The 112,990-nt window shown below is 42.1% G+C and carries 102 protein-coding genes; 39 read left to right on the top strand and 63 right to left on the bottom strand.

Annotation, left to right across the window (positions count from 1 at the left end):
- Positions 1-167 precede the first annotated feature (167 nt).
- The 4 genes from VL121_RS20325 (at position 168) to VL121_RS20310 (ending at position 3,167) form a co-directional block, all read left to right on the top strand.
- A complete protein-coding gene (locus VL121_RS20325; RefSeq protein ID WP_325408451.1) occupies positions 168-1,091 on the top strand; it encodes a ClpXP adapter SpxH family protein in 924 nt (307 codons plus the stop codon).
- 143 nt (positions 1,092-1,234) lie between these two features.
- Positions 1,235-2,026, top strand: coding sequence for a glucose 1-dehydrogenase (locus VL121_RS20320; RefSeq protein ID WP_325408450.1), 792 nt, complete (start codon positions 1,235-1,237; stop codon positions 2,024-2,026).
- Positions 2,027-2,232: 206 nt separating this feature from the next.
- Positions 2,233-2,541: a VOC family protein gene (locus VL121_RS20315; RefSeq protein ID WP_325408449.1), complete on the top strand. Its 309-nt coding sequence runs from the start codon at positions 2,233-2,235 to the stop codon at positions 2,539-2,541.
- Positions 2,463-3,167, top strand: coding sequence for a ring-cleaving dioxygenase (locus VL121_RS20310; RefSeq protein ID WP_325408448.1), 705 nt, complete (start codon positions 2,463-2,465; stop codon positions 3,165-3,167). Before VL121_RS20315 ends, VL121_RS20310 begins: the two co-directional genes overlap by 79 nt.
- Positions 3,168-3,503: 336 nt before the next feature.
- Here the strand turns inward: VL121_RS20310 and VL121_RS20305 are convergent, their stop codons facing one another.
- From VL121_RS20305 to VL121_RS20295, 3 genes are all read right to left on the bottom strand, one after another.
- Positions 3,504-4,505, bottom strand: a complete 1,002-nt coding sequence (locus VL121_RS20305; RefSeq protein ID WP_325408447.1) for an LLM class flavin-dependent oxidoreductase — start codon at positions 4,503-4,505, stop codon at positions 3,504-3,506.
- Between the two features lie 118 nt (positions 4,506-4,623).
- Complete coding sequence (locus VL121_RS20300; protein ID WP_325408446.1) at positions 4,624-5,178, bottom strand: YceI family protein; 555 nt, start codon at positions 5,176-5,178, stop codon at positions 4,624-4,626.
- Between the two features lie 77 nt (positions 5,179-5,255).
- On the bottom strand, positions 5,256-6,116 hold the full coding sequence (locus VL121_RS20295) for a pirin family protein (protein WP_325408445.1): 861 nt from the start codon (positions 6,114-6,116) through the stop codon (positions 5,256-5,258).
- Between the two features lie 170 nt (positions 6,117-6,286).
- On the opposite strand from VL121_RS20295, the gene VL121_RS20290 reads away from it, so the two are divergent.
- Positions 6,287-6,610: a winged helix-turn-helix transcriptional regulator gene (locus VL121_RS20290; RefSeq protein ID WP_325408444.1), complete on the top strand. Its 324-nt coding sequence runs from the start codon at positions 6,287-6,289 to the stop codon at positions 6,608-6,610.
- Between the two features lie 94 nt (positions 6,611-6,704).
- On the opposite strand, the gene VL121_RS20285 is transcribed toward VL121_RS20290, so the two are convergent.
- Positions 6,705-6,959 carry a hypothetical protein gene (locus VL121_RS20285; RefSeq protein WP_325408443.1) on the bottom strand — a complete coding sequence of 85 codons (255 nt, stop codon included), beginning with the start codon at positions 6,957-6,959 and terminating at the stop codon, positions 6,705-6,707.
- A gap of 196 nt (positions 6,960-7,155) precedes the next feature.
- On the opposite strand from VL121_RS20285, the gene VL121_RS20280 reads away from it, so the two are divergent.
- From VL121_RS20280 to cls, 13 genes are all read left to right on the top strand, one after another.
- Positions 7,156-8,193 carry a TQO small subunit DoxD gene (locus tag VL121_RS20280; RefSeq protein WP_325408442.1) on the top strand — a complete coding sequence of 346 codons (1,038 nt, stop codon included), beginning with the start codon at positions 7,156-7,158 and terminating at the stop codon, positions 8,191-8,193.
- Between the two features lie 97 nt (positions 8,194-8,290).
- Positions 8,291-9,037 carry an HIRAN domain-containing protein gene (locus VL121_RS20275; RefSeq protein ID WP_325408441.1) on the top strand — a complete coding sequence of 249 codons (747 nt, stop codon included), beginning with the start codon at positions 8,291-8,293 and terminating at the stop codon, positions 9,035-9,037.
- A gap of 122 nt (positions 9,038-9,159) precedes the next feature.
- Positions 9,160-9,747 carry a TMEM175 family protein gene (locus VL121_RS20270; protein WP_325408440.1) on the top strand — a complete coding sequence of 196 codons (588 nt, stop codon included), beginning with the start codon at positions 9,160-9,162 and terminating at the stop codon, positions 9,745-9,747.
- A 49-nt stretch (positions 9,748-9,796) separates the two neighbouring features.
- Positions 9,797-10,096, top strand: coding sequence for a GNAT family N-acetyltransferase (locus tag VL121_RS20265; protein ID WP_325408439.1), 300 nt, complete (start codon positions 9,797-9,799; stop codon positions 10,094-10,096).
- An 11-nt stretch (positions 10,097-10,107) separates the two neighbouring features.
- Positions 10,108-10,524 (top strand): OsmC family protein, encoded by a 417-nt coding sequence (locus VL121_RS20260; RefSeq protein ID WP_325408438.1) that lies wholly within the window; start codon positions 10,108-10,110, stop codon positions 10,522-10,524.
- 231 nt (positions 10,525-10,755) lie between these two features.
- On the top strand, positions 10,756-11,322 hold the full coding sequence (locus tag VL121_RS20255; protein ID WP_325408437.1) for a helix-turn-helix transcriptional regulator: 567 nt from the start codon (positions 10,756-10,758) through the stop codon (positions 11,320-11,322).
- A 93-nt stretch (positions 11,323-11,415) separates the two neighbouring features.
- Positions 11,416-13,833, top strand: a complete 2,418-nt coding sequence (locus VL121_RS20250; protein WP_325408436.1) for a heavy metal translocating P-type ATPase — start codon at positions 11,416-11,418, stop codon at positions 13,831-13,833.
- Positions 13,834-13,936: 103 nt separating this feature from the next.
- Positions 13,937-14,149 (top strand): heavy-metal-associated domain-containing protein, encoded by a 213-nt coding sequence (locus VL121_RS20245; RefSeq protein ID WP_325408435.1) that lies wholly within the window; start codon positions 13,937-13,939, stop codon positions 14,147-14,149.
- A gap of 23 nt (positions 14,150-14,172) precedes the next feature.
- Positions 14,173-15,312, top strand: a complete 1,140-nt coding sequence (nirK, locus tag VL121_RS20240; protein WP_325408434.1) for a copper-containing nitrite reductase — start codon at positions 14,173-14,175, stop codon at positions 15,310-15,312.
- A gap of 116 nt (positions 15,313-15,428) precedes the next feature.
- A complete protein-coding gene (locus VL121_RS20235; RefSeq protein ID WP_325408433.1) occupies positions 15,429-16,487 on the top strand; it encodes a class I fructose-bisphosphate aldolase in 1,059 nt (352 codons plus the stop codon).
- A 25-nt stretch (positions 16,488-16,512) separates the two neighbouring features.
- On the top strand, positions 16,513-16,644 hold the full coding sequence (locus tag VL121_RS20230; RefSeq protein ID WP_325408432.1) for a hypothetical protein: 132 nt from the start codon (positions 16,513-16,515) through the stop codon (positions 16,642-16,644).
- Between the two features lie 273 nt (positions 16,645-16,917).
- Complete coding sequence (locus tag VL121_RS20225) at positions 16,918-18,426, top strand: trypsin-like peptidase domain-containing protein (protein WP_325408431.1); 1,509 nt, start codon at positions 16,918-16,920, stop codon at positions 18,424-18,426.
- A gap of 235 nt (positions 18,427-18,661) precedes the next feature.
- Complete coding sequence (gene cls / locus VL121_RS20220; RefSeq protein WP_325408430.1) at positions 18,662-20,119, top strand: cardiolipin synthase; 1,458 nt, start codon at positions 18,662-18,664, stop codon at positions 20,117-20,119.
- A gap of 2 nt (positions 20,120-20,121) precedes the next feature.
- On the opposite strand, the gene VL121_RS20215 is transcribed toward cls, so the two are convergent.
- The 4 genes from VL121_RS20215 to VL121_RS20200 all read right to left on the bottom strand — a co-directional run bounded on the left by VL121_RS20215 (position 20,122) and on the right by VL121_RS20200 (position 25,031).
- Complete coding sequence (locus VL121_RS20215) at positions 20,122-20,589, bottom strand: DoxX family protein (protein ID WP_325408429.1); 468 nt, start codon at positions 20,587-20,589, stop codon at positions 20,122-20,124.
- A 149-nt stretch (positions 20,590-20,738) separates the two neighbouring features.
- A complete protein-coding gene (locus VL121_RS20210; RefSeq protein ID WP_325408428.1) occupies positions 20,739-23,303 on the bottom strand; it encodes a cation-translocating P-type ATPase in 2,565 nt (854 codons plus the stop codon).
- 181 nt (positions 23,304-23,484) lie between these two features.
- Positions 23,485-24,120: a trimeric intracellular cation channel family protein gene (locus VL121_RS20205; RefSeq protein WP_325408427.1), complete on the bottom strand. Its 636-nt coding sequence runs from the start codon at positions 24,118-24,120 to the stop codon at positions 23,485-23,487.
- Between the two features lie 260 nt (positions 24,121-24,380).
- Complete coding sequence (locus tag VL121_RS20200; protein WP_325408426.1) at positions 24,381-25,031, bottom strand: metal-dependent transcriptional regulator; 651 nt, start codon at positions 25,029-25,031, stop codon at positions 24,381-24,383.
- A gap of 189 nt (positions 25,032-25,220) precedes the next feature.
- Between VL121_RS20200 and VL121_RS20195 the strand changes: the two genes are divergently transcribed.
- The gene (locus VL121_RS20195; protein ID WP_325408425.1) at positions 25,221-27,476 is read left to right on the top strand and encodes a TonB-dependent receptor; all 2,256 of its coding nucleotides are present in this window, start codon (positions 25,221-25,223) and stop codon (positions 27,474-27,476) included.
- A 99-nt stretch (positions 27,477-27,575) separates the two neighbouring features.
- Here VL121_RS20195 and VL121_RS20190 read toward each other — a convergent pair whose 3' ends face one another.
- From VL121_RS20190 to VL121_RS20150, 9 genes are all read right to left on the bottom strand, one after another.
- Positions 27,576-28,388 carry an SDR family NAD(P)-dependent oxidoreductase gene (locus VL121_RS20190; protein ID WP_325408424.1) on the bottom strand — a complete coding sequence of 271 codons (813 nt, stop codon included), beginning with the start codon at positions 28,386-28,388 and terminating at the stop codon, positions 27,576-27,578.
- A 40-nt stretch (positions 28,389-28,428) separates the two neighbouring features.
- Complete coding sequence (locus VL121_RS20185) at positions 28,429-29,454, bottom strand: zinc-binding dehydrogenase (protein WP_325408423.1); 1,026 nt, start codon at positions 29,452-29,454, stop codon at positions 28,429-28,431.
- A 159-nt stretch (positions 29,455-29,613) separates the two neighbouring features.
- The gene (locus VL121_RS20180; RefSeq protein WP_325408422.1) at positions 29,614-30,318 is read right to left on the bottom strand and encodes an orotidine 5'-phosphate decarboxylase / HUMPS family protein; all 705 of its coding nucleotides are present in this window, start codon (positions 30,316-30,318) and stop codon (positions 29,614-29,616) included.
- A gap of 157 nt (positions 30,319-30,475) precedes the next feature.
- Positions 30,476-31,696, bottom strand: a complete 1,221-nt coding sequence (locus VL121_RS20175) for a TCR/Tet family MFS transporter (protein WP_325408421.1) — start codon at positions 31,694-31,696, stop codon at positions 30,476-30,478.
- A 122-nt stretch (positions 31,697-31,818) separates the two neighbouring features.
- The gene (locus tag VL121_RS20170; RefSeq protein WP_325408420.1) at positions 31,819-32,343 is read right to left on the bottom strand and encodes a methylated-DNA--[protein]-cysteine S-methyltransferase; all 525 of its coding nucleotides are present in this window, start codon (positions 32,341-32,343) and stop codon (positions 31,819-31,821) included.
- Positions 32,344-32,387: 44 nt separating this feature from the next.
- The gene (locus VL121_RS20165; protein WP_325408419.1) at positions 32,388-32,720 is read right to left on the bottom strand and encodes a tRNA-binding protein; all 333 of its coding nucleotides are present in this window, start codon (positions 32,718-32,720) and stop codon (positions 32,388-32,390) included.
- 51 nt (positions 32,721-32,771) lie between these two features.
- Entirely contained in the window at positions 32,772-33,467 is a 696-nt protein-coding gene (locus tag VL121_RS20160; RefSeq protein WP_325408418.1) for a type 1 glutamine amidotransferase, read from the bottom strand.
- Positions 33,464-34,198, bottom strand: a complete 735-nt coding sequence (locus tag VL121_RS20155; RefSeq protein ID WP_325408417.1) for a YggS family pyridoxal phosphate-dependent enzyme — start codon at positions 34,196-34,198, stop codon at positions 33,464-33,466. The genes VL121_RS20160 and VL121_RS20155 overlap by 4 nt, the downstream gene beginning before the upstream one ends.
- Before the next feature lie 42 nt (positions 34,199-34,240).
- Complete coding sequence (locus tag VL121_RS20150) at positions 34,241-34,798, bottom strand: hypothetical protein (protein ID WP_325408416.1); 558 nt, start codon at positions 34,796-34,798, stop codon at positions 34,241-34,243.
- A 415-nt stretch (positions 34,799-35,213) separates the two neighbouring features.
- Between VL121_RS20150 and VL121_RS20145 the strand changes: the two genes are divergently transcribed.
- Together VL121_RS20145 and VL121_RS20140 are read left to right on the top strand one after the other, a co-directional pair.
- A complete protein-coding gene (locus tag VL121_RS20145) occupies positions 35,214-36,656 on the top strand; it encodes a Gfo/Idh/MocA family protein (protein WP_325408415.1) in 1,443 nt (480 codons plus the stop codon).
- Between the two features lie 210 nt (positions 36,657-36,866).
- On the top strand, positions 36,867-38,012 hold the full coding sequence (locus tag VL121_RS20140) for an IscS subfamily cysteine desulfurase (RefSeq protein WP_325408414.1): 1,146 nt from the start codon (positions 36,867-36,869) through the stop codon (positions 38,010-38,012).
- A gap of 33 nt (positions 38,013-38,045) precedes the next feature.
- On the opposite strand, the gene VL121_RS20135 is transcribed toward VL121_RS20140, so the two are convergent.
- Positions 38,046-39,539 carry a gluconokinase gene (locus VL121_RS20135; protein WP_325408413.1) on the bottom strand — a complete coding sequence of 498 codons (1,494 nt, stop codon included), beginning with the start codon at positions 39,537-39,539 and terminating at the stop codon, positions 38,046-38,048.
- A 159-nt stretch (positions 39,540-39,698) separates the two neighbouring features.
- On the opposite strand from VL121_RS20135, the gene VL121_RS20130 reads away from it, so the two are divergent.
- The 5 genes from VL121_RS20130 to VL121_RS20110 all read left to right on the top strand — a co-directional run bounded on the left by VL121_RS20130 (position 39,699) and on the right by VL121_RS20110 (position 44,766).
- Positions 39,699-41,438 carry a GMC family oxidoreductase gene (locus VL121_RS20130; RefSeq protein ID WP_325408412.1) on the top strand — a complete coding sequence of 580 codons (1,740 nt, stop codon included), beginning with the start codon at positions 39,699-39,701 and terminating at the stop codon, positions 41,436-41,438.
- 44 nt (positions 41,439-41,482) lie between these two features.
- Positions 41,483-42,160 (top strand): gluconate 2-dehydrogenase subunit 3 family protein, encoded by a 678-nt coding sequence (locus VL121_RS20125; protein WP_325408411.1) that lies wholly within the window; start codon positions 41,483-41,485, stop codon positions 42,158-42,160.
- A 44-nt stretch (positions 42,161-42,204) separates the two neighbouring features.
- A complete protein-coding gene (locus VL121_RS20120; RefSeq protein WP_325408410.1) occupies positions 42,205-42,738 on the top strand; it encodes a hypothetical protein in 534 nt (177 codons plus the stop codon).
- Between the two features lie 45 nt (positions 42,739-42,783).
- The gene (locus tag VL121_RS20115; RefSeq protein WP_325408409.1) at positions 42,784-43,665 is read left to right on the top strand and encodes an alpha/beta hydrolase; all 882 of its coding nucleotides are present in this window, start codon (positions 42,784-42,786) and stop codon (positions 43,663-43,665) included.
- Between the two features lie 81 nt (positions 43,666-43,746).
- Positions 43,747-44,766: an FAD:protein FMN transferase gene (locus tag VL121_RS20110; protein WP_325408408.1), complete on the top strand. Its 1,020-nt coding sequence runs from the start codon at positions 43,747-43,749 to the stop codon at positions 44,764-44,766.
- A 129-nt stretch (positions 44,767-44,895) separates the two neighbouring features.
- Here VL121_RS20110 and VL121_RS20105 read toward each other — a convergent pair whose 3' ends face one another.
- Positions 44,896-45,795, bottom strand: a complete 900-nt coding sequence (locus VL121_RS20105; protein WP_325408407.1) for a sugar phosphate isomerase/epimerase family protein — start codon at positions 45,793-45,795, stop codon at positions 44,896-44,898.
- Positions 45,796-46,159: 364 nt separating this feature from the next.
- Between VL121_RS20105 and VL121_RS20100 the strand changes: the two genes are divergently transcribed.
- Positions 46,160-48,511, top strand: coding sequence for a TonB-dependent receptor (locus VL121_RS20100; RefSeq protein WP_325408406.1), 2,352 nt, complete (start codon positions 46,160-46,162; stop codon positions 48,509-48,511).
- A gap of 153 nt (positions 48,512-48,664) precedes the next feature.
- Here VL121_RS20100 and VL121_RS20095 read toward each other — a convergent pair whose 3' ends face one another.
- Both VL121_RS20095 and VL121_RS20090 read right to left on the bottom strand, forming a co-directional pair.
- Entirely contained in the window at positions 48,665-49,048 is a 384-nt protein-coding gene (locus VL121_RS20095; protein ID WP_325408405.1) for a DUF3037 domain-containing protein, read from the bottom strand.
- Positions 49,026-49,907: a HipA family kinase gene (locus VL121_RS20090; protein ID WP_325408404.1), complete on the bottom strand. Its 882-nt coding sequence runs from the start codon at positions 49,905-49,907 to the stop codon at positions 49,026-49,028. The genes VL121_RS20095 and VL121_RS20090 overlap by 23 nt, the downstream gene beginning before the upstream one ends.
- Before the next feature lie 126 nt (positions 49,908-50,033).
- On the opposite strand from VL121_RS20090, the gene VL121_RS20085 reads away from it, so the two are divergent.
- Together VL121_RS20085 and VL121_RS20080 are read left to right on the top strand one after the other, a co-directional pair.
- A complete protein-coding gene (locus tag VL121_RS20085) occupies positions 50,034-50,768 on the top strand; it encodes a class I SAM-dependent methyltransferase (protein ID WP_325408403.1) in 735 nt (244 codons plus the stop codon).
- Positions 50,769-51,008: 240 nt separating this feature from the next.
- Complete coding sequence (locus tag VL121_RS20080; protein ID WP_325408402.1) at positions 51,009-51,647, top strand: hypothetical protein; 639 nt, start codon at positions 51,009-51,011, stop codon at positions 51,645-51,647.
- Positions 51,648-51,747: 100 nt separating this feature from the next.
- Here the strand turns inward: VL121_RS20080 and VL121_RS20075 are convergent, their stop codons facing one another.
- The 12 genes from VL121_RS20075 to iolB all read right to left on the bottom strand — a co-directional run bounded on the left by VL121_RS20075 (position 51,748) and on the right by iolB (position 66,739).
- A complete protein-coding gene (locus tag VL121_RS20075) occupies positions 51,748-53,112 on the bottom strand; it encodes a Gfo/Idh/MocA family protein (RefSeq protein WP_325408401.1) in 1,365 nt (454 codons plus the stop codon).
- A gap of 341 nt (positions 53,113-53,453) precedes the next feature.
- Complete coding sequence (locus VL121_RS20070; protein WP_325408400.1) at positions 53,454-54,902, bottom strand: DUF2971 domain-containing protein; 1,449 nt, start codon at positions 54,900-54,902, stop codon at positions 53,454-53,456.
- A gap of 471 nt (positions 54,903-55,373) precedes the next feature.
- On the bottom strand, positions 55,374-55,643 hold the full coding sequence (locus VL121_RS20065) for a hypothetical protein (protein WP_325408399.1): 270 nt from the start codon (positions 55,641-55,643) through the stop codon (positions 55,374-55,376).
- 125 nt (positions 55,644-55,768) lie between these two features.
- Positions 55,769-56,353: a hypothetical protein gene (locus VL121_RS20060; RefSeq protein WP_325408398.1), complete on the bottom strand. Its 585-nt coding sequence runs from the start codon at positions 56,351-56,353 to the stop codon at positions 55,769-55,771.
- A 226-nt stretch (positions 56,354-56,579) separates the two neighbouring features.
- Positions 56,580-57,482 carry a myo-inosose-2 dehydratase gene (gene iolE / locus VL121_RS20055; RefSeq protein ID WP_325408397.1) on the bottom strand — a complete coding sequence of 301 codons (903 nt, stop codon included), beginning with the start codon at positions 57,480-57,482 and terminating at the stop codon, positions 56,580-56,582.
- A 4-nt stretch (positions 57,483-57,486) separates the two neighbouring features.
- On the bottom strand, positions 57,487-59,349 hold the full coding sequence (gene iolD / locus VL121_RS20050; RefSeq protein ID WP_325408396.1) for a 3D-(3,5/4)-trihydroxycyclohexane-1,2-dione acylhydrolase (decyclizing): 1,863 nt from the start codon (positions 59,347-59,349) through the stop codon (positions 57,487-57,489).
- A gap of 30 nt (positions 59,350-59,379) precedes the next feature.
- Positions 59,380-60,321 carry a class II fructose-bisphosphate aldolase gene (locus VL121_RS20045; protein WP_325408395.1) on the bottom strand — a complete coding sequence of 314 codons (942 nt, stop codon included), beginning with the start codon at positions 60,319-60,321 and terminating at the stop codon, positions 59,380-59,382.
- A gap of 53 nt (positions 60,322-60,374) precedes the next feature.
- Entirely contained in the window at positions 60,375-61,985 is a 1,611-nt protein-coding gene (locus VL121_RS20040; protein WP_325408394.1) for a sodium/sugar symporter, read from the bottom strand.
- 129 nt (positions 61,986-62,114) lie between these two features.
- Positions 62,115-63,134, bottom strand: a complete 1,020-nt coding sequence (gene iolG / locus VL121_RS20035; protein ID WP_325408393.1) for an inositol 2-dehydrogenase — start codon at positions 63,132-63,134, stop codon at positions 62,115-62,117.
- 44 nt (positions 63,135-63,178) lie between these two features.
- The gene (locus tag VL121_RS20030) at positions 63,179-64,645 is read right to left on the bottom strand and encodes a CoA-acylating methylmalonate-semialdehyde dehydrogenase (RefSeq protein WP_325408392.1); all 1,467 of its coding nucleotides are present in this window, start codon (positions 64,643-64,645) and stop codon (positions 63,179-63,181) included.
- 176 nt (positions 64,646-64,821) lie between these two features.
- A complete protein-coding gene (gene iolC, locus VL121_RS20025; protein ID WP_325408391.1) occupies positions 64,822-65,838 on the bottom strand; it encodes a 5-dehydro-2-deoxygluconokinase in 1,017 nt (338 codons plus the stop codon).
- A 25-nt stretch (positions 65,839-65,863) separates the two neighbouring features.
- On the bottom strand, positions 65,864-66,739 hold the full coding sequence (gene iolB, locus VL121_RS20020; protein WP_325408390.1) for a 5-deoxy-glucuronate isomerase: 876 nt from the start codon (positions 66,737-66,739) through the stop codon (positions 65,864-65,866).
- A gap of 131 nt (positions 66,740-66,870) precedes the next feature.
- Here iolB and VL121_RS20015 point away from each other — a divergent pair, with 131 nt between their 5' ends.
- Complete coding sequence (locus VL121_RS20015; protein ID WP_325408389.1) at positions 66,871-67,902, top strand: LacI family DNA-binding transcriptional regulator; 1,032 nt, start codon at positions 66,871-66,873, stop codon at positions 67,900-67,902.
- Positions 67,903-68,030: 128 nt separating this feature from the next.
- Positions 68,031-69,218, top strand: coding sequence for an SGNH/GDSL hydrolase family protein (locus tag VL121_RS20010; RefSeq protein ID WP_325408388.1), 1,188 nt, complete (start codon positions 68,031-68,033; stop codon positions 69,216-69,218).
- 67 nt (positions 69,219-69,285) lie between these two features.
- On the opposite strand, the gene VL121_RS20005 is transcribed toward VL121_RS20010, so the two are convergent.
- Entirely contained in the window at positions 69,286-69,777 is a 492-nt protein-coding gene (locus tag VL121_RS20005; protein WP_325408387.1) for a lipocalin-like domain-containing protein, read from the bottom strand.
- A gap of 156 nt (positions 69,778-69,933) precedes the next feature.
- Here VL121_RS20005 and VL121_RS20000 point away from each other — a divergent pair, with 156 nt between their 5' ends.
- Complete coding sequence (locus VL121_RS20000; protein WP_325408386.1) at positions 69,934-70,350, top strand: CBS domain-containing protein; 417 nt, start codon at positions 69,934-69,936, stop codon at positions 70,348-70,350.
- A 206-nt stretch (positions 70,351-70,556) separates the two neighbouring features.
- Here the strand turns inward: VL121_RS20000 and VL121_RS19995 are convergent, their stop codons facing one another.
- Together VL121_RS19995 and VL121_RS19990 are read right to left on the bottom strand one after the other, a co-directional pair.
- A complete protein-coding gene (locus VL121_RS19995; RefSeq protein ID WP_325408385.1) occupies positions 70,557-71,930 on the bottom strand; it encodes a 3-keto-disaccharide hydrolase in 1,374 nt (457 codons plus the stop codon).
- Between the two features lie 329 nt (positions 71,931-72,259).
- Positions 72,260-72,649 carry a hypothetical protein gene (locus VL121_RS19990; RefSeq protein WP_325408384.1) on the bottom strand — a complete coding sequence of 130 codons (390 nt, stop codon included), beginning with the start codon at positions 72,647-72,649 and terminating at the stop codon, positions 72,260-72,262.
- A 147-nt stretch (positions 72,650-72,796) separates the two neighbouring features.
- On the opposite strand from VL121_RS19990, the gene VL121_RS19985 reads away from it, so the two are divergent.
- From VL121_RS19985 to VL121_RS19975, 3 genes are all read left to right on the top strand, one after another.
- The gene (locus VL121_RS19985) at positions 72,797-74,221 is read left to right on the top strand and encodes a tetratricopeptide repeat protein (protein WP_325408383.1); all 1,425 of its coding nucleotides are present in this window, start codon (positions 72,797-72,799) and stop codon (positions 74,219-74,221) included.
- 71 nt (positions 74,222-74,292) lie between these two features.
- On the top strand, positions 74,293-75,066 hold the full coding sequence (locus VL121_RS19980; RefSeq protein ID WP_325408382.1) for a phosphosulfolactate synthase: 774 nt from the start codon (positions 74,293-74,295) through the stop codon (positions 75,064-75,066).
- A complete protein-coding gene (locus VL121_RS19975) occupies positions 75,063-75,791 on the top strand; it encodes a shikimate dehydrogenase family protein (RefSeq protein ID WP_325408381.1) in 729 nt (242 codons plus the stop codon). Before VL121_RS19980 ends, VL121_RS19975 begins: the two co-directional genes overlap by 4 nt.
- A gap of 80 nt (positions 75,792-75,871) precedes the next feature.
- On the opposite strand, the gene VL121_RS19970 is transcribed toward VL121_RS19975, so the two are convergent.
- The gene (locus VL121_RS19970) at positions 75,872-78,019 is read right to left on the bottom strand and encodes a polysaccharide lyase 8 family protein (RefSeq protein WP_325408380.1); all 2,148 of its coding nucleotides are present in this window, start codon (positions 78,017-78,019) and stop codon (positions 75,872-75,874) included.
- A 58-nt stretch (positions 78,020-78,077) separates the two neighbouring features.
- Positions 78,078-78,530: an SRPBCC domain-containing protein gene (locus VL121_RS19965; RefSeq protein ID WP_325408379.1), complete on the bottom strand. Its 453-nt coding sequence runs from the start codon at positions 78,528-78,530 to the stop codon at positions 78,078-78,080.
- A gap of 342 nt (positions 78,531-78,872) precedes the next feature.
- Here VL121_RS19965 and VL121_RS19960 point away from each other — a divergent pair, with 342 nt between their 5' ends.
- Entirely contained in the window at positions 78,873-82,190 is a 3,318-nt protein-coding gene (locus VL121_RS19960; RefSeq protein WP_325408378.1) for a ThuA domain-containing protein, read from the top strand.
- Between the two features lie 41 nt (positions 82,191-82,231).
- On the opposite strand, the gene VL121_RS19955 is transcribed toward VL121_RS19960, so the two are convergent.
- Positions 82,232-82,648 (bottom strand): transmembrane 220 family protein, encoded by a 417-nt coding sequence (locus VL121_RS19955; RefSeq protein WP_325408377.1) that lies wholly within the window; start codon positions 82,646-82,648, stop codon positions 82,232-82,234.
- Between the two features lie 94 nt (positions 82,649-82,742).
- On the opposite strand from VL121_RS19955, the gene VL121_RS19950 reads away from it, so the two are divergent.
- Positions 82,743-83,309, top strand: coding sequence for a DUF417 family protein (locus VL121_RS19950; protein WP_325408376.1), 567 nt, complete (start codon positions 82,743-82,745; stop codon positions 83,307-83,309).
- A gap of 130 nt (positions 83,310-83,439) precedes the next feature.
- Here the strand turns inward: VL121_RS19950 and VL121_RS19945 are convergent, their stop codons facing one another.
- The 8 genes from VL121_RS19945 to VL121_RS19910 all read right to left on the bottom strand — a co-directional run bounded on the left by VL121_RS19945 (position 83,440) and on the right by VL121_RS19910 (position 92,351).
- On the bottom strand, positions 83,440-84,015 hold the full coding sequence (locus VL121_RS19945) for a hypothetical protein (protein ID WP_325408375.1): 576 nt from the start codon (positions 84,013-84,015) through the stop codon (positions 83,440-83,442).
- Positions 84,015-85,430 carry an FAD-binding oxidoreductase gene (locus VL121_RS19940; RefSeq protein WP_325408374.1) on the bottom strand — a complete coding sequence of 472 codons (1,416 nt, stop codon included), beginning with the start codon at positions 85,428-85,430 and terminating at the stop codon, positions 84,015-84,017. The genes VL121_RS19945 and VL121_RS19940 overlap by 1 nt, the downstream gene beginning before the upstream one ends.
- Positions 85,431-85,502: 72 nt before the next feature.
- On the bottom strand, positions 85,503-86,738 hold the full coding sequence (rocD, locus tag VL121_RS19935; protein WP_325408373.1) for an ornithine--oxo-acid transaminase: 1,236 nt from the start codon (positions 86,736-86,738) through the stop codon (positions 85,503-85,505).
- A gap of 305 nt (positions 86,739-87,043) precedes the next feature.
- The gene (ispE, locus tag VL121_RS19930; RefSeq protein ID WP_325408372.1) at positions 87,044-87,883 is read right to left on the bottom strand and encodes a 4-(cytidine 5'-diphospho)-2-C-methyl-D-erythritol kinase; all 840 of its coding nucleotides are present in this window, start codon (positions 87,881-87,883) and stop codon (positions 87,044-87,046) included.
- Positions 87,884-87,918: 35 nt separating this feature from the next.
- The gene (locus VL121_RS19925; RefSeq protein WP_325408371.1) at positions 87,919-88,509 is read right to left on the bottom strand and encodes a bifunctional nuclease family protein; all 591 of its coding nucleotides are present in this window, start codon (positions 88,507-88,509) and stop codon (positions 87,919-87,921) included.
- 106 nt (positions 88,510-88,615) lie between these two features.
- On the bottom strand, positions 88,616-89,584 hold the full coding sequence (locus VL121_RS19920; protein ID WP_325408370.1) for an electron transfer flavoprotein subunit alpha/FixB family protein: 969 nt from the start codon (positions 89,582-89,584) through the stop codon (positions 88,616-88,618).
- 49 nt (positions 89,585-89,633) lie between these two features.
- A complete protein-coding gene (locus VL121_RS19915) occupies positions 89,634-90,377 on the bottom strand; it encodes an electron transfer flavoprotein subunit beta/FixA family protein (RefSeq protein ID WP_325408369.1) in 744 nt (247 codons plus the stop codon).
- Positions 90,378-90,512: 135 nt separating this feature from the next.
- Positions 90,513-92,351 (bottom strand): T9SS type A sorting domain-containing protein, encoded by a 1,839-nt coding sequence (locus VL121_RS19910; RefSeq protein WP_325408368.1) that lies wholly within the window; start codon positions 92,349-92,351, stop codon positions 90,513-90,515.
- Positions 92,352-92,702: 351 nt separating this feature from the next.
- Here VL121_RS19910 and VL121_RS19905 point away from each other — a divergent pair, with 351 nt between their 5' ends.
- Together VL121_RS19905 and tilS are read left to right on the top strand one after the other, a co-directional pair.
- Positions 92,703-93,017 carry a tetratricopeptide repeat protein gene (locus tag VL121_RS19905; RefSeq protein WP_325408367.1) on the top strand — a complete coding sequence of 105 codons (315 nt, stop codon included), beginning with the start codon at positions 92,703-92,705 and terminating at the stop codon, positions 93,015-93,017.
- 39 nt (positions 93,018-93,056) lie between these two features.
- The gene (gene tilS / locus VL121_RS19900) at positions 93,057-94,418 is read left to right on the top strand and encodes a tRNA lysidine(34) synthetase TilS (RefSeq protein ID WP_325408366.1); all 1,362 of its coding nucleotides are present in this window, start codon (positions 93,057-93,059) and stop codon (positions 94,416-94,418) included.
- Here tilS and VL121_RS19895 read toward each other — a convergent pair.
- The 16 genes from VL121_RS19895 to VL121_RS19820 all read right to left on the bottom strand — a co-directional run bounded on the left by VL121_RS19895 (position 94,398) and on the right by VL121_RS19820 (position 112,679).
- Entirely contained in the window at positions 94,398-95,045 is a 648-nt protein-coding gene (locus VL121_RS19895) for a rhomboid family intramembrane serine protease (RefSeq protein WP_325408365.1), read from the bottom strand. The two genes, tilS and VL121_RS19895, sit on opposite strands and share 21 nt — an antisense overlap.
- Before the next feature lie 60 nt (positions 95,046-95,105).
- Positions 95,106-95,579, bottom strand: coding sequence for a 23S rRNA (pseudouridine(1915)-N(3))-methyltransferase RlmH (locus tag VL121_RS19890; protein ID WP_325408364.1), 474 nt, complete (start codon positions 95,577-95,579; stop codon positions 95,106-95,108).
- Between the two features lie 50 nt (positions 95,580-95,629).
- Positions 95,630-96,892 (bottom strand): glycosyltransferase family 4 protein, encoded by a 1,263-nt coding sequence (locus tag VL121_RS19885; protein ID WP_325408363.1) that lies wholly within the window; start codon positions 96,890-96,892, stop codon positions 95,630-95,632.
- Between the two features lie 84 nt (positions 96,893-96,976).
- Positions 96,977-98,140 carry a hypothetical protein gene (locus tag VL121_RS19880; RefSeq protein WP_325408362.1) on the bottom strand — a complete coding sequence of 388 codons (1,164 nt, stop codon included), beginning with the start codon at positions 98,138-98,140 and terminating at the stop codon, positions 96,977-96,979.
- Positions 98,141-98,340: 200 nt separating this feature from the next.
- The gene (locus tag VL121_RS19875) at positions 98,341-98,931 is read right to left on the bottom strand and encodes a sugar transferase (protein WP_325408361.1); all 591 of its coding nucleotides are present in this window, start codon (positions 98,929-98,931) and stop codon (positions 98,341-98,343) included.
- Entirely contained in the window at positions 98,931-100,151 is a 1,221-nt protein-coding gene (locus tag VL121_RS19870) for a DegT/DnrJ/EryC1/StrS family aminotransferase (RefSeq protein WP_325408360.1), read from the bottom strand. The genes VL121_RS19875 and VL121_RS19870 overlap by 1 nt, the downstream gene beginning before the upstream one ends.
- 5 nt (positions 100,152-100,156) lie before the next feature.
- Positions 100,157-101,167 carry a glycosyltransferase family 2 protein gene (locus VL121_RS19865; protein ID WP_325408359.1) on the bottom strand — a complete coding sequence of 337 codons (1,011 nt, stop codon included), beginning with the start codon at positions 101,165-101,167 and terminating at the stop codon, positions 100,157-100,159.
- A 66-nt stretch (positions 101,168-101,233) separates the two neighbouring features.
- Entirely contained in the window at positions 101,234-102,379 is a 1,146-nt protein-coding gene (locus VL121_RS19860; RefSeq protein WP_325408358.1) for a glycosyltransferase family 4 protein, read from the bottom strand.
- Positions 102,372-103,442, bottom strand: a complete 1,071-nt coding sequence (locus tag VL121_RS19855) for a hypothetical protein (protein WP_325408357.1) — start codon at positions 103,440-103,442, stop codon at positions 102,372-102,374. The genes VL121_RS19860 and VL121_RS19855 overlap by 8 nt, the downstream gene beginning before the upstream one ends.
- A gap of 173 nt (positions 103,443-103,615) precedes the next feature.
- Positions 103,616-104,758, bottom strand: a complete 1,143-nt coding sequence (locus VL121_RS19850; protein WP_325408356.1) for a glycosyltransferase — start codon at positions 104,756-104,758, stop codon at positions 103,616-103,618.
- Between the two features lie 68 nt (positions 104,759-104,826).
- Positions 104,827-105,966: an O-antigen ligase family protein gene (locus VL121_RS19845; RefSeq protein WP_325408355.1), complete on the bottom strand. Its 1,140-nt coding sequence runs from the start codon at positions 105,964-105,966 to the stop codon at positions 104,827-104,829.
- 92 nt (positions 105,967-106,058) lie between these two features.
- The gene (locus VL121_RS19840) at positions 106,059-106,751 is read right to left on the bottom strand and encodes a hypothetical protein (RefSeq protein WP_325408354.1); all 693 of its coding nucleotides are present in this window, start codon (positions 106,749-106,751) and stop codon (positions 106,059-106,061) included.
- 140 nt (positions 106,752-106,891) lie between these two features.
- The gene (locus tag VL121_RS19835) at positions 106,892-108,613 is read right to left on the bottom strand and encodes an asparagine synthase-related protein (RefSeq protein ID WP_325408353.1); all 1,722 of its coding nucleotides are present in this window, start codon (positions 108,611-108,613) and stop codon (positions 106,892-106,894) included.
- Between the two features lie 4 nt (positions 108,614-108,617).
- The gene (locus VL121_RS19830; RefSeq protein WP_325408352.1) at positions 108,618-110,132 is read right to left on the bottom strand and encodes a hypothetical protein; all 1,515 of its coding nucleotides are present in this window, start codon (positions 110,130-110,132) and stop codon (positions 108,618-108,620) included.
- Entirely contained in the window at positions 110,133-111,605 is a 1,473-nt protein-coding gene (locus tag VL121_RS19825; protein WP_325408351.1) for a lipopolysaccharide biosynthesis protein, read from the bottom strand.
- A gap of 42 nt (positions 111,606-111,647) precedes the next feature.
- Positions 111,648-112,679 carry an NAD-dependent epimerase gene (locus VL121_RS19820; RefSeq protein ID WP_325408350.1) on the bottom strand — a complete coding sequence of 344 codons (1,032 nt, stop codon included), beginning with the start codon at positions 112,677-112,679 and terminating at the stop codon, positions 111,648-111,650.
- Positions 112,680-112,990 lie beyond the last annotated feature (311 nt).

The following is a 112,990-nucleotide window of genomic DNA, read 5'->3' as shown; positions in this document are numbered from 1 at the left end:
ATCCTGCAACAGATCATTAACCCACTGATATTAAGGTATTGATATTTATCAGGCGTTTTCATTGACGTTTGTCTATGCCATTTATTGTCCGTACGCAATGGCGCGGCTTTTTGGTGGCTGTACCTTTGCTATATCAACTTTTATTATTATTGAAAAAAACGAATGAGATGAATAACATAGAACAAATCAATCCGATGATGTGCGATTCCGAAACGGGTATTTGTGAAATACCTGGGGCGCTTACATCCCGTAATGATATCAATGCTGCCGCCAAACAACATAAAGTTCGTATCCATTATTTTACCGATCCGATCTGTTCATCCTGCTGGGGTATTGAACCGCAACTGCGAAAGCTGAAATTGGAATACGGCGAATATTTTGATATAGAATACAGAATGGGTGGCCTGCTGAAAGGATGGGATGTGTATAGCGGAAAAGATGTGAGCGGACCAACAAGCGTTGCACAACATTGGGACGAAGCAAGTGCTTATTACGATATGCCCATTGATGGCGATCTGTGGATAGAAGATCCTTTGACATCCTCCTATCCGCCTTCCATTGCCTTTAAAGCCGCGCAATTGCAGGGAGCGGAAAAAGGAATGAAATTTTTAAGAAGGATAAAGGAAATGGTGTTTCTGGAGAAGAAGAATATTACCAAATGGGAACACCTGCTGCAGGCTGCTATAGAAACAGGATTGGATACTGCAAAATTTAAAAATGATTTTGAAAACAGCGCGAAAGCATTATTTGAAGAAGACCTCGCGCTGGCAAGGCAATTGGGCGTGAGAGGTTTTCCAGGTATATTTTTTACCGATGAAGACAATAACCGGTTTTTGGTGTATGGTTCCAAATCTTACGAACACTACGAACAGGCTTTACTGAAACTATATCCTGGCGCCGTAAAAAAGAGCATTGACTCATCCTGGGAAAACCTTTTCGGCCATTATCCTACACTTACTACCAAGGAATTTGCTGTACTGGCTAATAAGCCCAAAGAAGATGCAGCAGTTTTTTTAAATGATTTGTACCTGCAGCAAAAGATAGGAAAGCATGATTCGAAGAACGGTGTTTTATGGAAAGTAAGAAACTAAGCATAGTTGTTGCTATAAAACATTTAAAAAGTTAATCATGAAAAAAGAAATGGTAGTTATGGACGGAGGTTTTGCAGGGATCAACCTGGCGAAGAAACAATAGCTTGGGGCATAATTTTAAATCACAAATTAAAAATAAAATCATGAAAAGATTAGAAAGTAAAGTAGTCATCATCACAGGTGCTGCAATGGGACTCGGTCTTGCAACCGCAAAAGAACTTGCTTCACGGGGAGTCAATCTCACTCTTGTAGATTATAATGCAAAAAGTTTGGATGATGCCAGGGCAGAACTCAATAAAGAATTCCCTGATGTAAAAGTCATTACCGTTGTGGCCGATGTTTCCCAGGAAGATGCCGTAAAAAATTATGTAGATGAAACCGTAAAAGCCTTTGGCCGCATTGATGGTTTATACAACAATGCAGGTATTGAAGGTAAGCAGGCTAGCATTACTGAGTATGATGTGAACGTTTTTAAAAAAGTTATTGATATCAACCTGATGGGCGTGTATTACGCCATGCGTTATGTTATTCCTGTTATGCAGAAACAAAAATATGGACGTATTGTAAACGTTGCATCTGTTGGTGGCATCCGTGGTGTGCTAAATCAAATGCCGTACGTTGCCAGTAAACATGCGGTTTCGGGCATGACAAAAAATGCCGCTCTTGAATACGGCCGGGACGGGATCAATACAAATGCTATTGCACCTGGTGCAATACTTACACCAATGGTTGCTGAAGCCTTCAGACAAGTTAATCCAACTGACCCAAAAGCGGCAGAAACAGAATATGCTCAGCGTAACCCTGTCAAGCGATTGGGCTTACCGCACGAGGTAGCCAAAGTAGTTGCATTTCTGTTAAGTGAGGATGCGTCTTATTTGAATGGACAAACCATTGCAATTGATGGCGGAGAATCGAATGTTTATGGAAATGTTTAAGCCGTGAAATAACCAGGAGGAGCATCATAAAAAAACAACCTTCCGGGAAGAATACACAACGCTCCTTAAAAAATTTGATATATCTTTTGAAGATAAATACCTGTTTGATTTTTTTGATTAGCTTATTTGCAGGAGGCTCCTATGGAGCTGAAATACCATCTGCAATAAAATACCGACACCTTTATAAACAATTTCAAAACCTGATCATGGAAAATAAAATATTGGGTCTTCATCACATCACGGCCATTGCAGGTAATGCAAAGCGCAATTATGAATTTTATACAAAGGTGCTTGGTTTAAGAATGGTTAAAAAAACCGTGAACTTTGATGATCCCGGCACCTATCATTTTTATTTTGGCGATGAAAAAGGAATACCCGGAAGCATACTCACTTTTTTCCCTGGGAGGGAATCGGGCAGGGGAGAGCAGGTACAGGGATGGCAACGGATATCGGTTATTCCGTTCCAAAAAACAGTCTTGCATTTTGGACAGACCGCTTTAAAAAATTTAATATAAAACATAGTGAAGCGGCGGAAAGGTTTGGTGAGCAATATCTTGCTTTCCGGGATCCCGATGGTTTGAATATTGATCTTATTGTTTCCAATAATGACGACATAAGAAAGCCATGGGAAATGGAAGAAGTAAAAGCGGATGTGGCCACAAAAGGTTTTCACAATATTACGCTGACCCTGAAAAATATAAAAGCCACTGCTGAAATACTGACGGATATATTGAGTTACAAACTGCTGAAACAGGATGGCAACCGTTATCGTTTTATTACAGATGCTATTGAGAATGCAGCTATCGTAGACATATTGGAATTGCCCGGTACGGCCGGCGGTTATAATGCTGCAGGAACCAATCATCATATTGCTTTTAGGGTAAAGGATGATACTATTTTAATGGCGTATCGTGAAAAAATTGCCGGAAGGGGTTTAAGCATTACGCCAAAAATTGACCGTGATTATTTCTTCTCTTTATATTTCCGTGAGCCCGGCGGCGTGTTGTTTGAACTGGCTACAGATAATCCCGGGTTTACGAGGGATGAACAGTTGAATGAGCTGGGCACTCACCTCAAACTACCAAAGCAGTACGAATCGTCAAGAGCAGAGATTGAGAAGGCTTTGCCTTCACTCAGCTAGTGTCATGTTTATCATAAAATGACGTATTTCTTGCCACGAATGCAAGAATGTTTATTTGTGCCTGCCCGTCCGTTCAGGCGGGCATTCTGTACAACAAATTATTCCTGTTGCAAAAATTATCCTGAATAATTCCTGATATTCTTAGAAAGGGAAAGCCACAGATACACGAATGAACGATGAACCGAAAAAAGGTTTATTCGTGTGTTCGTGGTAAAGCAAACTGTTGTATACAAAAAACATCCTGCCCGCAGGACGCTGAAATTCGTAGCTATATCTTTAATAATTTATGCTTACCCTAACCCTATTTATACGCCTCTGATATTCCCGTCTCTTCACTTATATTTCCTTCATTATTTCAGCAAATATCCTGTAAGACTTCACCCTGTCTTCATGATCGTATATATTGGAAACAACCATGATTTCATTCACTCCCGTTTGCGCTAAAAAGGTTTCGGTTTTTTTCTTTACTGTTTCCCTGTTGCCCACAAAACTGTACTTCAACATTTGCTGTAAAGCAGGGTTTTCCAATAGCCCTCGCAGTTCGGGCGTCATTTCGGTGGGTTCCTGGAGGTATGCGGAAACTCCTGTAAAAACAGCAAGAAACATCCGGATCAAAGAAGTTGAAATTCTTTCCGCTTCTTCGTTTGTATCTGCTGCCATAACATTGATACAGGCAATGGTGTAAGGCTCCTGCAAAAATTCCGATGGTTGAAAATTATTGTAATAAATATTGAGCGCTTCAAACATATGGGTAGTTGCAAAATGACTGGCAAAAGCATAAGGCAACCCCTTTGCTGCCGCCAAATGTGCACTGTCGGTGCTGGACCCCAAAATGTACAGGGGAACATCCACCCCTTCAGCAACCGTAGCCCGTACTTTGGCAGCACTGTTTGCCGGTGAAAAATATTGTTGAATCTGGCTTATTTCTTCCGGAAATTTATACACCGACTGCATCCTGTCGGCGCGGATGGCCTGAGCTGTAACCTGGTCTGTGCCGGGAGCCCTTCCCAGTCCCAGATCAATACGGTTGGGATAAAGTGACCCTAAAGTGCCGAATTGCTCGGCCACGATAAGTGGTGAGTGATTGGGCAGCATGATCCCGCCGGAACCTACTCTTATCTTTTTTGTTCCACCTGCTATGTAGCCAATCAGTACCGCTGTAGCCGAACTGGCAATGCCAATAGCATTGTGATGCTCTGCCAGCCAAAAACGATGGTAACCAAAAGCTTCTGCCTGTTGCGCCAGGTGGAGGCTCCTTTCAAAGGTTTCTGTCGCGGTGCTTCCGTTGGAAACAGCCGCCAATTCTAATATGGAATACGGTATATGCTTTCGCTTCATTGTCATTTTAGTTCGCCGGGTTTTTTGCAGTGATGATATGCCGCCATATCAACATACGACCCTTTGATATTTTAATTGCTTTTTTCTAAAAAGAAGGACACTATAAATCTAACGCCTTTTATACTGTGGCGGGTTCTGCTATTGCTTGTTTTACAAACTGCGCATTGGCCAGTAGTTTTACCTCTTCACCCAATGCAATGCCTCCTGTTTCCGTAAACATGCCAAAACTTACGCCAAAATCTTTACGGTTTATTTTCCCGCTCAGCGAAAAGCCAATGCGGGTATTGCCCCAGGGATCTTTTGTAATTCCGCCAAATTCAGCATCCAGCACAATGTTTTTTCTTATGCCCCTCATGGTCAGCACGCCATGAACCTTATACGCTTCCTCATCTGTATTTTCTACTTTTTCCGTTTCGAAAATCAACTGAGGATGATTTTCAACATCAAAAAAATCACTGTTCTTTAAATGCGTATCCCGTTGTTCATTATTGGTACTGATAGAATTTACGTCTGCGGTAAAAAGCCCTTTGGCCGTAGCAAAATCTTCAGCTTCCATTTCTATATTCCCTTCAAACTGGTTAAACTGCCCTGTTACGGTTGAGATCATTAAATGTTTTACTTTAAACTGAATTTCAGAATGTGTGGGGTCTATTGCCCATTTGGTTGTTGTCATTTTTTTTGTTTTTAAATTGTATGTGGTTAACGGCTGCCGTACTGTTCATTGCTAACAGTGAGGTTTTATTTCAGGTATTAGTTAGCCTTTGTAAAAAATGAAATGTCATTCATTTTGCCTTGACGGTATTCGCTGTATAGTCGTGAAATATCTTCCTGACTGTCTCCAATAAAGGGTCCGTGAGAAACGATAGGATTGCCCTGTGGTTGTGCTGAATATAAAAGAAAACGAACTCCGGTATCACCGGCAGTCAATCTTAATTCACTTGAAGTGTTGTCAGTATATCTATCCAGCCAACCAACCTGGTTTTGACTAATAATTTTATCATCGTCACCTGCTTTTAAACTTCCTTCCAATACATATAAAAAAGTAGTGAAGGATGATGGAATATTTTGCAGCGTTGATATGCCTGCCTGCATTTGAATGTCTGCAAGTATCAGGGGAACGTAATTGGATACAGGTGATGTAACGCCTGCAAATGAACCGCTGTAAATCTTTATGTTCAATCCATTTTCAGATACTATTGGAACATCCTTCAATGATAAATCCTGCAGCTTTGGCATAGTCCATCTTTTATCTTTTGGGAGATTTAGCCACAACTGCATAAGACGCATTTTGACTTTCTTATCAATTGTTTCCGTGTGAACAACTCCGCTACCTGCTGTCATTATCTGCAAACCGCCAGCTTTCATTTTATGAGCGCCATCACCCATTTCGCCTTCAATCAACAAACTAACAGTTTCAAAACCGGCATGTGGATGTGGTCCACCCACTGGCACTTCATCTTTCTTATCAAGCATATCATCCATTAATACAATGAAAGGGTCACTTTGTTTGTAGTCGGTTTGAATAACAGCGCGGGCTGTATGTCCTGCCCCCAAAAATCCCGGACGAGGCTGGGGAGTTTGAACGTTAATTAGTTTTCTTTTGGTGGTCATAGTATTTTCTTTTAATGTTATATATTCAACTTTAATTCATTACTGCAAATTTACCATTATTTACTATACCTTTGTAAGTACTATACCAATGTATAGCACTATACTATATGATAGCCAGACAAAAAACAATGAAGAAACCGGTGGAACCCGTGCACTCAGAATGTATGGGGATGTTACGCCCGATAAGGGATGCATTAGATGTTTTAAATGGTAAATGGAAGCTTCCCATCATTGTAGCGTTAACCTTCGGCGAAAAGCGTTTCGGAGAAATATCGAAAGAGGTGCATGGCATTACCGACAGAATGCTATCCAAGGAACTGCGCGACCTGGAGATAAACGGGCTTGTAAAACGCACGGTGGAAGACGCTTACCCTGTTAAAGTTACGTATGCCTTAACACAGCATAGTAAATCGCTTAATGAGGTAATTGAATCGTTAAAGAAGTGGGGAATATTGCATAGAAAAAACATTTTGCAGCGTTCGTTAAAGAAATAGATCAACCTGCATGTTTTTATATTTAACAAACCTTCGGATTCAAAAAAATAAATAAGTTGTACCCTTGCAAAAAACATAAAATAATTACTAAATCTCACTTACATAACACACTCAGAATTGCTTTTACATGCGTAGCGTTCATGCTTGCTTTTTTGCTGCCATGCCAGTTAAAACGGGCGGTTAAGATTTCGTTGAACCTGCCTGTTCCGTCAGAAAGTTCTTCTACAATCAGTATGGTAAATAACTGTACTTCTTTGAGCGGACTAAGAGACGCTACAGTACCGGCAGACATTAAAAAGGCGTTTCCTTTTTTAAGTATTTTGTTTGCCGCAACCGCTTTCTTGCTCATTCATTTATTTCAAAAGAGTGCTGGTAACTGCTTTCTTAGCGACCCGTTCAGGTGTAACACTCCTTTATTTCTTTATCACAGGAAGATACGGGTTTGATCGTTCTCCTTAGTCCATTTTTTTATTATAATAAGCACGGGCTTCACCTATTTTTATACCGGGTTGTAATCCGGAAGGAGAATCATTAAACAATAGCACATGAACAATAACAACTACAATAATAGCAATCAACATGCATTTATGATGGCAGGCTTGTTTACGCTGGCGCTGCGTCTGGTTACGGGCTGGACCTATTTTTCCGCTTTTTGGCGGAGATTAATTCTGGAAAACAAATTAGATCCCGATGCAGCGGGTTATATCGGTGAAAAATTCAATCATTTTTTGCCTAACGCATTAGGTATAAAACCCGTAATAGAGTACCTGGTAACTCACCCCGATAGTTTGTGGTGGGCAATGGCCGCTTTCACCCTCATTGAAGGAATTGTGGGCTTACTTTTTATGCTTGGATCGTTTACCAGGCTTATGAGCATTGGCGTATTCAGTCTTGCCATGGGTATTTTGTTGGGTTCGGGATGGCTGGGCACCACCTGTTTGGATGAATGGCAGATCGGAATATTGGGGCTAGCCTCAGGGTTCACGATATTCTTTTCCGGCGGTGGAAAGCATTCTCTGGACTACTGGCTTAGTTCAAAGTCATTTAAACTAACGCATCAAAAATGGTTTGCGTGGCTGGGTTCCGGCGTATTACCCACTAAACCGAACCGCCTGCATAAAATAGTATTTTCAGGAGCCATAATTATTTTGATGATTAGCCTTTTTACCAACCAATATTTTCATGGTGGTGTTTGGGGAACGTTGCACAATAAATCCGTAAAGCCCAAAATTGAAATAATGGAAGCGGATATTGATCAGGATATACTTTCCTTTAGTGTATTTAGAGTAGAAGGAGCAGATGTGTACGGTTCCTTTTTGATTGGCATAACTTTAACCAGCAGCAACGGGAATATTATTCTGGAAAAGAATAATAGAGATTTAGCCGCATTTCCGGAAAATAACATCACCAATACATATGTTGCCAAAGTAAAGCCGGGCAAGCATAGTCTGGTGATACCCCTTGGGGCAAAGGCCAAATTAACGATCCGGGATAACGCCCTTGGCAATTTACCGGGAGGGAACTACCAGTTAACGTTAACCGATATTAGCGGTTTAACCTGGACGGAAAATATAATACTTTGATTAAGTGTGCCTTATGCGAATATCCAGGAACCAGGTAATAGGTACGCGGATAACCCAATAATTTCCTTAATTTACAGCTATACCCAACCCTTTACTGATGGATCGTTCCGATTTTTTAAAGCGCCTGATCGCTTCCGTTACTATTGGAAAGCTTCCTGTTTCTCTTACTAAGGGATTTAGGAAGATTTATCTGCTGCAAAATTTTATTGCCGGTTTCAGGCATTATGAAGGTATGCAGTTGCTGGATAGTATGAAAGCTGGCGACTTGCTGGAGCTGGCAAGGGAGCCGGGCAATATACACGATGATTGCGCTATAGCCCTTCATTGGCAGGGTAAGAAAATAGGGTATATACCTGCGGCCATTAATGAAATGCTGAGTTATTTACTGGATGCGGAAGCGTTGAGCCTGTTTGCAGTAATTACACATCTTGAAAAAAATGCGAAGCCCTGGGAGAATGTGGCCGTGGCTGTTTATTTTGTTCAGGAGGTCAATGAGGATCTGCCTGCTCATGCCACCTATCTTACACGTATAGAAGCGCCGCATTACCGTACCTTGCATAAAAAGAAAGAAGAGAAGCAACGGCGATCCGTTATTACCGCCGGGGAATTGTTTGATAATACAGACAGGGTGATTAATCTTGATGCCATTCGCCCCGAACAGCAGGAAATTAGAACATACTTTGAAAAGTACTATGGGAAGTATCCGGTAAGCATGAATAAACCGGGTACATACGTGCATGTAAAGGATGATGGCATATATACCTACATGTATGAAATTGATGATGATATTAATGAACAGACAGATGAAAAAGGGAAAAAATGGCTGGAGTTTTTCCTGGTATAAACATTACTCCGGATTGTAGCATTGTTTTCTTTCCTAAAAAACCGAAATTTGGAATCAGGAGATTAGATTTTTGATCTGGCAAAATGCATCAAAAAATTTAACTTACCCTCCCAATAAATATTATGCATAAAGGCCGCTTGGAAGCATTCAGTGATGGTGTTATCGCCATTATTATAACCATTATGGTTTTAGAGCTGAAGGTTCCGCATAGTGATAATATTACGGCGCTTAAACCATTATTGCCCGTGCTGATGAGCTATATGCTCAGTTTTATTTATGTGGGTATTTACTGGAATAACCACCATCACATGCTGTTTACTGTAGAAAAGATTAATGGTACCGTATTGTGGGCAAACCTGCATTTGCTTTTTTGGTTGTCTGTAATCCCCTTTGTAACTGCGTGGATGGGTGAGAATCATTTCACGAAATGGCCTGTTGTAATGTATGGTATTGTTTTGATCATGACTGCTATTGCTTATACGGTTCTGGCGGCAATACTCATGAAGCGGGAAGGGAAAGAGAGTAAACTTTCTAAGGCATTTGGCAACGACCGCAAAGGCAAACTATCTATTTTACTTTATGCTGTAGCTATCAGCCTGGCATTTATAAATACAATTATTAGTTTAATGCTTTACCTGCTGGTTGCCATTATCTGGTTTATTCCTGACCTGCGTATTGAAAGAGTTTTGACGGGTCGTGAAAAAGGCTGATACCATGCTGCGGCAGAGGAGGCGGAATATTTACTTCTAAATTTTTTTTATGAATGATGTTAAACTAAAGCTGGATGAAAAAGGACATGGGCATTTTTATATTTCAGATGGAGAAGAGCAGGTGGCGGAAATGGTAGTGAGCGTTGCTCATGGTATGCTTACCGTGTATCATACCGAAGTGCTGCCAAAAGGGGAAGGCAAGGGATTAGCAAAGCAATTACTGGCTGCCATGGTAGATCATGCCCGTAAAAATCAATTGAAGGTAATTCCGCTATGCCCCTATGTGCATGCGCAGTTTAAACGACACCACGATGAGTATGCGGATGTATGGTATAAGTCTGATCAATAAAAATAACGCTGTTGAACAACGGAAAGATCATCGCTTCTGCGGAAGCGGAAAATAACGGAGAACGATACACTACGCCCGTACGGTCAGGTAAACATACCTGGCTGGCCGATGAGTTGGAAGCCCTCGGAGGAAAAAATGCAGGTCCCGCGCCGGGCGACTACCTGTGTATGGCCCTGGCATCCTGTAAAGCCATTACACTGCGTATGTATGTGCTGCGCAAGCAATGGAATATGGATGTGATTAATGTAAAAGTAAACCTGGTGAGGAGTAATGAACCACCGGCGGGACTGAATACATTTTATTGTGAGGTGAATGTAAGTGGTGATATGGACGAAGATCAAAAGAAAAGATTATTACAGATCGCCAAAGCCTGCCCGGTTAGCCGGCTGTTAGGCAAGCCTAATGAAGTGGTTACGGTTATCGTGTAAAAAGAAAATACTTTTTCAACCTGCGGGAAAGAGGGTGCATTTCGGCCTGCCGTGGGCGGTGTCTTCACCGCCCACATGAAGCAAAGCCGTGCAACAATTTGAACTTCTCTCACCGAAGGTAAATACACCCCAGGAAAGATGAGAGACCATCCGCTGAAAAAAATGACATTAAATTTACATCCGGCTGTTGAATGAATGGTATAACAGCATGCATAAAACAAATTACAGCACGTGAAACTTATAATAAAAAATATGGTTTGTCCCCGATGCATTAGCTCGGTGGAGCAAATTTTAAAAGACAATAAATTGCAGGCTCAATATATTCGTTTGGGAGAAGTGGAATTAACCAAAGACCCGGGGAAAAAGAAACTGGAGCAATTTTCAGCGGCGCTTAACAGGAACGGTTTTGAATTATTGGACGACCAGAAAATGCAGTTGATCGAAAAAATAAAAAACCTGCTTATCGGCAAAGTACAGCATGGAAATATAGAAGATCATTTTAGTGTAAGCAAATACCTGGGTGAAAAGATATTCAGAGACTATTCGTCTCTCAGCAAATTATTTTCAGAAGTAGAAGGTATCACCATCGAGCAATTCTTCATTTTGCAAAAACTGGAAAAAGTAAAGGAATGGCTCATGTACAATGAGCTGTCTTTAAGCCAGATTGCCTTTAACCTGGGTTACAGCAGTACACAGCATTTGAGCAACCAGTTTAAAAAATTAACAGGAATGACACCCACACAATTCAAACAATTAGGAGCATCGCACCGCAAAGCTATTGATGCCATTCACAAATGATCCGTTCTGCAATTAGATGTACATTTTATCCATAACAATGTAACAGTGGCTATAGTATAGTTTCGAACTTTGTATCATTAAACTTGCAACAAGATGAATACAAAGAACCATACGTATAGTTTGCCTTTAACAGGAGTGGAAAGTGAACATTGCGCATTGATTGTTGATAAGGGCTTAAGCAAGATAGCAGGTATTACCACGCATAAAGTGGAATTAAACAACAAAAGAGCGGTTATTGATACCGGCGATGCAGTGGAAATATTGCCACAGGCGGTTAAGGCCATCCGCAACCTGGGCTATGGAGTAGACACCATAAAACAATCCTTCCCGGTGCTTAATATGAGCTGCGCTTCCTGTGCTGCAAGTTCCGAAAGTATTTTGCAAAGTCAGCCCGGCGTTGTAACGGTGTCGGTTAATTATGCCAATGGAAACGCGCTGGTGGAATATCTTCCAACGGTTACCGGCCCTGCCCGGTTTAAAACAGCACTACAGGGCATAGGGTACGACCTGGTGATTGATGAAAGTGAAGATGCGAAAGATGCGCTTGAAGCGCTGCAGCAAAAGCAATACAAAGCGCTCAAGGCGAAAACCATTGCTGCTGCAGCGCTTTCCGTACCTGTTGTAATAATCGGCATGTTCTTTATGGCTATGCCTTACGCCAACTATATCATGTGGGTATTGAGCACACCGGTTATTTTTATTTTTGGAAAACAATTCTTCGTGGGCGCCTGGAAGCAAATGACGCACCGCTCGGCTAATATGGACACCCTGGTAGCATTAAGCACAGGGGTAGCGTATTTATTCAGTACTTTTAATACTTTATTCCCGGCTTACTGGCATAGCAAAGGCTTGCATGCGCATGTGTATTTTGAAGCCGCAGCAGTAATCATTGCGTTTATATTACTGGGAAAATTACTGGAAGAAAAAGCGAAGGGAAACACTTCCTCCGCCATCAAAAGGCTGATGGGCTTACAGCCTAAAACGGTTACTGTAATCCATGAAGATGGTAGCCAGGCGGAAATGCCCGTTGCCGGCGTAACAGTAGGTACAGTCTTACTGGTGAAGCCGGGAGAAAGAATACCGCTGGATGGAACAGTTAGCGCCGGGAATTCTTTTGTAGATGAAAGCATGATCAGCGGCGAGCCTGTACCGGTTGAGAAAATAAAGGGTGAACAAGTGTTTGCAGGAACCATTAATCAAAAAGGAAGTTTTCAGTTTATTGCCGGCAAAGTAGGCGGCGATACGGTGCTGGCACATATTATTAAAATGGTACAGGAAGCCCAGGGCAGCAAGGCGCCTGTACAAAAATTAGTAGATAAGATCGCCGGTATTTTTGTTCCTGTAGTAATAGGCATTGCATTGCTTAGCTTGGTATTATGGATTATTGCAGGGGGCAACAATGGGTTTACCCACGGATTACTGGCAATGATTACCGTATTGGTTATCGCTTGTCCGTGTGCGTTAGGACTGGCCACGCCAACCGCCATTATGGTGGGTGTGGGTAAGGGTGCCGAAAATGGTATACTTATCAAAGACGCCGAAAGCCTGGAGCTGGCAAAAAAAACAGACGTTGTTATTCTCGACAAAACCGGAACCGTAACCGAGGGAAAACCTGCCGTTACCGGTATCATTTGGCTGAATAACGATGCAAAGGAACTTCCGGTTCTTTTATCTGTTGAAAAACAATCGGAACACCCGCTGGCAGAAGCGGTAGTGAAACATTTTAATGCCGTGCGTGATGTACCTGTGCAGCATTTTGAAAGTTTAACGGGATTTGGCGCAAAAGCGCAGGTAAATGATCAAACCTGGTATGTGGGCAACCTGCCATTATTGCAAAAAAACAATATAACGGTTCCGGATCAGTTACGGCATGCGGCTGCAAAATGGCTGGCAGAAGCTAAAACGGTGATCTACTTTGCCAATGAAAAACAGGCGCTGGCGGCGGTGGCCATTGCCGACACCATAAAACCCTCTTCCACGGAAGCTGTAAAGCAGTTGCAGGATGCCGGCATAACCGTGTATATGCTTACAGGCGATAATGCCGCTACGGCAAAAGCTATTGCCGGCCAGGTGGGAATAAAGCATTTTAAAGCGGAAGTATTACCGGCGCAAAAGGCGGAGTTTGTAAAAGCCCTGCAACAGCAGGGTAAAACAGTGGCCATGGTAGGCGATGGTATTAACGACAGCAACGCGCTGGCGCAGGCAGATGTAAGTATAGCTATGGGCAAAGGCAGCGATATTGCAATGGATGTGGCTAAAATGACCATCATTTCATCCGATCTTTCTAAAATTCCCAAAGCCATTCAATTATCAAAACGCACGGTTGCCACCATTAAACAAAATCTGTTCTGGGCGTTTATTTATAATCTTATTGGTATTCCTGTAGCTGCCGGTATCCTTTATCCCTTTAACGGCTTTCTGTTAAACCCAATGATTGCAGGAGCGGCAATGGCTTTAAGTTCCGTAAGCGTGGTAACGAACAGCTTAAGATTAAAGTGGTTGAAATTGTGAACCGGTTGGTATTATGCATCTAATGAAGTATAACAGATTACAAAAGGAATATATGCAGCACGCATTGCCATAAACAGGTAATTTAATTATAAAACAAAAAATCATGAAAACAATACAACTCAAAACAAATATCCATTGCAGCGGATGTGTAGAAAAAGTAACACCTTCACTGAATGAAACTTTTGGTGAAGCCAACTGGAAGGTGGATACTGCAGATCCTAAAAAAATATTAACGGTTACTGCAGGCAATGCAGATGAAAAGGATGTGATAGCAGCAGTGGAAAAAGCGGGCTATAAGGCCGAAAAGCTGAACTGAACAGTCATTTAAATATATAAACGATGAAAAAAAACACATTTAAACAAACAGTACCTCCTGTTAACCTGCTTTTACAATTATTTATTGCTATTGGTTTAGTAATTTTATTTGCCGCATGTAAACAGGGAGGCTCTGTTGCGGTAATAGATAAAACGTACGAAGGTGATAACCTGGAAAGGGTTACCCAGGAAATGGTTGCTCCCCCGCTTTTGCCAAAGCACGACCAGGCGGCTATTGGTGGTCCGAAGATCATTGCGGTAACTTTAACCATAGCCGAAAAGAAAATAGCAGTAGCCCCCGGCGATTCTGTTTGGGCAATGACGTTTAATGGTTCAGTACCCGGGCCAATGATTGTTGTACATCAGGATGATTTTGTAGAGCTAACGCTTAAAAACCCCGCCACTAATACCCAGATTCATAATATAGATTTTCACGCGGCAACAGGTGAGATGGGCGGAGGCGATATATCTATGGTTAACCCCGGGCAGGAAGTGAAATTCAGGTTCAGGGCTACCAGGGCGGGAGTATTTGTATACCATTGCGCACCGGGAGGAATGATGGTACCTATGCACGTTGTTTCAGGCATGAATGGCGCCATAATGGTGCTGCCACGCGAAGGACTAAAAGATGAGAAAGGCAACGCCGTTACTTACGATAAGGCCTTTTATATTGCGGAGCAGGATTTTTATTTACCCAAAGACGCCGATGGGAAATTTAAAAATATTGCCACGCCCCAGCAGAGCATGCAGGAAATGGAAGCGGCTATCAAAACCCTTACTCCTACACATATTGTTTTTAATGGAAAAAAAGGGGCATTAACAGGAAAAAACGCGCTTACTGCCAAAGTGGGAGAAAAGGTTTTATTTATTACTTCGCAGGCCAACCGCGATACCCGTATCCACCTGATTGGCGGTCATGCTGACCTGTATTGGCCGGGAGGAAAATTTAATAATCAGCCCTATACCGATCTCGAAACCTGGGCTGTACCCGGTGGTTCTGCTGCAGCCGCCTTATATAAGTTCCGTGAACCGGGTACTTACGCATATTTAAATCATAACCTGATAGAAGCTTTTGCTTTTGGGGCTGTTGCCCAGATAAAAATAGAAGGGGAATGGGATAACAGCCTCATGAAGCAGGTTGAAAAACCGGGTCCCATTAAATAATTTTATACGGGAGGGTAATATGTAGTCTTGGTTTCAAAATGGCATTTGTAACTTTATAATATAAAGAAAGAACGGCAACGGCATGGTGATTTGCATTCATTTTAAAAAAACAGGTTATGCAGCATGAAAATATCATTGCTTTATTAGGCGATAAAGCCGCCTATTTTTTAGATCATACCTGCACCGCTATTGATAAAAAAACGATCCACCTTCCTTCGGCTGATCACGTATCGGAAATTTGGGCGAACAGCAACCGCAGTAACCAGGTATTGCGCAGCCTGCAGGTTTTATTGGATCATGGCCGTTTGGGTGGAACAGGCTATTGCAGTATTTTCCCGGTAGATCAGGGTATTGAGCATAGTGCGGGTTCCGCGTTTGCGCCTAACCCGCTTTATTTTGATCCTGAAAACATTATTAAGCTGGCTATAGAAGGCGGCTGTAATGCTGTTGCTTCTACTTTTGGTGTGTTGGGAATCATGAGCCGCAGGTATGCGCATAAGATTCCTTTTGTTGTAAAGATCAATCACAATGAATTTTTAAGCTTTCCTAACCGATACGATCAAACGCTGTTTGGAACCGTTAGAAGTGCATGGAATATGGGCGCTGTTGCCGTTGGCGCTACTATTTACTGGGGAAGCGCCGAAAGCGCCCGCCAGCTTAAAGAGGTAGCAGAAGCTTTTGAAATGGCACATGAACTGGGAATGGCTACCATTTTATGGTGCTATACCCGCAACAATGCTTTTAAAGTGGGTGGTACAGATTATCATACTTCGGCCGATCTTACAGGGCAAGCCAATCACCTGGGCGTTACCATACAGGCAGATATCATAAAACAAAAATTACCCACCAACAACGGCGGCTACCTGGCAACAAAGCATGGCAAAACCAGCCCGCTGATATACGACAAACTAACTTCAGATCATCCTGTTGATTTAACCCGTTACCAGGTATTGAATTGCTATAGCGGGAGGGTAGGTTTAATTAACAGTGGCGGTGAAAGCAAAGGAGAAAGCGATCTGCAGGAAGCTGTAGTTACCGCGATAATTAACAAACGCGCCGGGGGTATGGGGTTAATCCTGGGACGAAAAGCATTCCAGCGGCCTTTCAGTGAAGGCGTTGAGATGCTGCAGATCATACAGGATGTGTATTTAGATAAGGATATCACTATTGCTTAACGTGTTATTATAAAAGCTGCCGGATATGGACAAATATCATATGCGGCTAAGCCGGGGTTTTTTACTTTTGCAGTTACAGAAGAAGCAAATGCTTGCCATAGCGCTGATTATGCTGTATGGGGCTTCCAGTTCGGGGGTTACCTTTCAGTTGTATTAGTGTTGGCCGGCTATTCACCCTGTTTGTAAGAGAGGCCATGCTGCGCGTTGATTTTCAGGAACGAGTTCACCAACCAGGCAGTAGCCGGTATAGAAGATATGCGCCAGTTGAAGTTTTATAATTTAGCAGGAAAATCGTATTCCAATAGTTTTCAATTATGCAGCCATTCGGCGCTTATTTTAACGCTTCCGTGATATGGGAACCAGTTAGCGGAGGCCTGGTTTACACGGGGTTCAGGTACCGCATCAAATAATAAAAATTACAAAACGCTTTATGAACAAATCATCTGCTATCCTTGTTGCTGTTTTATTTGCCGTGCTGTATTGTGCATGCGGGGGCAATGCCTCCGGCCCGTCTGTGCCGGATAGTGAGCCTCCGGTGCGGGCAGAGGGCTTTCAGCAGCCTGAAGCCGGAGTTGTGCCGGCTCAAAGCCCTGCGTTAACAGGGCGGGTTAGCTTTGTACTGGCTGCAAAGGCGGTTACTCCCGGTGTTGTACACATTAAAACATCCTATAATAGCGCTTCGGGATCAGGCAATCCGCTCGAGCAGTTATTTGGGGGTTCCGCACCACGCAGTCAGCCTATGGGATCAGGTTCGGGCGTTACCATTGGTTCCGATGGGTATATTGCTACTAATAACCATGTTATTGAGGATGCGGAAACGATAACGGTAATATTTCCGGACAGGCAGGAGTTTGTTGCGGAACTGGTAGGGCGTGATGCCAATACCGACCTGGCCTTGCTTAAGGTAAAAGCCGCGGATTTGCCGGTAGTAAAATTTGGGAACTCTGATAATGTGGAAGTAGGAGAGGGTGTTTTGGCAGTGGGTTATCCTTATTCATTGAACACTACTGTAACAGCCGGCATTGTTAGCGCCAAGGGAAGAAGCATTGGCATTATTAACCAGCCGGGTAGTGAAGGCTACCGCCAGGGTGCTGCTCAAACCAATTCGGCTATTGAATCTTTTATACAAACAGATGCTGCCATCAACCCCGGTAATAGTGGCGGTGCATTGGTGAATATTAATGGCGAGCTTATCGGTATTAATACGGCTATTGCCTCCCTAACCGGTAGTTATGCGGGTTACGCCTTTGCTATTCCGGTTAACCTGGCTAAAAAAGTATTGGAAGATTTAAAAGAATTCGGCATGGTAAAACGGGGTATCCTCGGCGTTGCGTTTCCTGCCCCATCGGCCGAAGACCAGTATTTCAAACAGTTGGGCATTAATCCCGGATCGGTAAAAGGCGTATTCATTACCGACATACAAAAGGGCAGCGCGGCGGCTTCCGCTGGATTAAAAGAAGGCGATATTATTCAAAGTATAGATGGTGTACAATTATTTTCGTCAACGGAATTTTCAGAAAGAGTAGCGAGGCGCCGGCCGGGCGATCAAATTACACTGATCTATTTACGTGACGGAAAAACACACAGTACATCCGCTACATTAAAAGGTGAAGAAGAATCAAAATCCTTAACCGATTCGGGATCACTTAAAGAAATATATAATAAGCTGGGCGCAACTTTTGCACCGCTTACTCCTGCTGTTAAGCAGCGCTTTAATATTAATTCCGGGGTAGTGGTAACGGAAGTGCGTGATGGCGGCTTTTTTGACCGCCTGGGAATACCGCCGGGCATTATCATCACTTATATTAATGGCAGAACCGTTAATAATCCTAAAGACATAGACGAGGCCCTGGTGAAGTCGGGGAATAAAACAGTACAAATACTCGGCCTTGCACCCGATGGTTCAAGAGTAGCTTTTAATTTCTCTCTCGGAACCTGATGCAGATGCCCGGAAGAGGGGATACGCATTATGCGGAAATGAATTCAACAACTATTAAATGCGATGGCTGTATAGATAGAGCTTATAGGAGTTCATGTATTGATTTACATAATTTTTTTTCTGATCGCAAAGGAATAGTCAAATTTATAAAACTATTTAAACGGATTGAAGGAATAACTTTAAAAGAATACCGTAACAGGTAGACCCCTGTTTTCTGTTTCACTCAAAAAAGTATATGAACTGGCTGCTCATTTTTGAAATCGCTTATCTCATCATCCTGGTATTGGTTTGCCTGCGTATTATTTACGACACCCGCAGCACAACTAAAACCTTAGCCTACCTGCTGCTGGCAATTTTCGTTCCGTTTGCGGGCATGCTCTTCTATTTTTCTTTCGGCATTAACTACCGGAAAAGAAAAATGTACAGTAAAAAACTAATTGCTGATGACAGTATATCGGCAAAATTAAAAGAGAACATATACCGGTATTCAAAATATATGTTTGATGAAAGCAGCGCCGATGTGCAAAGCAGCAGGGAATTGGCCGTTATGCTGGTTAAAGACAATATGAGTCCGCTTACAGGCCATAATGAAGTAAAGTTGCTGGTGAACGGGGAGCGCAAGTTTCCTGAAGTTTTGCAGGCTATACAGAATGCCAGGCATCATATTCATATGGAGTATTATATTTATGAAGACGATGAAATAGGCGGCGCCATAGCCGATGCGTTGATCAAAAAAGCTAAAGAAGGGGTAACGGTTCGTTTTATTTATGATGATTTTGGAAGCCGGTCTATCCGGAAAAAAATAGTTCGCCGCCTGGGAGAAGGGGGGGTAAGCGCTTTCCCATTTTACAAGATCATTTTTATAGCATTTGCCAACCGGCTCAATTACCGCAACCACCGAAAAATTATTGTGATAGACGGAAGTACTGCTTTTGTGGGCGGCATTAATGTAAGCGACAGGTATATTAACCATGCGGCCGGCACCCGGGCACTGTTCTGGCGCGATACCCATTTGCGTATTGACGGCCCCGGTGTGCTGTACCTGCAGTATCTTTTTTTGTGCGACTGGAATTTTTGCGCAAATGATAAGTTGCAGCCCGATGCCTTTTTTTTCCCGCAGTCATCTACCCTGGCTGTTAAAGGAAATAAGGTGGTGCAGATAGCGGCGAGCGGCCCGGATTCTGATATGCCCACCATTTTATTTTCCTTATTGCAGGCCATTAACCTGGCAAAAGAAGAAATACTGATCACTACGCCTTATTTCATTCCGGGTGAAAGTTTAATAGATGCATTAATGGTGTCTGCGCTGGGAGGTATTGCTGTAAAATTACTCGTGCCCGGACTTTCGGATTCCAAGCTTGTTAATGCAGCGGCCCGCTCTTACTATGGTGACCTGCTGAAAGCAGGTGTTGAAATTTATTTATATAACAAAGGATTTGTTCATGCTAAAACAATGGTTACCGATAGAAAGATCGCTATAGTAGGAACGGCAAATATGGACTACAGGAGCTTCGATCTGAATTTTGAAGTGAATGCCATAGTGTATGACCGGGATACTGCCGGAGAACTGGCTGAGGTTTTTTATAAAGACATTGCGGAGGCGGAAAAAATTAATATGGCTGAATGGATCAATCGTCCTGCCTGGAAAAAATTACCGGAAAAAATAGCGAGACTGGTATCGCCGTTGTTATAAAATTAATTAAGGGCTTTTTTCGCCTTCCTGTCCCGCGCCGCCCCCTGCCGGAAATATTCATCCGCAGAAAAAACACCGCTTCCTTTTATGGCAAATACAATAAGCAGGAGCAGTGTAATGACGGACAGGAAGAACTCAAATTTATTTTCACCAATACTTTGAATATTCACAAAGAATACCGCTACAATAAGAATGGGAATTTGAACCACCGCGGCTATTTTTGTGAAAAGCCCTATGCATATAAAAAAACCGCATAATAATCCAAGATAGGTTATGATGAGGGCGAGGATTTCCGCATTACCCGAAAAAACACCAATACCTGTATGCTCAATAAGTGTTTGGGCAGCGGCCGTATCGCGGATAAAATTGATAGACTTCCAGAATAAGATCAAACCCAATGCAATTCTCAAAATAGTAAGCATGCTGGGTTGCCTGCTGCTGCGTTTTACCGTATTAATCGTTTCACTCATAACCCCAAAACTTTAATGAATTGTAAATGCGGTATCATTTTATTTTTTGTTAATGATACATGAAACCGGTCTTTACTCAAAAAAGAATAGGTATCTAAAGTTACATCTTTAAACGACAGGAATATCAAAAATGATAAACGTTTTGCCTGTTACCTGTGAAGCAATCTTCTCTTGTTAAGATATTTTATCAGTTCAAGGCATAATACGCAGGCAAGTGTAACGAAAAGAATACTGCTCATCACATTCCATGCTAAAGCTTTTGTTTTGAAGACAGGATGCAAAAAAGGAACATACACAATCAGTAGTTGCAAAGCAATGGTAAGTATAATGGCTCCCCACATGTTGCGGTTGGCAAATATGCCGCCGGTGAACATGGAATGATATACAGATCGCACAGATAGTGCATTGGCTAATTGAACGAAGCATAAGGTGGTAAATACAGCGGTTTGCTGTGTTCGCGCATCATAGCCCTGTTTTGCCACCCACCACTGAACAAAGATGGCGGCTATGGCCAATATGGCTCCTGTAAATAATATCCTTGGTATCAGGCCCCCGGCAAACAAGTTTTCTTTGGGCGGGCGTGGGGGGCGATTCATAATGTCTTTTTCCGCGGGCTCTGCAACAAGGGCCAAACCGGGTAAGCCGTCTGTTACCAGGTTAATCCAAAGAATATGAATGGGAAGCAAAGGGATGGCGAAACCCAGGATGGGAGCGAAAAAAATGGTTAACATTTCACCCAGGTTGCAGGAAAGCACATACACAATAAATTTTTTAATGTTCTCATAGATGCTTCTGCCTTCCCGCACGGCTTTAACAATAGTACTGAAATTATCATCCAGCAAAATCATATCCGCAGCCGCTTTCGATACGTCTGTGCCTGTTATACCCATAGCCACGCCAATATCTGCCTGTTTCAGCGATGGCGCATCATTCACTCCATCGCCTGTCATGGCCACAAATTCACCGTTAGTTTGTAATGCTTTTACAATCTTTAGTTTTTGTTCAGGCGATACCCGTGCATATACGGCTATGTTTTTTATTTCTTTGCTGAGTTGTTCTGCTGTCAGCTTTTCTAATTCAGCACCGGTTTTTATACCTTCATTTCCTTTTCCGGTTAATTGCAGGCGTTCCGCTATAGCATGGGCTGTGAGGGGCTGATCGCCTGTTATCATTACCGATTTAATGCCCGCGGTTTTACATTGTTTGATGGCTTCAATTACTTCTTCTCTCGGCGGGTCTATCATTGCCGCCATACCCAGGAAATTGAGGTTCGATTCAATATCGGTTTGTATGCCGGATGGTTTTTGATCAAAAATCTTATATGCGAAAAATAGAACCCTTAAACCTTCCGCGGCCCATTCGCGGTTGGTATTGAGCCGTTGCGGAATTTGAGTTTTATATTGTGCAGATAGTGCTTCCGTTACTTTTACAGGAGCGCCTTTTACAAACAGCACCCATTTATTTTGGTGCTGATGCAACGTGCTCATGCGCATTCTTACAGAGTCGAAAGGCAATTTTTCCAGCAGCGGAAATGCCGCATCCGCTTCCGCTTTGGAATAACCTTTTCCCAAAGCATATTTCACCAGGGCCGTTTCTGTTGAATCGCCCAGTAAGTCTCCTTCCTGCGAAAACCTTACTTCATTATTTAATATCATGGCATAATTCAGCCAGTCTTCTTTACCGGGTACAGCCTGCAGCTTTTCTACCGTCATTATATTTTGGGTAAGGGTTCCTGTTTTATCGCTGCAGATATAAGTAACGGAACCGAGAGTTTCTACGGCGGGCAGTTTCCGCATCAGGGCCTTCTGTTTCACCATTCTGCGGGCGCCCTGGGCTAACGCTATAGTTATTACGGCAGGGAGGGCCTCCGGCAGTGCGGCAACGGCCAGTGATAAAGCAGTAAGAAACATCTGGAAAGGAGGTTCTCCGCGCCACCAGCCAAAACCAAAAACCGTTAAGCAAATAATAACAACAATAACGGCTAATTGCTTACTAAATACCGTCAGTCTTTTTTGAAGCGGGGTTTTCTGAAATTCCACTTCCATCAGCCCGGCTATTTTACCCATTTCAGTATGCATTCCCGTAGTGGTTACTACCGCTTTTGCAGAACCGTTGCTAACAATGGTTCCTTTAAAAATCATATTTTGCTGATCGGCTGGAACTAAGCCGGATGCTTTAAGTGAGGTGGTATTTTTTTCAACAGAATGGCTTTCCCCGGTTAGGGATGCTTCATCTGTTTTTAAGGAACTCACTTCTATTAACCGGGCATCTGCAGGCACAATATCGCCTGCTTCTACTAAAATGATATCGCCCGGTACCAATTGATCCGCTTCTATTTTGGAAGGATTATTATCTCTGAGTACCAGGGCATGCTGCGCCAGCATTTTTTGCAGCATCCGCACAGACTGTTCCGCATTGTATTCCTGCGAATAGCCCATCCACGCATTACCGGCAATAATGGCGAGAATAACAAAGGCATCAGTGTGTTCTCCAACAACAAATGAAATAGCAGCGGCAATGATCAGTATAATGATCATAATATTCGTAAACTGTGCAATGAGTATAGACAACCTGCTTTTCTGCTTCGCTTCCTGTAAGATATTAAGCCCAAATTCCTTTTGCAGCGCCGGTACCACCTCTTTTTTTAATCCGGAAATATCCGTTTTAAACTGGCTTATTACTTCTTCTTTGCTTAGCTCATACAATGCCGGCATAACTGTTGGTTTGTGCTTTAAAGGTAGCTAATATTGGATGCAGGTACCAGGTGTGAGGTGTGAGGCACCAGCTATGAGCCATCAGTCAGCCGTTGGCAATCGCTAAAGTATATTAATGGCGGGCCATTCACAATTAACATATTGACCATTTACTTCTCACCACATGTAACCACTATTAATATCAGGAATCATTTTTTTCTTTATCCTTAAAAACCGGCAGGTTCCAGTGGTAACGAAGCGCTAAAAAGCGCAGGCTGAAACATAGTGCAATGGCTGTCAGGGATATTGCTCCATCCGGCCATTTAAAATAGGATCCCACCACTACAACTATGGCGCCCATAAGCGCGGCGGAAGCGTATATCTCTTTTCGGAATATAACAGGAATACGGTTAAGCAGCACATCGCGCAGCACGCCGCCACCCACTGCCGTCATCATGCCCAGCAGAATGGCCACTTCCGCATTATGGCCATATAAAAGTGCTTTGTGTGCACCCGAAACGGCAAATAAAGATAAGCCCAGTGCATCGAACAGTAATACAGGCTGGTACATTCGTTCCACCAATGCATGCAATCCCATGGTCATTAATGCGGCCAACATGGCGGTTACTAAATAGCGCCAGTCAGATAATCCAACCGGTGGAATAGCGCCGATACAGAGGTCGCGGATTATTCCGCCGCCACAAGCTACGGTAAAGGCTACAGCAAAAATGCCAAACATATCTAACCCTTTTTGTTTTGCCGCAACGGCGCCGCTGATCGCAAAGGCGAAAGTACCTGCCAGGTCGAGCAAATTGTATAGTGTTTGGAGTTCAGGCATGAGGGGATTAGAGATTTAAAATTTGAGATTTATCCGTCACGGCAGACAGGTTTAAAACTTGAGATGGAAATACGGTTTGTAGTTTATCGTTTGTGGTTTATTGTTGCATTTCGTTCAGATTCCGTCCTGCTCGTGCAGGATTCTACTTCGGATTTTGAATTTTATTTATTCGGGCTTTATGATTTATTTGGTTCTTGTTATTTGATTCCTGGTGCTTTGTATTCCATCCGGATTTCGGGCTTCAATATTCGGGCTTCATCTTACACTACCATTAAATTCCTGCATACCATAAAACTAAAAATGGTTTTGGTTTTATTATTGATCTTCACGCCCATTGATTTATCAAATTCCTGTATTTCTTTTATTTCAATGGCGGAGCCTAAGGTAAGTCCTAAGGAGTCGAGGAGTTGCAAAAAAGAGGCGTCATGATTGGCAACACCCGCTAATTTGTAAGTGGTGTTAAGGTGTCCCTCCGATAGTGGAAAGGATTGATATACCGGCAGCTTGCCATTGACATCGGGGATAGGTTCGCCGTGCGGATCAAATTGCGGATGGCCAAGCATTTCGTCAATGCGGTCAAAAAACCTGTCGGACTGGATATGTTCAATCTGTTCGGCAATATCGTGTACTTCTTCCCAGCCAAGACTCATTACTTCCGACAGGAAAAGTTCTGTTAAACGGTGCTTGCGTAAAATATACAAAGCCTGCTTCCTCCCTTTTTCCGTGAGTTCTATGGCCTTGTATTTTTCATACCTGATAAATTTTTTTTCGGCCAGTTTCTTTACCATGCTGTTTACCGTAGGCATTTTAATGTTCAGGCTTTCCGCAATGTTTTTAACCGAAATTTCCTGGTTTTCCTGAGCCAGCCGGTAAAGTGTTTTCAGGTAATTTTCTTCTGTAAGTGAAACCATACGGCAAAGATAAAAGATTCTCTTCTTTACCTGAACCGTAAGCAGAAATAACAGTAGGGCGGCGGTATTACGCTGTGAACCTGCGGTGGATATTACTGCTCAGACAGGCAATACTGAAATAAATGCATAAAATAATTTTGTTAGTCTAATCTAACTTACTATTTTTACCAAAGTAATTAATAGGTTCATATGAAGTGTATTTTTCCGCTTTTAGTTTTTTTTCTTTATTCCACCCCGCTTTTTGCCCAGCAGGAGGTGATAGTAAAAGGCAGGGTAATGGCGTCCGGCAAACCGGTAGGCGGGGCAACGGTGCGTGTGCTGCAAAGCCTCGTGGCTACGGTTACTGATTCAGCAGGCTATTTCAATATGGCCGGTATTCAAAAAGAAACCGTTACTATACAGGTATCTGTTATTGGTTTTGCAACCGTTAAACGGGAGGTTATCCTGCAAAACGCTGCAGATGATCTTCTTAATATTGAATTACAGCCTGTTGCAGCCGACCTGTCGGAAATTGTAGTTACAGGTACCATGAAAGAAGTAAGCCGTATGCAAAGCCCCGTACCGGTAGAAGTGATCACGCCCAAACTCTTTCAAAAAAATCCAACGCCCAGCCTCTTTGAAGCCATTGGTATGGTAAACGGCGTAAAACCCCAGCTCAACTGTAATGTTTGTAATACAGGCGATATACATATTAATGGTATGGAAGGCCCTTATACCATGATCCTGATTGACGGCATGCCTATTGTGAGCGCTTTATCAACGGTGTATGGCTTAAATGGCATTCCCAACAGCATTGTAGAGCGCATTGAAGTAGTAAAAGGGCCGGGCTCTTCTTTATATGGTTCCGAAGCCATGGGCGGCATCATTAACGTAATTACCAAAAACCCGCTTAAAGCGCCTGTTATCAGTGCCGATATATTTGCTACGTCCTGGCGCGAATACAGCGCTGATGCTTCAGCGAAATTTAAAATGGGAAAAGCTACCGGGTTGCTGGGGGTCAATTATTTTAACTACCAGCATCCGGTAGATAAAAATGAAGACGGCTTTACAGACCTTACCCTGCAGGATCGTATTTCGGTTTTTAATAAATGGAATATAGAAAGAAAAGATAACCGTTTGGCAAGCCTCGCTTTGCGGCATGTTTCGGAAAACCGGTGGGGTGGACAAATGGAGTGGAACAAAACCTGGCGGGGCAGCGATAGCATTTATGGTGAAAGCATATACACGAAACGGTGGGAAGCTATAGGCATGTACCAGTTGCCCGTAAAAGAAAGAATACTAACGCAGTTCTCTTACAACCTGCACCAGCAGGATTCATGGTACGGTGTTACGCCCTACTTAGCCGAACAGCAGGTGCTGTTTGCGCAAATGTACTGGGACAAGCAGTGGGGGAGCAGGCACAACTTTTTATTGGGCGGCTCTTACCGCTACACTTTTTATGATGATAATACGCCTGCTACCGCTTCGGCCGATGGGGTAAAGAACGCTGTTGCGCGTACACCGCTGCCGGGTATTTTTGTACAGGATGAGTGGATGATAAATGAAAAAAGCACGCTGCTGGCAGGCTACCGGTACGATTACAATGAACATCACGGTAATGTGCACTCGCCGCGGATAGCGTATAAGCTGGCGCCTAACAGCCGCAATACCGTCAGGGCCAGCTTTGGTACGGGCTACAGGGTAGTTAACCTGTTTACGGAAGATCATGCGGCTTTAACCGGTGCAAGGGAAGTAGTGATTACCGAAGCACTTGAACCCGAAAGGTCTTACAATGGCAATCTCAACTATGTATTAAAGATTCCCATGCGGGATGCCTTTGCGGGATTTGATATTACAGGTTTTTACTCTTATTTTACCAACAAAATCGTAGGCGATTTTGACGCGGATCCGGGTAAGATCATTTATGACAACCTTAAAGGGCATGCCATATCGCGCGGTGTGGCGCTGAACGCGGATGTAAGCTTTATCTTTCCATTAAAAATATTAGCCGGTGTAACTTACATGAACGTGTATTCAATAGAAGACAGGTTGAATATGCCGCGTAAGAACATACAGCTTAATGCACCGGAATGGTCGGGGAATTTTGTTGTTACCTATGTTTTGCCTTACCGGCTTACGCTTGATTTTACAGGCAAATGGGAAGGCCCCATGCGCTTGCCCGTTGTACCCAATGATTACCGGCCGGAATATTCGCCCTGGTTTTGCATAGCTAACCTGCAGCTTTCCAAAAAAATTGGCAATGGACTGGAACTATACGGCGGTGTAAAAAATCTTTTTAATTTTTTGCCGGAGAATCCCATCATGCGGCCGTTTGATCCGTTTAATAAATACGTAAACGATCCGGTAACTAACCCTCATGGGTATACGTTCGATCCATCTTATAATTATGCGCCGTTACAGGGCATAAGAAGCTTTTTGGGGATGCGGTATAATTTGTTTAAGTAGGTGTGAGGTTTCAGGTTACAGGTTTCATGGACAGACTCTCACTTCTTACTTGACTTCTCACCTTCACTTATGGTTGCAATTGGCTTCGGACGTTGCATTTCAGTCTCCGGATTTTGTATTCACCGGTATAGTAGAAGTATCTTTTGGCGGATTGCGGCCAATAAAAGGATATTGCTCCAGCGTCATAATCTGCCCGCTTATGGGGCCGCACTCATCGGCTAACCAGTATACAGCGGCAGCGGCTATTTCCGCCGGCCAAATAATGCGTCCTGCGGGTGCGTACACATTGGGCAGGTCTTTATACCAGTCGTCTGCCAGCCCGTGCTTACGTTTACGGATAGCCTCATTTTCGGTAAGCACCCATCCTGGATTGATCTGGTTCACTCTTACCCCGTCTTCCCTGAAAAGTGTATCGCCTAAATTTTGGGTAAGGGTCATCAATGCCCCTTTGGAGATACTGTAGGCCATTAAATTGGGCTCACCGCTAAACGCATTCACCGATCCAATATTAAGCACACAGCCGCTTTGTTTGCGAAGATGCGGCAGTGCGGCTTTTATTAACGCAAAAGGAGCAATGGTATTAACTTCTAATATTCTCCTCAGGAAATCAAGATCAGTAGTATGTATATTGGAAGAGGCCACAACAGCCGCATTATTTACTACGGCATCTAATTGCCCATATGTATTAACAGCTATATCTACCAGCCGTTGCGGAGCGCCTTCATTGCTGATATCTTCTATAAGCAGCACCGCTTTATCTTTTCCCAGTTCAGCCACAACGGCTTCACCCCATTCTTTCTCTAGCCCATGAATTACCACACGGGCGCCTTCCGCCACGCAGCGCTGCGCAATGGCTTTTCCAATACCCGTGCAACTGCCGGTAATGATGATGACTTTGTTTTGTAAACGCATCTTAATAATTTGAAATTTCAAATTTGAGATTTGAAAGGGATCATACGGGTTTCAACACGCTCTTTACTACCTCTCCTTTATGCATTTTTTCAAATGCCTCGTGCCATTCGGTTACGGGCCATACGCCGCCGATAATGGGTTTTACATTCAACTGGCCGCTTGCCAGCAGGGCGATCACTCTTTCCCATACCGGCCAGTTATGACTGAAGCTGCCCTGCAGGGTTACATTTTTTTGCACCAGCGGATCAAGCGAAAAGCCTAAGGGTTGCGGCCCCCAGCCTACTTTAGCAATATGCCCCTTAGGACGCACCAACTGCATGGCCATTTTTAAAGTAATGCTTGCTCCTGCCGCATCTATAATACAGTCTGCACCCAATCCATCTCTTTGCGTTGCCCAGGGCATGGCATCGCCTATAATGGTTTCACAACCGTATTGCTTTGCAATATCCAAGCGGTGCTTATCGGCTTCCAAACCCACAATGGCTACCTCCGCGCCACAAAGCCGGGCCATTGCGGCACAAAGAATGCCAATGGTTCCGGGGCCCAGTACAATTACCCTGTCGCCGGGCTTCAGCCTGCTGTTTTCTACCACTGCGTTAAATGCCACGCAACAGGGCTCCGTTAAGCAGGCCTGTTCAAATGCCAACTGGTCGGGCACGCGGTGCAGGCAGCGGGCAGGTACACGTACATACCTGGTCATGGCACCATTTACGCCATAGCCAAACCCTTTGCGTGAGGGATCTAAATTATATAAACCGCTTTTGGTCATGGGACTGCTGGGGTCTATCACTGCCGCCGTTTCGCTTACCACGCGGTCGCCTTCTTTCCAGCCGGTAACCCTGCTGCCTAACGCCACAATATGACCGCCAAATTCATGTCCCAATACCACCGGGTAATTTACATGCCAGCTATGATCGGCCGTCCACTGGTGCAGATCGCTGCCGCAAACACCTACGTTTACTACTTCTAATAATACGTCTTCTTCGCCGATCTCCGGCTTATCTATTTCACGTATCTCAACCGATCCTTTTTCGGGTGCATAATTAACTACCGCTGCTGATTTCATATAATGATTTGATATTTATAATTTTAGATTTGATATTTCAAAACTGGTAATGTTGTTAATAGGTATCAGGTATCAGGTTTCAGGTTGAGCTTTTGGGCAAACCTTAAACGGCAAGCTACCAGCTGCTACGGATACCCTCTCAAATTTCAAATCTTAAATTTAAAATTTAAAATTGCTTTCCCCATACGCATGTATCTTTTCGCAGATCAAACGAAGGGAGGTTTCCAGGTCGCCGTCTGCGGTTTTAAATGCATCGGCATCAATAGTAAGCGGGGCACCCAGTACTACTAACGGTGCCCCATATGCGGGACACTGAATGGCCTGTTCAAGGCTTAGCCCGCCTACGGCCTGCACCGGAATGTTTACCGCCTGCACTACTTCCTTTAGCTGATCCAGCGGGCTGGGCATACGTTTACCCTGCGCCGCTATGCCGCGCCTTTCATCGTAACCAATATGATGAATAACATAATCGCAGCCAAGGTCTTCCAGCCATTTGGCGGCAGCCACCATATCGGGGCAGCCTAAGTTGTCACCCATTACTTTCGCGCCAAAATCTCTCCCGGCCTGCACCACGCATTTAATGGTTTCTTCATGCGCTCTTGCCATTACTACTACATGCGTGGCTCCGGCTTTAGCCATCATTTCGGCTTCAAGATAACCGCCGTCCATAGTTTTTAAATCGGCTACAATGGGGATGCCAGGGAAAGCCTCCCGTAATTTTTTTACACCATGCAAGCCTTCTGCAAGAATCAATGGCGTTCCCGCTTCCAACCAGTCTACACCCGCCCGCATGGCAAGGGCAGCGGTTTCAAGGGCTTCATCAATATTCGTAAGGTCTAAAGAAATTTGAACTATAGGTTTCATGCTATACTGTTTAATACAATCTTTTAATGTGCTTCCAAAAGTAGGCTTTTTCTAAAGAGTTTATTTTGATGAATATATACTCAACAACAGTTTTTGATTTTGCACACTGCTACAACACAGTTGTTTTACTGCAACCGCTCATCTGCAAAGGAGCCGTTCACGCCATTGCTTTTTCTGTTCTGAACATGCGGTAAGCCAGTATAGTGCTCCCCAGCATTAATACGGCGCCTAAAAGAAAAGGCGCTCCCGGAAAATACACCGGTGTGTCCTGTTTGGTAAAGTGGGCAAACAGGTTGGTCATAACCGGGGGGCCAATAATAGTGGTTACGCTCATAAGCGCAGTTAAAGCGCCCTGCAGTTCACCCTGTTCATTAGATGGCACGTGGTTGGAAATAACAGCCTGCAATGCCGGCCCGCAAATACCGCCAAGACAATACGGAACTAAAAAAATAAACATCATCCAGCCCTGCGATGCAAAAGCGAATAAGGCTAAGCCAAGGGTATAAAATGCCAGTCCCACGTAAATACTCTTTTCGTTGCCCAGCTTTGGATTAACAATACGAATCAATCCTCCCTGCACCAATCCTACCAGCAGTCCTACCACTCCAAGCGAAATGCCTACCATTCTTTCATCCCATTTAAATTTCTCCATATTAAAAAAAGCCCAGGTACTTTGCACGGAGTGCGCCGCTATATAAATCAGCATTAATGAAATGATCAGTCCGCTCACCGCGGGATATTTTCGCAAATGCATCAGCGATCCCATAGGATTAGCCCGCTTCCAGCTAAAGTTGCGGCGGTTGGCTTTACTGAGCGATTCGGGCAGCACAAAATAACCATACAACCAGTTCAGCAGCGATAAAACAGCAGCGGCAATAAAAGGAACGCGTGAGCCCATGCTACCCAGGAGTCCGCCTATTACCGGGCCAATAATAAAGCCCAGCCCGAATGCGGCGCCAATCATTCCAAAATTTTTAGCCCTGTCTGCCGGGGCGCTGATGTCGGCAATATAGGCAGACGCGGTGGTAAAGCTGGCGCCGGTAATGCCGGCGATAATTCTTCCCACAAACAGCCACCCGATAGTAGGTGCAAGGGCTATAAGTATATAATCCATCCCAAAACCCAAAAGGGAAAATAATAATACCGGCCGCCTTCCGTATTTATCGCTGAGGTTACCCAAAATAGGGGCGCATAAAAACTGCATGAAGGCAAAAGCAAAAGTGAGCCAGCCACCCCAGCGCGATGCGGCGCTCAGATCGCCATGGATGAGTTCTTCAATGAGGGTAGGCATTACCGGTATAATAATACCAAATCCAATAACATCGAGCAGCAGCGTAATGAATATAAATCCTAAGGCTGCTTTTTTAGAAAGAGGCATAAATTAATGTGAAAATGTGAAAATATGAAAATATGGAAATGTGAAAATAAAGCCGGATTAACAAATGATCAGGTTCTATCTCCCTGAAACTTGAAACCTGCACCCTGCAATTTGCAGCCCTCTCACCATTGTCCCAACTCCTGCACGCCGTGGGCGTATTTTGCTTCATGATCCAGCAGCCATTTTTTCCGCCACAGATCACCGCCATAGCCAACCAGGCTACCATTAGTGCCAATAACCCGATGGCAGGGTACTACAATACACAATTGATTTTTACCATTGGTGGTTCCCACTGCACGAATGGCTTTTACATTACCGGTTCTTTTGGATAATTCAAGGTAGGAAATGGTTTTTCCAAAAGGTATATCCGGCAAAGCATTCCATATTTTTTGCTGAAAAGAAGTTCCCTCCTGGCTGAAAGGGAAATCAAATATGCGGCGCTTTCCTGCAAAATATTCATCCAACTGTGTAGTGCAGGTATGTACTATACCGCTACCTGCATTGTTCTTTATTTCATCGGCACTTAGCTTCGGCCCTTTCCACGCGTTTACAAACAGTATGGCATGGATTGCTTCAGCGGAGCTTTTAATTTCCAGCATACCAACAGGAGAAGTATAATATGTTACAGACAATCCGGTTGCAATCATTTGATTAATGCTTTCAATACAAGCCGGCAAATTTAAGGCAATTCCTATCCTATCTTACTACCGTTGATAACTTTTTGCTGCGGTTGCAGCAGTACCACGTCATTACTATCTATATATACACCCAGCACCAGGCACTCACTGAAGAAGTTGGCTATTTGCTTAACCGGGAAATTCACCACGGCGATCACCTGTTTGCCAATAACCTCATCTGCAGTATACAGCGTAGTGATTTGCGCAGATGATTTTTTTACACCCAGCTCGCCAAAATCAATAACAAGCTGGTAGGCGGGTTTTTTAGCTTTAGGAAATGGTACCGCTTCTGTGATGGTTCCAACCCGCATATCAATTTTTTCAAAATCGTTCCATGAAATGCTCATAAGAATAAAATAGAATTAGCCTTTTAAGAAGAATGGATATGCAGCGGCAAGCTACAACGCGGCAAATTTATTTAGCAGGAGAAACATGCTTTCATTATTCTCCTTGACGCGTTCAGGATAAGCTAACAGTACTTCCGCCGGTTGAATATGATCTCCCGGAACCAGTTCATGGCTTCCATTGGCTACCATAAGCCGCAAAGCCTTTTCCGTAACTTCAAAATGAAACTGCAGGGCCAGTACTTTATGATGAAACAAAAAACCCTGGTTGGCGCAGGCGGTATTGCTGAATATGTGCATCGCTTTTTCGGGTAGTTCAAAGGTATCTCCATGCCAGTGAAATACAGTTAAATACTCAGGAAAACCCCCGAACAAAAAATTTTCATTATGCAGGTTCCGTATAGAAAACCAGCCAATTTCTCTTACCTTATTGGGATATACTTTTGCGCCGAGCACATGGGCGATTAATTGTGCACCCAAACAAATACCTAAAACTTTTTTGCCTTTGTCAATGGCGTTCCTGATAAACGCTTTTTCCGCTTCTATCCAGGGATACTGCTGCCCGTCATTTACGCCCATCGGACCGCCCATGATAATAAGCCAGTCAAAACTCTCCAACTCAGGTAAATCACCATCCGCATAAAATTTGGTAGAAGTAAGCTGATGTCCGTTGGCTAATATCCATTCTTCTATGCAGCCCAAACCTTCATAGTGAACGTGCTGCAAATAATGTATGCTTAATCTATTCATTGTATGGTTGTCTTTTCATTCCAGTAATAACTGTCGGGGTATATCCTGCTGCCAAAAATGGCGGTTCCCACCCTGATCATGGTTGAACCTTCTTCAATGGCGGTTTCCAGGTCATTGCTCATGCCCATGGAAAGCTGCTGCATTTCAAAGTTTGGTAGTGCCAGTGCTATCAATTCCGTCCGGATATCTTTTAATAATTGAAAACATTTTCGCACTTTTTCTTTTTCTGCGCTGAACAATCCAATCGTCATCAGCCCTTTTACTTTTAGCGTGTCGTAGCGGCATACTTCCTTCGCAAAATTGATCACCGCTTCAGGATTCAAGCCAAATTTACTTTCTTCATAAGAGGTATTCACCTGGAGCATCATATCAATACTCCTGCCCTCCCGCTGTAAGCGCTGGTCGAGTTTCTGAACCAGTTCAATCCGGTCAACCGATTGTATGCAGTTAGCATATTTTATTACTTCTTTTATTTTATTGGTCTGCAAATGACCTATATAATGCGTTTGGTGAGGGATGTCTTTCAGCGCATCAAATTTCTCTTTAAGTTCCTGTACCTTATTTTCGCCAATGATGGTTTCGCCCAGTTGCAGGGCTATTTTTATATTTTCTGCCGAAACCGTTTTGGTTGCTAACAATAAGGACACTTCATGCGGGTTCCGGTTACTATTCCGGCATGCGTTCAGTATTCTTTGATGTACTACGGCTAAGTTTTCCCTGATATGGTTCATGTTTTTTATAGTTGTAATGATAGCCTATCCGTTTTCGCCGTGCTACTGCTTCTTTGATGTATGAAACTGGTCAACATAGGCTGCCAAATCCAACAGGGGAAGCAAATCTTCCAGCGCTTCTTTTGCAAGAGGCATATCGTGAAAGTCGTAACTCCGCACTTTTGTAGCGCAATCGTATTCACCAAGTATATTATCAAGCAAAAGCAGCGCACCATAAGCTATCTGGTTATAGTTTTCTGTGGTTATGCCCTTTGCATATATGATCAGATCGAGCGTATCGCCGTTAATGACGGGAAAGAATTTCATTTGTCCCGGATCTAATTCATGGTTCTGTGCCTTTAGCTTCATTCCCTTTACCTGTTCCGGGTGCATCCTTTGCCGGAAAGCAATAAACTGCCATCCTTTAATTACAGGCGCTTTGGCAATAATATTTTTAACGAGGTTGAATAAATCTTCATTTCCATCGGCAGAAACCGTCATCCGGATAATATCGTTTTGGGGTGGTTCCAGTTCAATGGCGATTCCTTCTTTTCCGCCACGGGCTTCACAAATGGTTAGTCCGAAGAAAATGGATAAAGTAAGTAGGAGCAGTTGCTTCATGGCATAGTGTTTCAATTCCATCATCATCCCGCAGCAAAGTTAGTAAAAAAGCGGCCCTCCTGCTTCAATCAAACAACATGGCATTTATTGTTCAATCCTTTCAGGGTCGTAATACTGCTCTATTCCTGCGGTTATAAACGTTTGGACATGCACCACTGCTTGTCATTCTGACGCAGGAAGAATCTGCATTCACTTCGATCAAAAAAGATGATTTGCCATTTCGTGCGGTATGAGGGAACAACACAGGATGGATAGATACTTCGTGCCTGCTAATGACAATACAAAATCAGTGTCACAATAGATGGAAGAATCTTCCTTTGTATCGAAAAAACTACAAAATCAAAACCATAGCCTAACAAACTACAAATCATAAACTTTCCCTACTTCTTCCTACCTTAACACAAAATTTTAAGGAATGCCTGCTCATAGAAAAAATAATTCGCGCAGAAAATTTATCCGTAACACTGCGCTTGCCGCTTCCGGTTTTTTTATTGTACCGCGTTATGTATTAGGGAAGGGATATACCGCTCCCAGCGATAAGCTCAATATTGCCGGTATAGGCGTAGGCGGAAAAGCGGAGGTGAACCTGCCTTATGCTTTTAACAAAGGGTCGGATAATATTGTTGCGCTCTGCGATGTAGACGACCGCCAGGCAATAAACGGCCGCAAGCGATGGCCCAAAGCGCCCTACTATAAAGATTTCCGGCAAATGCTGGAAAAGGAAAATAAAAATATTGATGCGGTGATCGTTACTACACCCGATCACATGCATTTTGTACAGGCCATGGCCGCCATGCAGTTGGGTAAACACGTGTATTGCGAAAAGCCGCTTACCCACGATATTTATGAAGCCCGTATGCTTACCCGCGCTGCGGCAAAATACAAAGTGGTTACACAAATGGGCAACCAGGGCAGCAGCGGCGATGATACCCGGCTTATTGAAACATGGGTGCAGGATGGTGTTATAGGCGATGTGCATACCGTACACGTATGGACGAACCGTCCTACCTGGCCGCAGGGAATTCCTACACCTAAAGGAAAATTTGACATACCCAAGGAGGTAAACTGGGAGTTATGGCTCGGTACCGCTCCCTACAGGGAGTTCAACCCTACTTACCTGCCTGCGATATGGCGGGGCTGGGTTGATTTTGGAACGGGCTCGCTGGGTGATATGGGCTGTCATTTCATTGATGTACCCTACCGTGCATTGAATCTGGGCTATCCTGTTGCAGTAGAAACCAGTGTGGGGTCTGTATATACCGGGTTTTTCCAGGAAGCTATTTACCCCGACAGTTACCCTCCTTCCGCAAAAACGCATATCCAGTTCCCTGCAAGGGAAAACATGCCGGCGGTTGAAATGGTATGGTACGATGGCGGCATCCGGCCTAAACGGCCTGTTGAATTATTACCCGATGAAGAAATGGGCGAATACGATGGCGGTATTATTTTTGAAGGAACTAAAGGCAAGATCATGGCCGGGCTTTTTGGCCGCAACCCAACGTTGCTGCCTACCCGAAACATGAAGGAAACGGAATTGCCCAAATCGAAATTCAGTTTCGTGGAAGGCAGTACCGAAGGACATCAGCAGCAATGGGTAAAAGCATGCAAACAGGGGTATGGCGCCTATACCAGCTCTTCATTCGATAAATCGGGACCTCTAACGGAAACGGTGCTGATGGGCAACCTGGCCGTGCACAGCTATAATCATTTTGAAACTGATGCCAAAGGCAACCGCAGGTTCAATGGCAGAAAGCAACTGCTCTGGGATGGCGAAAACATGCGCATCACTAATTTTGAACCGGCAAACCAGTTTGTGAGAAGAAAGTACAGGGGAAACTGGAAGCTGGGGGGTGAGTAGTGAATGGTGGAGAAGTGAGTGGTGAGAAGAAAAATGAAAGGTGAGAACTCTCAGCTCATCGTTAGTATACTTTAGCTGACTACTGACTGCTGAGTACTGAGGGCTGACTACTGATTACCCATTTTCAAATTCTCACATTTCCACATTCATCACATTTCCCCCGTTCCCCTTTATTTCAAGTAATTTTGGGCATACTCATTTGGAACGGATATGTTGAAGCTACCCCTATATTTAGATAATAACGCAACTACACCGGTTGATCCGGAAGTGCTGCAAGCTATGCTTCCGTATTTCACGGAACATTTTGGCAATGCCGCCAGCCGCAGCCATAGTTTTGGATGGGTAGCCGAAGAAGCCGTAACCCAGGCCAGGGAACAGGTGGCGCAATTAATACATGCCGATCCTTCTGAAATTGTTTTTACCTCCGGCGCTACCGAAGCCATCAACTTAGCCATGAAAGGCGCATATGAAATGTATTCCACGAAAGGTAATCATATTATAACCTGCACTACCGAACATAAGGCTGTACTGGATACCTGTAAACATTTGGAAAAATCAGGTGCGGAGGTAACTTACCTGCCGGTGAACAGTGACGGAATAATGGATTTGAACTTGTTGGAAACTGCCATTCGGCCGAATACGATCCTCATCAGCATTATGACGGCCAACAATGAAACGGGCGTGTTGCAACCGGTTAAAGCTATTGGCACTATCGCTAAAGCACAGGGTATTATTTTTTTTGCCGATGCCACACAGGCTGCGGGGAAAATACCTGTTGATGTACAGGCGGATAATGTGGATATGCTCTGCCTGTCTGCACATAAAATGTACGGCCCCAAAGGCGCGGGCGCTTTATATGTACGCAGAAAAGATCCGCGGGTAAGGCTGGTAGCGCAGATAGACGGCGGCGGCCATGAAAAAGGTATGCGCAGCGGAACGCTTAATGTGCCGGGCATAGTGGCATTGGGCAAATGCTGTGCAATATGTATGCAGCAAATGAACGAAGAGGTGCATCGCATTGGCGCGCTGAGAGATCAGCTTGAGAAAGGGTTAACACAAATGAAGAACGTTACTATAAATGGCAGCGTTATGCATCGCCTGCCCAATGTAACCAACCTGGCTTTTGCCGGTATACCCGGTAATAAACTGCTCACTGAAATCAATCGTACCATCGCTGTATCCTCCGGCTCCGCCTGCACTTCCGCCAACCCGGAGCCCTCGCATGTTTTAAAAGCAATGCAATTGAACGATGAGCTGGCTAAAAATTCTATCCGTTTCGGGTTGGGAAGATTTACCACCGCAGAGGAAACTGAATATGCTATTGACTTGGTTAAGAAAGTCGCGCAAAACCTGTGAGGCTTGCGGGGCTGCGTACCTGCGCAGCAAGTCTCACAGGTTTTGCAGCTTGGGAAACTCGTTTTTCAGCGCCAGGTACAGGGAGCGGAAAACAGCGAACTGCCGCATATACGTTGTGTGTTTTTCCTTATCGGGGTAAAATGTTTTTCCTTTTTTTAATGAGGATGATAAAGGCTTAAAGTTTTTTGAAGCGCCGGTTGCATACCATCCAAGCATAGCCGCCCCGGTAGCCGATGCATCTGCCTGGTCGTTTACCACCACTTCTTTATTAAAAATATCGGATACCATTTGAATCCAAAACCCGGACTGCACAAATCCGCCACTGGCATATATTGTTTTAACGGGATCGTGATGTTTGGTAAGTTCACGAAAAACATCATATAAAGCATAGTTCACGCCTTCTAATGCAGCGCGTATAAAATGCGGCTGGCGATGCAAATGGTTTATGCCAAAAAAAACGCCCCTTGCAGCCGCATCCCATACAGGCGCCCGTTCTCCCAGCAGGTAAGGTAAAAAAAGCAGTCCGTTTGCCCCGCCATCCACGGTATGGGCCTGTTCTACCAGTAACGTATAAGCGCTTTCTGATGGTAATTTATGATCCATAAAGCTTTCGGCGAACCATTGCAGCACATTTCCCCCGTTGTTTACTGCGCCGCCTTTTATAAAAACATCCTTCAGCAGCGGGTAGCAAAATAATGTGGGTTCCTTATTCAGCGCCGGTGCAGAAACCGTGGTGCGTACTGCGCCGCTGGTGCCGATAGTTAACGCGGCTTCATCCGCATTAAAAACCCCGCTGCCCGTATTGGCCAAACAACCATCGCTGGAACCAATGATAAAAGGAATGTTTTCCATACCGAAATATTTCCTGTACCATCCGGTCAGTTGTGTTTCGGCATGTGTTACAGGTACTATCCGCGAAAGTTGTTCTTCTCGTATACCCGCAGCGTGCAAGGCGGTTTCGCTCCATTGTAAACGGTGTATATCCTGCATACCTGTAGCCCCCGCAATGGAATGATCAACAATGTATTTTCCAAACCATTGAAAGAAAAAATATTCCTTCAATGAAATGAACTTACACGCCTGCTCAAATATGCCGGGTACATTTTCCTTCATCCACATTATTTTGCATAATGGTAATGCGGGATGCAGGGGTACACCGGTTTGCAGGTACAGCTTTTCAGCCATACCATTTTCTTTCAGCCGGTTACACTGGAGCATGCTTCTTGTATCGCCCCATAAAATAGCATGGGTTAGCGGTTTGTTATGATCATCTATAGCTATAATACTATGCATGGCAGCGCTAAAACAAATACCTGCAACGGGCTTGTCATGCAGTTGTGCTATTACTTTTTTCAGCAATCTGTTAACAGATCGTAAAACCAGTTCGGGATCCTGTTCCACTCTTCCGGAGGAGGATTGTATGGTAGTGCAGGAGGATATTTCAGATAGTAATACTTCCTTATCATTTTTAAAAGCAATAACCTTTATATTTGAAGTTCCGATATCTGCACCAATGATAATTGACATATGTACTGAAGTTGGGGTAAAATTAAGTTGCGTGGCCTTTATCTTGCCAAGATACCGGTAATTGTAGTTTACACGAAACAAAAAAAGCGATTTTCATTTTAGATAAAATGTTACATTTAGGATTCACTTTTAAAGAACTTTTTTAATTCAGATTATTGTATGGGAGATTTTCAGATTAAGACCAACCCCAAAAATTATGATGTGGTTATTGTAGGTTCCGGTGCGGGTGGAGGTATGGCCGCTTATATGCTGGCTAATGCAGGCGTTAAAGTTTGCCTGCTGGAGGCCGGCGCTTTATTCGATCCTAAGAAAAATGTTACCCAGTTTAAATGGCCCTACGAATCGCCGCGCCGTGGTTCCAGCACAAAATACCGTCCGTTCGGTGATTTTGATGCCTGCTATGGCGGATGGGAAATTGACGGAGAGCCTTATACCAAAGCATCCGGAACGGAATGGGACTGGTTCAGGGCGCGCATGATGGGCGGACGAACCAATCACTGGGGGCGAATATCGCTGCGTTTTGGTCCTAAAGATTTTAAAAGAAGAAGTATTGACGGATTGGGAGAAGATTGGCCTATAGGCTATGAAGATATTAAGCCTTTTTACGACAGGGTAGACAAGTTAATTGGTGTATTTGGTACCAATGAGGGACTGGAGAATGATCCTGACGGATTTTTCCTGCCTCCTCCCAAGCCACGGCTGCATGAGCTTTTTATAAAAAATGCCGCTGTAGGTTCAGGTGTGCCGGTAATACCCGGAAGGCTTTCCATGCTTACTAAAACCGTTAATAACGAACGGGGCGTATGCGTATTTTGCGGACAGTGTGGAAGATCGTGCCAGTTTTATGCCGACTTTTCTTCAGGCTCCGTACTGGTGAACCCCGCGCTGGCCACAGGAAATGTAGATGTAATTGCCAATGCTATGGTGAGGGAAGTGATTACCAATGACCAGGGGTTAGCCACCGGCATATCTTATGTAAATAAAGAGGATATGAACGAATACCAGGTAAAGGGCAAAGTAGTGATACTGGCTGCCAGTGCCTGCGAAACATCACGGCTGATGCTCAATTCCAAATCAGCCCGTCATCCTAACGGATTAGCCAACTCCAGCGATGTGGTGGGCAGGTACCTGCACGACTCTACCGGTGCGGCTTTGGGAGGGTATCTTCCCAAACTATTTGGCAGAAAGCGGTACAACGAAGATGGCGTAGGCGGTATGCATGTGTATTCGCCCTGGTGGGGAGATAATAAAAAATTAGATTTCCCGCGTGGTTATCATATTGAATACTGGGGCGGTATGGGTATGCCTTCCTATGGTTTTGGATTTGGTATTGAAAGTCAGAACGGCGCATATGAAGTGAACGGAAAGAAAAAAGAGGCCGGCGGCTACGGCGCTTCTTTAAAAGAAGATCAGCGGTTTTTTTATGGCGCCGGCGTAGGTATGGCGGGCCGGGGAGAAGCGGTTGCAAGGCGCGATAACTATTGTGAAATAGATCCTACGGTAGTAGATAAATACGGTATTCCTGTATTGCGGTTCAATGTAAAATGGAGTGATTATGAAGTGAAGCAGGCTAAGCACATGAAGGAAACCTTTAAGGAGATCATGCATAATATGGGCGCTGTAATTACCTGGGGGGGAAATGACGGCCCGGAAAATAAATACGGACTCGAATCGCCCGGCAAGATCATTCATGAGGGTGGTACGGCAAGAATGGGAAGTGATCCTAAAACTTCGGCGCTCAATCAATGGAACCAGGCGCACGATTGTAAAAACCTGTTTGTTGTTGATGGCGCGGCCTTCACATCGCAGGCTGATAAAAACATCACATGGACCATCCTTGCATTATCTATGCGTGCCTCCGAGTATATCATTGATGAATTAAAGAAGCAGAACCTCTGATTTTCGTAAACATTTAAAACTATTATTCGAAAAATATTTCAGCTATGGACAGAAGAAAGTCATTAAAAATAATTGGGTTAGGTTCCCTGTCTTCCGCCGTTTTATTCGATGCCTGCAAATTACCCGACAAAAAAAAGGCGGATGCTGCTGCAACTTTAGCAGGTTCAGGTAATACGCCCGCCGCGGGTCCCGACAGGCAGCCGGAAGAAATAGCGCATTATAATAAGGTAGTGTCTGCTAAATTTTTCACCGAACATGAAATGGCAACCATTGCTATACTGTCGGATATCATTATTCCGAAAGATGATGTAAGTGGCAGTGCCACCGATGCGGGTGTTCCCGACTTTATAGAATTTATTGTAAAAGATATGCCCGGTTACCAGGTGCCTATGCGCGGCGGTTTACGCTGGATAGACAGGCAATGCTACCAGCGTTTCGGGAAAAATTTTAAGGATAGCGACCAGGCGCAGCGTATACAGGTGGTGGATGATATTGCCTGGCCTAAAAAAGCAAAACCGGAAATGTCGCAGGGTGTTTCCTTTTTTACACTGATGCGCAATCTTACCTGCACTGGTTTTTATACATCTAAAATTGGCATTGAAGATATCGGGTATAAAGGTAACCAGCCCAACCAATGGAATGGCGTGCCCGATGATGTATTGAAGCAATACGGACTGGCTTATACCGAAAAAGAGTTGAAGGAGTGCATAAGTTTCAGTTAATTTGCATTCATCAAAAGTCTTTCCTTATGAATAAACACTTACTTGTGGCGTGCATTACGTGCGGGATATTAATAACGGGATGCAGTAAACGATATAACCCTGCCAGCACACCTTTTGCCATCTACCATCCCATCTCAGAAGAAAGCGTTCGAAAACTGCAGAAGGGGGTAACCACGCCGGGTGAAACAATGAGGCTTTTTGGCGAACCCACTAAAAAAAATATCAGCGACAGGGGTGAACGGTATGTATACGGCTACCTGGGTGATACCTTAACCGTAACTTTCGACAGCAGCCAAACGGTAGGCAGTTTTTTATACCGCCCGGCAACATTTGAGCCTGTTGAAGGCAATACTGACTATAACAATAAAAAGATCAATACCGGTAAATTAAAGAAGATACAGGTATATAATACCACGCGTTACGATCTGGAACGCTGGTTCAGAAAACCCAGTAAAAAAGAACGGAACAGCGACAGGTTTCGGTATACGTTTATCCGTAAAAACGGCACCCTGGTAGTTTATACGCTGGCTAATTATGAAGAAAGGGTACTGAACTATACGTTTACACCGGCGCAATAAGAATTATTTCAAACATCAAATTTTAAATTTGAAATGTAAACCAATATGAAGCCCTATCTTTTACTCTTTCTTTTGCTGTGCGCAGCACCTGTATTATATTCCCAGCAAACCGGAAAAGTAATAGAAGATGCTTCGGTTTCCAGTACGGTTTTGGCCAGGAACGTTAGCTATACGGTATACCTGCCTGCCGATTATGAGCATTCGCAAAGAACTTACCCTGTGGTATACCTGCTGCACGGGTATACCGATGACAATACCGGCTGGCTGCAGTTTGGCGAAATAAACCGTTATGCAGATAAGGCCATTGCGGAAGGAACAATACCACCTATGATCATTATTATGCCCGATGCGGATTCGAGCTGGTATATTAACGCGTATGATGGTAAGGAGAAGTATGAAGATTTTTTTATCCGGGAATTTATTCCCGCCATTGAAAAAACGTACCGCATAAAATCGCAGAAGAAATACCGCGCTGTAGCAGGGCTTTCCATGGGCGGCTACGGATCGCTGATGTATGCCTTAAAGTACCCCCAGTATTTTGTGGCTGCCGCCCCTTTAAGCGCCGCAGTTTTCAGCGATGACGAAATGATCAACATGCCTGATGCGCAATGGGACCGTACATTTGGGCAATTGTATGGGCGTGGGTTGAAAGGCAAGGCAAGATTAAGTAAGGCATGGTATGATAATTCGGCGCTATCCATTATTGAAAAAAAATCGGGAGCGGAGCTCAATAAGGTACGTTACTGGATAGATTGCGGCGATGACGACTTTTTAGCCAAAGGAAATTCTTTGTTGCATATAGCCCTGCGCTCCAAACTGGTAGCGCATGAGTACCGCGTACGTGATGGCGCGCATAGCTGGACCTACTGGCGCACCGGTATTACCGATGCACTGGCTTTCATAGGTGACAGCTTCCGGCAGAAATAATAAGTTTTTTTCTGCACCATTTGTTTTGGTTCCTGTTATAAATTAACGATTCCCGAACATTGTATGCGCTATATTTGAAGCATGACCTGGTATGTATCACCACTGGTTTTTCTCTTTCTTGTTTTCCGTTCATATAACGGCAGCCATGATTTCCTGAAAATACAAATGAACGGTATGGCCCAGGGTACCACCTGGCACATTACTTATTATGCAAAGGACAGCATGGTAAGGAAAGCGCAGGTAGACAGTATCTTAAACCGCATAGACAGTTCACTTTCCATATATAAACCCTTTTCGCTGATCAGCAGGTTTAACGCGTCAAAAAAAGGAATTGTTATTGACGATCATTTTGCCGCAGTTGCAGCTAAATCCATAGAAGCCTGGCAACAGTCGGACGGACTGTTCGACATTACCGTACAACCATTGGTGCAGGCCTGGGGTTTTAGTGCCAAACCTGTAAAAAAATATCCCGACTCCGCTAAGGTCCGTACATTACTTCGAAGTATTGGAACGGATAAAATAAAATTAGAAGGCAACCGGCTCATCAAAACAAAACCCTGCATTACTATTGATGTGGACGGCATAGCACAGGGTTACAGCGTAGATGTTGTTGCGGATTTTTTGGAGCAACATCATATTACTGATTATATAGTGGAAATAGGCGGTGAGATCAGAATTAAAGGCAGGAAGAAACCGGGTAACGAAAAAATGAAAATAGGCATTGAAGCCCCGGGCGATTATGGATTTGATGCTCCTGTTATACAGAAGATTATTGCTATTGATGAAGGCGCGGTTACTACTTCAGGCAACTACCGAAAATTTCATGAAAGCAATGGAGAAAAATTCAGTCATACCATAGATACCCGCACAGGTTACCCCACAAAGAACAACCTGGTTAGTGTTACTGTTTTTGCTAAAGATGCGATTACCGCGGATGCCTATGATAATGTATTGATGACAATGGGACTGGAAAAAGCATTAATCTTTACGGAAAAAAGGGAAGATATTGCCGCATATTTTATTTACAAAACGCCCAGCGGAACGATCGCCGATACCGCCAGCAGCCGGTTTTACGGGCTTTTTGTGAGGGGAGAGAAGTGAGAGATGGGAAGTGAAAGAAAGCATTATCAGCTCATCGTTAGTATACTTTAGCTAACTGCTGATTCCCCAATAAAAAATCCGGCAGGTCTTTATTCCCACCGGATCATTGTATCCTGCGTTAAGTGTTACTTATTTCAGCTTAGCCACTTCTTCATCGAAATATTTTTTGGTAAAAATCACATCGGGCAGGTTGTGATACCAGTTGGATTCGTGTTCAATGGAAAAAACTCCGCTGAAGTTTTGCCTTTTGAACTCTTTAAACACAGCCGGAAAATCTATTACACCTTTACTTACCACGGTGTCGGCTGCCTTGGTGTCATCAAACTTTACAATATCTTTTAAATGTGCGCCAATAAGATGCCCGTCTAATTTTTTCAGGCACTCAACCGGGTCTAATCCGCTGCGTGCCCAATGACCAATGTCGGCGCAGGCGCCAATGTTGCTATGCCCCTGTATAGCGGCAAGTACAGAATCGGGCGACCAGTAACCGCTTGGCTTGGGATGATCGTGTATAGCCACTTTTATGCCGTATGCACCAGCCAGGCTGTCAACCGCATCCCATTGATCTTTCTTTGGCTCTGCGGTAATATAGCTTAAGCCAAATTCCTTTGCCAGGTCAAAAGCTTTGATCCATCCCGCTTTATCGTCAGGGGAAATTACGCCCATAGCTGCAATGCTGATGCCTTTCGATTGCAGCAGCGCTTTAAGTTTGGCACGGGTATCGGCCGACATTTCAGGTCCGAAATTACCTTTCATATCCCCGCCTAAAGGTTGTCCGAAAAAAGCTTCAATGTTTTTAATACCTGCACTGTCAACCTTGTTTAAGGCATCTGTAAGAGAAAACATTCTGAACGTCCACATTTGTACGCCCAGTTTAAAGCCGTCTACGCTGCCGGTATTGACGCTATCAGCATTTGCTGTTGCTGTGGTGGCGGTAGTGTCAGCATTACTTGTATTACTGCTGTTATTACACGATGTAACAGCAAACATGCACAACAGGGATAGAAAAAAGCTGTTGATCAGTTTCATTTGTACATTTTAAAGAAGTGAATAAAAAAATAATTGGAATATTTACTGGTTCCAACAGATTACAGTTTGTTATACAAACAGGTAATCCTGCGAACGGAGCGGTAAATTACAAATTTGTTTAAGAATAGCCATAATTGAAATGAATACTTTTCATTTCGTCAAACCGTAGCAAACAGCCGGAAAGCAAAAATATACGGTTTATCGGCCAAATATGCAGTTCGTAGAATAAGGAGATAGAAATATCACTCACTCTTATAATTTCGCTGCCCAAACATGAAGCAGGTAGTTTTATCTATAGGTTAACGGATCTGCCTTATGGTAAAATGGGTTGATGCAGTATTATATAAATGATAATAAAGTGTTCATGAAAAAATCAGTTTTATCGCTTTTTTCTTTTTTCCTGTCCTTTACATTGTGTGCTCAAACACAGGTTGTAACCGGCGAAGTGCATGATGAGGCTTCCGGCCTGCCATTGGAAGGTGCAACAATTATTATTGGAAATATAGAACCCCGGCGCGGAACAGAAGCAGATCATAACGGGAAATTCCGGTTTGATCGTGTACCGCTGGGCAGACATACGATCGCCGTATCAAAATTGGGATATGAGGAACGTATCATTGCGGATATTGTAGTAACAGCCGGCAAGGCGGTATTCCTGAATATTGTACTTACCGAAGCTATCCGGCAATTAACGGAAATTGTAATTGACGGAGCGCAGGATGCAAAGGCAAAAAACAAAATGGCATTGGTAAGCGGCCGGTCTTTTAACATGGAAGATACCCGGAAATTTGCGGGTGCATTAGGCGATCCGTCCAGGATGGCAGCCAATTTTGCCGGGGTAATATCCGGTAACGATTCAAGGAACGATATTGTGATCCGCGGCAACAGTCCAACGGGGATGCTTTGGCAACTGGAAGGACTCAATATTCCCAATCCCAATCATTTTGGAACTTTTTATACTACCGGCGGGCCCATAAGTATGCTCAACAGTAATAATATTGCCCGGTCCGATTTCTTTACCGGCGCTTTTCCCGCACAATATGGCAACGCATTGTCGGGCGTGTTCGACATCAACCTGCGCAGCGGTAACACCGAAAAAAATGAATTTGTGGCGCAGGTGGGCTTTAATGGCTTTGAACTGGGGGCGGAAGGGCCGGTAAGCAAAAAAAACCAGGCATCTTACTTGGTAAACTACCGCTATTCTACCCTGGGTGTATTTAAAGCGCTGGGAATTGATTTCGGAACCGGTTCCGCTGTTCCGCTTTACCAGGATATTAATTATAAAATAAGCTCCCGTGCAGGTAAAAATGGAAAGATCAGTGTATTTGGAATAATGGGCGGCAGTGATGTAAATTTTCTTGGTCACGAAGTAGATACCACCAGGCAGGATATTTACGGCGATATTTACCGGAATTCGTACAACAGGTTCCTCACCACGGTTACCGGCATTCATTACACCTTCCAGGCAAGTTCAAAAACAACCCTCAAATTTATAGCGGGCTACAGCAGCACTGCTGAAAAATACAGCCTCGACTCCATCAGCTATATAGATAGTTCGGTACATCCATCCGTTGATGCGCGGTTCCGTACAGGCAAGTTTTCTTTTGCTGCTAATGGTATTCATAAAATCAATGCCAGGCATAGTGTACAGGCAGGTATGTCGTACGATCATACGAACTTTTCAATGATGAATAAAGAAATGCATCCCGGTGAGCCGGATATAATGTATGTAAGCAATGACGGAAGCCTGGGACTGGCACAGGCTTACCTGCAGTGGCGCGGCAGGTTTGGCAACCGCTTTACCCTTACCGGCGGATTACATGCCCAATACCTGGCTATCAATGATAATATGGCATCGGGTTCCCGGGCAGGACTGCAATACGCCATCAGCCCCGGTCATGTGCTGGGCGCTGGATATGGCCGCCATTACCAGGCACAGCATATGTATGTATATTATCTTCAAACACCTGTTAATAACGGTGTGCAGTACACGAATAAGAGCCTGAAGTTTACCCGTAGTGACCATTATATACTTACATACGGCTGGAATATCAGCCCTACTACCCGGTTCAGGGCGGAAGGGTATTATCAAAGGCTGGGTAAAGTGCCGGTTGAACAAACTCTGTCTTCCTATTCGTCTCTTAACATGGGCGCTGGTTTTGAGCTGGCCAATAATGACAGCCTGGTTAATAAAGGCAGCGGGTATAATTATGGACTGGATATTACCCTTGAACAATCTTTCCACAAAGGATTTTATTTCATGGTTACCGCTTCCGCATTAAATTCAAAATACAGGGGCAGCGATGGTATAAAAAGAAACACCGCGTTTAATACCGGGCATGTGGTAAATGTACTGGGCGGCAAAGAGTGGAAGGTGCGTGGTAATGATATTATTTCGGTGAATATAAGAGTAAGCACAGTGGGTGGAAAATATATGACGCCTATTGATGTGGAATGGTCCGACAGGAGCGGCAGGCTTAAGTTCAGGGAAGAAGAGGCGTTCAGTGAAAAGGGCCCTTCGTATTTCAGAGCAGATCTGAAATTTGGATTCCGCCGGGAGCTAAAGCGCAGCACTTTTGAGTTTTCAATGGACTTTCAAAATATAACCAATCATAAAAACGTATTTGCACGCGATTACAATATCAGGCAACGTAAATTATATTACCTGTACCAGCAGGGATTTTTTCCTGTGCCAACGGCAAGGTTTACGTTCTGATTTTTTATAGCTTTTTTCAGGGATCAGGATTCAAGGGGCAATTCAAACCAGGCGTTCAATACACGCTTTTCCGAAGCTGTTGTATGGACTCCTTTTTGTTTCGCATAGGGAGCTCACACTCCACAAGGTAAGTGGTAAGTGATAAGAGGTAAGTTACAATACCAGTTGGTTAAATAGTTTTTCCAGAGTTTCTTGGGGATTTATGCAAAACCCCGGGTGTACTTTGGAGGTTTGCACAATCGTGCTTCTTGTTGCCGTAAGCCAGCGAAAGCGGGAAGCCATGTCTAATTGAGCAATGGGGCCGCCGTTGGCTGCACCCATACAAATTCTTTCAAAAGAACGAAGATGCGCTTCCAGCTCTTCCATATCTGTTTTGCATGAAAATGCACGCAGCCGTTCCTCGTTTAATTCAAACATGACTTGTAAAAACTTTTGTTTGGAAGCATACATAATGACTCCAACATTCAGAAATTCTTCACGTTCAACCCTGGGCACGATGCGAATAACCGCGTATTCAAATAAATGCTTCTCTTGCATGCTGTGCTTCTTTTACAAAAATTGCTGAATGGGCAACGCGAGTTGTTAAAAATTGAATGTATACCTCCCTTTTTTCGCCGGCAGATCCGGGTGAAGTCCCGGTAGTGAGCCAATCATCCGGTATCATTGAAACAATAGCACGGATACGCTCAGGGGTAAGCATGGAGCGGAAAGTTTCATTTACAGATTCCAGTTCGCTTGCCCATGGCAGTAATACATGATCTTTAACCTGTGTAAATGGCCGAATGGCCTGCTCTTCCCAATTATCCCATGAATGATGGAAATAAAGTGAAGCGCCGTGGTCAATAAGCCATAATGCTTTATGCCACATCAGCATATTGGTATTGCGGGAAGTGCGGTCTACATTGGTGATCAGGCTATCTAACCAAACAATTTGCGAAGCCAGCTTTGCGTCAATTATGGTAACGGCCGGATCAAAAGCAATTGCTCCTGAAAGGTAATGAAGCGCAAGATTAAGTCCTTCGCTGAATTTCAGCAGATCCTGTATTTCTTCATCGGGCTCTGTCCGGCCAAAAGCTTCATCTACATAGGCAAAAACAATTTCCGGCACTTTTAATCCCAGTACGCGGGCAATTTCGCCGCCAAGCAGTTCTGCTATAAGCGCTTTAATACCCTGACCCGCCCCGCGAAATTTCAGTACATATAAAAATCCGTCATCCGCTTCGGCAATAGCAGGCAGTGACCCGCCTTCCCGTAGAGGGGTAACATAACGGGTAACGTTAACCGTTCTTAATAGTGCTGTGGTATGGCTCATCTGCAAAATTCTCCATTTATAGCTTATCTTCTCACCAGCATCACTTTTACCGGTGAAAAGAAGACCGGCCTGAAAATTAGCCATTTTTTACCTTTTCAGGTCAGCTATATATTGCCGTAAAGCATTTTTAATGTTTTGTGAATACCATTACATTTGAAAAATGATCCTGCCTGTACATTTTCAAGAACTTTATCCTTCAATTGCTGTTGTATGAAATTAATATGGCTACTATTACCCGTTTTCAGTTTGTTTGGTGTAACGGGCTGTCGTGCACAGCAAAAAAGGGCAGAGGCAAAACCGGTAAATGATGCGATATATACTTATGGTGATACCTCAGCAGACGGTATAGGAAAGTATTACTTAGGCAGGGAAATAGCCCATGTGATGGGTGCTGCAGGTTCGGCATGGCTGGAAAGAGCAGACCGCCAGCAGGAAGAAAATACAGCGCTGGCTATTGCAAAAATGGATGTATCTCCTTCGGCTATAGTTGCAGACATAGGCGCCGGTACGGGGTATTACAGTTTTAAGCTAAGTGAAAAGCTGCCAAAGGGTAAAGTATATGCGGTAGAGATACAGGATGAAATGATTGCCGCGCTTGAAAAGCGAAAAGCGGCCTCGCGTAACCGTAATGTTACCATCATAAAAGGTAGCGCCGTATCGCCGAACCTGCCTGCTCATTCCGTTGACCTGGCTATTATGGTGGATGTATACCATGAACTGGAGTACCCCTATGAAATGCTTCAATCCATAAAGAGCGCATTAAAAAAAGACGGGAAGATTTTACTGATAGAATATCGTGGTGAAGACCCTGCGGTACACATTAAGGCGCTGCATAAAACCACTGTTGCGCAACTCAATAAAGAATTGTCGGCCAATGGTTTCACTTTATATTATAAGGGCAACTTTCTGCCCATGCAGCATTTCCTGCTGTATGAAAAAAAATGAAAGAGCGTTGTTTTATGCAGGGAGGTTTTAATCGTTTGACCAAACCATTCCCTGAAAAGATTCGTATACTAACAGTGGAAGAATGAAGCGGCAGAGCAGATTTTTGCATAGCGGCATAAGTATTTACTCTTACTGTATAAAACCAATTTAGCTTAGTTTTTGAACAGGCTGGAACGATTCAATACGCAAACAGGAACCAACCTCTATAGTGCTTTATCTTTAACTACAAACTGCGTTAATATGCGATTTGGTTTACGTTACATTTTAAAAAGTCATGCCTTCCTGTTTATACTTTTCTCTTTTTCCTGTAATAAAGAAATAGAAGAAGATGCAGCTCCTCCTTTTACTATCACGGGCGAATGGATATTTATGTCCAATACGGTTTCAACGGAAGCCATTACTACCTATACTGTTGATAATATAGTGTACAGAAATAAAATTACTGCAAATTATATTACCTATAACAATGAGGGTACTGTTACCATAGCAGGCAACAATATGAAGGGCAGCGGTGTGCGCTTTGATGTAATAACAAAGGCGTATTTTTCATTTTATATTGGCGATGATACTGACGAGGATAGTGTAGAAACTCCGTTTACAAGCTATATGGATTCAGCTTATGGCACTCAGCAGCCCTTTCAGCTTATAGGAAAGGATTCTATTTATTTTCCGGCAGGAACGCTTATGGCAATACCCGATATTAACGGGGAAGAAAGAACATCCATGACTTTGCCCCAGGGCGGTACGGTAAGAGGCTTCGATCATTCGATGAAGATCATTACCCATTCAGTAGATGAATATAGTTATACGGAAGACGGAACGACCTATCATGTGGTTAAAAAGGAAAGCGTGGAAACAGACCTGGCGAAGCCATTTTAATTTTCACTATGCTAACGTATTAAGGTATTGAAAATCACGTATGCGTTACCGCTACTTTCTTTTAAAACTGTACAAGCAACTATAACATCTGTAGCGGCAATTATATTGCAGGGTGTGCCCAGGGTTGCCGGTAAGGCCGTTGCAACAGTTGGGTAGCTTCCGCGTCACCTACGATCAGCTTTTTTACAGGATCATAAACTAATGGCCGCCCCAGCTTCATGGAAAGGTTGGCGATAATGCAACTTGCTGTAGAAATATGCCCTTCTTCAATATCGGCTACGGGCCTGGTTTTGTTGTCAATGGCTTTCAGAAAATCCAGCATGTGCAATCGCGTGGCCGGAGCTGCATTCAGTTCAATATCGGGTTCTGTAAGATCTTCGGGGTATTTTTCCTTTTCATATACCACATCCTTATGCATTTTTTCGCCCCTGCCCTGTGGTATAAAATCATATTGCATGGTGCTGGCACACAAAGTGCCTTTTTCGCCGTACAGCTTAAACGACCAGGGGTATTCCGGGTCGGCAGGTGTGCCCCAGCTCCGGTGTTGCCATACACAATTAAGCTCATTGTATGCAAAAATAGCGGACTGCGTATCGGCTATATTGCTTTTGCCGGTTTTGTCAACGTAAATACCGCCTGTAGAACTGATACTGTTGGGCCAGCCTAATTGCAGCATCCATCTAACGGTGTCGAACATATGAATACACATATCGCCCATAATGCCGTTACCATATTCCATAAACGTGCGCCACCAGCGTACATGTGGCAGTCCGTCATAAGGGCGCATGGGGGCGGGGCCTGTCCACATTTCGTAATCAAAGAAGTCAGGTACCGATTGCACAGGCGGGTTACCATTATTGCGCATATGGTAATAGCAGCACATTTCTACATGCGATATTTTCCCCAGCAGGCCGGTGTCTACTATATTTTTCTTTGCGTCAATCAAATGCGGTGTGCTTTTGCGCTGTGTGCCCACCTGTACCACGCGGTTGTATTTTCGTGCCGCGGCTACCATGGCTTCACCTTCCATTACATCAACGCTAATGGGTTTTTGCACATACACATGCGCACCTGCTTTTATAGCGTCTATGGCCTGCAGGGCGTGCCAGTGGTCGGGTGAGCCAATCAGCACGATCTCTGGTTTCTGTTCTGCCAGCAGCTTACGGTAATCGCCATATGTAGCCGGCCTTTTATGATTGGATTGCCGCTGGCTTACCATTTCCGCGGCTTTCTCCAACTGGTGCTTATCCGGGTCGCACAATCCTACTACTTCAACGGGCGCAACCTGTATCAGCCGGAACAGATCGCTCTTGCCATACCACCCGGTACCAATCAGGGCTACACGCCGCGGTTTTGCTGAAGGGGACGCTAAAAAATCCATGCCATTGGCCTGAAGAGAAGCGAGTGCAAGGGCTGCGGATGCGCCGCGAATAAACTGGCGGCGGTTAAAATTGTGCTGGCTCATATAAAAAAGTATTAGGAGTAATAATGCAATAGCTTAAAGATAGCAAGCTTTAGGGTTTTTATTCGCTTGACGTATTTGTTATTTATTTTTTTCCAGGGGTTTTTGGGTTGGGAGGAATTTGAAGGAAGTAAAAATCTATAGAAGCAATACTTCACTTTCTCCTGTCATTTTGAACAGGTCGCCCGGTTAAGGGGTTGAGTATAATTTTACACGCGTGAAAAATCTGTAGGGGCGGTACTGCTCAGAGAAAGAAAATGTAGTAAACTATACACCAGTCTGGTTAAGCTGTATTGCACAAATAAAGGACCTGCGCCAGGAGATATTTGAATTGGGTAGATATTTTATCTAAAGAGACAACGTGAGTAGAAAATTTTAAATTTTCTATTTCCAGAATTATTAACAAAAACTTCCAAGAATTTATACTTTTCAGGATCCTTCACTTTGGGCCCAAGATTCATTCGGACAATATAGTCTCTTGCGACTTTATCTGATTCAACATACGTTCTTTTGTCCTTCATTATTATTCTATCACTGCTTGGCTCCTCGAAATGAATTACCCTGATTTCATTTTCATAAGCATAGTCAGCAGATTTCATAAAGTATCTGATACATGAAATGAAAGTAAAAACTAAATCATTAACATACTTATTTTTAACAGTTGTTAGCTCATTCTCGAATAACTTAACTAACATAGAAATTTTATCTTTAAATTCAGTCATGATATTATTAAGAGGTTCATTTTTTTCCTGGTTGATAATGAAATGTTTTTTTCTTTTATTATAGTAGATTACATTAAAAAGGCTATCACACCTTTTAAAAGGATAATCGGATACATTGTTAATGGGAAACCGAGTTCCTTCGTATTCATCAAAGAAAGATTTATCAAGAATAATACTACAGCCTTTGGCTTCGCTTCCCAATTCATCTTTTCCATAGGTACGCCACATTACTAAATCATCCTCGTGAGAAGTTATGCCGGGATTATTATCAGCACTATTATTTGCCGGCATAAATGAACCAATAAATGGCAATAGATTGTCTTTTTGTATGTTGTTAGAGAAAACATTGTCCACGAAAGGATTGTCAATAAATTGAATAAGTATATCGCCTTCTTCCGGGTCATTCATTAGCGGTGCATAGCAAAATTGAAATTTGCCAGTGTGTTCACCTTTATTTTCTTTACTATCATATTGTAAGATGAATTGTGCTACGGATAGATTTGTATAGTGTGCTGCAGATACATCCTCTGACTTATACTTTATGATGTTATGAATTTTGATAACTAAATAAAGTAAGCACATTACTAAGATAATTTCACTCTTTTCTTTAATTTTCATTTGATCGATACTGGTAACTGTATATTTTATAATTGGGTAGTGAAGTGGAACTACCTCTAAGTCGTTTTTGCTCAAGTCAAAATATAAACTGAAATTTTCGTACGCTTTAGTATATTCTTTAGTCTCTAAATAGCCATATGCTTGGTTGTAATAGTTATCAATTTCCCACTTTCGGAAATCACTAATATTTTCTTTCCATTTGTCTATAATGCTTCTTTTTTCAAGGTCACTGGTTGTATTTCGTTCCAGTAAGTTAATTGCTTGCTCAGCTAAATTAATTGCCTCTTTCAAGTTGTTTAGCTTGTAATAATTAATGGCCTTTACTAAATAAACTCTATAATCATTTAAGTTATGCTGCATAGTTCGATCATCAAGTAATTCAACTATTTTATCATATTCCTTGTTCTTATCGTATTTTTCGATTGTTTTTTTTAATTCTTCAAATGACTTCATAGTTATTGGTGATGTTTTTTAGTATTGTGCGCCTAAATATTTATCCGCTATACGCTATACGTTACGTCCCCCGCTGCACGATGTCTCCGACTTTGTGCAGCAGTATTGTTCCGGGACTGTGTTCAGATAATACAATTTAATCTAATCTCTGCAGGCTGTAACAAATTTTTATTCCCGGAGTTCACAGCCTTCTTGTTCGGTTCAGGAGATACCAGATGATTTTTACTCCTGCTTAGAAATAAGAGTGTGATAGTAATAATCAAAGGTTGCTTTTGCGACCGTAATTGAAAATGCAAAAGTTATGATATTGTATATTATTCTTAGCCAATATGGGATGTTGAATCGGGATATAAAAATATCTGCTCCACTTAATGTAAACCATAGAGCAACAATGGCTGCAAGCAAGATAAAAATAATTTTAATAGATTTCATTTATGTAAAACTAATAAAATGCGATAAGGTGTTATATTCTTAATGGACTTTTTGTTGTGGTGTAAGACCATATTTTGTTGGATCAAATTCATGGATTAAATCATTCTCCGTTAAGTAGAAAAAGAAGTTGGTCATCATTGAACTATGCCCTGCAGTTTGCCAAAAACCTTCTTTATCACCCAAATATGTTTTTAAATATACTTGCCATGTGCCATCTTGCATTATTTGTTCTTCCATTTCCTCTATAAGTAAGTCTAATTTCTTATGCAAACGTTTGCCTATTAAATGTTGAAAGTCGAATACAATCATTCTCGACTGAGTTTCGGTCAAAGTATAATACATTTTAATTTAATTAAAGGAATAGACACTTATTTCATTTCGTTCCACCTTGGCAGACAACCACTAATGTCTTTGGTGAAATTACAAATAAAAGATTAATGTAGGGTACGGGGTTCATTTACGTGTTCAAATGATATTGAAATCATTTTTTGTATTCTTTGATGAAATGCAACTGATCTCCTTAAAAATAAAAATCCGAAAATTAATGATAGTAATATACCACTTAAGATGTCTCGATTATAATCCTTGCAAAATAACATAGCAATTAAAAAAGCAAAAAAGCAAATAAGTAGTGAAAAAAACATACAGTATGACATTTGGCGCAACGCCAGGAATTTGCTTATTATTTTAAAATTATTAGGGCTTTTTTGCCTTATTTCGACTAGCTCTTTTTCTCTTTCTCCTATGCTTACTGGAAATCCTTCTAATTCTTTTTTCCAGAATTTTTTTATTAAAGGTTGAAAAAGTTCAAAAGCTGGATGATGCAAACAAAAGCCAATGCAATAACAAGAAAGAATAGCAATTGTCACTTCTCCAAGTGACGCATTTTTAATGGATAATGCTAATACCTCAAATGAATAGGGCGCATGGCTTATTAAAAAGGAAGAGAGTATAAATAATGGAATGCCTGGTATCACGGCTCCTACGAATTCAAAAAACTCGAAATTGAATTTATCCATTTTAAAATTTTTAGCTTGCGCTCAATCGATGATTGAGCTATAGATTTAAGATATTAATGAAGTTATAAAACCACTGCTGACGATGTCTCTGACTTCGTTACTTCTATGTTCTTCCGGGACTGTGTCCCGGTAATACAATTTTACCGATCGCCAGAGGTGATAATAAATAAATACGTGGCGAAGATGCCACAACGCCACGCATAGCTAAATTGTAATGAGATATGTTTTACAACCCTGTTACTTTTCTTATATACTGCCTGGCTATCAGCGCATACTCCAGCGGGTTCGCTTTTGCCGGATCCTGTTCGGCTTCCACTACCATCCAGCCTTTGTAATCGCTTTTTTTAATAACAGCAGCCAGTGCCGGAAAATCAATGCAGCCTTCCTCATCGCCGGGCACGGTAAATACACCGTCTTTCACCGCGTCCAGAAAGCTCATGCTTTTATCCTTTACCTGCTGTAAAACTTTGGGTCGAATATCTTTCAGATGTATATGCGCGGCACGGGATATAAACTGTTCCAAACAGGCAACCGGATCTTCTCCGGCAAAATAAAAATGACCGCAGTCGTAATTCAGGTACACATTTTCAGGATCGGTTTCATTCAGCATCCTTTCGGTTTCTTCACGCGTTTGGATGCAGGTACCCATATGATGGTGAAAGGCTAATTTAATACCCCGGTCGCGGGCTATTTTGCCCAGTTCGTTTAAGCCATAAGTAAAGCGCTTCCATTCTTCGTTGTTGTTCAGCATACCTTTTCCCTCCAGTACAGGTACATCTTTTTTCCCCTGGCAGCTATTACCCGTTTCGCCACCGCCAATTACTTTGGCGCCCATCGTTTCTAAGAAATCCAGCAATTGCGTAAAGCTCTTTTTGTTTTCTTCCAACGATATCGTTGTTAGCTCATAGCTGTTCCACTGGTTACAGATCTGCAGGCCCCTTAAGCTGAGCGCTTTTTTTAAAACGGCAATATCGCGGGGAAATTTATTGCCAACCTCGCAGCCGGTAAATCCCGCCAGGGCCATCTCGCTGATGCATTGCTCGAAAGTGTTTTGGGCGCCCAGTTCGGGCATATCGTCATTGGTCCAGTTAATGGGGGCTATGCCCAACTGTATATTTTCGAAGTTCATGTAATTAGAATATGCGTTGTTGTTTTTTGTTTTCTTTATAGGTTTCATAGGCCTTTTGTACCGAAGGCGATGTGGATACTTCCGCAACAGGCACTTCCCACCAGGCATTGTATCCTTTTACTGTACGGTGCAAATGCGTTTCAATATAAATGACGGTTGTGCGTTGCTGTTGCTTTGCCGATGCCAACGCGGCTTTCAGTGAAGCTGCATCCGTAGCCTTTATTACCACAGCGCCCAGGCTTTCCGCATTCCTGACAAGATCAACAGGTAATACTGCACCGTTTAATTGTCCCGACTGATCTTCCCTGAACCTGTACTGGGTACCGAATCTTTCGCTGCCTATGCTTTCCGACAAGCCGCCAATGCTGGCATACCCGTTATTGTTGAGCAATAAAATGGTAAAGCGCACGCCTTCCTGTATAGCCGTAATGATTTCGTGGTTGTTCATCAGGTAGCCGCCATCACCGCAAATAACATATACTTCCCGCTCAGGCGCCGCCATTTTTGCACCTAACCCCGCTGCAATTTCATAGCCCATAGTGGAGTAGCCATATTCCAAGTGGAAATTTTTAGGATCGGTTGCTCTCCATAATTTATGCAGGTCGCCGGGGGCACTGCCGGAAGCGTTGATCATAATATCTTCCCTGCTCATAAAGCTGTTGAGCGTTCCAATTACTACCGCCTGGTCAATAGGGGGTACTGTTCCGTTACCTTCAGCATAAATCCGGGTTACTTCATCATCCCAGGCTTTGTTCATTTGGGCTATTCTTTGCCGGTAACCATCAGCTACCTTGTAATTTCCAAGTGCAGAAAGCAATTCCTCCAGTATAATTTTTGCATCGCCGGTTAGGGGGAGGGCATTGTGTTTATGGGCGTCAAATTCGCTCACATTGATGTTGATGAATGTAACATCAGGGTTTTTAAAAATGGATTTGGAAGCGGTGGTGAAATCACTGTAGCGTGTTCCTATTCCTATTACTACATCTGCTTCATTGGCAATTTCAATGGCATATTTGGTGCCGGTAGCACCCAGTCCGCCCAGGCAATACGGCGCATCATACATCACCGAGCCTTTGCCTGCAAAGGTTTCACCCACGGGTATGCCGGTTTGTGTGGCAAACCGGTGCAATGCTTCACTTGCCCCGCTGTATATGGTTCCCCCACCGGCAACAATAACGGGATTTTTGGACTTGCTGATCCACTCCGCTGCTTTTTTCAACAGGCTGCTGTCTGGCCTGGAGCGGGGGATATGCCATACTCTTTTTTCAAAAAGTGAAGCGGGAAAATCATAGGCATGCGTTTGTACGTCCTGTGGCATGGAAAGGGTAACGGTTCCCGTTTCAGACGGAGAAGTAAGCACCCGCATTACTTCAGGCAATGCATAAATCAATTGTTCGGGACGGTTGATCCTGTCCCAGTATTTGGAAACCGGTTTAAAACAATCGTTCACCGATATATCCTGCGTAAAGGAACTTTCTAATTGCTGTAATACAGGAGCAGGTTCGCGGGTGGCAAAAATATCTCCCGGCAATAATAATACAGGGATACGGTTAATGGTGGCAAGGGCGGCGCCGGTTAACATATTGGTGGCGCCCGGGCCAATGGATGTAGTACAGACAAAAGCGCTTAGCCTGTTCTTTACTTTCGCATAGGCAACAGCAGTATGTACCATGGATTGCTCGTTGCGGCACTGGTAATACCTGAAATCAGGATTCTCCTGTAAGGCCTGCCCCAGTCCGGCTACGTTGCCATGACCAAAGATGCCAAAGCAGCCTGCAAAAAACGGCTGCTCAATGCCATCGCGCTCCGTGTATTGGTTTTTCAAAAATGCGATAGTTGCCTGCGCAACGGTTAATCTTTTTTTCATAACGATTTTATGAATTTTAAATTTAAAATCTCAAATTCCAAATTGCCCTGCCTTTCCTGCTGCCCCCATCAATTCAAACTTCTTCAGCATAAATACTCTATACGTTTCCATAAATATTTTGCCAGGCGTTGTGGGTGCAAACTCATCCGCGCGGTCGCGGAAAAATTCACGATTTACCATTGTCCATAACAGGCGTGTGTCTGTTGCGATATTCACTTTACAAATGCCAAGCGCTATCGCTTTTTTTAATTCATCTTCCTGCACGCCTTTAGCATCCGTTTTCAGTTTGCCGCCGGCGGCGTTAATTCTTTGCACTACTTCCCCGTTTACATTCGATCCTCCATGTAATACCAAAGGAAAGCCGGGCAGGCGTTCCTGTATTTCTTTGAGTATTTGTAATTGTAAGCCCTGTCCGCCTGAAAATTTATAAGCGCCATGACTGGTACCCACTGCAATGGCCAAACTATCACAGCCGGTTTCGTTTACAAAAGTCTCCACATCTTTTGGATTGGTATAGAACGAATGCGCCGCGTCCACGGTAAGATCATCTTCCACGCCCGCCAGCACACCCAGTTCCGCTTCCACGCTGATATTTTTAGCATGGGCTTTTTCCACTACAGCTTTCGTGCGGCCGATATTCTTTTCCAGGTCATCATGCGAAGCGTCAATCATTACAGAAGTATAACCGCCGCTTTCAATAGCATCCCATATATGTGCTTCATATCCATGATCGAGGTGAACAGCGTATACGGTTTGCGGATATATTTTCGCTGCTGCCTGTATCATTGCCAGTAACATGTGCGCATTCGCATAGTCGCGGGCGAAAGGCGTGGTTTGCACAATAAACGGCGCTTTGGCTTCCTGTGCTGCTGCAAACAATCCATGTATCTCTTCCATAAAAAAAACATTCACCGCCGGCACGGCATATTGTCCGTAGCATTTGCTGAATATTTCTTTTGTAGTTAGTAACATAACCGAATTTATATTTTAAATTTTAAATTTGAGATTTCAAATCTCAAATTTGTTTACCAGAACGCTATGTACAAAGCTGCCAGAATACCGCATATAATAGTAGCGCCAACAATAAACGAACGGCTCAGGTTAAACGATGGCATTTCTATCTCAATCTGCCCCTGGTTATTTTTGTTTTTTGAGGTAAGGCTGATGCCAACCATTACCGCCGATAATATCAGGAAAGCGATACCCATCCTGTTTAAGAAAGGTATTTCGGGAAGCCAGAACTTGAACGCGATGGATAGGGGTATGGTAAGTACCGCTGTAGTTAAGGCTGCCGCCGATGTGGCTTTTTTCCAGAACATGCCGAAGAAGAAAATAGCGAATACGCCTGGTGTAATAAAGCTTGAATATTCCTGTATGAACTGGTAGGCCTGTTCCAGCACTTTTAACTGCGGAGCAATTAAAACCGCAATGAGCATAGATACCCAAACAGCGATACGGCCTACGCGGATCAGGTGCCTTTCGGACGCACCTGGTTTTATATAGAGCTTATAAATGTCTAAAGTAAAAATAGTGGAGATGCTATTAGCCTTGCCCGCCAGCGATGCCACAATAGCAGCGGTAAGCGCTGCGAAAGCTACGCCTTTTAGCCCCATAGGTAAAAGGTTCAGCAATACGGGGTAAGCATGATCCGGTTTTACGGTTCCCGCCGCATCCACCATTTCCTGCTGGAACATGCCATTTTGATGCAGCACAAATGCTGCTATACCCGGTATAACAACGATCAATGGAACCAGCAGTTTTAAAAATGCCGCAAAAAGGATTCCTTTCCTGGCCGTTTCTAAGTCGGCGCCCAGCGTACGCTGAATAATATATTGGTTGCAACCCCAGTAGTTCAGGTTATTGATCCACATGGCGCCAATAATAACAGTTAAACCCGGTAAATCTTTGTAGTATGGATTATCCTGTTTCAGTATCATATGAAAATGCGTATCGGCCTGTGTTTTTAATGTTCCGAAAGCGCCCAGTATATCCGGTTTCCCAAATTCTTTCGCTACCAGGTCCAGCGCTAAATAAGTAGTGATCAACCCGCCAATAATAAGCACTATCACCTGCACTACATCCGTATACCCGATTACCTTCATACCGCCAATAGTAATTAATATCGCAAAGAGCGCCAGCGCCACAACCGCTACATTAAAATTGATACCGGCTGTTACTTCTAAGGCCAGGGCGCCCAGGTAAATGATGGAAGTGAGGTTTACGAATATGTACAATAATAACCAGAAGACGGCCATGGTAGTGGCTACAACAGGGTTATACCGTTGCCGCAAAAACTGGGGCATGGTATATATCTTGTTCTTAAGATATACGGGCAAAAAGAAAACAGCAACTACAATTAACGCAGCCGCTGCCATCCATTCGTAGGAAGAGATGGCCAATCCAATAGCAAAACCGGAGCCCGACATGCCTATGAAATGTTCGGCCGAAATGTTGGAAGCAATGAGTGAAGCGCCAATAGCCCAGTAGGTAAGCGATCCCTCCGCAAGGAAAAATCCTGAGGCGGTATTGGATTTGTTGGTTTTCTTTTTATATATCCAGTATCCGTAACCGCCAATGATAGCGAGATACAGAAAAAAAACCAGGTAATCTAATGTGTGCAAGCCAGTTTGGTTCATCGTCAGGGGTTATTAAGTGAGTGGTCAGTAGTGAGTGGTGAGTTGTCAGTGGTAAGTTGTGAGTTGTAAATAGTGAGTGGTAATTCATTCTCTATTTCTCTTCTCTTTCACGTTTCACTTCTTCCTCTGTTATACCTTTATTATTTCTTCCATCTTCACAGCCCTGTTTTCTTTTAAAGACAGGCCCGCGGCAAGTCCTATAGCCGTGGCCATTAGTCCATCGTGCGCGTCTACCGGCGAAGGCGTATCATTTAACACGCAGTCAATGAACGATTGCATGCAGGTACGGTAAGCTTTTTCATAACGTTCTAAGAAAAAGTAAAGCGGTAAAGCGGTTTGTACCGTTTCATTATTATGCTGAATTACATTATCCGGCGTATTATTTTCCGCCTTTGCCATTCCTTTTGAGCCAAATATTTCGAGGCGCTGATCATATCCATACACTGCTTTACGGCTATTGTCTATTACACCAATGACGCCGTTCTCAAACGTAAGTACAATAATGGCGGTATCAATATCATTATATTGTTTGATGCGGGGATCTATCAGTGCATCGCCCTTTACATATACTTCTTTTACTTCGCTGCCTGTGATAAAGCGCGCCATGTCAAAATCGTGTATAGACATATCGAGGAAAAGTCCGCCCGATACTTTTACATATTCTAATGGCGGAGGCGCCGGATCGCGGCTGGTGATCCGCAAAATATGCGGATCGCCAATGCTGTTGTTCCTGACTAATGATCCGATCCTGGCAAAATTGGGATCGAACCGGCGGTTAAAGCCCAGCATGAGTTTTACGCCGTTTTCTTTTACCGCCTGCCGGGCCGAAAGGATGGCAGGAAGCGTAACATCAAGCGGTTTTTCACAAAACACATGTTTCTTCGCCTGCGCGGCGGCGATAGTATAAGGCACATGCTGCGGTGTAGGTGCGCAAATAATAACGGCTTCCACATCCGGGTGGTTAATCACATCTTCTGCGCTTGCGGTTACCTGTGATACACCCAGGCGTTTGGCATATTCATGCGCACCGGCGGAAACATCAGATGCAATGATCACTTCCGCGTTTTGTGTATTGTACAGCAGGTTGGAAAGGTGTATTTGCCCGATGCGCCCAAGTCCGATTACGCCGGTTTTTAATTTTCTTGACATGATTGATGTTGCAATTTGAGATTTGAGATTTGCAATTTGAGATGCTAAAACTTCCTGGTCCATTCTTTCAGCCACCTTTCAATTACCACTTTGGTTTGTGTAAAAAATTCAACAGCATGTTTGCCCTGTCCGTGCAGATCGCCAAAGAAACTTTCTTTCCATCCGCTGAAAGGGAACTGTGCTACCGGCGCCGCAACGCCTATATTAATGCCGATATTACCCGCGTCTGCTTCATTCCTGAACCGGCGGGCATGCAGCCCGCTGCTGGTAAATATACAGGCCATATTGCCATACTTATTGCTGTTTACATAGGCAATAGCTTCTTCAATACTGTTAATATGCACCAGGCTCATCACGGGGCCGAATATTTCGGTACCCGCAATTTCGCCATGAAGCGGTATATCTTCTATAATGGTGGGCTGTATAAAATTACCTTTTTCATATCCCGAAATGGAAGTATTCCGGCCATCTAATAGTAACCTGCCCCCTTCCTGTATGCCTTTCTCTATAAGGCTGTTTACCCGTGTTTTACTATCTGCCGTAATTACCGGTCCCATCTGCACTGCTTCATCCAAGCCAAACCCCGTAGTACGCTTGCGGCTTAGTTCTACCAGGCTTTCCGTAATCTTTGTATGTTCTCCCACAGTAATAATGGTAGAGGCGGCAAGGCAACGTTGTCCTGCGCATCCATACACACTGTCTACCACAATCTGGGTAGTCATGTCTAAGTCTGCATCAGGTAAAATAATCACCGGGTTTTTTGCTCCGCCCTGTGCCTGCATCCGCTTGCCATTAGCGGCGCCTTTGGCGTATACATAACGGGCAATAGCAGACGAACCTACAAAACTTACCGCTTTAATACCGGGATGTTCGAGTATGCCATCAACAACCGCTTTTCCCCCATGCACCATATTAATTACGCCGGGGGGTAAATCTAATTTGGCTACCAGTTCCATTACTTTGGTCATGGTAAGCGGCACTTTTTCTGAAGGCTTAATGAGAAAGCTGTTGCCGCATGCAATGGCATAGGGTAAAAACCAGAAGGGGATCATGCCGGGAAAGTTAAAGGGAGATATACAGGCACAAACACCCAATGGCTGGCGGATCATGTATTCATCAATACCCAAAGAAATATCTTCCGAAAAATCGCCCTGCATTAATGCGGGTATGCCGCACGCATTTTCTACATTCTCAATAGCACGAACCCATTCAGCTTTTGATTCGGCATATGTTTTGCCCGATTCGAGCGTGATGATTTTGGATAGCTCGTCTATATTTTCCTCCAGCAATCTTTTTAAATGAAAAAGATACTGGATCCGTTTTCCGGCGGGCAAACGTTTCCATATGGCAAAAGCATTTTCGGATGATTGTACCGCAGCATTCACGTCAGCTACAGTGCCCGAAGGAACCTGGGCGAGTATTTCCTGGCTGGCCGGGTTTATTACATTCACATACGTGGTTGCACTGCTGCTTACCCACTGCCCATTAATATAATTTCTTAATTTTTCCATATTGATTTTATGTTTTTTTAGCTATCGGCAATCAGCTATCAGCGGCATCGAACCCTGTTACCCTTTCACTTACTTCGGAATGCTTTTTCCCCCTGAAACCTGCAACTTGTGACCTGCACCCTGCAACAATCCCCCGCGGTCTGACGCTTCTTCATCGCGTACCGACCACAGCATTTTCACAGCCCACCCCGTTCATCTGTAAATTGCATCACCTCCTGCAGTGTTGGCATAAAGTTAGCGCAGCCTTCCCGCGTAACAATAATGGCGCCGCAGGCATTGCCCATCCTTGTGCTTTTAAAGAGATTCCATCCTTTTAAAAAACCATAGCAAAATCCTCCGGCAAATGCATCGCCTGCACCCAGCACATTCAATACTTCTACCGGGAAACCCGGTACTTTCACCTCTTCTTTTCCCCTCTCAAATACAGAAGCACCGTCTTTTCCTCTTTTTACGATAAGCGTATCAATGCCGGTAGCCATAATATTTTGTATGGCTTTATTAATGTTGCCTTTTATTTCGGGAGCCGATATTTGCTGGTGCCTGATGGATACCTGGCTGCTATCGGTGAGGTAAGCGGCTAATATCTCTTCCTCTGTTCCTATTACAATATTGAACTGTGGCAATAGTGTACGGATCACAATTCCAAAAGCACGCGGGTCGTGCCACTGGTCGGCTCTGAAATCAAGGTCTAACAATTTTATAACCCCGTTTTTTTGCGCCAGCTCCAGCGCGTAAAACATGGCCGTACGGCTGGGGTCTTTGCTTAATGCCGTTCCCGAAAAGATAGCCGCTTTAAAATTGCTGAAAGGAACAGCATTTACATGATCAATATCTAATTGTATATCTGCACAGTTATCGCGGTAATAAACCAATGGAAATTTATCCGGCGGCTCAATGCCCAGTATAACGGCCGAACTTCGGGTACCCGCTATCGTGGGTATAAAATCGGTGGTTACATTTTCTTTTTGTAAAAAATTTTTAATGAAAGCACCTACCTGGTCGTTGCCAATGCCGGTAAGCAGCGCGGTTTTTAATCCAAGTCTTGTTGCGCCTACCGCGATATTGGTTGGGCATCCGCCAACAAATGCGTTAAATGCTGAAATGTCCGTAAAGGGACTACCTACATTGGCAGAATACAGGTCAATAGAAGATCTCCCGATAGTAAGCAAATCGTATTCCCTTTGTATGCTCATAATTTCAAATCTGAAATTTCAAATATCAAATTGTATTGTTCATTTTCGCTGTAACCATTGGCAGTCGCGGATCCTGTCCCTTCCATGTGCCGAAAATCCATTCCTGCTGCGGATCGGGCGTGTTCGCCAGCGACTGATCGCTGCCCGCAAGAAAATTAAGATAGTATACATTATACCCGTGTCCTGCCACAACAGGGTGATATCCTTTGGGTACAAGCACCGCTTCGTTATTATGCACTTTTATTACTTCATCTAAGGAACGGTCGGCTGTATATACCTGCTGAATGGCAAAGCCGTTGGGCTTGTCTATTTTATAAAAATAGATCTCTTCCAGTTCCGCTTCTAACAGATTGCCATTAGCGTCTACTTTGCGCTCGTCATGCTTATGCGCAGGGTAAGAGCTCCAGTTGCCTGAAGGGGTATATACCTCCACGCATACAATTTTATGGCAATTGAATCCCGGCTGCAGTAAACTGTTGATCTGGCGGTTGGCATTATCGCCGCCCCTGAATTCAATCGCTGCCTCTTCGGGTTGTTTTAAATAAGGCGGATGATCTTCATTGGTGGCTACCCGGCATATGGCTATATCCGTATTACCGGTTTGCGCGGTGAGTGTAAAATGGGTATTGCGGGAAAGGTATAAGGTATGGGCAATGCCGCTAAATACGTCTTTCCTGCCATTGCGGGTTTCCCATTCGCCCTTATCGGAGCTTACCTTAAAATTACCACCCAGCAACACAATGCAATATTCATAATCGCCGGTATGTTGGGAGAATGATTCGTTTTTATCTAATAACCTTGTTTCAAAGTTAAGATAGTTCCAGCCCGCATCCTGTGCAGTGAAATGATGATACCTCCGGTTTCCCGGATCGGGCCTGACAAGCAATTTCTGATCTGGCATTAGCAATATTTTACGCTGGTAAACTTACCATTATAATTTTATTTAAATGGTTTATGTGGCTTGCAAACGTTTGAAATTTTTTGAGTTAAGAAAAAAGCGGAACTTGAGCGGTGATTAGGTCAACATAAAATATGAATAAGCCAGTTACTATAAAAGATATTGCCAGGAAATTCAGGTGCTCACCTTCAACGGTATCGAGGGCGCTGAATAACCATCCTTCTATTAATGAAGATACCCGGCGCAATTTGCAGGAATATGCACAAAAAGTAGGTTACCAGCGTAACCAGGTATCCTTAAACCTGCTCAATACAAAAACAGCGAGCATTGGCGTTATTGTTCCTACCATCAATAATTATTATGAATCGGCCATTATTGAAGGTATTGATGCCGTGCTGCACCCATTGGGTTATACGCTGAATATATGTGTAACCAATGAGCAATACCTGCTGGAATCGGAATATGTAACAAAGCTATTGTCGAACCGCGTGGAGGGCATTTTCCTTTCTGTTTCACAGGAGACCTATGATTTCGGGCATTACGAACACCTGGAAAATGTGGGTAAAAGGAATCTGCCATTAATTTTTATTGACCGCGACTATGAAGGATTTTCCGCAGGAAGTGTAACCATAGATGATTATCATGGCGCCTTTGCGGCAGTGGAACACCTCATCAGCACCGGCCGCAAACGCATCGCTCATTTAAAAGGCCCCAACGGAATGGCCGTTACCGAACAGCGCTTTAAAGGATATACCGAATGTCTTACAAAGTATGGATTACCTGTGGAGGAAAAATTGATTATAAATACCAATTTTAAAGTAGAGAGCGCGCTGGAGCCCACTGCTCAATTGCTGCAACTGGAGCAGCGCCCCGATGCTATATTTGGCGTAAACGACCAGGTAGCTATTGGAGCTATGAAAGTGATAAGAGAAAAAGGATGGAGGGTTCCGGAAGATATTGCCGTAGTGGGTTTTGATAATTCGCCTATTTCAGCTTATATATCACCATCCCTTACATCGGTAGCACGGCCCGGAAGACAGATCGGGGAAGAAGCTGCCAGGATATTCCTGAATTATCCGGAAGCCGCTGCTAAAAAAGATAACCCGGTACATATTGTATTGCCTTCACAATTGATTGTAAGAGACTCTTCTGGAAAATCTAAATAAAAATACTGAATTAAATAGTTTAAACTATAAATTTTTGGGATAGCTTTATAGTAGGGTTTGTGTTTGGTTTTATAATAAAAGTGATGAAAAAAAACTGCTATAAAATTCTATTTGTATCAATTTCATTTTTGCTGTGTAGTATATCAATATTTGCACAGACTTGTTCCAATTCATTTCATATTGTTGTACTTGGTTCTTCTACCGCTGCTGGTGCTGGCGCTTCGCCTAAAAGCAATTCGTATGTAAATCTTTTTACACAATACCTGATTAACTCCGTAAATTCAGGTAGTACTGTTACCAACCTTGCAATTGGTGGCGCCACAACCTATAAAATGCAACCTGGATGGTATAGTCCACCCACAGCTTATCCTGTAGATCCGGAACGCAACATTGACGCAGCTCTTGCATTAAGCCCCGATGGTATATTATTAAACTATCCTTCCAATGATGCCGATCGTGATATTCCTATTGCCGAACAGAAGTCCAATTTTTTAAGAGTTGTTGACAAAGCGGATTCGGCAAATGTTCCGGTATGGATTACTTCTACGCAGCCCCGGAATATTACTGAAGAGGGAAGGGCTAATTTGATCCTGATGCGTGATTGGCTTCAGACTACTTTTACTTCAAAATATATTGACTTTTGGACAGGTATTGCAAACGCTGACGGAACCATTGTTGCCGCGTATAATTCCGGAGATGGTGTTCACCTGAATAATGCCGGACATGCCATTTTATTTGAAAGAGTAAAAAATAGTGGAATGGTTACAGAGATTTGTAACATCGTATTGCCGGTTGAGATTGAAAAATTTCTTGTGGAAAGAAGAAACAATGGCACAAGGCTTGAATGGATTGCCAATGGATTGGAGGGGGAGACGTTTTTCAATATTCAATTCAGTAAAAATGGAGTAGACTGGGAGCAGGCAGGCGTTTTGCATACAGATAATCAGCCACAAATGAGTTCGGGACATTTTACTTATACCCATTTAAATTCAGGAAGTATTTCATCTGTATTGTACTATCGTATTGCAATTAAATACCGAAGTGGTGAAATTCACTACAGCGAAATTAAACAGGTAATTTTCGATAAAGATAGTAATCTCATTTATAGAGTTAGTGCTATGGGCGGAAAAATTACCATTGAAACATTCAGGGATGAGAAGATCAGATACTTTTTATACAACTACCGGGGACAAATTATTGATAAAGGAAATGTTCTTGGCTTGCACTCGCTAAATTTACATACTCGTACGGGGATTTATTTATTGAAAATAATAATGAATAGCGGCAAATCAGAAGTCAGAAAAATTATACTTTGACGTGGTGAATTAACAACGTTTCTTACACTGCACCCTTTTGAATTGTCATGTTATTACAGCGTCTGCTTTAGTGTTGTTTGGTAAAAGTAGAAGTATATTTAAATGATATCCCACTTTCGGTACCCTCCGCAGTAATGATGAGCGTAATACCATCAAACTTTTCAATAGTTGCTGTTTCACCATCAATCGTTATTGTATTTCCTGCCAAACTCCATGTGCCGGTGTCATCACCTGGTTCCTCGCATTTGGTTCCCGCATCGGTATACAGCACGGTGTAATCTGCTTTTAAGGTAACCTGGTCATCTTTTTCGCAAGGCAGCATCATGTCATACAGGTTAATCGTTTGTGATCCGGTTAAAGCAGACGTGGCTGTAGCGGCCTTGAGTGTATAGGTTCCCGAAATATTTTCTTTTGTAATATCCGAGGAGGTTTTCTCTTTTTTGCAGGCAGTAAAAAATAAAGCGGCAAATAAGATAAGCGAAACTGGTTTTAACTGGTTCATCACAGGGCTATTTTTATATTTTAAAATAAACTCATAACGCCTGCTTTTATTGTTCATAATACCAGAAAATAATAAGGACGCATGTAGCGGTACAAAGAAAGTTTCGTACGTTCTTTCTTTTATCCTGACATTAATTGCAGGGGAGCCTGATCTTCATCATCTGCCGGAAATGCGCAGTAGTTTAATTTTGAACCTGAATCTAAAGTAAAGCATATGAAAAAGAGAGAGCCTGTTTCCCGCATTATGACTAAAGATGTTATTAGTGTTGCGGAAAACGATAAATTAGACGAGGTAGTAGCCATTTTCCGTAAAAAAAGCATCAGGCATTTACCGGTTAAAAAAGGAGGTAAGATAACCGGAATGATAAGTCGTAACGATATTAACCGGCTTACATTCGGTGCGCTTTTTGATAACCAGGAAGGGGCTGATGATGCCATATTGCAGATGCTCACCATTCCACAGGTAATGACTGCCGATTTACGTACGGTAAGCAGTGATACGCCTGTGAGGGAAGTGGCGGAAATTTTCAGCACCGCAGAATATCATTCACTTCCGGTAGTTGACAATGAAGAGTTGAAAGGTATTGTTACCACTACCGATATCATAAAATATATGCTGGACCAGTATTAAGCAACGCAACATCAGAAAGCATCTGTACCTTAACCGTTGGGGGCTGTTATAGTATAACAGCCCCTTTTTCCAGTGTTACATAAAGCAAATAATGCGTGTATGTTATAGTGAAAACTGAGCGGACAGAGGTGAAGAGGCAATGGTGAATAGCGAATTTAACCCCTCACCATTTACGCTTCACCACCTCACTTCTAATGCGGATCATGTTATTTCAATACTTTAATCTTCAGGCTTCTGAAACTTACTTCATCGCCATGATCCTGTAATAATAGCCTGCCTTCTTTTCCTTCACCGAAATTAGGCCGATTTTTAAATTTACTGCCGGCTACCAGCTCGCGGAAAGCCTGCGACCCTCTTTCATATGCTAATACTTTTACACCGTTGAGATAATGTTCCACATGATTATTGGGATATACAATAATCCTTCCCTGGTTCCATTCGCCTACAGGTTTTACAAAGCGATCTGTTTTTTTTGCGGCCATTAAATCATACAATGAAGAAAGCGTTCTGTTGCCGGCTATACCCATTTTGGCATCGGGATGGTTTTTATCATCTAATACCTGGTATTCCAGGCCGAGGGCTGATCCTACATTGTTTTCGGAAAGCGTTACAAAGTATTTCACGCCGCTGTTTCCGCCAAAGGAAAGCTTGAATTCAAAAGAAAAATCAAAAGCGCTGTATAAATCATCCGTTACAATATCACCGCCATTGGCAGATTCCTGTCCCTGTGAGGATAATACGGAAATATTTCCGTCTGCTATTTTCCATCCTTTTTCCGGAAAGCTCAGCGTTTTAGCACCTCTCCATCCTTTTGAGCTTACCCCATCAAATAATAACTTCCAGCCATTGTTTTTTTCAAAGGTGGTTAATGTATTGGGTTCGTTGTTCACTACAAAAACATGGGCGGGAAATGGCGCCGGGGAAAGGTTGGCGGTTTGAATACGAATGTTTTTCCAAAGGATCTTTTTCCCGGCATCTGCGGCTTTGCCAATACTGTGTACCTGTAAGGCGATAAATCCCTTAACATCCGCATCATCTACCAGGTAACTGGCGGGTACATCATTGATCCATGTTTTGATCGTATTTCCAATGCATTCCACTTTCACTTTGTTAAACGCTCCCCGTTTATATGCTTTTTGGGCTGCTGAATTCAAATCTAAAGGATATAACCAGCCCCGCCGGCCTTCATCATATATTCCGGCGGTCCATGCCCGGGAGGAAGCATCTAATTCATACTGGTAGCCATATACCCTTCCCTTTCCGTCATTGGCGTCAGGGTTAAAATGACTTCTGATCTGTATACCCGAATTGGTAACAGTGTCGGGTATAAGCACTTCCAGCTCTAAAACAAAATCGCCGTATTCTTTTTCGGTTACTAAAAAGCTGTTTGGGGTGGAGGCTACGGTTGTGCCTGCTATAACACCCTTTTCAACAGTATATTTTGCATTGCCTCCAAGCTGTTTCCAGCCCTGCAGTGTTTTGCCATCGAATAGTTTTGTCCATGTAACTTTTTGCGCATTAACCGAAAGTGAATTAAAACAGAGAAGAAAAGATGCGATGGGGAGTAATAAATTTTTCATACCTGTGCCTTGATGGTTTATATTTTATAGTTCCGCTAATATATTCATAATATCCCGTTTTGGACACAGGAATCCTGATTAGGGTTTGCTCAATAACTGCCATATCTATTCTTTCGATGCCACAAATTTCAGCGGCCCGCAAGCAGGCTGATTTACGGGTACAACTTAAAAATAGCCACTAATGCACGCCGGCTCCTTTGGAGCATGTGTTTATCAAATTCGTTTAATTTTTAACGCAAAGTTCGCAGCAGTTTTTTGCATATTAGGTGGAATATCATTACAGATTTTCCGGCAGAAGTATATTGCGGGGAATGATGCAGGAGTGTTTGCTACCTGGAAACCGGTTCAGACGGACTCATACTGATAAAGCCGGGCAATTTGAGACCAGGCTGCGGCTTGTAAGGTAATATATATATCGTATTGCCTTTTTTATAAGAAATAATAGAACTGGCAGGCTTGGGTTGTTCAGACGATTTAAAATCTGTTTTGCCGTAGTTTTTATTATTAAAAGTATAATTATCTTTTATAGAAAAGGTAACAGTAGATTTAAGATCAGAAAAAACGCCGGAGGTATGCCTTGTTTCCGTATTTCTTTCTTTCTCTCCGGATTTTATCCTGATCCCGCTCACTGCAAATACATACTGGGCAATTGCAAACATAGCCACCAGTATGCAGCTATTTTTAACAATTCTTGCAGGTATGTTTTTGTTTATTTTCATCGTTCAGCAAAAATAATGATTTATATTCAGTATTTCCTATACCGTTCATCATAAATTTTACATGTTATTTAACGTTTATACAATAAAAAAGTTACAAAAATACTTTTATTCTGAATAAAGGGTTAACTTTCACTAACTTACATCGCAATGCAGGATAATTCTTATCGTAATGACAGAGATGAGATGAGAGATTTACTAAAGCAATTTGAAAATCTCCGGACCGGCCTGAGCCATCATGGTTTCATGGAAGAAGAATCTTTTGAAAAGATTATAGATTATTTTGACGATAAAGATGATATTGCCGGGGCCCTGGAAGCCGCAGAACTGGGCGTTGGACAATTCCCCTACTCCGCCTCTTTACTGGTTAAAAAGGCCGATTTATTAATAGTTACCCGCAAGTATAATGATGCCTTAGAAATTTTAGAAAAGGCCGAAATACTCGACAGTTCCGACATTGATATTTACATTCTTAAAACCGATGTGTTTCTTGCGTTAGACGAGCATGAGAAAGCCGTAGGACTTTTGGAAGAAGCCATCAGCCTGTTTGAAGGAGATAACCGCATTAACCTGTTGTTTGAACTGGCAGATGTGTATGACGATTACGAGGAGTTCGGCAAAGTGTTTGACTGCCTGGTACATATACTGGAGTATGAGCCTAACAATGAAGAAGCGCTCTATAAAATATGTTTCTGGACAGATTTTACCGGAAGGAGTGAAGAAAGCATCAGGTTGCACCAGCACATCATTGACGAGTATCCATACAATGAACTGGCATGGTTTAACCTTGGCGCGGCATACCAGGGTTTGAAGCTATTTGAAAAATCAATTGACGCGTATAAGTATGCCCTGGCCATCAACGAAAAGTTTGACTATGCCTACAGGAACATGGCCGATGCGTATATCAGGTTAAGGAAATACCGCGATGCCATTGAATCGCTGGAAAAAGTAATTGAGCTGGCGCGGCCGGAGGATGTAATTTACGAAGCTATTGGTCATTGTTACGATAAACTTAAGCAATATGCCCAGGCAAGATTTTATTATAAAAAAGCTTCACACCTTAACAGCGATGACAGCAAATTGTATTATAAGATTGCCTGTACCTATATTAATGAACTGTTGTTTAGTAAAGCCGTGCAATACTTAGAGTCGGCCATGCGCATACATCGCATGCAACCGGAGTATAACCTGGCTATGGGCGAATGTTTGCTGGAATTAGGAAATATTAAGGATGCCATCATACACTTTTCCAATGTAGTAAAGGCTAAACCGCGGGGAATTGCCGGGTGGGAAGCGCTTATACGCTGCTTATACAAGGAAGATTTCCTGACAGAAGCAACAGAGCAGCTTGACAATGCGCAGCAGGTTGCGGGAGATAAACCATTGTTCCTGTTTTACCAAAGCGCTGTTTTATTTGCTAGGGGTAAAAGCAAGGAGGCGCTGCTGGTACTGCAAAACGCTATGGAAAGAGCACCAAGGCTGCTTAAAAAATTTATAGAACTGAATCCTACCATACTTCAGAATCAGCAGGTGGTTGATCTTATTGCCTATTACAAACGAAAACGTTCCATCTGACATGGAATAACCTGCACCGGGAAACATAATCTTCCTTATTTTTGCGCATTCTTTAAAACATCTCATCTTTCATGAATTTTAATCTAAGTCAGATACCCGAACGAAAAAGTAAACCCCGTCGTTCAGGTATCACAATGGTAATGGATAAAGGCTTAAGTATTGAAGAGACAAAAAATTTCCTAAGTATAGCTCACCCGTATGTTGATATTGTTAAGCTGGGTTTTGGAACTTCATTTGTTACGCCGCAGCTTCGTGAAAAAATTAAAGTGTACCAGTCCTATGATTTACCCCTGTATTTCGGGGGTACTTTATTTGAAGCCTTTTTGATCCGAAACCAGTTCCAGGATTACGTTAATACCCTTAAAGACTACAATATCTCGTATATGGAGGTAAGCGATGGTTCAATTACCATTCCGCATGCCGAAAAGTGCGGTTATATTGAAAAGCTTACCAAATACGGCGTAGTGTTTAGTGAAGTGGGAAGTAAAGACGCAGAACATATTATTCCTCCCTATAAATGGATAGAGCTAATGAAAGCTGAGCTGAATGCAGGTTCAACTTATGTAATCGCTGAAGCGCGGGAAGCCGGAAATGTGGGTATTTACAGGGGAACGGGTGAAGTACGGGAAGGCCTGGTGCAGGAAATTCTGACTCAGATTCCGGAAGAACGCATTATTTGGGAAGCGCCGCAAAAAGCACAGCAGTTGTATTTTATTGAGCTGCTGGGGTGCAATGCCAACCTGGGTAATATTGCTCCATCGGAAGTGATCCCGCTGGAATCCATGCGTATCGGCCTGCGGGGAGATACTTTTCATTTGTTTTTAAATAAAGATGATGTGGAATGAAATTGTACGGACTGATTGGCTACCCGCTCGGGCATTCTTTCTCAAAGCAATACTTTACGCAAAAATTTGAAAAAGAGCAGCTCAACTGCCGGTTTGAAAATTTTGCTATAGAAAATATCGCGCTTTTCCCTGCCGTATTGCAAAATAACCCTTCATTGCTGGGGTTATGTGTAACTATTCCCTATAAGGAAAAGGTCATTCCCTTTCTTCATAAATTATCTCCGGGCGTTCAGCAAATTGGCGCATGCAATTCTATCCGGATAAGCAATGGCAAACTTACCGGGTTTAATACAGATGCTATGGGGTTCAAGCAGTCGCTCCTACGGCAGCTACAACCGTATCATACCAAAGCGCTGATACTTGGCACGGGAGGTGCTTCCAAAGCTGTTGAATATGTGTTGCAGCAACTGGGCATTGCATATACATTGGTAAGCCGAAGTGCCCGGGAGCATGCGATTAGCTATAACATGCTCAACGCGGAAATGATTAAAAGTAATTTGCTGATCATTAACGCGTCTCCGGTGGGTACATTTCCTGATGTAAATCAATGCCCGGATATTCCTTATGAGGGCATAGGAGAGCGGCACTTTCTTTTTGATTTGATTTATAATCCTCAAAAAACCTTATTCCTGGAAAAAGGAGCAGAGCGTGGTGCGGCTGTTCAGAACGGGCATGACATGCTGATTGCACAGGCTGAAGCCAGTTGGGAACTATGGAATGAATAGCTGCAATAACTCTACCGTATTGGAGTGTGATACTTCTTTCCTGTGCCAATGTATGATAGTTGTTTAAATACCCTTCCGCTCTATCCGGGCTCAATCATTACAGAAGTGGTGGCACCTGCATAGTTCAATTGGGGAAGGTAGCATATAAGTTCTTTTTCCTTTTTAGCCCCGGGTAATTTTATGTTAACGGTTATGCTGCTGTATTGCTGCGTGGGATCTGCAATATATAAGGATGCTTTCTTTGGGTTACTGCTATTTTTCAGATATACTATGCAGGGTTTGTTAACCGATACGCTTAAGGCGGAAGTAGTTAATGCAGCGGCCTTATAAAATACTACCTGAAGCATATCTAACTTTGAATGCGCTACTGCCTGGATAGAATCTGAGTTTCTTATTATTTGGATATCCGCCAGAGGATAAGCCTGCATTTTATTTTGGCCCCCGATTCCCGGAACTACAATGTAAGCATAGGTGGCCGAAGTGGGCTGCGCCCCATGAGTGAACCAGAGCTTAAACACATTACCTGCTATTTCATTTTTTGAATTACGATAATTGATTTTGTACCAGTTGCCGGTTTGTTTCGCATTACTTACCTGTACATTACCGCCGGCCGGAAAAAAATAACCAATGCTGTCATGCAGTATCCAGCGGGGATTTTTATACTGCAATAAGCTGTTGTCCTGTGCTGTCAGGGTATGTTCTGATGTTTCAGCTATGGTTACTTTACCGTTTAACCAGCATTGATTAACAGTAGTAGTAATATTTTCCGGTGTGGTACTGTTGATGCCAGCCCCAAGACATACCACTTCATCATCAAAAAAGAACCAGGCTTTTTTGGCGGCAACACTATCATAATTCAGCATATAGGCGGTTACACCATATACACTGTCCGATACACCGCCTGCAAAGTTTGTAGTGCCTTTTATCCCCCATTCTTTTCGTATGACCGCACCTTCGTCCGAATCGTAATCCCGGTTGGTAACACCTGGTAGTTTGTCCCATTCCCATATGGGCATTATATTATAATATTCACTTCCCCGGCGTTGAATATTAGTAGAGCCGTCCGGCAAAAATTTACCAAGGATATTTTCATTATTTCCTCTTTCCGTTCTTATCGTACGTGTAGAAACGGTGCGTATATTAAACGAATAGGCGGGTCGCTGGTGGATATCATAATCGCCTCTCCAAAAATGGGTGTGGGTTGGAGTGATCTTATAAGCGGATGGCTGAAGTTCCCCGGTTCTTGCAATGGCCGCATTCCATATATCACTGTATGTGGGGTCTAATAACAGGGCTTTTTGCAGACGTAATATTTCATCCTTTTTTTTAAGCATATTGGGGCGGCTGATGCCGCGTCCTTCGGTATTAAAATCAATACAACTACCCCGGATCGTGCGTAAATAGGTATTCCTGTAATACCCGGAAAGTATATCCAGTTTATTATTCTGCAAAGCATAAGGTGTTCCCAAAAGATAAGCGGCGATCCTCAGCACATCAGATAAAAAAACGGATCCGTAACTGGATATCTGCAACTGGTTGCCATGTTCCAGGTTTGAATAATCATATTGTAAGCCTTCCGGCTGGTTTTTTAATCGTAATGGGGCAAAGGACTGATCAACGGCCGTATCCAGCAACCCCTTGTTTTGGGTAAGACATGCACGGTATAAATAATGCAGGGCGATATCCGTTTTATTTGCGCCACTATACATAAAAGGATCCCCATTCATCATCTTGTTTATCAAGTCAGATTCCAATGGGGCAGGCAAAGGCTCCGGTGCATAACGCATAATAATTAATATCTGTCCGGTAAACTGCGGATAGGATATTCTGTTATACCACCAGTTTTTGGCTACAAAATTCAGTTTATACCAGTAATATAGAGATTTTATAATAGCGGATCGCAGGGCGTGGTCATGAAAGTAAATACTTCCCGGTGTGGTATAGGCTATGGCAAAAGTTTTTATGCGGCTTAAATGGGTGCCAGTCTCATTCATATAGTCAATATCCCGCCATGCGCTGTCATTATAAGTTAATGTGTGTTTGGAATTGTTTACCAACCGGTCTAATCCTCCAACAGAGCTAACAATGTGCAGGTCCGCGTTAATCCTGTTCATAATGGTATCGAAAGGATACGATTGCCCCGAAGCGCTGATGAACAGCAGTACACCGCCTGTCAGCAACCACCCTGTTTTATATTTCAACAATAATAATAAGCTTGTGAACTTCATGCTATTCAATTGAAATAAGGCGAACGGGAAAAGTAATTACGGTATTCCTTCAGTCCAGCTATGCTGATTCCACTAATTTTTTAATTGCAGTTAATACAGGATCCCAGCCACCGCCATCCATCGTATCACGGTATCTCTTTTCACCATCACCCGCCGTTGCATAATCGCCCTGCGTTACGGTTAAAAGGATTTGTCCGTTTTGAGGCGTTAAGGCGTACGTTACCGTAAGGTAATTTTCCGGTATATCGGCAATACCGGAATTGGGGTCGATGGTGCTATATGCCAGCAATATACTGGGTTCAATGTTAATGATTTTACCTTTTACAAAAACCATTTCTTTTCCTTCATAGTTTCCCTTCCACAACAAATCACTCCCCGGCTTCCATTCGGAAACCGTTTCGCAACCAAACATGTATTTTTTTGTTTGCTCCGGGTTAACTAAAGCGTCCCAAACCTTTTCAGGAGCGGCATTGATGGTAATACTATTTTGTACAATTAAGGGGCTACTCATTTCTTAATTATATTAAGTACGTTAACGTATTGGAATAGTTGTGGTACACGGAATAGGAATCGTATATTATTTATTTCTATAAAGTTAGTGCAACTTTCTTTAATGCATTGGGGATGATTACTGATACCGGTTATATACGTGCTTCTGTGAATCATCCTGTGCCGGTACCCAACAATTTTCCCGGTGAATAATGTTATTTGAAGAAATGAACTTACATTTATCTCTCTTAAAAAACGTTTCAACGATTCCACAATGAAGAAAAACTTTCCCCTTCTCTTATGTTGCGTTGCGCTCTTTCTTTTTTCTGCCTGTAACAAACGTAGTGGTAAACCAAAGATACTCGTGTTTACCAAAACAGCCGGATTCCATCATCAATCCATACCGGCAGGCGTTGCCGCTATTCAGAAGCTTGGTGCAGCGAATGATTTTGATGTAGATACCACATCTGATGCCAATATGTTTTCGGATGATATACTGAGCGAATATTCGGCTATTATTTTTTTGAATACTACTGGTCCTTTGTTTAATACTGTTCAGCGTATTGCGCTCGAAAGATACATGCAGGCAGGGGGTGGTTACGTGGGTATACACGCCGCTACCGATGCGGAGTACGACTGGGGCTGGTATACCCGCCTGGCCGGGGCTAATTTTGAAAGCCATCCCCGCCAGCAGGAAGCTAAATTAATAGTAAAAGACAAGAGTCACGCGTCAACCCAGCACCTGCCGGATGTATGGACAAGGAAAGATGAATGGTATAACTTTAAGAAGCTGAATAAGGATGTTCATGTGCTCATTACTATTGATGAAAAAAGTTATGAAGGCGGTAAAAATGGCGACAATCATCCCATGGCCTGGTATCATGAATATGATGGAGGACGGGCTTTTTATACGGAACTGGGACATACGGATGAATCGTACAGCGAGCCCCTGTATTTACAGCACATTCTGGGTGGTATCCAATATGCCATAGGTGGCAATGAAAAATTAGATTATAGCGGGGTGGTATCCAAATACCCTCCCGATGAAGACCGGTTTACTAAAACACCCCTGGTGCAGGGAGGATTCTTTGAACCTACGGAAATGACTATTCTCCCCAATTTTGATATCCTTATTACACAACGCAGGGGCGAAATCATGCTGTATAAAAATGAAACCAAACAATTGAAGCAAGTGGGTTTTTTAAACGCGTACTTCAAAACAACTACAGCCGGCGCCAATGCGGAAGAGGGTGTATTAGGTATCAGTAAAGACCCCGGTTTTAGCAAGAATCACTGGGTATATATTTTTTACAGTCCTGCAGATACTTCGGTAAACCGGCTGTCGCGTTTTAAATTTGAGAATGATACTATTGATAACAAAACAGAACAGGTGATCCTGCAATTTTATTCGCAGAGAGAAATATGCTGTCATACCGGCGGCTCTATCGCGTTTGGACCGGATGGCTTATTGTATGTATCCACAGGCGATAATTCCACACCTTTTAATGAACCCGGTCAAACCTATACCAACAGGGGCTATGGTCCGTTAGATGATCGCCCCGGACACCTGCAGTACGATGCCAGGAGAAGTTCGGGTAATACCAACGACCTCAGGGGAAAGATATTGCGGATAAAAGTAAATGAAGATGGCACATACGAAGTACCCGATGGGAATTTGTTTCCTAAAGGAACCGATAAAACCCGGCCTGAAATATATGTAATGGGTAACCGTAATCCATACCGTATTTCTGTTGATCAGAAAAACAGTTTCCTGTATTGGGGTGAGGTAGGCCCGGATGCCAGCACGGATAGTTTTGGCGTGCGGGGTCCGCGCGGGTATGATGAGCTGAACCAGGCGCGCAAAGCGGGCTTTTTTGGATGGCCTTTGTTTGTAGGAAACAACTATGGGTATAACCGCTACGATTATGCTACAGGAACTTCCGGAGAAGCCTTTGATCCGGAAAAGCCTTTGAATGAATCGCGCAACAATACGGGACTAAAAGAATTGCCTGCCGTGGCGCCACCTTTTATATGGTATCCCTATGCCGCATCAGCAGAGTTCCCCCAGGTAGGAACCGGCGGACGCAATGCCATGGCCGGCCCGGTATATTATACCGATATGTGGCCTTCAAAAACAAGACTCCCGGATTATTACAATGGGAAATTATTTATTTACGACTGGATAAGAGGATGGATAAAAGTGGTAACCATGCTGCCTAACGGCGATTTTGACAAGATGGAACCTTTTATGGAGCATACCAAACTCCATAATGCCATTGATATTGAATTGGGTCCCGATGGAAAGCTATATATTCTTGAATATGGAAGCGGGTGGTTTGCAAAAAATGAAGACGCCGGACTGAGCCGCATTGATTATAACGGCGGTAACCGTTCGCCCAAAATAGCTGCCATTAAGGTAGATAAAACTTCCGGGACCCTGCCTTTAACCCTTAAGGCTACTGTTGAAGCAACAGATCCCGAAAATGATGCCATGACCTACATATGGACTACCGGAAGCGGGCAAACGAAAGAAACCCAGGCGCCTGACGCGGAGCTTGTATTAGACAAGCCCGGCGATTATGTGCTATCGGTGGAGGTGAAGGATAAAAAAGGTGCTGCTTCAAAAAGCAATACGATAAATATATATGCGGGCAACACGGCGCCGGAGATAACCGTGCAAATTACCGGTAACCAGTCTTTTTACTTTCCTGGCAAACCTGTGAACTATGCTGTTACGGTTAATGATAAGGAAGAGGGAAGCGTTATTGATGCCGATCATCTTTATGTTACAGCCGATTACTTAGAAGGCGCAGATAAAGCGGCCATACCCCAGGGACACCAAACCGCTGCTGCAACGGTAAGCGGAAGAAGTATTATGCTTTCGCTGGATTGTAAAACCTGTCATAAAACAGATGAAAAATCCATCGGGCCCTCTTTCACCGAAGTGGCAAAACGTTATCATAAAAATGGAGACGCGGTAACTTATCTCACAGGCAAAATTATTAAAGGAGGTAGCGGCGCCTGGGGAGAAGTAGCCATGGCGGCGCATCCCAACCTGCCGGAGGACGATGCAAAACAAATTGTGCAGTGGGTGCTTTCCCTGGCAAACCCGGCTACTATTAAAAAATCATTACCTGAAAAGGGTTCAATTCCTGTTAAAGCGGTAAAAGAAAACGAGGCCTTATACATTTCCGCCACATACACCGACAAAGGCGGCGCTTCTATAAAACCACTTTCGGGAGATGCGGCTTTTGCATTGCGCAGCAGTAAGCTAACTTTTGGAGGAGTAACCAATATGAAAGCGTATAGTGCTATGAATGCCGGTGGCATGAGATTTATGGTTGTGCCTGCTGATAAAGAAGGCTGGTTCAGTATTGACAGTATTGATTTGCAGGGCGTAAACGGCGCTGAACTGCTGGCCCGCTGGCAGAATGATAATGACGCGCCAAAGGCGGGGTACCTGTTTGAGCTGAGGCTGGGTACGCCCAATGGCCAGAAGATAGCAGAAGCGGTGCTTGATAAAACTGCTGTTAAGGATAAACAGAAGATGGCGAAGCTGAAATTTAATTTTGATGTAATTACCGGAGAGAAAAAACAGAACCTTTATATTATAAGCATGCCGAAAGATAAAGATGACGGCAGCACTATAGGATTGGGTATGCTTGAACTGACGGCGAAGTAAGGGAGGGGTGAAAAGTGAAAGAAGGAGCTATCAGCTCATCATTAGTATACTTTATCTGACGGCTGAATGCTGAAAGCTGATAGCTCTTTTACTTTTCTTTTTGCATATATGTAATTAATAAGCAGTACGGCTATCAGTATAGCCAGTCCAAAAAATTCCCTGGTATCTTCTATCCACGGTGTTTCAGCCTTCATGCTGGCCGCAATATTTTCTGCATGATGTTTAGTGAGCCAGTCCCATACACCATCTTTTTCAAAAAAAAGATAGATGGCATATATTGCATATGCAGCCATTCCCAGCAGGGAGGCCAGGGGGTAGTGTCTGTTCCGGAATGCAAGCCAGCACAGTGCTGCACCGTACAGGTATATGGGCATCCATAGCCAGGGATCGGGATCATTGTATTGCAGTGCCGCGGAAATAAGGAATAAGACGCAGAAGGTGATATTGAATATTTTCATAAATACAATATTAAAAAAAATAAGCTGCTTTTACACATAAGTTCACAGGTAAGGTTAGATATATAATCAATATTTTTACCCAAACAAAAAGGTGATGAAAAATTTTTTTAATTATGTTGCCCGGTTAGAGCATGCTGGCATACAGCTTACCAGGATAGGATTAGTAATTGTTTTAGTGTGGATTGGTGGATTAAAAGCATTCAAATATGAAGCGGTAGGTATTGTACCCTTTGTAGCAAACAGCCCTACAATGAACTTTTTATATAAGTATGATGCCCCGGAATATAAAAAGCACATGAATAAAGAAGGAGAGTATAAGCCGGAAAACATTGCATGGCATCAGGAAAACCATACGTATGCTTTTTCCTACGGACTGGGAGCGGTAATTGTTTTTATCGGTATCCTTATTGCGCTCTATCCGGTATTCCCCGGCGTGTCTGCCGCAGGCAGCTTTTTATGCTTCGGGATGTCGTTGGTAACGCTTTCGTTTTTAATAACTACTCCGGAAACATGGGTGCCGGCATTAGGCGATGCTGAGCATGGGTTTCCCTATCTTAGTGGAGCCGGCCGGCTTGTAATAAAAGACGTAATTATGATGGGCGCAAGTGTAGTAACAATGGCAGAGGCAGCAAAGGTTCACTTAAAAAGGAAGCTGGCATAGGGAGGGAGATTATCATTATAAATTTCAAATCAGGAATCACTCACTACTCACTGCTGACCACTGACACCTCACCATTCGGGTATCCATACTATCGTTAGTAGCTACTTAACTGATAGCTGATACCTCAGACTCAAAAATTATAGCCCATAGTAAAGAATGGTTTATTGCCATAAGGCGAGCGCGACTCCTGCAGCACATCATATTGAAGCATGAGTAGCAATGCGCCGTTTCCACCTGTGGGGATAGCAGCGCCACCACCAATTAGTAAGGAAGGAATAAACTGCCCTTTTAATTTTTCAGTAGGATGGCTATCAGAATATTTTATAGAGCCCCAGCTATAATTAACTTCGGGTTGCGCCTGTATTAATATATAGGGGATAGGATACACCCTGCCAAATACATTTAGCCCTGTATAACCTGACCTGGTTTTTGTTTCCAGTCCGTTACCCCAGAATGTTTTATAACTATAGTAATTAAAATTAACCCCGGCGCCTGCCGCAAAATGCGTGTTAAACCTGTAACCTGCCTGGGGCGAAACGTTTATGGAAGAAGTGTTACTGCCAAATCCCAGCCCAAAATTACCTCCAAAAAACAATTTTGATTTATCAAATCCTTTTGGTGATGTATCTTCCGGTTCACCCTGCGCGTATATGGTTTGTGTTAGCGCCGTTGTAATCACTAATAACAACATCATTATTTTTTTCATCAGTCAAAAATTTTACCCGCGTTTAAAATATTATTGGGATCAAATACTTTTTTAATACCCCGCATCAGTTGTAAGTGAGTTTCGCTCATTACAATATCCATATAGCCTTTTTGCACCAACCCTATGCCATGTTCCGCGCTAATAGTGCCACCCAGTTCTTTTACCAGTTCAAACAAAGCGCGTAAACCTTCCACCATCACCGGCTCTGTTGCGCTGTTTGCGGTGCCTTCCTTTTTAATGCGGATATGCAGGTTACCATCGCCCGCATGTCCGTAGCATACCGCATGAAAGCGATGTTTTTCTCCCAGTGCTTTTACACCCCGTATAAGCGCAGGCAAAGCGGCACGCGGCACTACCGTGTCTTCCTCAATCATATAGCCTTTTAGCTTTACCGCTTCCGCCACCTGCTTGCGGAGTTTCCACAGGGCGGCTTTTTGCTGCACATCATCTGCAAAATAAATCTCTCCGCAATCATAACTTGTTAAAACTTCACTAATTGCTTCCATTTCCGCTATTAAAGCTTCCATATGGTTACCATCCACTTCAATAATAAGGTGGGCTTCTGTTCCGGCGGTTATGGGTATAGTGGAGTCGCCGGTCATATTGCTTACAATCAGCAGGGCATCTATTTCAACCAGTTCAACGGCGCTGGGCGTAAATCCTGCCCTGAATATGGCGCTTACGGCTTCACCTGCTTTTTCAAGCGAATGAAAGGGCGCCAGCATCAGCAAATCATATTTGGGAAGCGGGATCAGCTTTAATACTATTTTAGTAACAATGGCCAGGGTTCCTTCGCTGCCAATGATTAACTGGGTAAGGTTGTAGCCCGTAACATTTTTAAGCACGTTGGCTCCCGTCCATATAATTTCGCCATTGGGCAGCACAATTTCAAGATTGAGCACATAGTCCTTTACCACGCCGTATTTCACCGCTTTGGGTCCGCCGCTGTTTTCCGCTATATTGCCTCCAATAAAACAGGAACCACGGCTGGCGGGGTCGGGAGGGTAAAACAAACCTTTAGTCTTAACCGCATCCTGCAGCACTTCCGTTATTACTCCCGGCTCGGTAGTTACCTGCAGGTTGCTTTCATCAATCTGCAATATACTGTTCATCCTTTCGGTAGAGATTAATACACCGCCAATATGCGGCAGCGCGCCTCCGCTTAACCCCGTTCCGGCGCCTCTTGGTGTTACAGGAATTTTTTCTGTATTACAAATTTTAAGTATTTCACTTATTTCAATGGCTGTACGCGGTTTCAGTACTACTTCCGGAGGAAAGGATAGCGCTTCCGTTTCATCATGCCCGTAATGCAACCGGGTTGCTTCATCCTCCAGCACATAAGCAGCACCAATAATAGCTTTAAACTGAGTGATATGCTGTTGTGCAAGCCTGGTTTTTTCTGCGAAAGCTTTCATCAGGAATATAATTTTTGCAAAAATCGGTAATCGCGTGCATATTCTATAAACTATACCCTCCGCACCGTGTTGCTAAAAAGCGGCAGCAATACTTTTTGCTATAATGCCGGCGCACTCTTTTATTTGTGCTGCCGTAATTATCAAAGGAGGCGCAAATCTTATTTTATCTCCATGCGTGGGTTTAGCCAGCAAGCCGTTTTCCTTTAGCTCAAGACACAGTTGCCATGCCGCATCAGTATGGGTGTGCTGAATAACAATGGCATTCAGTAAACCCCTTCCACGAATGGTATGAATATGAGGAGAATTTATTTTTTTTAGTTCCGATCGTAATAATGTACCCATTTCGTCCGCGTTTTCAGCCATTCTTTCTTCTTTTAAAACGGATAGCGCCGCTATGGCAACGCTGCAGGCCAGGGGGTTTCCGCCATAGGTAGAGCCATGTTCACCGGGTTGTATGGTAAGCATAATGTCGTTGTTGGCCAGCACTGCGCTTACAGGCAATGTGCCGCCGCTTAATGCTTTTCCTAATAAAAGGATATCGGGTTTAACATCCTCATGGTCGCAGCATAGTAATTTGCCGGTGCGGCATAGGCCGGTTTGAATTTCATCTGCAATAAATAATACGTTATTTTCTTCGCAAAGCTGTTTTGTTTTTTTGAGATAGCCTTCATCCGGTATCACTACCCCGGCTTCACCCTGGATGGGCTCAACCAGGAATCCGGCAACATTTTTATCTTCCAGCGCGGTGGCAAGCGCGGCAACATTATTATAGGGAATAATTTCAAAGCCCGGCGTAAAAGGTCCAAATTGTTTGGCAGACGAAGGGTCGCTGCTAAAGGAGATGACAGACAGGGTGCGTCCATGAAAATTGTTGGCGCAAACAATGATCTTCACCTTATTTTCGGGTATGCCTTTTACCCTATATCCCCAGCGCCTGCAAAGTTTGAGCGCTGTTTCCACTGCTTCAACGCCGGTGTTCATAGGCAGCACCTTATCGTAACCAAAATATTGTGTTATAAATTGTTCATATGCTCCGAGTATATTGTTATGAAAGGCTCTTGAAGTAAGGGTGAGCTGTTGTGCCTGCGATAGTAGCGCGTTAATGATGCGGGGATGGCAATGTCCCTGGTTAACTGCAGAATACCCGCTTAAGAAATCGTAATAACGTTTATCATCCACATCCCACACAAACACTCCTTTTCCCCTGTTAAGCACTACAGGAATGGGGTGATAATTGTGTGCGCCATACTTTTCTTCAAGGGTTAAGTAATAGGTTGTTTTTTCAGTAAGTGATATGGTAACTGGCATAATAATTATTGTTTTAAGGTTTTAAAACAACGGAACAAACTGGATACAAAAGAAATAAATGGCAGGTTAGTGCCTGGATAGCTGAAGGAAGGTAACCGGAAGCTACTGGTGATCGAGAAAATCGAGGTTACGATCAAGAAAGGATAATATGTGTGCCCTGATTAAGATAGTAATGAATTGTGCCGCAAGATACGAATAGTTTAGAAGTTTATGGTTTGGAAGTTTACGGTTTACACGAGTTGCAGGGTACAGGTTACAAGTTGCAAGTGTTACAAGGACGCGCTGATACCTGCAACAACCTGCTTTTACTGTATTATTTTATGTGTATAATTCTTATCCCACTTCAGCTCAGGCGCTTTGTTTTTACTAAATATGCCATACACCGAGGAGCCGCTGCCCGAAAGCGAGGCATAAAGCGCGCCATTGGCATAGAGTATTTTTTTAACCTCTGCTATCTGTGGATATTCACGGAAAACCGGCGGTTCAAAATCGTTAAGCAGTTCATTACTCCATGTTTCTATAGGTTGCTGAACGATGCTTTTAATGGGTTTGGAGGGCTGAACAGGCGTGAGTTTTGAAAATGCCCATGCGGTTTGTATATGGATTCCCGGATGTACGATCAAAAAAGAATAAGCGGAAAGATCAAGTGGGAGCGGCTCTGTCTGTTCTCCGCGGCCGGTTGCATAACAGGGTGTGTTAATAATAAAAAAAGGGCAGTCGCTGCCTAACTTCAATGCATAGCCTGTAAGTTGTTCCGGCGACAGGTTGAGGTTGAACTTTTTATTGAACAGTAATAAGGTAAATGCACCGTTGGCCGATCCGCCACCCAGCCCGGCGCCCGTTGGAATGGATTTGTGCAGGTGCAAAAATACCGGGGGGAGTTCCGGGAAATCTTTTTTTAGCAGGTGATAAGCTTTCAAACATATATTATCAGATGTATTTCCAGGCACAGGAAGCCCGGAGTATGAGAACTGTACCGGTGCCACAGGTAAGGATGAAAGTGTAACGGCAGATCGCGGGATCAACTCTATCGCATCGTGCCAGTTGATCGGATAAAAAATAGTTGCTATGTTATGATAGCCGTCTGCTCTTTTTGAGGTGATATTAAGCCCTATATTAATTTTGCAATTGGGGAAAAGAACCACGGGCTGGCATTATTTTAATAAGGATGTGCTTAATATTATTTTTTCCTGTGATTGATTTCATCCCGGATGGCAATTGCCCTGAGATAATCTTCCTGTTCAAGTACTTCACCCAGTAACTGGTTGAGCTCTTCCAGCGACATGGATTTAAGATCGTCTTTTGAACCTGTTTCCCGTACCAATTGCTGTTCTTCCTCCGGTTTTTTCTTTTTGCCGGAATCTTCCATCAGTATACCCGCGCTTTCTAAAATGTGTTCGTAAGTATAGATGGGGCATCCGAAACGAACGGCAAGCGCCAGGGCATCGGAGGTCCTGGAATCTATCTCCACCGTATCATGCTCGTTGCTACACAAAAGTTTCGAGTAAAATATGCCTTCCTGCAGGTCGCTGATGATGATTTCATGGAGATCTACATTAAATGCCATCATAAAATTTTTCATCAGGTCGTGTGTAAGCGGCCTGCTGGGTTGCATTCTTTCCAAAGCTACCGCAATGGCCTGAGCTTCAAACCCGCCTATTACAATGGGCAGGCGCCTCAACCCGTTTGTTTCGCCTAGTACAACGGCATAAGAATGTGTTTGAGTAATACTGTGCGATAGTGCTACTATTTCCAGTTCTATTTTCTTCATAATCTGTTGCGAATGTACAAGAATTTTATAAAATGGATAAGGGCCGGGAGGCATAAAATAAAAAACCGCAGATGACCTGCGGTTTAGTGTAAAGGAACGTGTTTTCTCATGCTACGCCTTTCAGTTTTTTAACTTCTTCTATTAACTTGGGCACTACTTCAAAAGCATCACCAACAATTCCATAATCGGCGGCTTTAAAAAAGGGCGCTTCGGGATCTTTATTAATAACAACAATTGTTTTGCTCCTGTTTACACCGGCCAAATGCTGTATAGCGCCGGAAATGCCAATAGCTATATATAAATTAGGCGCTATAGCCAAACCAGTTTGTCCCACATGCTCGTGATGCGGGCGCCAGTGTGTATCTGCTACCGGGCGGCTGCACGCGGTAGCGGCGCCTAGTAACTTAGCCAGTTCTTCAATCATGCCCCAGTTTTCCGGGCCTTTTAGCCCGCGGCCTCCGCTTACCACAATTTCCGCCTCACTCAAAGGCACTTCGCCCTTCACTTTATTGACCGATATTGTCTTTACTTTGGTTGCATCTATTGTTGCATTAAATGGAATAATTGTTGCTTGGGCATCTGCTGAAGCAACGGGCGGAAATGCATTAGGATTGAGCGTAATGATCTTAATGTCTGTATTCAGCGCAACATGGGCAAACGCCTTTCCGGAGAACACAGATTTTTTTACAACAAAGCCATTGGCAGTATCGGGTAATGCTACTGCACCTGAAACCAGGGCAGCTTTGAGGCGGGCCGACAAGCGCGGGGCTATTGCTTTGCCATCCGCATTATTTGCAAATACCACTATTTTGGCGCCTGTTGCCTGTACTGCCTGTGCAATAACACTGGTAAATACCTGTGCATCCACATGATCTAATTGCTGACCGGCTATATGATGTATTTTCTTAATTCCGTATTGACCCAATGCGGTAAGGTCATCTTTTACCGATCCCAGCACTACAGCTTCGGCGGCCATGCCCATTTGTGCGGCAAGTTGTGAACCGTAGCTTAATGCCTCCAGGGAGGCTTTTTTTATATGCCCTTCCGCCTGATCTATAAATATGAGTACCGACATATATAAATTTGAAATTTAAGATTTAAGATTTAATAAGGAGATAAGGTATTTAAATCACTTTAGCTTCCTGATGCAGCAATCTTACCAGTTCTCCCGGATTGTCGGCCGGAATTAATTTCACACCTTCTTTTGCAGGAGGTAATTCAAAATTAATAATACCGGTTAAACTGTCTGCAGCAACGGGTTCTGCCACGTTCAGGGGTTTGGTACGGGCAGCCATGATGCCCCGCATATTGGGTATTCTTGCTTCAGCCATTCCTTTCTGGCAGCTTACTACTACAGGTGTGCTTACTTCAACTGTTTCTTCGCCGCCTTCAATTTCCCGGGTAACGGTGGCTGTATTACCGCTTATTTCGAAATGTGTTGCCAGGGCAACATAGGGAAGATTCAATAGTTCCGCTACCATGCCTCCTATAGAGGCGCCGTTATAATCAATGGTTTCCCTGCCGGTAAATACCAGGTCGTAAGCACCCTGCCTGGCTATTTCCGCGATCTGCGAAGCAATATAAAAACTATCCTGGCTATCGGCATTTACACGCGTGGCTTCATCGCCGCCTAATGCCAGCGCCTTACGGATAACCGGTTCTGCATCCGCGCCAGCTACGGTTACAAGATGGAGTGCAGCAGAAGGATCCTTCTCTTTAATTTCAATGGCTCTTACCAGGGCATACCATTCATCGTAAGGGTTGATGATCCATTGCACGCCTTCGGTGGCGAATTTTGTATTGTTATCGGTAAAGGCAATTTTTGCCGTAGTGTCGGGTGATTTGCTGATACAAACTAGTATTTTCATTTGTTTGTGTTTAGGCTCCGGTTAGACGGATATTGAATACTTTCTGATGGATTCACCATTAAAGTTGTTTATGCAACCATTTGTGTATTGCAAATATAATAAGGGAATTTATTATAACCGAAAGAATTTTGGGAATTATTGTTTTACTAACTTATGTACAGTTTCCTTACCATTTTGCAGTACTTTAATAATATATAAACCTTGCTGCAGGTTAGCAATGTTCAATTGTTTATTGCTATTTACATTATTCCATTGATTAAGCAATTGCCCTGCTATATTATAAACAGACACGTTTGTAGCTTTTGTTATTCCTCTGAGTATAAAAAAACCATTAGCAGGATTAGGTACTATTGCTAACGTACCTGTTTCTGTTATTTTTAGAGAGGCAATATTACTGTAGGTAAACGTTCCATCTAAATCCACCTGTTTAATACGGTAAAAATTTGAGCCAATTGCAGGAGCCTGGTCTGTTGTATTATAAGTATTCTTGCCCGGGCTGTTATTGGAAGCCTGACTTTGGATTTTAACGAAGTTGTTACCGTCCGTACTTTTTTCTATTTCGAAATGCGAGGTATTTTGTTCATTTTCTGTTTCCCATTGCAGGCAAGCATTGCCGGAGCAATTTACAGCGGTAAAACCCAGCCATTGGAGCGGTAATATAATGCTACTGCTTACATCAATCGGGTTGCTGTAAAGGGTCAACTTATCAGCCTGGTCATTGGTAACTTCCACCCGGTACTTCCCGCCTTCTGATACGGGAAAAGATGAATCTCCTTTAATGGTTTCTATCAAAACACTGTCTTTATATAAATAATAGGTATTATTGGCAATATTTCCACCGGCAGTGAGAGAGAGTATTGAATTATTTTGGTTAAGTGTTAAGGTTTTCTGATTTTGATAATCATAATTGGCAAAAAGAGAGATATTATCTTTCTTCCCTACACATTCCATACCTTCAAACGTGAATTGATTGTTGCTTAACTGCAAGAACTGTAAATCAGGTAAACCGCACAACCCGTCAGGAATACTACCCGAAAGTTGATTATTCATTAAGTTTAAACGTATAAGCCTGTTCAGACTTTTAAATGAAGAAGGTATGGAGCCGGTAAGTTGGTTACTATCAAGTTCCAGTGATTGTAAACCTGTCATTCCAATTAAAGAGGGAATTTTTCCTGTCAGCGCATTGTTACTAAGATTAATATGAGCTAAAGTGCTATTATTGCTTAGGTCTGAAGGGATGCCTCCGGTAAGACCATTTGAGCTTAGGTCAACTAAATAACATATTACAGGGATTAATCCTGATGGTATTACACCTGTTAATTGATTATTGTTTAATTTTACTATTCTTAGATTACGGATATTCTGTAATGCTGCAGGAATACCGCCACTTAGCTGATTATTATTTAATTCCAATTGTTGAATTTGTTTCCCGCCTGGTTCCTCAGGAATATTGCCGGTTAGTTGATTGTATGATAATACAACTTCTCTGAGTTCTCTAAGATATCTTATTGAAATGGGTATTTCCCCTGTTAGTTTATTATGTTCCAGATGAAGTTCTCTTAAAGCGGTAGCATTGCCTATACTAGCAGGAATACTCCCTTCTAACTTATTATTATTTAAGTAAAGAAAGGCAAGTGCCGCTAAATTACCGATGCTATTGGGTATTGTGCCGCTTAGGTTATTACTGCTCAAATATAAATCACTTATTTCGGTAAGATTACCTAAAGATGCCGGCAGGCTTCCTTCTAACTGATTATTAATCAAATAAAGTCCGGTAACTCTGTTGTTGGTTACCTTAACGCCAAACCATTCAGTTACCCTCTTATTAAGCCAGTTCGAGTTTTTTTTCCAGGCTATACCATTTGTACTATGATATAAGTCTACCAAAACAAGACTATCTCCAATATTCACCTGGGCTTTAATAGAGAAATGTAAGAGTAAGAAAAAGAAAATAAAAGCTTTTTTTTGTTTCACAGTGATTTAGGATTTAGCCGGGACTATCAATTTTTAATTAGGCCTCATATACACAAAAAGTGTGCAAAAAATTAATAAAACCCGAAGCCGCACACTTCTCTGTTAGAAAATCTCATCAATGTCATGGGAAAACTTACTAAAAGTATTTTTAATGATGTTATAATCAGAATAATATAAACATATTGTTTTATTTATTTGTATATGACAACAGTTAAATAAAATGCTATTAATGCTATTTAAATCTTAACAAGGAAAAGCTGAATGCTTGCGAATCATGCTTTTCTGGTCATAAGAATTAGGCTGCATTGCGGACATTCATACTTCTTATCTTTAGCATATAGGAATAAAAGTATGGAAAGGATTGAAAAGCTGTTATTTTTTTTAAATGATTCCCCCAACGATAGTTTCTTGCAGCATGCGCTTGCTTTAGAGTATATTAAAGAAGGTAAAGACCGGGAAGCACGGTTTCTTTTTGAAGAAATTCTGGAAAGAGAGCCTTCGTATATTGGCTCATATTATCATCTTGCAAAATTATTAGAGCGCAATGGGGAAATAGCGGCAGCTTTGCACTGTTACCGGAAAGGAATGGATGCCGCTAAAGCCGTTGATAACAGTAAGGTATATAATGAGTTGCAGGCAGCCTGGGAGGAGTTAAGCTATGAATAGAACCTTTTAGCGTTTGATTTTTATGAGTAGTAATAGTATATGAATGACTTATTGCATTTATTTAAGGCAAATATTAAAAAAGAAAAGCTTTTTCAAACCGGTGATGTACTGTTGCTTGCTGTAAGCGGGGGAGTAGATTCCGTTGTTTTATGTGAACTGTGCCACCTGGCAAAGTTCAGGTTTATTATAGCCCATTGCAATTTTCAGTTAAGAGGGGAGGAAAGTAAGCGGGATGAGCGTTTTGTGAAAGGATTGGCTGAACATTACGGGAAGGAAATATTCCTGAAGCGGTTTGATACAGAAGCCTATGCGTTGCAAAATAAAACTTCTATACAGGTAGCGGCGAGGGAGCTGAGGTACCAATGGTTTTATGAACTTACTGCGGAACTGGAAACCCGGGAAAGAACACCGGTGCATGTCCTTACTGCTCATCATGCCGATGATAATGTAGAAACCGTACTAATGAATTTTTTTAAGGGAACAGGTATAGCAGGTATGAGAGGGATGTTGCCTAAAACGCATAAAATAACAAGGCCCTTATTGTTTGCCCAAAAGCAGACATTAATTGATTTTGCTAAAGAACAGGTATTATCTTTTGTGGAAGACTCCAGTAATGCATCCGATAAGTATTCCCGGAATTATATACGCCACCACGTTGTTCCTTTCATTGAGGAAATTTATCCCGGAGCCGCGGGTAATATAACCGCTAATATTGAGCGCTTCCGCGAAATAGAATTGTTATATACGCAATCCATTGCGGTACACAAGAAAAACCTGATAGAACAGCGGGGTAATGAAGTATATATTGCTGTACGCAAACTATTAAAAACGGATCCCCTCAAAACAGTTGTTTTTGAGATTACCAAAGCTTACGGTTTTACTGCGAAACAAGCCGAAGAAGTTATAGGGCTTTTGCATGCGGAGACGGGGAAGTTCGTATTATCTTCCACTCACCGGATATTACGGAACAGGGATTGCCTGGTTATTTCTTCTCTGGCTCAAAATGCATCATCTGTAATAGTTATAGACAAAAATGAAAAGGAAGTGATGTTTGAAAAGGGCAAGCTGTTATTAACAATACGGGAAAGAAAAGATGAGTGGGAAATACCAGTTGCTCCTTCGGTTGCCTGCTTGGATATGAAGGAAATACAATTTCCGCTTCTCCTCAGGAAATGGAAGCCGGGCGATTATTTTTATCCGTTAGGCATGAAAAAGAAAAAAAAGCTATCAAGGTTTTTTATTGATCAGAAATTATCGCTGCCTGAAAAAGAAAATACATGGGTTGTAGAAATGAATAAAAAAATAGTATGGGTGGTAAATAAAAGAATTGATGAACGCTTTAAGGTTTTACCCGGAACAAAAACAATACTGAAGATAGCATTAAAAACTGCCGAAGTATGATTTTACTGCATTAAGGAAGCTAAGTAATACATTCTTTTCGGAAAAAAGATATCCTGTTAACACCAGGAAGCCGATACCATACACAGCACCCCAGATATGCGCGGAGTGGTTAATATTACCACCGCCTTTTTTATCTAAGTAGGACGATAGTACAAGATATAGAAAGCCAAAAATAAAGCCGGGGATCATTAATTCCCTTGGCAAAAAAATGAGCCCTATCCCCTGTAACGGGTTAAGAAAGATAAATGCGAATATCACTGCTGAAACAGCGCCGGAAGCGCCGAGACTTCTATAGTGGTAGTTGGTTTTATTTTTAAAATAGGTAGGCAGCAAACAAACTACAAGGGCGGAAATATACATGAGCAGGTAATACCACCGTCCAACAGGGCCGAATAGGGTCATGAAAAGTATTTCCACATATTCCCCGAATATCCAGAAGGAATACATGTTAAATGCCAGATGGGCAAAATTAGCGTGTATAAAGCCACAGGTAATAAAGCGATAATACTGTTTTCTTTCTGTTACCGCGGGTGGGTAAAAAATAAGATCATCAATTAACTGCTGGTTCTTAAAAGCAATAATTGAAATAATACAGGTAGTTATTAGTATAATAAGTGTTACCGACATGGGCAGGCTTTTGATGAAGATAATGGAAAGTCCATAAAGTGTATTTATCTTCCGTTAAAATTATGCGTGATGATATTTTTCATTTTTAATAATAGTGCAGGCCCGGTACACCTGTTCGGATAATATTAATCGGACTAACTGATGCGGAAAAGTAAGCGGAGATAAAGACCATACAAAATTGGCCCGCTTAATAACGGATTCATCTAAACCATAAGCCCCCCCAATTAAGAATACCAGTTGCTTTACGCTTTCATTGGCTCTTGTCTGAATTATGATGGACAGTTTTTTTGAATCAATCAATTTTCCTTTTCCGTCTAAAGCAATTAAATAATCATCTTTCTTAAGGGTTTCTAATATTTGGCTGCTTTCTTTTATTTTTAGCGCATCTCCTGATAGCGGGTTATTTTTTTTAGACGGAGAAATAATTTTCCATTCCACAGGGTAATAATGGCTGATGCGTTTAGAGAAATCCAGGATGCCCGCTTTTAAAGACACGTCATCCTCTTTTCCAATACTACATAAGATAATTTTCATTCTGATGTATGAATGGGTTACTTTCTTTTTTAAAAGTAAATTTAAAAGCTTTAAGTGGCAGGTGTGTGTATTCTGCCGGTAACCGGGTTTTCTTTACCCGGCTTTATTATTTTTTTAAATATCTTTTCGTAATTCGCAACAGCGATTGTTAAAGAATATTTTTCTTTTGCAAGGTTATATGCATTTTGTCCTTGTAATATTAATAAAGCTTTATTGTTTAGATAGTCAGCAAAATCCTTTGCGGTTCTTTCCAGGTTATCTTCATTGCTGTCTAAAACAAAGCCGATATTATGTTTACGGATTTCTTCTGCCTGCCAGCCTTCATGATTTATAATAATGGGTTTACCGGCAGCTAATGTGTCAAAAAATTTATTGGCTGAGTTTGCCCAGAGTGCCGGAATGTTGGCTACAAAAGAGCTGCCAGCAGAACATTCCCTGTAAATACCGGTCAGCTCATTTTTGGAGACAGCGTCTTTTAAGAAAAAATTTACCCCCATAAGTCCTTTTTCTATCGCCATGGACTTTACTGCTTCAAACCGGTTTCCCTTGCCTGTACTGTAAATATGAAATACAATTGAACTATCCATTGGTAAAAGTACTTCTGCAAGTTTAACTACATATTCGATATTGTTTACCATGGCAACACTGCCCGCATACAACACAATTTTTTTAGACGGTAAATTTTTAATTGAATTGCTGTTTCTTGCGGATTCAAATCTGTTGACTTCGCTGATATTGGGAATTACCGTTATTTCAGGAACTTGCTTACACCTTTTAATAATCGAAGTTTTCATGTCGGTAGACAGGGCTACAATTGCTGCTGCATTTTTATAGATGTATTGTTCAAACCAGCATGATGTTTTTATAGCCATTTTTCCTTTAATAATCCCTAAAGCTATGGGCGCCTCCGGCCATATATCGCGCACCTCAAAAATAAAAGGAGTTTTATGCAACCATTTTTTTATAAGTGCTGGTATTGCAACGGACAGTGGGGTAGATGTGGCTAAAATTACATCTGCTTTTAATTTTAAAATATGTATAGATGAAAAAGCAGTAAATTCCAAGAAGCTGATTATACGTCTCAAAGCTGACATTTTATTAGAATAATCATTGCGTAGCGCGTGCACTTCAATTCCATCAATGTTTATTATTTGCCATCTTTTTTTGTTTGGAAGATCAAACTTTTGTCTCGTAGCGGTAATTAAAGTAACCTGATGTCCATTTGTTACAAATTGCGATGCCAGATCATAAGAACGGGTTCCTCCGCTTTTTTGGGGTGTATTAAAATACTGATGGATATAGAGAATTCTCATTCTTAAAGTTAAATATTCTTATATGAGTTTTATATAAAACGAAAACTCTTAAGTGCCAGTATTTATAAATATCAATTTGCAGGATTATTTTGCCAAATATTCGGTATACAGCAGGTTAGCATAATACTGTAATTCCATATTTTGTTGCCGCATTATTCCATATTCCTGGCGAAACGCAAAATCTACGTATATGTTCCATACTTCCTTATCAAACCAGCTTAATTTAATCCAACCTTCCGCCTGGTTATTACCCCAGCCAGGGCGACTGAGTGAAGGGCTGCCGTCTACCATGTCAGCAAAGGAAATCTCTTTCTTATTGTATACCACTAACTTAAGTGTATTACAAAGGCTGTCTATTTCACTATCGCTCCAGTTGGGGTTTCCCATCTTTTTGGATACAGTAAGATAGCTGAGTACATGGTTACCATGAGAGACATCCTGTAGTACCACTTCATCGACAACATTAGCCTGTGTTCCGCTTACATCATCCCAACTGCAGTTCCAAACGTACGCCTGGGGAACTGCAGGGTTGGACTTCAAGTTCCGTTTCAGAAGCAGATCGTACATATTATGCATTTCAATGCATTGGGTTCTGATTAAAGGGTCAACAGTTATTTCTTTCAGAAAAAATCCTATGAATGCCCAGTGAGATGAAGTATGTGTCCGGGTCCTTAAAAAGATGGTGTAGGGTTTTTTATTGATTTCGTTACTTCGGCTAATCCATTTCCCCCAAATGTTTTTTTCTATAAATTGTAAAGTTTGGTTATACCAGCTTTGGTTTTCGGCCGACAGACTTGTCCAGCCTGACTGGTGGAGATTGTAAATAAACTGGGTTATAAAGCGGAATATGTAGCCTTCGTAAAGGGGGGCTTCATTATTGTATGAATTCAGTGTATTTTTTGAAGTCCAGCTCAGGAAATTATCTTTATATTCATATATGTTTCCGGGGATGTTTTTTGAAACCTTTGCAGTTGATAAGATATTATTTATAATCTTTACAAGATCGTTACGATAGGTATCTTCTCCGGTACTCAGGTACATACATTGCAGCGCATCAAGAATGTTACTTATGGTCATGAAATCGAAGGAATCTCCTGATATGCTTTTATTCAGGTAATATTCGCGTATAGTTTCCGTTGAAGTGCATATTGCTGAATACTCCTGATCAAACAGGACTTTCCAATTTTTTTGCGCCATTACATTGACACCGAAGATGAACATCGCAGCAAAAAGAACTATATTTTTCATGTATATAGTTAATGGATTAGGGGGATATGACAGACTCAACAGGCAAAAATTAAGCACAAACACCATTATTTTAAGCGTCTATTGATGCTGCCTCCTCATTAAAATTATGCCTTCGAACCTCAAAGTTTATACCAAACCTCCTTCTTGTTCAAAAAAAGATGCTATTTAAGCAATCCGGTAATAACGGTTCAACTCCTGAACTACCCTGTTATTATCTCTTTAAAGGTTAAAAGAACAATTTTGATATCAAAGAGAAACGACCGCTTCTTAATATATTCCAAATTATACTTTAACTTATCCGGCATAATAACCTCTATGTACATTTTATCAGGGTCATCAGTTTTTTCCAATAGTTCGTTTTCATTACGATATTTTATGGATGCAATATCTGTAATACCTGGTTTAACGGACAGCACTTTTAATTGTTCTTCCGTATATAAGTTAACATATTTTCGAACTTCCGGCCTGGGGCCTACCACACTCATATCGCCAATAAAAACATTGATAAGCTGGGGGAACTCATCGAGCTTGTATTTACGAATATAATATCCTGATTGAGTTACTCTCGGGTCTCTGCTACCTACTGTTATTAATCCTTTTTTATCAGCGCCCCGCCGCATAGATCTAAACTTATAGATATTAAAATCCCTGCCATTTTTTCCTACCCGGGCCTGCCTGTAAAACACAGTTCCTTTTGAATCTAATTTTATCCAGATAGCCAAAATTAAAAATACAGGACTTAATAAAATAAGTCCTGTGCCACTTGAAATAATGTCAAATAATCGCTTCACTATGTTTGTCCTGCTACGCTTTGATAAGCATTTTTTACTGCTTTAATAATATAAGCCAATTCCTTTTCTGTTAATTGCGGATAGATAGGCAGGGAAATTTCGCACTTGTAGTTATTATATGCCTGGGGATAATCTTTTATGTTAAATCCGTTTTCCTTAAAAAAGGTCAACATCGGCAAGGGAATAAAATGAACATTTACCGCAACGCCCGTCTTTGCAATTTCATCAATAATCCGATCCCGCTGCGCTTCTGTAATATCCTTAATACGTAAGGCGTAAATATGGTAAGAACTCTCTTTTCCTCTCACAATTGCAGGAGGCTTTACAGCCCAGTTTTCCTGGCTAAACGCATCATTATAAACGCCAAACACCCGTTTGCGCTCTTTCAATAATTCAGGATATATGCGCATTTGAGCTAAACCAATGGCCGCGTTTATATCTGCCATATTGATTTTCATACCAAGCCCTGTAATATCGTAACGCCACCCACCGGCCTTGCTTTTTGAAAAAGCGTCTTTTGTCTGGCAATTTAAACTCATTCGTCTTAACTTGCCGTATAAAGCTTCATTATCAAAGGGCTCAGGTAAGTTTAAACAAATAGCTCCCCCTTCTCCTGTTGTTATATTCTTCACAGCATGCAAAGAAAAGATAGCTATATCTGTTTCGCTTCCCGTTTTAATTCCGTTAGTATAAGTAGCTCCCAGTGAGTGAGCGGCATCGTTCAATACCAAAATACGGCCTAATTTCTTTTGCACAGCGGAAGCAGGCTTAAATATTTTTTTAACATCCGGCTTATTAACAAGGTTCATAATCTCATCATAGTCACAAGGAAAGCCTGCAATATCAACCGGTAAGATAGCTTTTGTTTTAGGTGAAATGGCATTGCGAATGCCGGTCACGGAAATATTAAAATCTGCTGTAGTATCAACCATTACCGGTGTACCTCCTGCATGGTAAACCGCTAATGCCGTAGCGCTATAGGTATAAGCAGGAATAATAACTTCATCGCCTTCCCGGATGCCCAGCCAGCGCAGCATCATGATGGCCCCCGAGGTCCAGGAGTTCACACACAATACCTCTTTTGCTCCACTGTAGTTTTTGATCTCATCCTCCAAAGCTTTTACTTTTGGGCCGGTAGTAATCCAGCCGGATTTTAATGAATCTACCACTTCATTGATAACATCCTCATTGATATACGGAGGAGAAAAAGGAATTTTCATAGATACTATCTGTTACTTTTTACATCAAAGGGCCTTTTCATTAGGATTTTATATATACCTACCAAATATCCCCAGCCATAGGCTACATGAATATTCAAATACACATACGGTAAATAAAATAGCTCTTTCTTGTCCTTTAAGTCTTTGATCCCAAAATAAAGTGCACCCATCAGGTATATTAATAATACAATAAGATAAATGTAAATAAATAAATAATGGACAAAACTCAAAATAAAACCGACTATCAATCCTAAAACAAATAACAAAGGAAAGAACTGACGGATCGTAGCAAAACTACCTAATTTTTGATTAACCAGAGGTTTATATAGTCCATACTGGTAAAACATCTTTCGGGTTTTTTTTATTGTATCTCTTGCAAAATATTTAACAACCAAATGTGGGAGTAAAAAAATTTTACCGCCATTTTTGATTATACGGGCATTTAATTCATCATCCTGGTTGCGAATCAGCTCTTCATCATACAGCCCCACTGTATCAAACACCTCCCTACGAAAACATCCAAAGGGCACCGTATCAACCTCTATTATTTTCTTTGCACCAACTCTGAAATAAGAGTTCCCCATACCAAAAGAACTGCTCAGCGCAGTAGCTATTGATTTGGCTTCTATACTTTCATTAACCGGCAATGTTTCACATACCGCACCTACGTTGTCTGCATTTAGTAATTCTAAATTCCGGACTAATTCAGTGATGTAATTAGCCGGAAACGCTGCATGTGCATCTATCCGGATAATGATGTTTCCTTTTGCATTTTTTATGCCAATATTCATAGCACAGGGAACGATACGCTTCGGATTATCCAACAGCTTAATCCACGCATTATTTTTCTGATATGCTCTGATGATATCTTTTGTGCGGTCCGTACTAAGCCCATCTACAAAAATTACTTCCAGTTCCTCCTTGTCTACATCCTGCTGTATTAGGGAATCTATACAAGAAGCTATATAATTCTCCTCGTTGTATGCAGGGCAAATCACCGATAGTTTTATACTCATTTAAGCTATATTAGGAAAAGAACCCGCAAAATCAAACAGTGGTAACGATGGATGCAAAAACCTTTCCTATTGATTGTTGTATATTGCCTGATACATTTTTGCAATCAAAGCCCAGTCATGGTTTTGCTTCATTTTTTCCGTTGGGATAATATAGTTGTTAAAGTTCGTTATTAAAATTTCTAACTTTTGTTTGATTTCTTCCGCTGAAAAACCCAACACCTTTTCTCCTATCTTCTCCTCGTAAAATCCATCTATACCCTCGTTGTGGGTGTACAGAACGGGCAAGCCCTGCAGCATAGATTCCACATATACCAAACCAAAACTTTCATGCCTTGAAGGCATAGCGAAAATATCACAGCTTCCAAAAATTCCAAGCAATTGCTCTTTATCATAAACCTTTCCGTAATATTTAAACAAATCCGGGAAAGCTTCTATTTGTTGTAAAACCTTTTCCACCTCACTACCATCACCGCCAACGATGTGCAGCTTCACGTTAAATCTTGCGTCTTTCTGTATAAGAATAGCCGCTTTTTGCAAAGCCGTGATATTTTTACCTTTTGAAAATTTCCCTATAAACAGGATATTAAAAGTATCCTTTGGTTTTTCCGGAATTTCTCTTGCCCTTGTGTGTTCAATCCAATATGGATCTACGCCGTTGGGAATTATTTCGATTTTGGTTTCAAGCTCTTTTTTAATGGATTGCAACGATGGCAAACTCAACAATCTTGGCTTATAAGAAGCTGCAATTAAAACCACACTTTTTGCGTGCTCTAAAATTTTTTTTCCGAATGTCCTTTCATGGATCAAATACTTTTGAAAAACATTGAGGTCAGAATTTCGTACGGTCACTACATAAGGGATATTGTATTTCTTTGAAAGCAGGTACGCTACCCCGCCATCGCTGTACCAGGTATGAGCATGTATAAGTTTAACCCGTGAAAAATCTACTTTCGACTCGATATCGTTAAGTATTTTTTTTACTTTGAGCCTGTAAAATATTCTGTCAACTGAGTTGTTCAGAATATTGGAATAAATGATTTCCGAACCCGCTGTTTGTAGTTCAATTTCGTTTTTTCCAATACTTAGGGCTGTTTTCACCGGCGTATATACAATTTGTTCTATCTTAAGATAATTCAGTTCTCTAATTAAATTTTTATAGACGGTAGAGCCGGAATAATCGTTTGCTATGTGTACTATTTTCTGCCTATCCACCTGCGAGTTGTTTTTTATTCAAATTTGCTTTAAACTGTAATTCCTGGTTATATTTTTTAAGCATTTTGCCATCGCCTTCAAAATTTTTAAAAATTGCCTGTACTGCAGTATCGTAATCTGCAAGTTTCACCCAGCCATCTGCAACGAAATTGCCCCATCCGGGGCGTGAAGGATCCGTTGAGCCATCAACATTATCGCGAAAGCTATTAGATTCCTTATTGTATAAAACAAGTTTTACCGTATTACACAGTTTATTAATGTCCTCAGGGAGCCAGTTTTTATCTCCCATTTTATAAGCTGCAACAATATAGGATACCACATGATTTCCATGAGATACATCCTGCACTATAGCTGGCCTCGTTTCCACGGCGTCTGTTCCATCTGTATTATCATAAGTGGTGTTCCAGTAAAAAGCAGAAGGATATGCAGGGTTGGGCTTTAGATTCCGCTTCAATAATAAATCATATTCCTGTTGTAATTTTTCACATTCCTTTTTTATGAGCGAATCAGCAGTCATATTTTTTAGATACATCGCTATACCAGCCCAATGGGATGCCATGTGTGTTCTTCCTCTCAAAAAATATCTATCATTATTTTTATTGATTATCTCACTTCTGTTTAGCCATTTTGTCCAAATATTTTGCTCCAGAAATGATACGGCTTTTTGCCACCAGTCAGCATTTTCCGTAGAAAGATTAATCCAATGATTTTCTTGCAAAAGGAATAGAAACTGTGCTATATATAAAAAGGAATATCCTTCGTAGAGTATGACCTCCTCATTATAAGTGCTTTTTTTTGAAGTTGAAATCCAACCTTTAAATTCATCCTGGAAGGGAGACTGGTTGTTCGGAATATCCTTTGAGATTCTTGCGGTATTGATTATATTGTTAATCAACTTCCTTTGATAATCTATAACTTCCGGGTCAGGATTTACTGAAACCAATGCGTTATTAGCTCCTAAATAAGCCCTTAAACTCATTAATTCGTGTGTATTTCCACTACTGCTAAGATCTATTGATTTTTCATACAATATCTCCGCCCTATCTTTGTAAAATAGTTTCAAAAAATAAGAAGGGGGACTACTTTTCTGAGCGAAAGCCTGTGGTGAAAAAGTAACTGCAATCAAAAGAAAAGCAAAGCAACAACGACATTCCATGTTTCAGTTTTAATAACTCATTTGTATGATATCAGATTTTTGATTGTCTTTCCAAAGCCATGCGACTTATTTTTTTCTGCTTATTTTTTTTTCTGGTTATCTTTTACAATATTTTCCAGCAGCGAACTTATTTTTTGTGCCCTGTTTTTGAGAGATTGTTCTCCTCTCTTTAACCTAAGGTTTTGTTCCATAGAGGAGCGAATGGAATCATTGCTTTTAAGCGTATGTATGGCGGCTGCAATTTCACCAATTTCCATTGGATTAATCAATATTCCGGTAGTGTTATCAATTTGTAACTCTGCCGTGGTGCCCAATGAGCTAACAACAGGTATACAGCAGGCCTTTGCTTCTTCAATGGCATTGCAGTGTCCTTCATTTAAAGTGGGAAGCACAAATATGTCAAAGGCATTGTATAGTTCGGGCAATTGATAATTAGGTACGGGAGGTATCGTCTTTGTAAAGTCATTGGTTATTAGATTTTCTTTTCCACCCACGCAAACCAATTGAATATCCTTATCGGCTAATTGTGTTATGGCTTCAATAATTCTGTTTGGCCCTTTCCTGTGAATAAAATGTCCAACAAATCCTACAACAAACTTCTTTTTTGGGATGCCTAATTTTTCTTTACATGTGTTTTTATCCATGGGCTTAAACAAAGAATAATCCACCGCATTGGGGATGATGCTCATTTTATGTTCACTAAATCCTAGCTCTACCAATCCCTTTTTATTTCCTTCCGATACACAAATAAAATGATGGGTACAATCCTTTAATCCATGTAAATCCTTTTTCAGCGCTTTGGTAGATTCTGAGTAAGAAGACTCTCCGGAAGCTATTACTAAAGGAACCAAGTGCTTATTTATATATGAAAGACCTGGTATTGCGTTTGATAAAAAATGAGCATATACCATATCAGGCTTAACCGGTAAATTGTTTAAGCATTTGTTTACCGCTTTTGCCTTAAAATACCGGCTCCAAATGTGGGTATTTATTCCTAAAATTTTCTTATTGCTAAACGACAAATATATAGGTCTGTACACTTTACATCTTTCTTTACCGTATCCATCTTTAGCTGTGGAATTAAATAACTCGTGTACTTTAAAGGGCGCTATTACAGTAATGTTATGGTAATTGCCTAATTCCTGAACTAAATTATAAACAAAAGCTCCTTTATTGGGTATTTCTTTTGAGGGGTAATTATCGGAGATAACAACTAATTCCATTTGCTGTTTTTATTACTGATATAATGGATAAAAGATGGCCATACATTGGCTTTTACTGGGATGCCGGACTATAGTTTTTTTTCATGTGTTGCCAATAGATATGGGAGGATCAGGATTTGCATATATGCAAAGGTACTCCAGTACCATCGGGAGGTAAGTGAGGTAATTATTGCAATACAAACCACTAATATCAGGATGATTTTCTTATCTTTTGACCAGTCTTTTTGAAAAACCTGCAGGATCAACAGCCTGAATAAAGCGAGATATACCAATAGTCCAAATAATCCAAAACTCACCAGCATATCAACCCAGTCGTTATGAGATACATGCACCGAATTTAACCCTGACGCGTTATAGCCATAGCCAAATAAATAGGGTATCAAACTATCAGCTTGATACCAGACCCCTAACAAGGTTTCGATAAGATTATCTCTGCCCGAAGAATCTCCTCCTATCATTTGCTGCATTCGTTCCATCAAATATTGATTTCGCTCGTATAAATCGTATCCGAAATAAGCAACTGCGAAAAGTAAAAAAACAGAAACGATATATCGCTTAATTTTTGATTTCCCTTCAGAGGCGTATAAATATTCAAATACAATTAAGCCCAGGGCTACGATTCCACAAACGATAGCAGCTCTCTTAGCGCTCTCAATCATGAAATACCAGATAATCATCAGAAATAAAAAAGAAAGCAGTTTTCTTCTGAAAAGAAAAACAAAAGGCAACAAGCCTATAAACAGATATACCGTATTGTCTACAACCTCATCTCTCATTCGTTCTAGTCGAAGCGCGCTTTGAGATTGATTAAATTTCAGGATTAAAACGGGTAGCAGGATTAAAAAAAACGCCATCAGATGTTTGCGGGTTAATACCTCTCTTTCTGAAAAATAATAAAAGGGGAAAAAAGGCAAAAAATTTAAAAGTACCATCTTAAGAATGCGGTATTCAGTAAAATCACCGTAAAGCAAAAAATAAAATATGTACATCATCATAAAAAACAACCAGACTTTCATAAAGTCGGTGAATTTATTTTTGATTAGTAACAATTTTAGAAGATAATAGATGGAAATAGCAAAAGTGAGAGCCAATAATACCTGGCCAATTGCTTCGCCCTCAGGGAGCAATGTTCCCTGAGAATAATACAATACAATCAACAGTAATAGTATATAGCAATTGAATTTATCTCTTTTTTTTTGCCATTTCATTTCTAATGCTGTATAATTAAGGTTCTAAGCAAATACCACATTTTTGAGAGAAGCTTTTATTTCTGATATTTAAATCTTTGTGAAATCTGATTTTACACATCGAGTATTTTGCCTGCAACAATACAGGCTTCATTTTTTGAAAAAACGCCGTTGCTAACCTGCGGCCAAAAACGAAGATCATTCACCTGTTTAATCATTCCTGCATTGCACTCAACAACAACGGGAATATCTTGATATCCCAGTGCGGAAAGCGCATAAGCCCTGTGTTTACCTGCTTTAATAATAAAACACCAATCATCATTATCACCTGTTAAAAAATAACCCTTTATACCTCCATCATTCAAATAATAATTTTCTTTATACCCGTGGTTTTTGATATTCTCAAAAACTTTCACCAAACGATTAAATTCGATTTCCCCTTTTGCAGTACTCACCGGGCCAAAATCGGTATAACCTGCTGATAGACCAAATGATTTACCCTCCCGATTGTTCTCTCTGCGGGCATCCCCTTCCCGTATCTTTATTATTTCAGCAACATTTTGATTGTCCCAGGGGAGCATATATCCGTAAGCAGGTATTTGTTTGAATATGTCATTATCGCTTAGTCTGAGTACTTCTCCTGCATTTTTAGGCACATAGCTTTCGTAATACACTTTAATAGCAGCCGACCCATAATCTGAAGCTTTGTTTTTGCTATAGTCAATAATTGTTTTAACAAAGGGATTTTTTCTTTCTTCAAGGGTATTCCACAATTGTGTACGGCATTTCGAAATAGGTATGTCCATTAGCACAGTGGGGAATCCGCTTGTACTGCCAGTGCTATAAACAACCTCGAGGGGATGAATGATTTTTCCTCTCAAATTGATTGAAAATGACCTTCTTAGCTGGAACCCTTTTCTCCCTATTACATTTCGTAAAATGTTAATCATCTAGAATAATGTTCTAAAAAAACGTTTACGGTAATAAGTCTGGATATTGTACCTGATCGTTCTCCCGTTTTTGAAAAATCATCTATTGCCTTTTTTATTGGCTGAGGGTCAGCATATTGGTATAATTTTAATTCCTTTGAGAGGATATACTGATCTAGTAGTCCTTCATTGTGATTCTTTATCCAATAAGGGTAATTATGATATCTTGTTCTGTATTTTTCAAAGCCTGCTTTGCTTTGTGCGTATCTAAATACCCTTGACAGGTAGTTTAACCTACTACTAACGAACAGTCTGCTTCCTGTATTTAAGTTGTCAATCTTTACAAAATATTCAGGAAAGTATTTTATCAGCATTTTGTTATATAATCTGCCAAAATCAGTTTTCTTAGGCAACAGAAATAAATATTCCTGCAATTGATGGTCGAGAAAAGGGAACCGACTGATAATGCCATAATCGTGACCTAATATTGAACCGAATATAGTAAATCTTCTTACTCTTTGGTATGTGTAGAAATACTGATCAGAACCTATGTGCTCGTAGTATTCATAAAGTTCCCTTAAAGTATTGTTATCGCTAAACATACTTTTCAGATATTTGTCTTTAAGTGCATTCTCAGCATTGGCCTTATTTTCATATTTTAAATGTCCTCCACCAAAGATGCCATCGCCACCTGCTCCATCCAGGTTAATATCAAAGTGATTTTTATGCATCGGTAAGGATCCCAATGCATTCATATTAAAAAAATCCTTTTCCCCTGAAGTAGCTATTATTGCATCAACCCTGCCGTTCAGCCAATTGTTTTCATTCATTTCCTTAATAATATGGGTACAATCCTTTCGAAGTTTTACAACCTGGGATGCTAATTTTATATCGCCACAGCCTCTTATGCCTCGTGTAATGGCTACCAGCCCGTTTTCGCGGTAAGGTATGTTGGCAAAAATAGCCCTTGAATCTTGCCCTCCACTGAGGGTGATCCCTATCCTTTCATCTTTTGCTACTCTTTTGGAGACAACTTCTGCAAGCAGTTCTGCTAAATCAGCTACTATTTTGCTTTCATCTTTGCTTATGCTTTCAGCATTTAACTGCTTATGGCTCCAATAGGGGGTAATTTGTTTCAGTTCTGCTTCTTCTAAATCCCATTCCAAATAGGATGCAGGGGGTAATAGCTTAACCTCATTAAACCAGGTGTTGTCACCTATCAGGTATCCTAACTCTAAAAAAGTAGTAACAGATTTATTCCTGATTGTTGTATTAATGCTTTTGGTTAAAAACGCCCTTAATTCAGACCCCCATACCAACTGCCCGTTAAAAACGCCATAATATAAATGGGATAAACCATTTCTGTCTCCTATTATGAATAGTTTATTGGCTGTTTTATGCAAGATAATAATAGTAAACAATTCATCTATGGCTGCTATTTTAGAAAAATCAGGGAAGGATTGAGCAGCAAGCTTTGCGACTTGCTGTATAGCTTTCTCCCCGGTATAACCATCAATTAAGGGATCACCATATATCCAGATTTCCAGGTTATTTATTTCATAGTGTAAATTATAGCTCTTCATGAAATCAAACGATACAATGCTGTTAGCAATACTATCATTGATGTAATCCTTTCGTATATGATAAGAATTGTTTGTGTGAATATTCAGCTTCCCTAACGCATCGAGTTTGTTGAGTGGTTGTACGCTCTTTTGGGTAAATCCGAAAACTCCAGGCATATTTTTAAATTTTATTTATCTTGTTTGAAATAGTATCTAAGATTATACCTTTTATTTCAAAAACAGGTTTATCAATATCTATGATCGTAACCTCAGTTGGCGGCTCAAATTGAAGATCAATAATTCCGTTTTGTTTTTTGTTGATTTCTTCCTTGCTCATTTCCGGCCTTCTGGAATGTAATACTTCTAAAGAACCAATTAATTTTATTACTAAATCGGGATAGATTTGCTTAGCAAGTTGATAACATGAAAATTCATATTTTGCCAATGATCTTAAAATGAAATTTGAGCTATTTGCATTTGCATATAGTTTGGGTCCATCATTATATCCCAGGGTACTTGTTTGGGGATAACGATCGCAGATTACTATACCTCCCCGTTTTCTTTCCTTATCAATTCGTTTGAGCCTGTTTTGTTTTTCCAAAGCCAAAGAAACAGCCTTTATGGAAAGGATGAGTTGCTTTGGAAAACTAAATGACGAGATATCGCTTTTAACAACACTTTCCGCTTCTTCAAACGAAGCTTTATTTTTTGATTTTTTCGCAGCACTTAGTTTTGATCCAAGTTGGATACAGTATTCAATGATTTGTCGTTGCAGGCTCTTTGCGCCATCGCCCGAGCCCATATACATAAACAACACGTTCACCTTTTTTGACAATTCTTTGGTAATCTCTTTAGTTTGTGTTGATTTACCTGCTCCATCAGATCCCATCAAACAAAGTACAACGCCCTGGTGAGGTAAGCTCCTTTTTTCGAATTTGACTGGAAAGCGAAACAGTTTTTCCAATTTAATTTGTACTCGTTTAATAAAATGTACAGCTTTAAGATAACTGACCCGCTGAGGCGACAAAATTCTATGCCTGGCAAAATACGGTTTCAACAGTTTCTTTAAAGAAATAAAAAGCTTCTCATCATGACGCCCGCCAAGTCTGATCTGTTCAATCAAAGGGGGTATTTCATCGCCTAATACCTCAGAAGAAAGGAGCTTTAACTTTGCTAAATCAATCTGATCATACAACCATCCGGCTTCTAGATTAAAATGTTTGGCAATGGAACGGTTTGATTTGCTATCTGTTACATCATGCTTAAAGGCTGTTCTTACAACCAGCAATAAGTATTCTATGTTGGCTGAAGATTTATAAATGTTAAAATGCGTGTCGAATATCCTGTTTTTCAGGATCAGGTCTTCCCATGGTAAATGATAACTTTTGATTCCTACTTCTCCAATGTCTAAATTAAAATGAGTATGTACATGCACGACTTTTCCTACTTCTTTATCAAAGCCAATATAGTCTGCAATACCTTTATATTTACGATACCATACCGCTTCAAACAAGTGAAACTTATTTCTTTTTAAAATTTCGATTACCCTTTGCTTCTGGTTTTTATCAAAAAGAATATCCAGGTCCGTATCCCCATTCACCGCAGCTTCTAAATGCTCATTGCTTTTCCAATGGCAATAGTTGATGCCAATGGAATTCAAATCATTTAATAGCAGGTTAACAATCTGTAAAGCCATTTATGATTTTTTTGTAATTTTATTTAGAACTCCTTTAAAGGGCAAAATATCCAAAAAACTAAGTTTATTGGAAAAAAAATAGAACAGAACCATTACACCTGTTCCATAAATACCATATGAAAGTAATAGTATCATAAAGTCAGATGAGATGAATTGACGCGTTAAAGTAATAATCGCTACAAAAAGAAGGGCCAGTAGTATGGCTAAATGCAATTCTGAAAAGGTGCGTTTTAAAAAATAAATCCAATTTATTTTTAAGATATTGAGGCTTAAATGAATCATTAATATATAATTCACAGTTACCGCAAATAAAGTACCATAGGAAACTCCGGTGATCCCCCAGTTGGATCCTATATAACATCCGAAGATTACGCAAAAGGCATATATAAACTGGCGCTTGGCTCTGCTGTATACATTGCCGGTAGCCCTGCTTAAACAATCGCCCATTTTATATCCCATTCTGAATATCAATCCCGCGGTTAAAATTTGCAAAGGGACAATTGTATCCGACCATTTGCTGCTAAGTAAAACATTAATGATTTCTTTTGAACTAAAAATTAAAACACAGGATATGGGGATACAAAGGAATGAGATCATCTTAGAACCATTAATGAATGCCTCAATTAACCTGTCAGGCTGGCTTTGCCGGGCAGCCATTGCCGGAAATAAGGCTTTATCTATTGAGTCGCCAATCAAACTAACAGGTTTAACCATTATCGAATATGCCCTGCTGTAAATTCCTAACGCACTTGGTCCCAAATAGCGCCCGGTAACGATATTGTCCCCTTGCAGGGCCAGGTAATTAAAAAGCCTGGCAATGGTAAAGCCTCCCCCATAGTATAACAATTCATTTGTCTCCTTTTTACTGAAACAAGGCATGATAGAGTGTTTGCATTTTATAAAAGAAAGAATACATTTGATAAGGGATTGCATCAGTTGCCCTATAATCAGTGACCATAATCCAAAGCCGTAATAAGACAGTGTAATCGCAACTACACCATAACCCATCAGATACGAAGTGAAGTCAATTTTAACCAACACTTTTTGCTTCATTTCCCGGAGCAGTAAAGATTGAGAAACTGTAGTTATTCCCTCAATTATAAAAAGTACGGCTACTACTTTTAGCACGTTTTGCAGTTCCGGCATTTTAAAAAAATCAGCAATTAAGCCTGAACCGAGAAATACAATCAGAAAAAGCACTGCACTTAAAATCAGTGATATGGTAGAACCAACCCTGATATGTATGGGAGTTAGATTCGCTTTTTGAACTAATGCGGGGCCAACTCCCATTTGACTCAACAAATTAGAAAATCCAACTACTACTAAAGAGGATTGCATTATACCAAATTCAGCTTTTGAAATTAACCGGGCAAGAACAAAAAGCACACCCAACTGTATGAAGGTTTTAAATATGGCGCCGCCAAACTGCCAATAGAACCCTTTAAAGGTTTTTTGTGTTAAATTTTCTCCCATTTAATTATTTTTATTCCATATCAGGTATTATTTCAATATCGCTTATTTTCTATTATGATATTGCTTATACCACGCTACAAACTTTCTAACCCCCTCCTCAATATTTGTAGTGCTGCTATATCCCAAAGCGTTCAAGTGCGAAGTATCAGCCCAGGTACGGGGTACATCACCGGGTTGCATACTCATCATGTTTTTTACCGCTACCTGTCCTAATTCTTTTTCCAGCGTTTCTATAAATTTCATCAAAGAAACCGGCGAGCCATTTCCAATATTAAACAACTGGTAGTATGGTTTTTCTCCTTTCTTTACAGGTGGATTATTCATAGTGATAATAATACCCGCTACAATATCGTCAATATAGGTAAAGTCCCGGCTCATATCGCCCCTGTTGAACACTTTTATGGTTCGGCCTTCTGTGATGGCCGAAGTAAAAAGAATGGGTGCCATGTCGGGTCTGCCCCAGGGGCCGTAAACCGTAAAGAACCGTAGACCTGAAGTAGGGATTTGATATAAATGGCTGTAGGTATGTGCCATCAACTCATTGCTCTTTTTGGTCGCTGCATATAAGCTTACCGGATAATCTACACGGTCTTCTTCCGAAAAAGGTATTTTAGCATTTGTACCGTATACCGAAGAACTGGAGGCATACACCAAATGCCGGATTTGATAATGCCTGCAACATTCCAAAATATTTAAAAAGCCCACAATATTGCTATCAATATACGCTTCTGGGTTTTCTAAACTGTAGCGAACGCCTGCCTGGGCAGCCAGGTGAACAACAGCATCAGGTTTTTCCTGCTCAAATAGTTTAGGCAGCGCTTTCCTGTTTTCTACTTTCAAACGGATAAATTTAAATTGAGGGAAGGACTTAGCATTTGCCATTAATCCCCAGCTTTCCGCATCTTCCTTTTTAACACCCAGTTCAGCTAAACGGGCATATTTTAGGTTTACATCATAATAATCATTAATGTTATCTAAGCCTATCACCTCATAACCCTGCTCCAGTAATTTTTTGCTGAGATGAAAGCCTATAAAGCCGGCAGCACCGGTTACGAATATTTTTTTGTATTGCATATTTTCCGGATTAGGAACTTACCTGTCTGCGAATTTGCCAGTTTGTTTTTTACAAGAATAATAAATCAGTTTAAATCAATATGGATAAGATAGGATTAATAGATTATAAACTCCATTTCCGGATATCTATTGTTAAAAGTATAAACGTTTAATGTCCGGATGCTTTTACTTCCACCCTCTCTTTTTTTTATTTGGGGTATCAAAATATTCGGAGTAGCCGTAACCGTAGTGTTTATAGCTGCCATAGCGTCCTTTTTCACCCACCCTGTTAATTACGGTATAGAGAGATTGCACGGGGTTATCGGCGATTT

Source organism: Agriterribacter sp. (assembly GCF_035497235.1).
Taxonomy (GTDB): domain Bacteria; phylum Bacteroidota; class Bacteroidia; order Chitinophagales; family Chitinophagaceae; genus Agriterribacter.
Note: the sequence above shows the minus strand (reverse complement) of the source record. Positions and strands in the feature narration are given on the sequence as shown.

Coding starts and splice junctions, on each gene's coding strand:
- VL121_RS20325 (WP_325408451.1), top strand. CDS start 168: ATGAATAACATAGAACAAATCAATCCGATGATGTGCGATTCCGAAACG.
- VL121_RS20320 (WP_325408450.1), top strand. CDS start 1,235: ATGAAAAGATTAGAAAGTAAAGTAGTCATCATCACAGGTGCTGCAATG.
- VL121_RS20315 (WP_325408449.1), top strand. CDS start 2,233: ATGGAAAATAAAATATTGGGTCTTCATCACATCACGGCCATTGCAGGT.
- VL121_RS20310 (WP_325408448.1), top strand. CDS start 2,463: ATGGCAACGGATATCGGTTATTCCGTTCCAAAAAACAGTCTTGCATTT.
- VL121_RS20305 (WP_325408447.1), bottom strand. CDS start 4,505: ATGAAGCGAAAGCATATACCGTATTCCATATTAGAATTGGCGGCTGTT.
- VL121_RS20300 (WP_325408446.1), bottom strand. CDS start 5,178: ATGACAACAACCAAATGGGCAATAGACCCCACACATTCTGAAATTCAG.
- VL121_RS20295 (WP_325408445.1), bottom strand. CDS start 6,116: ATGACCACCAAAAGAAAACTAATTAACGTTCAAACTCCCCAGCCTCGT.
- VL121_RS20290 (WP_325408444.1), top strand. CDS start 6,287: ATGTTACGCCCGATAAGGGATGCATTAGATGTTTTAAATGGTAAATGG.
- VL121_RS20285 (WP_325408443.1), bottom strand. CDS start 6,959: ATGAGCAAGAAAGCGGTTGCGGCAAACAAAATACTTAAAAAAGGAAAC.
- VL121_RS20280 (WP_325408442.1), top strand. CDS start 7,156: ATGAACAATAACAACTACAATAATAGCAATCAACATGCATTTATGATG.
- VL121_RS20275 (WP_325408441.1), top strand. CDS start 8,291: ATGGATCGTTCCGATTTTTTAAAGCGCCTGATCGCTTCCGTTACTATT.
- VL121_RS20270 (WP_325408440.1), top strand. CDS start 9,160: ATGCATAAAGGCCGCTTGGAAGCATTCAGTGATGGTGTTATCGCCATT.
- VL121_RS20265 (WP_325408439.1), top strand. CDS start 9,797: ATGAATGATGTTAAACTAAAGCTGGATGAAAAAGGACATGGGCATTTT.
- VL121_RS20250 (WP_325408436.1), top strand. CDS start 11,416: ATGAATACAAAGAACCATACGTATAGTTTGCCTTTAACAGGAGTGGAA.
- VL121_RS20245 (WP_325408435.1), top strand. CDS start 13,937: ATGAAAACAATACAACTCAAAACAAATATCCATTGCAGCGGATGTGTA.
- nirK (WP_325408434.1), top strand. CDS start 14,173: ATGAAAAAAAACACATTTAAACAAACAGTACCTCCTGTTAACCTGCTT.
- VL121_RS20235 (WP_325408433.1), top strand. CDS start 15,429: ATGCAGCATGAAAATATCATTGCTTTATTAGGCGATAAAGCCGCCTAT.
- VL121_RS20230 (WP_325408432.1), top strand. CDS start 16,513: ATGGACAAATATCATATGCGGCTAAGCCGGGGTTTTTTACTTTTGCAG.
- VL121_RS20225 (WP_325408431.1), top strand. CDS start 16,918: ATGAACAAATCATCTGCTATCCTTGTTGCTGTTTTATTTGCCGTGCTG.
- cls (WP_325408430.1), top strand. CDS start 18,662: ATGAACTGGCTGCTCATTTTTGAAATCGCTTATCTCATCATCCTGGTA.
- VL121_RS20215 (WP_325408429.1), bottom strand. CDS start 20,589: ATGAGTGAAACGATTAATACGGTAAAACGCAGCAGCAGGCAACCCAGC.
- VL121_RS20210 (WP_325408428.1), bottom strand. CDS start 23,303: ATGCCGGCATTGTATGAGCTAAGCAAAGAAGAAGTAATAAGCCAGTTT.
- VL121_RS20205 (WP_325408427.1), bottom strand. CDS start 24,120: ATGCCTGAACTCCAAACACTATACAATTTGCTCGACCTGGCAGGTACT.
- VL121_RS20200 (WP_325408426.1), bottom strand. CDS start 25,031: ATGGTTTCACTTACAGAAGAAAATTACCTGAAAACACTTTACCGGCTG.
- VL121_RS20195 (WP_325408425.1), top strand. CDS start 25,221: ATGAAGTGTATTTTTCCGCTTTTAGTTTTTTTTCTTTATTCCACCCCG.
- VL121_RS20190 (WP_325408424.1), bottom strand. CDS start 28,388: ATGCGTTTACAAAACAAAGTCATCATCATTACCGGCAGTTGCACGGGT.
- VL121_RS20185 (WP_325408423.1), bottom strand. CDS start 29,454: ATGAAATCAGCAGCGGTAGTTAATTATGCACCCGAAAAAGGATCGGTT.
- VL121_RS20180 (WP_325408422.1), bottom strand. CDS start 30,318: ATGAAACCTATAGTTCAAATTTCTTTAGACCTTACGAATATTGATGAA.
- VL121_RS20175 (WP_325408421.1), bottom strand. CDS start 31,696: ATGCCTCTTTCTAAAAAAGCAGCCTTAGGATTTATATTCATTACGCTG.
- VL121_RS20170 (WP_325408420.1), bottom strand. CDS start 32,343: ATGATTGCAACCGGATTGTCTGTAACATATTATACTTCTCCTGTTGGT.
- VL121_RS20165 (WP_325408419.1), bottom strand. CDS start 32,720: ATGAGCATTTCATGGAACGATTTTGAAAAAATTGATATGCGGGTTGGA.
- VL121_RS20160 (WP_325408418.1), bottom strand. CDS start 33,467: ATGAATAGATTAAGCATACATTATTTGCAGCACGTTCACTATGAAGGT.
- VL121_RS20155 (WP_325408417.1), bottom strand. CDS start 34,198: ATGAACCATATCAGGGAAAACTTAGCCGTAGTACATCAAAGAATACTG.
- VL121_RS20150 (WP_325408416.1), bottom strand. CDS start 34,798: ATGAAGCAACTGCTCCTACTTACTTTATCCATTTTCTTCGGACTAACC.
- VL121_RS20145 (WP_325408415.1), top strand. CDS start 35,214: ATGCCTGCTCATAGAAAAAATAATTCGCGCAGAAAATTTATCCGTAAC.
- VL121_RS20140 (WP_325408414.1), top strand. CDS start 36,867: ATGTTGAAGCTACCCCTATATTTAGATAATAACGCAACTACACCGGTT.
- VL121_RS20135 (WP_325408413.1), bottom strand. CDS start 39,539: ATGTCAATTATCATTGGTGCAGATATCGGAACTTCAAATATAAAGGTT.
- VL121_RS20130 (WP_325408412.1), top strand. CDS start 39,699: ATGGGAGATTTTCAGATTAAGACCAACCCCAAAAATTATGATGTGGTT.
- VL121_RS20125 (WP_325408411.1), top strand. CDS start 41,483: ATGGACAGAAGAAAGTCATTAAAAATAATTGGGTTAGGTTCCCTGTCT.
- VL121_RS20115 (WP_325408409.1), top strand. CDS start 42,784: ATGAAGCCCTATCTTTTACTCTTTCTTTTGCTGTGCGCAGCACCTGTA.
- VL121_RS20110 (WP_325408408.1), top strand. CDS start 43,747: ATGACCTGGTATGTATCACCACTGGTTTTTCTCTTTCTTGTTTTCCGT.
- VL121_RS20105 (WP_325408407.1), bottom strand. CDS start 45,795: ATGAAACTGATCAACAGCTTTTTTCTATCCCTGTTGTGCATGTTTGCT.
- VL121_RS20100 (WP_325408406.1), top strand. CDS start 46,160: ATGAAAAAATCAGTTTTATCGCTTTTTTCTTTTTTCCTGTCCTTTACA.
- VL121_RS20095 (WP_325408405.1), bottom strand. CDS start 49,048: ATGCAAGAGAAGCATTTATTTGAATACGCGGTTATTCGCATCGTGCCC.
- VL121_RS20090 (WP_325408404.1), bottom strand. CDS start 49,907: ATGGCTAATTTTCAGGCCGGTCTTCTTTTCACCGGTAAAAGTGATGCT.
- VL121_RS20085 (WP_325408403.1), top strand. CDS start 50,034: ATGAAATTAATATGGCTACTATTACCCGTTTTCAGTTTGTTTGGTGTA.
- VL121_RS20080 (WP_325408402.1), top strand. CDS start 51,009: ATGCGATTTGGTTTACGTTACATTTTAAAAAGTCATGCCTTCCTGTTT.
- VL121_RS20075 (WP_325408401.1), bottom strand. CDS start 53,112: ATGAGCCAGCACAATTTTAACCGCCGCCAGTTTATTCGCGGCGCATCC.
- VL121_RS20070 (WP_325408400.1), bottom strand. CDS start 54,902: ATGAAGTCATTTGAAGAATTAAAAAAAACAATCGAAAAATACGATAAG.
- VL121_RS20065 (WP_325408399.1), bottom strand. CDS start 55,643: ATGATTGTATTCGACTTTCAACATTTAATAGGCAAACGTTTGCATAAG.
- VL121_RS20060 (WP_325408398.1), bottom strand. CDS start 56,353: ATGGATAAATTCAATTTCGAGTTTTTTGAATTCGTAGGAGCCGTGATA.
- iolE (WP_325408397.1), bottom strand. CDS start 57,482: ATGAACTTCGAAAATATACAGTTGGGCATAGCCCCCATTAACTGGACC.
- iolD (WP_325408396.1), bottom strand. CDS start 59,349: ATGAAAAAAAGATTAACCGTTGCGCAGGCAACTATCGCATTTTTGAAA.
- VL121_RS20045 (WP_325408395.1), bottom strand. CDS start 60,321: ATGTTACTAACTACAAAAGAAATATTCAGCAAATGCTACGGACAATAT.
- VL121_RS20040 (WP_325408394.1), bottom strand. CDS start 61,985: ATGAACCAAACTGGCTTGCACACATTAGATTACCTGGTTTTTTTTCTG.
- iolG (WP_325408393.1), bottom strand. CDS start 63,134: ATGTCAAGAAAATTAAAAACCGGCGTAATCGGACTTGGGCGCATCGGG.
- VL121_RS20030 (WP_325408392.1), bottom strand. CDS start 64,645: ATGGAAAAATTAAGAAATTATATTAATGGGCAGTGGGTAAGCAGCAGT.
- iolC (WP_325408391.1), bottom strand. CDS start 65,838: ATGAGCATACAAAGGGAATACGATTTGCTTACTATCGGGAGATCTTCT.
- iolB (WP_325408390.1), bottom strand. CDS start 66,739: ATGCCAGATCAGAAATTGCTTGTCAGGCCCGATCCGGGAAACCGGAGG.
- VL121_RS20015 (WP_325408389.1), top strand. CDS start 66,871: ATGAATAAGCCAGTTACTATAAAAGATATTGCCAGGAAATTCAGGTGC.
- VL121_RS20005 (WP_325408387.1), bottom strand. CDS start 69,777: ATGAACAATAAAAGCAGGCGTTATGAGTTTATTTTAAAATATAAAAAT.
- VL121_RS20000 (WP_325408386.1), top strand. CDS start 69,934: ATGAAAAAGAGAGAGCCTGTTTCCCGCATTATGACTAAAGATGTTATT.
- VL121_RS19995 (WP_325408385.1), bottom strand. CDS start 71,930: ATGAAAAATTTATTACTCCCCATCGCATCTTTTCTTCTCTGTTTTAAT.
- VL121_RS19990 (WP_325408384.1), bottom strand. CDS start 72,649: ATGAAAATAAACAAAAACATACCTGCAAGAATTGTTAAAAATAGCTGC.
- VL121_RS19985 (WP_325408383.1), top strand. CDS start 72,797: ATGCAGGATAATTCTTATCGTAATGACAGAGATGAGATGAGAGATTTA.
- VL121_RS19980 (WP_325408382.1), top strand. CDS start 74,293: ATGAATTTTAATCTAAGTCAGATACCCGAACGAAAAAGTAAACCCCGT.
- VL121_RS19975 (WP_325408381.1), top strand. CDS start 75,063: ATGAAATTGTACGGACTGATTGGCTACCCGCTCGGGCATTCTTTCTCA.
- VL121_RS19970 (WP_325408380.1), bottom strand. CDS start 78,019: ATGAAGTTCACAAGCTTATTATTATTGTTGAAATATAAAACAGGGTGG.
- VL121_RS19965 (WP_325408379.1), bottom strand. CDS start 78,530: ATGAGTAGCCCCTTAATTGTACAAAATAGTATTACCATCAATGCCGCT.
- VL121_RS19955 (WP_325408377.1), bottom strand. CDS start 82,648: ATGAAAATATTCAATATCACCTTCTGCGTCTTATTCCTTATTTCCGCG.
- VL121_RS19950 (WP_325408376.1), top strand. CDS start 82,743: ATGAAAAATTTTTTTAATTATGTTGCCCGGTTAGAGCATGCTGGCATA.
- VL121_RS19945 (WP_325408375.1), bottom strand. CDS start 84,015: ATGAAAAAAATAATGATGTTGTTATTAGTGATTACAACGGCGCTAACA.
- VL121_RS19940 (WP_325408374.1), bottom strand. CDS start 85,430: ATGAAAGCTTTCGCAGAAAAAACCAGGCTTGCACAACAGCATATCACT.
- rocD (WP_325408373.1), bottom strand. CDS start 86,738: ATGCCAGTTACCATATCACTTACTGAAAAAACAACCTATTACTTAACC.
- VL121_RS19925 (WP_325408371.1), bottom strand. CDS start 88,509: ATGAAGAAAATAGAACTGGAAATAGTAGCACTATCGCACAGTATTACT.
- VL121_RS19920 (WP_325408370.1), bottom strand. CDS start 89,584: ATGTCGGTACTCATATTTATAGATCAGGCGGAAGGGCATATAAAAAAA.
- VL121_RS19915 (WP_325408369.1), bottom strand. CDS start 90,377: ATGAAAATACTAGTTTGTATCAGCAAATCACCCGACACTACGGCAAAA.
- VL121_RS19905 (WP_325408367.1), top strand. CDS start 92,703: ATGGAAAGGATTGAAAAGCTGTTATTTTTTTTAAATGATTCCCCCAAC.
- tilS (WP_325408366.1), top strand. CDS start 93,057: ATGAATGACTTATTGCATTTATTTAAGGCAAATATTAAAAAAGAAAAG.
- VL121_RS19895 (WP_325408365.1), bottom strand. CDS start 95,045: ATGTCGGTAACACTTATTATACTAATAACTACCTGTATTATTTCAATT.
- VL121_RS19890 (WP_325408364.1), bottom strand. CDS start 95,579: ATGAAAATTATCTTATGTAGTATTGGAAAAGAGGATGACGTGTCTTTA.
- VL121_RS19885 (WP_325408363.1), bottom strand. CDS start 96,892: ATGAGAATTCTCTATATCCATCAGTATTTTAATACACCCCAAAAAAGC.
- VL121_RS19880 (WP_325408362.1), bottom strand. CDS start 98,140: ATGAAAAATATAGTTCTTTTTGCTGCGATGTTCATCTTCGGTGTCAAT.
- VL121_RS19870 (WP_325408360.1), bottom strand. CDS start 100,151: ATGAAAATTCCTTTTTCTCCTCCGTATATCAATGAGGATGTTATCAAT.
- VL121_RS19865 (WP_325408359.1), bottom strand. CDS start 101,167: ATGAGTATAAAACTATCGGTGATTTGCCCTGCATACAACGAGGAGAAT.
- VL121_RS19850 (WP_325408356.1), bottom strand. CDS start 104,758: ATGGAATTAGTTGTTATCTCCGATAATTACCCCTCAAAAGAAATACCC.
- VL121_RS19845 (WP_325408355.1), bottom strand. CDS start 105,966: ATGAAATGGCAAAAAAAAAGAGATAAATTCAATTGCTATATACTATTA.
- VL121_RS19840 (WP_325408354.1), bottom strand. CDS start 106,751: ATGGACATACCTATTTCGAAATGCCGTACACAATTGTGGAATACCCTT.
- VL121_RS19835 (WP_325408353.1), bottom strand. CDS start 108,613: ATGCCTGGAGTTTTCGGATTTACCCAAAAGAGCGTACAACCACTCAAC.
- VL121_RS19830 (WP_325408352.1), bottom strand. CDS start 110,132: ATGGCTTTACAGATTGTTAACCTGCTATTAAATGATTTGAATTCCATT.
- VL121_RS19825 (WP_325408351.1), bottom strand. CDS start 111,605: ATGGGAGAAAATTTAACACAAAAAACCTTTAAAGGGTTCTATTGGCAG.
- VL121_RS19820 (WP_325408350.1), bottom strand. CDS start 112,679: ATGCAATACAAAAAAATATTCGTAACCGGTGCTGCCGGCTTTATAGGC.